This is a genomic window from bacterium (assembly GCA_029210965.1).
Lineage (GTDB): Bacteria > BMS3Abin14 > BMS3Abin14 > BMS3Abin14 > BMS3Abin14 > JALHUC01.
In genome coordinates, this window is sequence record JARGFZ010000001.1 from 115,343 (window position 1) to 230,685 (window position 115,343).

General features: G+C 53.0%; 117 protein-coding genes, 6 tRNA genes, 1 other RNA gene and 2 pseudogenes (2 of these 126 running past the window's edge). 12 read left to right on the forward strand and 114 right to left on the reverse strand.

The window, feature by feature from the left end; genetic code table 11:
* The 80 genes and pseudogenes from P1S59_00470 to P1S59_00865 form a co-directional block, all read right to left on the reverse strand.
* A protein-coding gene (locus P1S59_00470; protein ID MDF1524738.1) for a transglutaminase family protein crosses the window boundary here: on the reverse strand, positions 1-493 show its 5' end (the start). It extends 938 nt beyond the left edge of the window; 493 of the gene's 1,431 nt are visible here — the first part of the coding sequence; its start codon is at positions 491-493; its stop codon lies off the left edge, out of view.
* Positions 494-563: 70 nt separating this feature from the next.
* The gene (gene carB, locus P1S59_00475) at positions 564-3,776 is read right to left on the reverse strand and encodes a carbamoyl-phosphate synthase large subunit (protein ID MDF1524739.1); all 3,213 of its coding nucleotides are present in this window, start codon (positions 3,774-3,776) and stop codon (positions 564-566) included.
* 42 nt (positions 3,777-3,818) lie between these two features.
* Positions 3,819-5,012, reverse strand: coding sequence for a glutamine-hydrolyzing carbamoyl-phosphate synthase small subunit (gene carA, locus P1S59_00480; GenBank protein ID MDF1524740.1), 1,194 nt, complete (start codon positions 5,010-5,012; stop codon positions 3,819-3,821).
* A gap of 118 nt (positions 5,013-5,130) precedes the next feature.
* Positions 5,131-6,432 (reverse strand): dihydroorotase, encoded by a 1,302-nt coding sequence (locus P1S59_00485; protein MDF1524741.1) that lies wholly within the window; start codon positions 6,430-6,432, stop codon positions 5,131-5,133.
* Positions 6,416-7,351, reverse strand: a complete 936-nt coding sequence (locus tag P1S59_00490) for an aspartate carbamoyltransferase catalytic subunit (GenBank protein ID MDF1524742.1) — start codon at positions 7,349-7,351, stop codon at positions 6,416-6,418. The genes P1S59_00485 and P1S59_00490 overlap by 17 nt, the downstream gene beginning before the upstream one ends.
* A 102-nt stretch (positions 7,352-7,453) precedes the next feature.
* On the reverse strand, positions 7,454-8,005 hold the full coding sequence (pyrR, locus tag P1S59_00495) for a bifunctional pyr operon transcriptional regulator/uracil phosphoribosyltransferase PyrR (GenBank protein ID MDF1524743.1): 552 nt from the start codon (positions 8,003-8,005) through the stop codon (positions 7,454-7,456).
* 393 nt (positions 8,006-8,398) lie between these two features.
* Positions 8,399-8,749, reverse strand: a complete 351-nt coding sequence (locus tag P1S59_00500) for a hypothetical protein (GenBank protein ID MDF1524744.1) — start codon at positions 8,747-8,749, stop codon at positions 8,399-8,401.
* Positions 8,750-8,873: 124 nt separating this feature from the next.
* Positions 8,874-9,365 (reverse strand): YajQ family cyclic di-GMP-binding protein, encoded by a 492-nt coding sequence (locus tag P1S59_00505; GenBank protein MDF1524745.1) that lies wholly within the window; start codon positions 9,363-9,365, stop codon positions 8,874-8,876.
* A 308-nt stretch (positions 9,366-9,673) separates the two neighbouring features.
* Positions 9,674-9,940, reverse strand: coding sequence for a hypothetical protein (locus P1S59_00510; GenBank protein ID MDF1524746.1), 267 nt, complete (start codon positions 9,938-9,940; stop codon positions 9,674-9,676).
* A 348-nt stretch (positions 9,941-10,288) separates the two neighbouring features.
* On the reverse strand, positions 10,289-10,942 hold the full coding sequence (gene lepB, locus P1S59_00515; GenBank protein ID MDF1524747.1) for a signal peptidase I: 654 nt from the start codon (positions 10,940-10,942) through the stop codon (positions 10,289-10,291).
* 190 nt (positions 10,943-11,132) lie between these two features.
* The gene (gene lepA, locus P1S59_00520) at positions 11,133-12,929 is read right to left on the reverse strand and encodes a translation elongation factor 4 (GenBank protein ID MDF1524748.1); all 1,797 of its coding nucleotides are present in this window, start codon (positions 12,927-12,929) and stop codon (positions 11,133-11,135) included.
* A gap of 100 nt (positions 12,930-13,029) precedes the next feature.
* A complete protein-coding gene (locus P1S59_00525) occupies positions 13,030-13,272 on the reverse strand; it encodes a hypothetical protein (GenBank protein MDF1524749.1) in 243 nt (80 codons plus the stop codon).
* Between the two features lie 130 nt (positions 13,273-13,402).
* Complete coding sequence (locus tag P1S59_00530) at positions 13,403-15,331, reverse strand: putative LPS assembly protein LptD (protein ID MDF1524750.1); 1,929 nt, start codon at positions 15,329-15,331, stop codon at positions 13,403-13,405.
* A gap of 61 nt (positions 15,332-15,392) precedes the next feature.
* A complete protein-coding gene (locus P1S59_00535; protein MDF1524751.1) occupies positions 15,393-16,682 on the reverse strand; it encodes a bifunctional folylpolyglutamate synthase/dihydrofolate synthase in 1,290 nt (429 codons plus the stop codon).
* The gene (gene accD, locus P1S59_00540) at positions 16,679-17,545 is read right to left on the reverse strand and encodes an acetyl-CoA carboxylase, carboxyltransferase subunit beta (protein ID MDF1524752.1); all 867 of its coding nucleotides are present in this window, start codon (positions 17,543-17,545) and stop codon (positions 16,679-16,681) included. Before accD ends, P1S59_00535 begins: the two co-directional genes overlap by 4 nt.
* A gap of 12 nt (positions 17,546-17,557) precedes the next feature.
* Positions 17,558-18,913 carry a TrpB-like pyridoxal phosphate-dependent enzyme gene (locus P1S59_00545; GenBank protein ID MDF1524753.1) on the reverse strand — a complete coding sequence of 452 codons (1,356 nt, stop codon included), beginning with the start codon at positions 18,911-18,913 and terminating at the stop codon, positions 17,558-17,560.
* Positions 18,914-19,275: 362 nt separating this feature from the next.
* Positions 19,276-20,997 carry an energy-coupling factor transporter ATPase gene (locus tag P1S59_00550; protein ID MDF1524754.1) on the reverse strand — a complete coding sequence of 574 codons (1,722 nt, stop codon included), beginning with the start codon at positions 20,995-20,997 and terminating at the stop codon, positions 19,276-19,278.
* Positions 20,998-21,415: 418 nt separating this feature from the next.
* Positions 21,416-21,766 (reverse strand): annotated as a pseudogene (gene rplQ, locus P1S59_00555) (50S ribosomal protein L17).
* A gap of 192 nt (positions 21,767-21,958) precedes the next feature.
* Positions 21,959-22,978, reverse strand: a complete 1,020-nt coding sequence (locus tag P1S59_00560; GenBank protein MDF1524755.1) for a DNA-directed RNA polymerase subunit alpha — start codon at positions 22,976-22,978, stop codon at positions 21,959-21,961.
* A 30-nt stretch (positions 22,979-23,008) separates the two neighbouring features.
* Positions 23,009-23,635, reverse strand: a complete 627-nt coding sequence (gene rpsD, locus P1S59_00565) for a 30S ribosomal protein S4 (protein ID MDF1524756.1) — start codon at positions 23,633-23,635, stop codon at positions 23,009-23,011.
* 16 nt (positions 23,636-23,651) lie between these two features.
* Positions 23,652-24,041: a 30S ribosomal protein S11 gene (rpsK, locus tag P1S59_00570; GenBank protein MDF1524757.1), complete on the reverse strand. Its 390-nt coding sequence runs from the start codon at positions 24,039-24,041 to the stop codon at positions 23,652-23,654.
* A gap of 20 nt (positions 24,042-24,061) precedes the next feature.
* On the reverse strand, positions 24,062-24,433 hold the full coding sequence (gene rpsM / locus P1S59_00575) for a 30S ribosomal protein S13 (GenBank protein MDF1524758.1): 372 nt from the start codon (positions 24,431-24,433) through the stop codon (positions 24,062-24,064).
* A gap of 17 nt (positions 24,434-24,450) precedes the next feature.
* A complete protein-coding gene (gene rpmJ, locus P1S59_00580; GenBank protein MDF1524759.1) occupies positions 24,451-24,564 on the reverse strand; it encodes a 50S ribosomal protein L36 in 114 nt (37 codons plus the stop codon).
* Between the two features lie 27 nt (positions 24,565-24,591).
* Complete coding sequence (infA, locus tag P1S59_00585) at positions 24,592-24,810, reverse strand: translation initiation factor IF-1 (protein MDF1524760.1); 219 nt, start codon at positions 24,808-24,810, stop codon at positions 24,592-24,594.
* Entirely contained in the window at positions 24,810-25,586 is a 777-nt protein-coding gene (gene map / locus P1S59_00590; protein ID MDF1524761.1) for a type I methionyl aminopeptidase, read from the reverse strand. Before map ends, infA begins: the two co-directional genes overlap by 1 nt.
* A 46-nt stretch (positions 25,587-25,632) precedes the next feature.
* Entirely contained in the window at positions 25,633-26,277 is a 645-nt protein-coding gene (locus P1S59_00595) for an adenylate kinase (protein ID MDF1524762.1), read from the reverse strand.
* Complete coding sequence (gene secY, locus P1S59_00600) at positions 26,277-27,584, reverse strand: preprotein translocase subunit SecY (protein ID MDF1524763.1); 1,308 nt, start codon at positions 27,582-27,584, stop codon at positions 26,277-26,279. The genes P1S59_00595 and secY overlap by 1 nt, the downstream gene beginning before the upstream one ends.
* Positions 27,585-27,594: 10 nt before the next feature.
* Positions 27,595-28,029, reverse strand: coding sequence for a 50S ribosomal protein L15 (gene rplO / locus P1S59_00605; protein MDF1524764.1), 435 nt, complete (start codon positions 28,027-28,029; stop codon positions 27,595-27,597).
* On the reverse strand, positions 28,030-28,218 hold the full coding sequence (rpmD, locus tag P1S59_00610) for a 50S ribosomal protein L30 (GenBank protein MDF1524765.1): 189 nt from the start codon (positions 28,216-28,218) through the stop codon (positions 28,030-28,032).
* 16 nt (positions 28,219-28,234) lie between these two features.
* Positions 28,235-28,762, reverse strand: a complete 528-nt coding sequence (gene rpsE, locus P1S59_00615) for a 30S ribosomal protein S5 (protein ID MDF1524766.1) — start codon at positions 28,760-28,762, stop codon at positions 28,235-28,237.
* Between the two features lie 45 nt (positions 28,763-28,807).
* Complete coding sequence (gene rplR / locus P1S59_00620) at positions 28,808-29,176, reverse strand: 50S ribosomal protein L18 (GenBank protein MDF1524767.1); 369 nt, start codon at positions 29,174-29,176, stop codon at positions 28,808-28,810.
* Positions 29,177-29,200: 24 nt separating this feature from the next.
* Positions 29,201-29,737: a 50S ribosomal protein L6 gene (rplF, locus tag P1S59_00625; protein MDF1524768.1), complete on the reverse strand. Its 537-nt coding sequence runs from the start codon at positions 29,735-29,737 to the stop codon at positions 29,201-29,203.
* A 64-nt stretch (positions 29,738-29,801) separates the two neighbouring features.
* Positions 29,802-30,200 carry a 30S ribosomal protein S8 gene (rpsH, locus tag P1S59_00630; protein ID MDF1524769.1) on the reverse strand — a complete coding sequence of 133 codons (399 nt, stop codon included), beginning with the start codon at positions 30,198-30,200 and terminating at the stop codon, positions 29,802-29,804.
* A 13-nt stretch (positions 30,201-30,213) separates the two neighbouring features.
* Positions 30,214-30,399 carry a type Z 30S ribosomal protein S14 gene (locus P1S59_00635; GenBank protein MDF1524770.1) on the reverse strand — a complete coding sequence of 62 codons (186 nt, stop codon included), beginning with the start codon at positions 30,397-30,399 and terminating at the stop codon, positions 30,214-30,216.
* A gap of 13 nt (positions 30,400-30,412) precedes the next feature.
* Entirely contained in the window at positions 30,413-30,952 is a 540-nt protein-coding gene (gene rplE, locus P1S59_00640) for a 50S ribosomal protein L5 (protein ID MDF1524771.1), read from the reverse strand.
* A gap of 16 nt (positions 30,953-30,968) precedes the next feature.
* On the reverse strand, positions 30,969-31,289 hold the full coding sequence (rplX, locus tag P1S59_00645) for a 50S ribosomal protein L24 (GenBank protein ID MDF1524772.1): 321 nt from the start codon (positions 31,287-31,289) through the stop codon (positions 30,969-30,971).
* Positions 31,290-31,298: 9 nt separating this feature from the next.
* Positions 31,299-31,667 carry a 50S ribosomal protein L14 gene (gene rplN, locus P1S59_00650; GenBank protein ID MDF1524773.1) on the reverse strand — a complete coding sequence of 123 codons (369 nt, stop codon included), beginning with the start codon at positions 31,665-31,667 and terminating at the stop codon, positions 31,299-31,301.
* 29 nt (positions 31,668-31,696) lie between these two features.
* On the reverse strand, positions 31,697-31,957 hold the full coding sequence (gene rpsQ / locus P1S59_00655; protein MDF1524774.1) for a 30S ribosomal protein S17: 261 nt from the start codon (positions 31,955-31,957) through the stop codon (positions 31,697-31,699).
* Positions 31,958-31,965: 8 nt separating this feature from the next.
* Positions 31,966-32,172: a 50S ribosomal protein L29 gene (gene rpmC, locus P1S59_00660; protein ID MDF1524775.1), complete on the reverse strand. Its 207-nt coding sequence runs from the start codon at positions 32,170-32,172 to the stop codon at positions 31,966-31,968.
* Entirely contained in the window at positions 32,172-32,585 is a 414-nt protein-coding gene (rplP, locus tag P1S59_00665) for a 50S ribosomal protein L16 (GenBank protein ID MDF1524776.1), read from the reverse strand. Before rplP ends, rpmC begins: the two co-directional genes overlap by 1 nt.
* A 52-nt stretch (positions 32,586-32,637) precedes the next feature.
* Positions 32,638-33,294, reverse strand: a complete 657-nt coding sequence (gene rpsC / locus P1S59_00670) for a 30S ribosomal protein S3 (GenBank protein MDF1524777.1) — start codon at positions 33,292-33,294, stop codon at positions 32,638-32,640.
* Between the two features lie 11 nt (positions 33,295-33,305).
* The gene (rplV, locus tag P1S59_00675; protein MDF1524778.1) at positions 33,306-33,638 is read right to left on the reverse strand and encodes a 50S ribosomal protein L22; all 333 of its coding nucleotides are present in this window, start codon (positions 33,636-33,638) and stop codon (positions 33,306-33,308) included.
* A 36-nt stretch (positions 33,639-33,674) separates the two neighbouring features.
* A complete protein-coding gene (rpsS, locus tag P1S59_00680) occupies positions 33,675-33,956 on the reverse strand; it encodes a 30S ribosomal protein S19 (GenBank protein ID MDF1524779.1) in 282 nt (93 codons plus the stop codon).
* A 15-nt stretch (positions 33,957-33,971) separates the two neighbouring features.
* Positions 33,972-34,796 carry a 50S ribosomal protein L2 gene (gene rplB / locus P1S59_00685; GenBank protein MDF1524780.1) on the reverse strand — a complete coding sequence of 275 codons (825 nt, stop codon included), beginning with the start codon at positions 34,794-34,796 and terminating at the stop codon, positions 33,972-33,974.
* Between the two features lie 17 nt (positions 34,797-34,813).
* Positions 34,814-35,104, reverse strand: coding sequence for a 50S ribosomal protein L23 (gene rplW, locus P1S59_00690; GenBank protein ID MDF1524781.1), 291 nt, complete (start codon positions 35,102-35,104; stop codon positions 34,814-34,816).
* Positions 35,101-35,721, reverse strand: coding sequence for a 50S ribosomal protein L4 (rplD, locus tag P1S59_00695; protein MDF1524782.1), 621 nt, complete (start codon positions 35,719-35,721; stop codon positions 35,101-35,103). The genes rplW and rplD overlap by 4 nt, the downstream gene beginning before the upstream one ends.
* A 14-nt stretch (positions 35,722-35,735) precedes the next feature.
* Complete coding sequence (gene rpsJ / locus P1S59_00700) at positions 35,736-36,047, reverse strand: 30S ribosomal protein S10 (protein MDF1524783.1); 312 nt, start codon at positions 36,045-36,047, stop codon at positions 35,736-35,738.
* A 59-nt stretch (positions 36,048-36,106) separates the two neighbouring features.
* Complete coding sequence (tuf, locus tag P1S59_00705; protein ID MDF1524784.1) at positions 36,107-37,306, reverse strand: elongation factor Tu; 1,200 nt, start codon at positions 37,304-37,306, stop codon at positions 36,107-36,109.
* A gap of 38 nt (positions 37,307-37,344) precedes the next feature.
* Positions 37,345-39,426, reverse strand: a complete 2,082-nt coding sequence (gene fusA, locus P1S59_00710; protein ID MDF1524785.1) for an elongation factor G — start codon at positions 39,424-39,426, stop codon at positions 37,345-37,347.
* Between the two features lie 35 nt (positions 39,427-39,461).
* Positions 39,462-39,932: a 30S ribosomal protein S7 gene (rpsG, locus tag P1S59_00715; protein ID MDF1524786.1), complete on the reverse strand. Its 471-nt coding sequence runs from the start codon at positions 39,930-39,932 to the stop codon at positions 39,462-39,464.
* A gap of 15 nt (positions 39,933-39,947) precedes the next feature.
* The gene (gene rpsL, locus P1S59_00720; GenBank protein MDF1524787.1) at positions 39,948-40,319 is read right to left on the reverse strand and encodes a 30S ribosomal protein S12; all 372 of its coding nucleotides are present in this window, start codon (positions 40,317-40,319) and stop codon (positions 39,948-39,950) included.
* Between the two features lie 337 nt (positions 40,320-40,656).
* On the reverse strand, positions 40,657-44,766 hold the full coding sequence (gene rpoC / locus P1S59_00725) for a DNA-directed RNA polymerase subunit beta' (GenBank protein MDF1524788.1): 4,110 nt from the start codon (positions 44,764-44,766) through the stop codon (positions 40,657-40,659).
* A 104-nt stretch (positions 44,767-44,870) separates the two neighbouring features.
* Complete coding sequence (rpoB, locus tag P1S59_00730; GenBank protein ID MDF1524789.1) at positions 44,871-49,052, reverse strand: DNA-directed RNA polymerase subunit beta; 4,182 nt, start codon at positions 49,050-49,052, stop codon at positions 44,871-44,873.
* A 109-nt stretch (positions 49,053-49,161) separates the two neighbouring features.
* Entirely contained in the window at positions 49,162-49,542 is a 381-nt protein-coding gene (gene rplL / locus P1S59_00735) for a 50S ribosomal protein L7/L12 (GenBank protein ID MDF1524790.1), read from the reverse strand.
* 52 nt (positions 49,543-49,594) lie between these two features.
* Positions 49,595-50,116, reverse strand: coding sequence for a 50S ribosomal protein L10 (gene rplJ, locus P1S59_00740; protein MDF1524791.1), 522 nt, complete (start codon positions 50,114-50,116; stop codon positions 49,595-49,597).
* Between the two features lie 393 nt (positions 50,117-50,509).
* On the reverse strand, positions 50,510-51,214 hold the full coding sequence (gene rplA / locus P1S59_00745; protein ID MDF1524792.1) for a 50S ribosomal protein L1: 705 nt from the start codon (positions 51,212-51,214) through the stop codon (positions 50,510-50,512).
* 54 nt (positions 51,215-51,268) lie between these two features.
* Positions 51,269-51,694: a 50S ribosomal protein L11 gene (gene rplK / locus P1S59_00750; GenBank protein MDF1524793.1), complete on the reverse strand. Its 426-nt coding sequence runs from the start codon at positions 51,692-51,694 to the stop codon at positions 51,269-51,271.
* 96 nt (positions 51,695-51,790) lie between these two features.
* Entirely contained in the window at positions 51,791-52,330 is a 540-nt protein-coding gene (gene nusG, locus P1S59_00755) for a transcription termination/antitermination protein NusG (protein MDF1524794.1), read from the reverse strand.
* Positions 52,331-52,336: 6 nt separating this feature from the next.
* Positions 52,337-52,522, reverse strand: coding sequence for a preprotein translocase subunit SecE (gene secE, locus P1S59_00760; protein MDF1524795.1), 186 nt, complete (start codon positions 52,520-52,522; stop codon positions 52,337-52,339).
* A gap of 59 nt (positions 52,523-52,581) precedes the next feature.
* Positions 52,582-52,658 (reverse strand) — tRNA-Trp (locus P1S59_00765).
* 24 nt (positions 52,659-52,682) lie between these two features.
* Entirely contained in the window at positions 52,683-52,832 is a 150-nt protein-coding gene (gene rpmG, locus P1S59_00770; GenBank protein ID MDF1524796.1) for a 50S ribosomal protein L33, read from the reverse strand.
* Positions 52,833-52,881: 49 nt separating this feature from the next.
* Positions 52,882-54,081 (reverse strand): elongation factor Tu, encoded by a 1,200-nt coding sequence (gene tuf / locus P1S59_00775; protein ID MDF1524797.1) that lies wholly within the window; start codon positions 54,079-54,081, stop codon positions 52,882-52,884.
* Between the two features lie 87 nt (positions 54,082-54,168).
* A tRNA-Thr gene (locus P1S59_00780) sits at positions 54,169-54,243 on the reverse strand.
* 11 nt (positions 54,244-54,254) lie between these two features.
* Positions 54,255-54,331, reverse strand: a tRNA-Gly gene (locus tag P1S59_00785).
* Positions 54,332-54,465: 134 nt separating this feature from the next.
* Positions 54,466-54,550: transfer RNA gene (locus P1S59_00790), tRNA-Tyr, on the reverse strand.
* Positions 54,551-54,590: 40 nt separating this feature from the next.
* Positions 54,591-54,666 (reverse strand) — tRNA-Thr (locus P1S59_00795).
* A 341-nt stretch (positions 54,667-55,007) separates the two neighbouring features.
* The gene (locus P1S59_00800) at positions 55,008-55,751 is read right to left on the reverse strand and encodes an RNA methyltransferase (protein MDF1524798.1); all 744 of its coding nucleotides are present in this window, start codon (positions 55,749-55,751) and stop codon (positions 55,008-55,010) included.
* Positions 55,752-55,865: 114 nt separating this feature from the next.
* A complete protein-coding gene (locus P1S59_00805) occupies positions 55,866-56,078 on the reverse strand; it encodes a hypothetical protein (GenBank protein MDF1524799.1) in 213 nt (70 codons plus the stop codon).
* 79 nt (positions 56,079-56,157) lie between these two features.
* Positions 56,158-57,708, reverse strand: coding sequence for a cysteine--tRNA ligase (cysS, locus tag P1S59_00810; protein MDF1524800.1), 1,551 nt, complete (start codon positions 57,706-57,708; stop codon positions 56,158-56,160).
* Positions 57,709-57,814: 106 nt separating this feature from the next.
* Positions 57,815-58,180 carry a hypothetical protein gene (locus P1S59_00815; GenBank protein MDF1524801.1) on the reverse strand — a complete coding sequence of 122 codons (366 nt, stop codon included), beginning with the start codon at positions 58,178-58,180 and terminating at the stop codon, positions 57,815-57,817.
* A gap of 259 nt (positions 58,181-58,439) precedes the next feature.
* Entirely contained in the window at positions 58,440-58,922 is a 483-nt protein-coding gene (gene ispF / locus P1S59_00820; GenBank protein ID MDF1524802.1) for a 2-C-methyl-D-erythritol 2,4-cyclodiphosphate synthase, read from the reverse strand.
* A gap of 183 nt (positions 58,923-59,105) precedes the next feature.
* On the reverse strand, positions 59,106-59,813 hold the full coding sequence (ispD, locus tag P1S59_00825) for a 2-C-methyl-D-erythritol 4-phosphate cytidylyltransferase (protein ID MDF1524803.1): 708 nt from the start codon (positions 59,811-59,813) through the stop codon (positions 59,106-59,108).
* Positions 59,814-59,949: 136 nt separating this feature from the next.
* Complete coding sequence (locus tag P1S59_00830; protein ID MDF1524804.1) at positions 59,950-61,032, reverse strand: HD domain-containing protein; 1,083 nt, start codon at positions 61,030-61,032, stop codon at positions 59,950-59,952.
* A gap of 176 nt (positions 61,033-61,208) precedes the next feature.
* Positions 61,209-62,825 (reverse strand): GAF domain-containing protein, encoded by a 1,617-nt coding sequence (locus P1S59_00835; GenBank protein ID MDF1524805.1) that lies wholly within the window; start codon positions 62,823-62,825, stop codon positions 61,209-61,211.
* Positions 62,826-62,856: 31 nt separating this feature from the next.
* Positions 62,857-64,017, reverse strand: coding sequence for a M28 family peptidase (locus P1S59_00840; GenBank protein ID MDF1524806.1), 1,161 nt, complete (start codon positions 64,015-64,017; stop codon positions 62,857-62,859).
* 197 nt (positions 64,018-64,214) lie between these two features.
* Positions 64,215-64,802, reverse strand: coding sequence for a tetratricopeptide repeat protein (locus P1S59_00845; GenBank protein ID MDF1524807.1), 588 nt, complete (start codon positions 64,800-64,802; stop codon positions 64,215-64,217).
* Positions 64,803-64,804: 2 nt separating this feature from the next.
* Positions 64,805-65,359: a cysteine peptidase family C39 domain-containing protein gene (locus P1S59_00850; protein MDF1524808.1), complete on the reverse strand. Its 555-nt coding sequence runs from the start codon at positions 65,357-65,359 to the stop codon at positions 64,805-64,807.
* The gene (locus P1S59_00855; protein MDF1524809.1) at positions 65,356-65,748 is read right to left on the reverse strand and encodes a PA2779 family protein; all 393 of its coding nucleotides are present in this window, start codon (positions 65,746-65,748) and stop codon (positions 65,356-65,358) included. Before P1S59_00855 ends, P1S59_00850 begins: the two co-directional genes overlap by 4 nt.
* 65 nt (positions 65,749-65,813) lie before the next feature.
* Entirely contained in the window at positions 65,814-66,623 is an 810-nt protein-coding gene (gene larE, locus P1S59_00860) for an ATP-dependent sacrificial sulfur transferase LarE (protein MDF1524810.1), read from the reverse strand.
* A gap of 86 nt (positions 66,624-66,709) precedes the next feature.
* Positions 66,710-67,171, reverse strand: a complete 462-nt coding sequence (locus P1S59_00865; GenBank protein MDF1524811.1) for an Rrf2 family transcriptional regulator — start codon at positions 67,169-67,171, stop codon at positions 66,710-66,712.
* Positions 67,172-67,442: 271 nt separating this feature from the next.
* Here P1S59_00865 and P1S59_00870 point away from each other — a divergent pair, with 271 nt between their 5' ends.
* Positions 67,443-68,114 (forward strand): endonuclease V, encoded by a 672-nt coding sequence (locus P1S59_00870; protein MDF1524812.1) that lies wholly within the window; start codon positions 67,443-67,445, stop codon positions 68,112-68,114.
* Positions 68,115-68,447: 333 nt separating this feature from the next.
* Here the strand turns inward: P1S59_00870 and P1S59_00875 are convergent, their stop codons facing one another.
* Entirely contained in the window at positions 68,448-69,308 is an 861-nt protein-coding gene (locus P1S59_00875) for a hypothetical protein (GenBank protein MDF1524813.1), read from the reverse strand.
* Positions 69,305-69,991, reverse strand: coding sequence for a DUF502 domain-containing protein (locus P1S59_00880; protein MDF1524814.1), 687 nt, complete (start codon positions 69,989-69,991; stop codon positions 69,305-69,307). Before P1S59_00880 ends, P1S59_00875 begins: the two co-directional genes overlap by 4 nt.
* A 347-nt stretch (positions 69,992-70,338) precedes the next feature.
* Here P1S59_00880 and groES point away from each other — a divergent pair, with 347 nt between their 5' ends.
* From groES to P1S59_00895, 3 genes are all read left to right on the forward strand, one after another.
* On the forward strand, positions 70,339-70,629 hold the full coding sequence (gene groES, locus P1S59_00885) for a co-chaperone GroES (GenBank protein MDF1524815.1): 291 nt from the start codon (positions 70,339-70,341) through the stop codon (positions 70,627-70,629).
* A 54-nt stretch (positions 70,630-70,683) separates the two neighbouring features.
* Positions 70,684-72,324 (forward strand): chaperonin GroEL, encoded by a 1,641-nt coding sequence (groL, locus tag P1S59_00890; GenBank protein MDF1524816.1) that lies wholly within the window; start codon positions 70,684-70,686, stop codon positions 72,322-72,324.
* 341 nt (positions 72,325-72,665) lie between these two features.
* Positions 72,666-74,186, forward strand: coding sequence for a glycosyltransferase family 39 protein (locus P1S59_00895; protein MDF1524817.1), 1,521 nt, complete (start codon positions 72,666-72,668; stop codon positions 74,184-74,186).
* A 115-nt stretch (positions 74,187-74,301) separates the two neighbouring features.
* Here the strand turns inward: P1S59_00895 and xseA are convergent, their stop codons facing one another.
* From xseA to P1S59_00985, 18 genes are all read right to left on the reverse strand, one after another.
* On the reverse strand, positions 74,302-75,507 hold the full coding sequence (gene xseA / locus P1S59_00900) for an exodeoxyribonuclease VII large subunit (GenBank protein ID MDF1524818.1): 1,206 nt from the start codon (positions 75,505-75,507) through the stop codon (positions 74,302-74,304).
* Positions 75,508-75,618: 111 nt separating this feature from the next.
* A complete protein-coding gene (locus P1S59_00905; protein ID MDF1524819.1) occupies positions 75,619-76,443 on the reverse strand; it encodes a TIGR00282 family metallophosphoesterase in 825 nt (274 codons plus the stop codon).
* Positions 76,444-76,470: 27 nt separating this feature from the next.
* Positions 76,471-78,033, reverse strand: a complete 1,563-nt coding sequence (gene rny, locus P1S59_00910; protein ID MDF1524820.1) for a ribonuclease Y — start codon at positions 78,031-78,033, stop codon at positions 76,471-76,473.
* Complete coding sequence (locus P1S59_00915) at positions 78,023-78,652, reverse strand: 5-formyltetrahydrofolate cyclo-ligase (GenBank protein ID MDF1524821.1); 630 nt, start codon at positions 78,650-78,652, stop codon at positions 78,023-78,025. Before P1S59_00915 ends, rny begins: the two co-directional genes overlap by 11 nt.
* A 451-nt stretch (positions 78,653-79,103) precedes the next feature.
* Positions 79,104-79,285, reverse strand: a non-coding RNA gene (gene ssrS / locus P1S59_00920) — 6S RNA.
* A 208-nt stretch (positions 79,286-79,493) separates the two neighbouring features.
* Complete coding sequence (locus P1S59_00925; GenBank protein MDF1524822.1) at positions 79,494-79,775, reverse strand: cell division protein ZapA; 282 nt, start codon at positions 79,773-79,775, stop codon at positions 79,494-79,496.
* Positions 79,776-79,824: 49 nt separating this feature from the next.
* Complete coding sequence (locus P1S59_00930; protein MDF1524823.1) at positions 79,825-80,034, reverse strand: hypothetical protein; 210 nt, start codon at positions 80,032-80,034, stop codon at positions 79,825-79,827.
* A 268-nt stretch (positions 80,035-80,302) separates the two neighbouring features.
* Complete coding sequence (locus P1S59_00935; GenBank protein ID MDF1524824.1) at positions 80,303-80,911, reverse strand: SPOR domain-containing protein; 609 nt, start codon at positions 80,909-80,911, stop codon at positions 80,303-80,305.
* Positions 80,912-80,913: 2 nt separating this feature from the next.
* A complete protein-coding gene (argS, locus tag P1S59_00940; protein ID MDF1524825.1) occupies positions 80,914-82,581 on the reverse strand; it encodes an arginine--tRNA ligase in 1,668 nt (555 codons plus the stop codon).
* Positions 82,578-83,297 (reverse strand): hypothetical protein, encoded by a 720-nt coding sequence (locus tag P1S59_00945; GenBank protein MDF1524826.1) that lies wholly within the window; start codon positions 83,295-83,297, stop codon positions 82,578-82,580. The genes argS and P1S59_00945 overlap by 4 nt, the downstream gene beginning before the upstream one ends.
* Positions 83,298-83,508: 211 nt before the next feature.
* Positions 83,509-83,584: transfer RNA gene (locus tag P1S59_00950), tRNA-Gly, on the reverse strand.
* A 309-nt stretch (positions 83,585-83,893) separates the two neighbouring features.
* Entirely contained in the window at positions 83,894-84,382 is a 489-nt protein-coding gene (gene rimI, locus P1S59_00955) for a ribosomal protein S18-alanine N-acetyltransferase (GenBank protein ID MDF1524827.1), read from the reverse strand.
* On the reverse strand, positions 84,382-85,119 hold the full coding sequence (gene tsaB / locus P1S59_00960; GenBank protein MDF1524828.1) for a tRNA (adenosine(37)-N6)-threonylcarbamoyltransferase complex dimerization subunit type 1 TsaB: 738 nt from the start codon (positions 85,117-85,119) through the stop codon (positions 84,382-84,384). The genes rimI and tsaB overlap by 1 nt, the downstream gene beginning before the upstream one ends.
* A complete protein-coding gene (locus P1S59_00965) occupies positions 85,116-85,793 on the reverse strand; it encodes a hypothetical protein (GenBank protein MDF1524829.1) in 678 nt (225 codons plus the stop codon). Before P1S59_00965 ends, tsaB begins: the two co-directional genes overlap by 4 nt.
* Positions 85,783-86,664 (reverse strand): acyltransferase, encoded by an 882-nt coding sequence (locus P1S59_00970; protein ID MDF1524830.1) that lies wholly within the window; start codon positions 86,662-86,664, stop codon positions 85,783-85,785. Before P1S59_00970 ends, P1S59_00965 begins: the two co-directional genes overlap by 11 nt.
* On the reverse strand, positions 86,661-88,898 hold the full coding sequence (locus P1S59_00975; protein MDF1524831.1) for a sensor domain-containing diguanylate cyclase: 2,238 nt from the start codon (positions 88,896-88,898) through the stop codon (positions 86,661-86,663). Before P1S59_00975 ends, P1S59_00970 begins: the two co-directional genes overlap by 4 nt.
* Positions 88,895-89,188, reverse strand: a complete 294-nt coding sequence (locus P1S59_00980; GenBank protein MDF1524832.1) for a septum formation initiator family protein — start codon at positions 89,186-89,188, stop codon at positions 88,895-88,897. Before P1S59_00980 ends, P1S59_00975 begins: the two co-directional genes overlap by 4 nt.
* Positions 89,189-89,199: 11 nt before the next feature.
* Entirely contained in the window at positions 89,200-90,642 is a 1,443-nt protein-coding gene (locus tag P1S59_00985; GenBank protein ID MDF1524833.1) for a phosphoglucomutase/phosphomannomutase family protein, read from the reverse strand.
* 432 nt (positions 90,643-91,074) lie between these two features.
* Here P1S59_00985 and P1S59_00990 point away from each other — a divergent pair, with 432 nt between their 5' ends.
* Both P1S59_00990 and P1S59_00995 read left to right on the forward strand, forming a co-directional pair.
* Entirely contained in the window at positions 91,075-91,347 is a 273-nt protein-coding gene (locus P1S59_00990; protein ID MDF1524834.1) for a hypothetical protein, read from the forward strand.
* A 15-nt stretch (positions 91,348-91,362) separates the two neighbouring features.
* Positions 91,363-91,944 (forward strand): annotated as a pseudogene (locus P1S59_00995) (peptide-methionine (S)-S-oxide reductase).
* Between the two features lie 295 nt (positions 91,945-92,239).
* Here P1S59_00995 and P1S59_01000 read toward each other — a convergent pair.
* The 10 genes from P1S59_01000 to P1S59_01045 all read right to left on the reverse strand — a co-directional run bounded on the left by P1S59_01000 (position 92,240) and on the right by P1S59_01045 (position 102,862).
* On the reverse strand, positions 92,240-93,277 hold the full coding sequence (locus P1S59_01000) for a DUF4931 domain-containing protein (GenBank protein MDF1524835.1): 1,038 nt from the start codon (positions 93,275-93,277) through the stop codon (positions 92,240-92,242).
* Positions 93,278-93,373: 96 nt separating this feature from the next.
* The gene (recJ, locus tag P1S59_01005; protein ID MDF1524836.1) at positions 93,374-95,101 is read right to left on the reverse strand and encodes a single-stranded-DNA-specific exonuclease RecJ; all 1,728 of its coding nucleotides are present in this window, start codon (positions 95,099-95,101) and stop codon (positions 93,374-93,376) included.
* Positions 95,102-95,105: 4 nt separating this feature from the next.
* Complete coding sequence (locus P1S59_01010; protein ID MDF1524837.1) at positions 95,106-95,639, reverse strand: DUF456 family protein; 534 nt, start codon at positions 95,637-95,639, stop codon at positions 95,106-95,108.
* Positions 95,640-95,774: 135 nt separating this feature from the next.
* Complete coding sequence (gene secF / locus P1S59_01015) at positions 95,775-96,692, reverse strand: protein translocase subunit SecF (GenBank protein ID MDF1524838.1); 918 nt, start codon at positions 96,690-96,692, stop codon at positions 95,775-95,777.
* Between the two features lie 21 nt (positions 96,693-96,713).
* Positions 96,714-98,288: a protein translocase subunit SecD gene (secD, locus tag P1S59_01020; protein ID MDF1524839.1), complete on the reverse strand. Its 1,575-nt coding sequence runs from the start codon at positions 98,286-98,288 to the stop codon at positions 96,714-96,716.
* 123 nt (positions 98,289-98,411) lie between these two features.
* Entirely contained in the window at positions 98,412-98,738 is a 327-nt protein-coding gene (yajC, locus tag P1S59_01025) for a preprotein translocase subunit YajC (protein ID MDF1524840.1), read from the reverse strand.
* A gap of 119 nt (positions 98,739-98,857) precedes the next feature.
* Positions 98,858-99,967, reverse strand: coding sequence for a tRNA guanosine(34) transglycosylase Tgt (tgt, locus tag P1S59_01030; protein MDF1524841.1), 1,110 nt, complete (start codon positions 99,965-99,967; stop codon positions 98,858-98,860).
* Between the two features lie 141 nt (positions 99,968-100,108).
* Entirely contained in the window at positions 100,109-101,167 is a 1,059-nt protein-coding gene (queA, locus tag P1S59_01035) for a tRNA preQ1(34) S-adenosylmethionine ribosyltransferase-isomerase QueA (GenBank protein ID MDF1524842.1), read from the reverse strand.
* Positions 101,168-101,391: 224 nt separating this feature from the next.
* A complete protein-coding gene (locus P1S59_01040; GenBank protein ID MDF1524843.1) occupies positions 101,392-102,321 on the reverse strand; it encodes a SpoIID/LytB domain-containing protein in 930 nt (309 codons plus the stop codon).
* 337 nt (positions 102,322-102,658) lie between these two features.
* Positions 102,659-102,862 carry a DUF2065 domain-containing protein gene (locus P1S59_01045; GenBank protein ID MDF1524844.1) on the reverse strand — a complete coding sequence of 68 codons (204 nt, stop codon included), beginning with the start codon at positions 102,860-102,862 and terminating at the stop codon, positions 102,659-102,661.
* 281 nt (positions 102,863-103,143) lie between these two features.
* Between P1S59_01045 and P1S59_01050 the strand changes: the two genes are divergently transcribed.
* A complete protein-coding gene (locus tag P1S59_01050; GenBank protein MDF1524845.1) occupies positions 103,144-104,637 on the forward strand; it encodes an HD domain-containing protein in 1,494 nt (497 codons plus the stop codon).
* 524 nt (positions 104,638-105,161) lie between these two features.
* Here P1S59_01050 and P1S59_01055 read toward each other — a convergent pair.
* Positions 105,162-106,727: a HAMP domain-containing sensor histidine kinase gene (locus tag P1S59_01055; GenBank protein ID MDF1524846.1), complete on the reverse strand. Its 1,566-nt coding sequence runs from the start codon at positions 106,725-106,727 to the stop codon at positions 105,162-105,164.
* A 43-nt stretch (positions 106,728-106,770) separates the two neighbouring features.
* Complete coding sequence (locus P1S59_01060; GenBank protein MDF1524847.1) at positions 106,771-107,145, reverse strand: response regulator; 375 nt, start codon at positions 107,143-107,145, stop codon at positions 106,771-106,773.
* A 259-nt stretch (positions 107,146-107,404) separates the two neighbouring features.
* Here P1S59_01060 and P1S59_01065 point away from each other — a divergent pair, with 259 nt between their 5' ends.
* Entirely contained in the window at positions 107,405-109,081 is a 1,677-nt protein-coding gene (locus tag P1S59_01065) for a sensor domain-containing diguanylate cyclase (GenBank protein MDF1524848.1), read from the forward strand.
* Here P1S59_01065 and P1S59_01070 read toward each other — a convergent pair.
* Together P1S59_01070 and P1S59_01075 are read right to left on the reverse strand one after the other, a co-directional pair.
* Positions 109,059-109,904, reverse strand: coding sequence for an SH3 domain-containing protein (locus P1S59_01070; GenBank protein ID MDF1524849.1), 846 nt, complete (start codon positions 109,902-109,904; stop codon positions 109,059-109,061). The two genes, P1S59_01065 and P1S59_01070, sit on opposite strands and share 23 nt — an antisense overlap.
* Positions 109,901-110,611 carry a molybdopterin-binding protein gene (locus tag P1S59_01075; protein MDF1524850.1) on the reverse strand — a complete coding sequence of 237 codons (711 nt, stop codon included), beginning with the start codon at positions 110,609-110,611 and terminating at the stop codon, positions 109,901-109,903. The genes P1S59_01070 and P1S59_01075 overlap by 4 nt, the downstream gene beginning before the upstream one ends.
* A 566-nt stretch (positions 110,612-111,177) precedes the next feature.
* Here P1S59_01075 and purM point away from each other — a divergent pair.
* From purM to amrB, 4 genes are all read left to right on the forward strand, one after another.
* The gene (gene purM, locus P1S59_01080; GenBank protein MDF1524851.1) at positions 111,178-112,221 is read left to right on the forward strand and encodes a phosphoribosylformylglycinamidine cyclo-ligase; all 1,044 of its coding nucleotides are present in this window, start codon (positions 111,178-111,180) and stop codon (positions 112,219-112,221) included.
* Positions 112,222-112,534: 313 nt separating this feature from the next.
* Positions 112,535-113,158 carry a phosphoribosylglycinamide formyltransferase gene (gene purN / locus P1S59_01085; GenBank protein ID MDF1524852.1) on the forward strand — a complete coding sequence of 208 codons (624 nt, stop codon included), beginning with the start codon at positions 112,535-112,537 and terminating at the stop codon, positions 113,156-113,158.
* Positions 113,159-113,167: 9 nt separating this feature from the next.
* Positions 113,168-114,619: a hypothetical protein gene (locus tag P1S59_01090; GenBank protein MDF1524853.1), complete on the forward strand. Its 1,452-nt coding sequence runs from the start codon at positions 113,168-113,170 to the stop codon at positions 114,617-114,619.
* A 106-nt stretch (positions 114,620-114,725) separates the two neighbouring features.
* Positions 114,726-115,343, forward strand: partial view of an AmmeMemoRadiSam system protein B gene (gene amrB, locus P1S59_01095; GenBank protein ID MDF1524854.1) — the 5' portion only. It continues 201 nt past the right edge of the window; only the first 618 of its 819 coding nucleotides appear in the window; its start codon is at positions 114,726-114,728; its stop codon lies off the right edge, out of view.

The following is a 115,343-nucleotide window of genomic DNA, read 5'->3' on the forward strand; positions in this document are numbered from 1 at the left end:
TTTCAAGATACAAAGGCAGGACATCTGATATGAGGGTGCCGGCAGGGACACTGACACGGTCCCTGGTTCGAGCTCCGGAAACAACCTGCTCCCGCTCATAGTTACCCTCTCGGACCTTCAGAACCCTGGTTTCCCAGCTTCCCGCGCCGAAATCCATGGAGCCTATACTGGCTATAAGATCCATTCCCTCACCCACCCATGATGACTGGCTGGATGTAACAGAAAATCGATCACCGCGAAATGAGAGCCGGAGGTGGACACTTTCGGAAAGTTGAACAACCGGGCCTTCGCCCTGCCAGTTACCATTCATACGGCCCAGCCGAAGGTCTCCGACTCTATCCTTACCGGAGTATATACCCAGTTCCCGGACCTGTTCTTCTCCTGACGGCGTAAAGCTGTTCCCAAGGTCCCGGATAGGGGAACGATCTCTGCAGCCCGCAGCGGCCATAATAACCAGAGCAATAAACCAGATGATGATTGATTTGGGTTGCACTGTTCCGAATCCTTCCAGGTAAAACTCATAATGTACATGACCCTGAAAACCAGCTCGCAGGATAATGTGGTTATTCGACATCCTGCGAGTGAAAGTCCTGCAGTGCCCTTACGTCCCAATTTTTCCTCTTTAGAGCTTCGATCCCCAGAACAGCTGCCCTGGCACCGGGGACGGTGGTGAAATAGGCCACGTTCTGTTCGATGGAAGATCGTCTTATGGAATAGGAATCGTCGATGGCTTCAACCCCCTCCACAGTATTAATAACAAGCTGGACCTCACCGTTGACGATGGCGTCTACCAGGTGGGGCCTCCCCTCCCTGACCTTTTTCACGTACTGTGTCTGAATACCGACTTCGGAAAGAAAATCCCTCGTACCCTCTGTAGCTTTAATATAGAAACCCATCTCGTGAAGTTTCTTCGCTATCTGGACCACTCCTGGCTTGTCCTTGTCCTTTATGGAGAGAAGGGCCGTGCCTTCGGTGGGAATCCGCATGCCTGCAGCCAGTTGGGCTTTGGCAAAGGCGATGGGAAAATTGCTGTCAATCCCCATCACCTCACCGGTGGACCTCATTTCTGGTCCCAGGAGGGTATCAACACCCGGGAACTTGATAAAAGGAAATACCGCTTCTTTAACGGAGATATGCTTCGGAACGATCTCATCTATAAAACCCAATTCCTCCAGGGTCCGGCCCACCATAACCCGGGCCGCCATGCCCGCAAGGGGCAAACCGATAGCCTTGCTCACAAAAGGTACCGTCCTGGATGCCCTGGGGTTCACTTCCAGAATAAATACTTCATCGCCTCTGACGGCAAACTGAATGTTCATAAGGCCTTTGACTTCGAGAGCCTCTCCCAGGAGTTTCGTCTGGCGCACGATCTCCTGGATCAGTTTCGCATTCAGGGTAACCGGGGGCAGGCTGCAGGCAGAATCCCCTGAATGGACTCCCGCCTCCTCGATGTGCTCCATGACACCACCCACAACGACCCGTATACCGTCCGAGATGGCATCCACATCAACCTCTATGGCATCTTCAACGAACCTGTCTATGAGAACGGGATGTTCCGGTGAAGCGATCACAGCCTGTGTCATGTATTTCTCAAGACGGCCCTCATCGTAGACGATCTCCATCCCTCTTCCCCCCAGTACGTAAGATGGCCGCACAACAACAGGGTAGCCGATATCGGAGGCCGCATCTCTCGCCTCCTGAACCGAGGTGGCAATGCCGTTAGCCGGCTGCTTAAGACCCAGTTTGTGCAGGAGTTTCTGAAAACGCTCCCGATCCTCGGCCAGGTCGATCTTGTCCGGAGAGGTACCGATGATGGGGACGCCCGCTGCCTCCAGACCAAGGGCCAGGCTCAGCGGGGTTTGCCCCCCGAACTGAACGATGACACCATCAGGTTTCTCCGCTTCGACGATGTTAAGCACATGTTCTAAAGTCAGGGGTTCGAAATAGAGACGATCCGAAGTATCGTAGTCTGTGCTTACCGTTTCCGGATTACAGTTGATCATGATCGTCTCATAGCCCTCTTCTCTAAGAGCGAAAACACCGTGGACGCAGCAGCAATCGAACTCGATGCCCTGGCCGATCCGGTTGGGTCCCCCCCCGAGAATGATGATCTTCTTCCTGTTACTGGGAGCAGTCTCATCCTCCATGTCGTAGCTGGAGTACAGATAGGGTGTGTGAGCGACGAACTCGGCACCGCAGGTGTCTACTGTTTTAAAAGCGGCTTTTACCCCATCCTTTAACCTTCTGGCGCGCACCTTCTTCTGGCTCGTCCCCGTCAGCTGACCAAGTCGGATATCCGAGAATCCGGCCTGCTTGGCAATGAGTAGATCTTCTGTGGACAGGTCACTGAGGGACCTGCCGTCAAACCATGCCTCCGCCCGGATCAGCTGGGAAACCTGATCCAGGAACCAGGGATCGAAAGTCGACAGCTCCAGAATTTTCTCGGTAGATATCCCCCTGCGGAGCGCCTCAGCCAGATACCAGAGGCGTTCCCAGTTGGGTACTCTGAGCTTATCCAGCATCTCCTTCTCAGTGGCATCGGAACGTTCTTCCAGGCCCGCCGAGGATATCTCGAGGGAAGAAATAGATTTTAAAAGAGCTTCCTTGAAGGTCCGCCCGATGGCCATGGCCTCCCCCACCGATTTCATCTGGGTCGTCAGGGCCTGATCAGCCTTTGGGAACTTTTCGAAGGCGAACCTGGGGAACTTCACAACGACATAATCTATGGTAGGCTCGAAGCATGCCGGAGTTTCCATTGTGATATCGTTGGTTATTTCATCGAGGGTGTATCCCACCGCCAACTTGGCTGCTATTTTGGCAATGGGAAAACCGGTGGCTTTGGATGCAAGGGCACTGGACCTGGACACCCGGGGGTTCATCTCGATGATCACCATACGACCTGTTTCGGGGTGAACACCGAACTGGATGTTGCAGCCTCCCGTATCTACCCCTATCTCTCTTATGATGGCCAGTGAGGCGTCCCGCATCATCTGGTACTCACGATCGGTGAGAGTCATGGCCGGAGCTACTGTAATGGAATCGCCGGTATGGATGCCCATGGGATCGAAGTTCTCGATGGGACACACGATGACCACGTTGTCCATGCGGTCCCTCATGACCTCAAGCTCGAACTCCTTCCAACCCAGGATACTCTCCTCGACCAGGATCTCCCCTGAAGGGGACATGTCGATCCCCCAGGCGATGTATCGTTCGAACTCTTCCATGTTAAAGGCAACGTTGCCTCCCGTCCCTCCCATGGTAAAGGAAGGCCGGATGATGGCCGGCAACCCCACCTCATCCAGAACTCCCAGGGCATCGTGCATGGACCTGGCAAAACCGCTCCTGGGAAGGTCCAGACCCAACTTTTCCATGGCCGCCTTGAACTTGTCCCGATCCTCTGCTTTCTCAATGGCTTTGCGGTCCGCCCCGATCATTTCCACGTTGTATTTTTTGAAGACCCCTCTTTCGTCCAGGGCAATGGCCAGGTTAAGAGCAGTCTGGCCTCCCAGGGTGGGAAGGACCGCATCCGGGCGCTCTTTCTCGATGATCTTCTCCACGAATTCAGGAAGCAGCGGCTCTATATAGGTGCGGTCGGCCAGATCCGGATCGGTCATGATCGTAGCCGGGTTGGAGTTGACCAGGACGATCTCGTACCCCTCCTCCTTGAGGATCTTGCAGGCCTGTGTCCCTGAATAGTCGAATTCGCAGGCCTGCCCGATCACGATGGGGCCGGAGCCGACAATAAGGATCTTTTTTATGTCTGTGCGTTTGGGCAATGAGGTGCCGCTCCATGCAATAATTATTATGCGGAACCAATGTCAATATGCATTTCGGGTTTGAAACCGCGATTCTGAATTCTTGAAGTTTTCCATTAATTCCACAAATCGGTGAAACAGATAGTGCGCATCATGGGGCCCGGGCGCTGCCTCCGGGTGGTACTGGACCGAAAAAGCCGGCATCTCAAGGTGTCTGATCCCCTCAACAGTCTCATCGTTGAGGTTGATATGGGTGATCTCCACCTTCTGACCGGCTTTGACAAGGGAGGCCGGATCAACAACGAATCCATGATTCTGTGAGGTGATCTCAACCTTTCCGGTAGCCAGGTCCTTTACGGGGTGGTTTCCTCCATGGTGTCCGAACTTCAGCTTGTAGGTGGTGCCGCCAAGGGCCAGACCGAGTATCTGGTGGCCGAGACAGATCCCGAAGACAGGCACCTTGCCCAGAAGTTCCTTCACGCAGGCCACAGCGCATTTGACCGGTTCAGGGTCACCCGGACCATTGGACAGGAAAACCCCGTCAGGCTCAAGTTCAAGGATCCTTTCCGATGACGTCCCTGCCGGCACCACCGTGACCTTGCAGCCGACCCCCGCCAGTTCCCTGAGGATATTCCTCTTTATACCGTAATCCAGAGCAACCACACGCAGAGTCCCGGACACCTCTGAAAACCCGGTGAGCGGGTGGTAGGGACCCTCTTCCCAATCATACGCTTCAGAAGGGGTAACCTCGGCCACAAGGTCCTTACCTTCCATGGTCCCCCACGAACGTGCCGTATCCACCAGGTCATCCTCATTTACATCGCCTGTGCCGATAGCCCCGGCCTGGGCGCCATGGTCCCTGATGTACCTGGTAAGAGCACGGGTATCGACACCCTCGATCCCGATGATACCGTTTCCGGCCAGCCAGGACTCCAGACCCTCCTCCGCTCTCCAGCTGCTTGTCACCGTGGAACTCTCCCGCACAACAAAACCGGACACATGGGGTTTCTCCGACTCATCATCCCTCGAGTTGACCCCTGTGTTGCCTATCTGAACGGGTGTCATAACGACGATCTGTCGATGATAGGATGGATCGGTGAGGACCTCCTGATAACCGGTCATGCAGGTGTTAAAGACCACCTCCCCCACAGTGACACCCTCGGCTCCGAAACCCCAGCCGCGAAAGACAGTCCCATCGGCAAGGGCAAGGGTGGCACGGGGTTTGTTGTTCTTTAAGATCTGCGCAAGGCTGGGCATGGAAATTCCTGCTTATGGAATAGGGAAGGAGGAAGGAGGGAGGAGGAAGAAACCTCCAATCCGTCCATAATCTGGAATCCTTCCAAGGCTTTGTATTTAAATGTTTTTCCTTCTTCCTTCATCCTTCCTGTTTTATTATCCCTTTATTGCGATCGTACACCATCCTCCCCCCTACAAAGGTGTTCGCCACCTCCCCCGTCAGCTTCATTCCCGCAAAGGGGGTGTTTTTACCCTTGGAAAGGAACAGGGCAGGATCTACCATCCACTGAGCCTCCATATCCAAAAGGGTCACATCTGCTTGAGCGCCCTCGGCAAGGGTACCCCCCGGCAGTCCGGCGATCCTTGCGGGGTTCACCGTCCACTTGGCAAGGCCCTCCATCAGGGGCAGACGGCCTTTATGTACGAGACCGAGGGTCAATGCCAAAGCCGTTTCAAAACCGGAGATACCGAAGGCGGCCAGGTCAAACTCCCGGTCCTTTTCATCCCTGTGGTGTGGAGCATGGTCGGTGGCGATCACATCCATCGTCCCGTCGGCGAGGCTTTCGATGATCCCTTCAACATCATCAGCTGTCCTCAGGGGCGGATTCACCTTCGAGTTTGTATCGAAACCCCTCACAGCCTCGTGATCCAGGGTGAAAAAGTGAGGGCAGGTTTCAGCAGTTACGGACAGGCCTTCGGCTTTGGCGTTACGGATCAGATCCACCTCGCTTCGCGTGCTTACGTGGGCAATGTGGATCCGACCTCCGAATTCCCGAACCAGGGCTATGTCCCGGGCTATTTCGGACAACGCGGCAGCTGCCGGTATCCCCTCGAGACCCAGCATGGTGGCCACAAACCCCTCGTGCATAACACCCTCACCTGCGATGCTCAAATCCTCAGCGTGAGCAATGACAAGGAGGCCGAAAGCGGCCGAGTATTCGATGGCCCTGCGCATGATGCCGCCACTGTGCACGGGCCGGCCATCGTCGGACACTGCCACACACCCGCTCTGGGCCAGCTCCCCCATCTCGGACAGGGATTCGCCCTGCATCCCTTTAGTGATCGCTCCTATGGGGTAGACTCTTGCAAGACCGGCCTGGGACGCCTTGGCCAGGATATGGGCAGTCACGGAGGCGCAATCGTTGACCGGATCAGTGTTGGCCATACACATTACCGACGTAATACCGCCTTTTACGGCCGCCGCACTGCCGGAGGCCACAGTCTCCTTGTATTCAAATCCTGGTTCCCTCAGATGGCAATGCATGTCAATGAGCCCCGGAACGACAAGAAGACCGGAAGCATCCACATTCTTAACCCCGCGGGTAGCCTTGCCCCCCTGGCCTGTTCCTTTGATCACACCGTCCTCAAGGAGGAGGTCAGCTACCTCGTCCCTGCCCGAAGCAGGATCCACGATCCGTCCGCCGCTAATCAACCATTTCATCGATTCCTCCACTTAGGAGATAGAGGATGGCCATTCTCACTGCCACCCCGTTTTCCACCTGGTCAATAATTACACTGTAAGGTCCATCGGCTATCTCCGAGGATATTTCGATGCCCCTGTTGATCGGCCCCGGGTGCATGACGAGAACATCCCTATTCGCAGTGGCAAGGCGCTCGGCGTTGAGGCCGAAGAACCTGGCATACTCCCTGAGACTGGGGATCAGCATCCCGCTTTTCCTCTCCAACTGTATCCGCAGCATGATTATGATATCGGCGCCTTCAATGGCCGCATCGAAAGACGGCTGGACCGTCGCACCCATGGCCTCAATACCGACAGGAACCATAGTCGGCGGGCCCGTAACGTGCACGTTAGCCCCCATGGCGGTAAACCCGTAGATGTCGGACCGGGCCACCCGACTGTGGGTGATATCACCGGCAATGACAACTTTAAGACCAGTAAGGTCGCCCTTCCTTTCCCTTGCGGTAAAGATATCCAAAAGCCCCTGGCTGGGGTGCTGATGAGATCCGTCACCCGCGTTAACGATAGAACAATCCAGGCGATCAGCCAGCATGTAAGGGGACCCGCTGAACTTGTGCCTGATGATGACGACATCGGGAGCCATGGCTTCGATGTTCCGTGCAGTGTCCACCAGGGTTTCCCCCTTGGAAGTGCTGCTTGCCGAGGCCGAAAAATTCACCGCGTCAGCGGAAAGACGTTTGGCCGCGATCTCGAAGGACGTCCGCGTTCTGGTGCTGGGCTCGAAGAAAAGGTTCACGATGGTCTTGCCTCTGAGGGTCGGTACCTTTTTGATCTTTCTGGCTGAGATTTCTTTCATCCCGGCTGCCGCGTTCAACACACGGGTGATATCATCCCTGGTAAGACCGTCCAGCCCCAGAAGGTGGTTTGAATTGCCGATCATGGTAGTACCTCCGATGCGATCTCAGATCTCAGATCTCAGAAAGAGGGTTATGATATTCGTAAAAGTTCGACTTTGCGATTTGAGATTTGAGATTTGGGATTCTCATTCCATTTCCCCTTCCTCGATCGCCACCTCGTCAACCTTTGCACCTTGTTCGGTGAGCAGAACCCTGACCTTTTCGTGCAGTCTGGTGGGAATATTCCTGCCCACAAAATCGGCTCTGATAGGGAGTTCCCTGTGCCCTCTGTCAACCAGGGCAGCAAGCTGGACCCTCGCAGGTCTTCCGTGGTCCATAAGAGCGTCCATGGCGGCCCGGATCGTACGCCCTGTGAAAAGAACATCGTCAACGAGAACGATCGTCTTGCCCGATATGTCCCCCGGCATATCGGTAGCCTTGGGCATTGGCTTCGGGCGATCATCGATATCATCACGGTAAAAGGTGATATCGAGACTGCCAGTGGGAACCTTGGCACCTTCCACATTCTCTATGTGTCTGCAGATCCGCTGCGCCAGGGCCGGGCCGGGGGTAGGTATACCCACCAGAAGGATATCCTCAGGTCCCTTGTTTTTTTCCAGGATCTCAAACGCTATCCGTTTGATAGCCCTGTCGATCTCTACATGGTCCATGATCTGTCTGCGGCGTCGGCCTCTCATATGGTTTCTCCCTGCCTTTCACGGCAATAGATGTGGATGGAACAGTTCCCATTCTCAGCCTCACCAGGAAAAAAATGGCCTCCCCGCATACGCGGAGAGGCCATGAATACTTTTTTTCTAATGCTGTTCATCTACGTTCCCTTCCTAATCTCACGGAATTAGATTAAAGGGTGGTAACAGACACCTTATCTCGCGAACGGGAGTTGTTGTCAAGAGGGAAGGGCCGATTTAACGCCAATCCCAGATCTCAAATCTCATATCTCATATCTCAAAATAAATCCTCAAACATGATGACCTTCAAACTGTGACCTGTTGACATCCTGTGTGTTTGTTCTTGTTCCAGGAGCTTGTATTTTCTGAGATCTGAGATTTGAGATATGAGATTTATTTTATCTATTTCTTCCCTTTTTCCTCTCTCACGTGGAAATTCCACACATGTGTATACAGATCAAAGGGCGTTGGCACGGACACGGAGTATTTAACTTCCACCAGGGTATAGTTGGTTTTGGGATCTTTAACGATGACAATATTCTTCTCGGTGATGGGAATATTGTTACTGCTGGCAGCATTTTTGACCCGGCCCGTGGCTCTGGGGATGGTTCCATCATAATTCAGACCACGGGCGATATTGTCCACCTCGTCCGCGAACATGACATTTCTGACGTAAGGCACTCCGATCATCCATCCCGAAATGAGGAGGTACAGGATGACGGCAGCTATGAGGTAGTTTCTTAACTTTTTCATTTGAGAATGATTACCACAAAATGAAAAAAAGTCAAAAGTGGAAACCAGAAGGAGGAATAGGGAAGGAGGGAGGGGGAATTATTTGCGTTTCTTCGTCCTTCATCCTTCCACCAGATCCAGGTCCTCAGTCTTTCATATTCACATATTGCAGCGGGATCTCCATATCCTTTTCCCTGAGCATGGCAATGACCGACTGGAGATCGTCGATCTTTTTCCCCGTTACCCTCACCTGGTCATCCTGGATAGCCGCCTGGACCTTAAGCTTCGAATCCTTGATCATTTTGACGATCTTCCGTGCCGTTTCCTTGTCGATCCCCTGCTGGAAGGCCCCCTCGCATTTGAGATGTCCCTGGCTCGTGGGCTCGTGCTCGGCAAAGTGAAGCCCCTTGGCCTCGATCTTCCTTCTCACAAGCTGGGTGATAACGATCTCCTTAATGGCCTTTAACTTCATCTCATCGGCCGCCAGGATCTTGACCTTCTCCTCCTTGCGGTCCAGGTCCAACTCGGACCGCGACTGGCGAAGATCGTACCGGGTGGCGATCTCTTTTTTGGCATTGTTAACTGCGTTGTCCACTTCCTGCATGTCAATACGGTTTACGACATCGAAGGACGGCATGGGAGGACTCCTTGGTATATGTAAAAGTATAAGTATAAGTATTAGTAGAGGTAGGAGTAATCCTAACTCCGTTCCAGAACCTTTTTACCAGAAAAAGCAAGAATGTAGAATGTAGAATGTGGAACGCAGAATATAAGCTAACGATTTGGTGGACTAATGAACCGGTGCACTCCCTAATTCCTGGTTCTCGGATTTTGCCCTTGGACAAAGCTCAGGACCCCGAACCTGTCCAGGGGGATCTTGTTTTCCAAGTCATTTTGAGATTTGAGATTTGAGAACGGAACGAACATGTGCCAGTTGTGCAGAGCCTAGTACAGAGAAACGAGCCACACCGCGGTGGACCACGCCCACATCGTCCTGCGCCAGAGACCGATGGCAAGAGCCGCATTGATGCCGGTGTTGCCCGTAAGATCCAAACGCTCAAACCACGATACGGGCTCGTCAAGGGGATGGAGGGCTAAATAGATGGCGGTGATGACGTTGAAAAGGACCTGGACGGCGAACCAGATGGAGATCAGGCGCAGCGACCAGGGTCGCGGTTTCAGGTTTCGAGTTTCAGGTTTCAGGTTACTCACGGGATCAGTCTAAACTCTGGAATTTGTCAGAGTCTACAACCTGTCGATGTTTGTAATCTGAAATCGCGTCTAACATAGCCCGTTTCTATCGGCTGTCAAGAGTGTGCCGGGCACGAGGCTCGACTGACGAGGCAACCGTGGTCCCGCCAGCGGCGGGATGAGGATTACATAGGTGTGTGATTGCCGTGATCGCATTTGGGTGGAATGCGCTAACCGGCGCGCTAGAAGGGGTGAGATGCAAGGCCCGAGGGAGCGTGGGACCGCAGACGTACATGGCTGAGTACTTCGAGGATCACGCGCGACTGAGAACGAAGCAGATTGCCCGTTATTGCGCGCCGAACCCCTTTACTAATCAATTCCATCCCCTATTCGGCCAAACCGCGGCCAGTTTCGCGACTTATCCCACGACCAGTAAATAACGATGGCCTTCCCCCTAACATCCGCCAGATCCACAAACCCCCAGAAACGGCTGTCGTTGGAGTTATCCCGGTTATCCCCCATGACGAAAACCTTTCCCTCGGGAACGGTCACCGGTCCAAAGGTGTCCCGTCCGGTCAAGAACGTCCCTTCATCAAGGAAAACGGCTTGCGGAAAATCAATCGCTTCTCCGTTGATGAAAACCCGTTTATCCCGGACCTCCACTGTCTCCCCTCCCACACCCACACATCTTTTTATAAAATCCAGTTTTTTGTCCCTGGGGTATTTGAAAACAATGACATCCCCCCGTTTGGGCCCTCGAAGGGCCATGATCTTATGGTCGGAAAAGGGCGTCTTGAACCCGAAGAGAAATTTATTGACCAGAATATGGTCACCCACCAGCAGGGTAGGTACCATGCTTGGGGAAGGGATCTTGAAAGCCTGAATTACAAAGGTGCGGATGAAAAGGGCCAGGATAAGCGCCAGTATGATAGCTTCGGCGTACTCCCTGATCTTACTCTTGGTGCTACCCAACACTTGTTCTGGTGTATTGATCTTTTCAGTTCTGGTCATATCGCTGGACAAAAGTTTCTCCTTGAGAATCAGTGAACCGTGAAGGGTGAAGGGTGAAGGGTAATAACCAACCCTGATAACAAACGAAGGTGAGGGTAACGGATTTTACGCAAAAAACCAAAGGTCAAGGTTTAAAGTTCACGGTTCACGGTTCACCGCCTGCCCTGAGCCTGTCGAAGGGTTCACAGTTCACAGGCTACTTTCACTCAATTTTCAAAATCGCCATAAAAGCCTCCTGTGGGATCTCCACACGGCCCACGCTCTTCATTCTTTTCTTGCCTTCCTTCTGTTTTTCCAAGAGCTTGCGCTTCCTGCTCACGTCTCCTCCGTAGCACTTGGCCAGCACGTTCTTTCTCAGGGCCCTCACCGTTTCCCTGGCGACGATACGGCTACCGATGGCCGCCTGGATAATAACCTCGAACATCTGCCTGGGGATGAGTTCCTTCATTTTCGCAGCAAGGTCACGACCCCTGTAATAGGCCTTTTCCTTTGGTGCTATGACCGAAAGGGCATCAACCGTTTCCCCGTTGACCTTAATATCCAGTTTTACCAGATCACCGGCCCGATACCCCACGGGGTCGTAATCCAGGGAAGCGTAGCCTCGGCTGGTGGACTTGAGCCTGTCATAGAAATCGAAGATGATCTCGGCCAGAGGGAGATCGTACTCCAGCATAACCCTTCTGTCCTCGAGATAGGTCAGGCCCTTCTGTACTCCTCGGCGATCCGTAAGAAGGGAAAGCAGCCCTCCGAGGTACTTGTCGGGGACCAGGATGGTGGCTCGGACGTAAGGTTCGTGGATCTCATCATAATCACCGGAAAAGGACAATTTTGCTGGGTTGTGAACTTCGATCCATTCGCCGTTCTTTTTAAGAACTTTGTAGACAACTGTGGGCGCTGTGGTGACAAGGTCAAGCTGATGGTGTCTCTCCAGGCGCTCCTGTACCACTTCCATGTGCAGCATACCCAGAAACCCGCATCGGAACCCGAAACCCAGAGCTTCGGATGTCTCTGGCTCAAAGGAGAGAGCCGCGTCGTTCAAGACCAGTTTTTCAAGAGCTTCACGAAGTTGGGCGAAATCCTCGCTCGCCGCGGGATAAAGGCCTGTATAGACCATAGGTCGAACAGGTCTGAACCCGGGCAACGGTTCGGTTGCGGGTGAAGACGCGTTGGTGACAGTATCACCGACCTGAAGTTTTTTCAGGTCCTTGATACCGGGCACCAGATACCCCACGTCTCCCGCTCCCAGTGATTTTTCCTTCACGGACGCGGGACGAAAAGTACCGATCTCACCAATATCATAACTGCCGCCCTGGATAATGAGCTTTATTCTGGAACGGGCATAAAGCGTACCCTCGAACACCCTTACAAGGCTGACGACACCTACGTAATTGTCGTACCACGAGTCCACAACAAGTGCGCGCAGAAGGCCTGTGCGATCACCTATTGGAGCGGGCACTCGCTTAACCACGGCCTCTAGAAGTTCCTTGATACCGATCCCCGCCTTGGCGCTAACCTCCAGCACTTCATCCGGATCGATCCCCAGTAATGACACCAGCTCTTCCTTGACTCTCCCGGCATCGGCATTGGGTAGATCGATCTTGTTGATAACCGGTATGATGACAAGGTCCTGCTCCACCGCCAGATAGGCGTTGGCGATAGTCTGGGCTTCTACCCCCTGGACAGCGTCCACTACCAGTAACGCTCCTTCACAGGCCGACAGGGACCGTGAGACCTCGTAGGAAAAGTCCACGTGGCCAGGGGTGTCAATGAGGTTGAGGGCGTACTCCTGCCCGTCAACCCCCTGGTAATGCAACCTGACAGTCTGGGCCTTTATCGTGATTCCCCGTTCCCTCTCTATATCCATGGAATCGAGGACCTGTTCGGTCATCTGCCTTTTGGTAAGGGCTCCAGTGGCTTCCAGGAGACGGTCTGCAAGGGTGGATTTCCCATGGTCGATATGGGCGATGATAGAAAAGTTGCGGATGTTGGCTTGATTCATAAAATTCTAATTCCAGTTTTCAGATTCCGTATTCCAAAAGTTAGGTAAATCGTGAAGTGTGAACAGTGAATGGATATAAACAATATGCATTATTTACTATTCACCTTTCACTATTCACGGTTATCTGTTCCTGTTCCTGTTCCTCTTCTAGCTCCTGCTCTTTTTTCGCATTTTCCCCTCCACTCTGCCCATTACACTCTGCACTCCCCTCCAGAGGAGGGGCTCCGAACATTCTGAACGGCCGGGCCGGGTCTTTCAGAAAAATGGAGACGACGAGGAAAACGGCGAACAGGGCGAAAGCCAATCCGAAGGGCGCTAAAATGTAGAACAGTGGTCCAGACATGTCAAGGTATATCCTTTACATTATAGTTCAGAGTGCAGGGTTTAGAGTGCAGAGCACTTCCTCAATATCAGCCTTCAGTTCCTTTTGGTGTTTCCTCTACACACGACACTTTACACTCTACACTGCATTTTTATATGCCCAGCTCCAATTTCAGTTTCCAGTCTGTCCTGTCAGGGCTGCGAGAGCGCCCCACACTCAATGTCCAGCATCGCCCCGGGATGAGGACGGTTACCGTATCATCAGCCAAGGTATCGGCATCCATATCGTAGAAAGTTTCACCCGAAACCCGAACCCCAGCCAGGGTTAAATGGCCTTTACCGCTGAGCATTCCCGATGACCCATCAGTAGAATCTCGGCCCACCGTGACACCAAAAGCATTTGATTCATACCCCGCGTCAACGTGCCAGCCACGCAGGGAGTCCCTGTCAACAGGAATGGATGGCAGCACGAGGCTAAAAACGTCGTCCCGGTTCCTCGAAGCTCCCAGGAAAACCCCGGAATAAGACAGGCGGGTTATAGCGTAAGACTGTGCCAGATCCAGTTCGTGATCCCGCCAGCTTCCGGCCGTCAGATCCCACCTTAACCGGGATGAGGTCAAAAGACTGCGCACACGGGCATCAATAACTTTTCTCTCCTCGACCAGGTCCCTTCCGTCTCGGATGACCGATTCTCCGAAGGCCGCTCCCTGAGCTGCCGAGGCGGTTATCTCCAGATCTACAAGGTGCTTTCCCCAGGCGCCGGAGGATTCAGCAGCAAGTTTTTCAGCTAAAATGACAATGTAGGCTTCATCCTCAGTAGACCCTTCACCCCCTCCTGTCCCTATGATACCTCGGCCCTGGATGTGTCCAGCCAGTTTCCAGGGGCCAGGGATTTGTAGAACCAGGGTCGGACTTACAAGTGTGCGTTTTTCTCCGCCATCAAAATGTGTATCTTCGGCTTGGATCCCGACCCGCCATAAGTCCCCTCCTGCGGGACCTAATCGGACAACCCCCAGATCACGGTTCAGGACAGTCCCTAACGTATCGCTTCTGGCAAGTGACCCATCGGCCAGGAGACTGCTGGTCTGAATATTGAAGCCCAGAATGCCATGATCTCCCTCAAGGGATGCGTGCCGGTAAACAGCCCCAGGGTATCTCTCTTCAAACGTACCCCCGAACACAGCGGCAGAATTCGCCTCTCCGGTATCGTACCACCGTCCCCTTAACCACAGATCCGGTGTCAAGGCCATGGCATGATGGGCCCGGACATACCACATGTCAGACCGTTCACCACTCATGGCGAAACCGGCTATCTGCCCTCTGCCTCCCCAATCCAGTCTGTAGCGGGACTCAAGACCTAGTCCGGAGCTGTCACGACTGAACATTCTCGGGCTTACTGTGGCATCGGCATGGGATCCCAAAGTTATAAAAACAGGCCATATGGATTCCAGCCCTTTCTCATCGGAAAAACCGAATTCCGGGAACAGCAGCCCTGTCTGCCTCTTTGTCTTAACAGGATAAAAAAGGTAAGGGGTATAAAAGACCGGTATTCCGAATATCCTGAAAGCAGCGTGTCTTGCTTCCAGGTACCCCTCCTTGCGAACCTTTATTCTCGAAGCGGTGATGGACCAGTCGGGACATTCGCCAGGGCAGCTGGTGAAGACCCCCTTTCGAATACTGTACTCCTCCGGCCCGGTGCGATTGATATCTTCCCCGAGCACTCTGAAACCGTTTGGAACAATGATGATCTCTCCCCGGCTTATACCTCCAGTGAGATCGGCCAGGTCCAGGGCCAGTGCATCTCCGGTGAAAGCCCCTCCCCCGTCCTCCTTCATGACAACGTTGCCTGTAAGAATGAGAGTATCGGAACCAGGATCGTATCTGAGGTTGTCGCCCCTGACGGTCACCCCTTCTCCCTCGACCAGAACATTTCCTTCAGCTATGAGGGTCCCATCGGGAAAGGATGTCATGCTCCCGGCTGTAACGGAGATCTCCTGTCTCTTCTCCTGTGCCCACGAATCAGCCGGCCCGAGAAGGGAAACAAACAGGAAGGATGCAACAATGAAATATGCGTATCTCAAGCTTGTGGCCTCAGATTTTCATAAATGCACACGTGCACAGGTGCACGGTGCACAAGTGCACTTAATCGTCTTTCTCCCCATCCCCTCTTCTCCTCTTCTCCTCTTCTGCTACTTCCAGTTCCTTAAGAACTTCCCCGGCCAGGACCACAGACCCCGCCACGACAATGCGCCCCTTGCCGCCTGCAAGGCTCCTTGCTGTATCGAGGCCCTGTTTCACAGTGGGAGCTTTTATTATATCGGCACCTTCCGGCATTTCTTCCTCTAGCTCCTGAACGGTTTTTCCCCTTGGATGGTCCAGGGCGACAAGAACAAAACGGTTCCCCAACCGGATCATCTCTTCGGCCATTGCTCCAAAGTCCTTGTCGCGCAGAGCGGAGATCAGCCAGACGACCTCTTTTTCATGGCCCAGAGAATCGGTCAGGGCTTTCACAGCTGCCGGGTTGTGGGCGGCGTCCACGATAATGGGCGGTGAACCTTCAAACTCCTGGAACCGACCCTGCCATTTTGTGGATTCAATTCCCAGGACAACCTTCTCATACACCATTTCAAAACCCGATACCGAAAGCTCTTCGAGAGCAGCAAGGGCACAAGCTGCATTATCCAGCTGAAACAACCCCGCCAGTCCTGGAACCAGCCTGTTTATACTCCACTTCATACCCTCAAATTGCAAGCTGCTACCGTTAATATCACGATCTGCACTGAAATCCCTGCCAAACAGAACCACCCTGGCACCGGCCGCTTCGGCTTCTTGAAGAATAACTTCCCTCGCAGCACGACCCACCGGACCCACTACCACAGACCTTCCTTTTCTCATGATCCCCGATTTTTCCCGGGCAACATCCTCAAGAGTATTGCCGAGCCAATTCTTGTGATCCAGGTCCACTGAGGTGATGACCGATAGCACCGGGCTGGTAACGTTGGTTGCGTCCCAGCGCCCACCAAGACCTACCTCAAAAATGGCAAGATCAACTTTCTGACGAGCGAAATAGAGGAGGGCCAAAACGGTAGCGAACTCGAAATAGGTCATGTCAACCCCGACATCCTTCACTTCCTGGAGGAGTCCAGGAAGCTCGTCACGAGTCACTGCATGGCTGTCAACCACAATGCGTTCTTCAAATTTGATGAGATGTGGCGAGGTGAAGAGTCCGACACGATATCCGGCACAGCTCAGGGCAGCGCCCATGAAGGACACCACCGAACCCTTACCGTTTGTGCCTCCAACCAGTACATGGGGGAAATTGAAATGGGGGGATCCGAGAGCCTTCAAGGCCTCTCTAATCCGTCCAAGACCAGGTCTGATTCTGGACTCGTTCAGGCTGGCCAGATAGGAAAGGGCCAGCTCGTAGGTCATTGATCAGTGAACGTCTTCAGGGTGAAAGCCCTCAAGAGGTTAACGATGGTTTTCTTCAGTTCCTTACGGTTAACAATACGGTCGATCATCCCGTGTTCGAGAACGAATTCAGATCTCTGGAACCCTTCGGGTAGTGCCTGCCGGATCGTTTGTTCGATAACACGAGGACCCGCAAACCCGATAAGGGCCTTGGGTTCGGCAAGGTTCACATCACCGAGCATAGCGAAGCTGGCCGTAACTCCCCCCGTTGTGGGATCAGTAAGGACCGAGATAAAGGGCAGCCGCTCCCGCCTGAGTCGTGCGAGAGCAGCGCTGGTCTTGGCCATCTGCATAAGGGACAGGGCGCCCTCCTGCATCCTGGCGCCACCAGAGGAAGAGATCACGATCAAACCGCATTTTTCCTCCACGGCTTTTTCAGCTGCACGAGTAATTTTCTCGCCGACAACGGATCCCATGCTGCCACCCATGAAGAAAAAATCGAAGACGGACAATACAACCTGGACACCATCCAGAGTGCAAATTCCTGAGATCACGGCGTCGTTGAGTCCTGTCTTTTTTCGGGCCGTCTTTATGCGGTCAAGGTATTTCAGGGAATCCTTGAACCCAAGGGGATCTTCGCTCTGGAGCTGGCTATCGAATTCGATAAAGGTTCCGGGATCAACCAGAAGCTCGATGCGTTCTCTCGCTGTGATCCTGAAATGATACTCGCATTTGGGACAGACCTTGAGGTTCCGGTCGATCTCCTTGCTGTACACGATCTCTGCACAGTTGTTGCACTTTATCCAAAGACCCTCAGGAACAGTAACTTTTTTACTGTCCGATCTTTCAGGGCGGATGGACCGTCTACGGAACCAGGATACCATAATCCGTTATTCCTATTTTACCTGGGGCAGGTTCTTGAGAGACTCGGCTATTTTTTCTTCGGGGTAGGTGTAATCCACCAGATCGCCGGCCAGATAGGAATCGTAGGCCGCCATGTCAAAGTGACCGTGACCGCTGAGGTTGAACACGATGACATCGTCTTTACCCTCTTCTTTGCAGCGGAGCGCCTCGTCAAAAGCTGCTTTCACAGCATGGGCAGATTCGGGTGCGGGGATGATCCCCTCAACCTGCGCAAAGGTCACAGCCGCCTCAAATACGGGGTTCTGGGTATATGCAACGGCTTCTACGATCCCCTCTTTGTGCAGCTGGCTTACCAGAGGCGAATCCGCATGGTAGCGCAGTCCACCCGCATGGATACCCGGCGGAACGAAATCGTGGCCCAATGTATACATAAGCATCAGAGGTGTCGTCTGGGCCGTATCTCCAAAATCGTAAGCGTATACACCCTTGGTCAGGGTGGGGCAGGAAGTTGGCTCTACGGCTATCATCCTGATATTCTCACCTGCCGCTTTCTCTGGAATGAAAGGAAAAGCAAGACCGGCAAAGTTGCTGCCGCCGCCGCAGCAGCCTATAAGAACGTCAGGTTTCTCTCCCACCTTCTTGAGCTGCTCCTTAACCTCAAGCCCGATGACCGACTGATGTGTCATTACATGATTAAGGACACTGCCGAGGGCATATTTGGTATCGTCCCTTGAGGCGGCATCCTCCACCGCTTCACTTATGGCCATACCCAGGCTGCCCGGTGAATCAGGGTCTTTAATCAGCATATTCCGTCCCGCGTTGGTCCTGTCCGAAGGACTGGGGATGACTTCTCCTCCCCAGGTCTGCATCATGGAGCGGCGATAGGGTTTCTGCTGATAACTGACCTTGACCATATAGATAGTGCATTCGAGGCCAAACATCTTGCATGCGAGCGACAGGGCGCTGCCCCACTGCCCGGCACCGGTCTCTGTAGCCAGGCGTTTTACACCTTCCTGCTTATTGTAATATGCCTGCGGGATGGAGGTGTTGGGTTTGTGACTGCCGGCCGGGCTGACACCTTCGTATTTGTAGTAGATCTTCGCTGGTGTTCCAAGAACCTGCTCCAGATGGTAGGCCCGAAACAGCGGAGTCGGACGCCACAGGCTGTAAATGTCGAGAACCTCTTCCGGTATGTTGATCCAGCTATCCTGGGAGACTTCCTGGGCGATGAGCCCCATTGGGAAAATAGGAGCGAGATCCTCGGGACCTATAGGCTGGCCGGTGCCGGGGTTAAGCGGAGGCGCCGAAATGCTGGGCATGTCAGGAAGGACATTATACCAGGCCTTTGGTATCTCACTATCCTGCAGGGTGATCTTTTTCGTTTGCATCTCCCACTCCTTTCAAAGTTGTTCTAAACCTATATTGTTTCCGGAATATGGAATTTGTAATTAGTCAATAATGAACAGCCGCGCCTGGGAGAGGCGCCCGGATCAGTGGCTGAAATACAGGTCATTGATCCGTGAGGGGAGGAAAAACCGCGCTTTTTCCTTCCCGTTGAGCCAAAGTCTCGCACAGACTTTGGTGATATATAAGCAGTCTCTGTAAGGAAAGTGAAAACGACGCTTTTCACTTTCCGAGGAGCAAAAAGATGATAACGGACTTTTTGCGACCATGTGAATATTAGTTAACATGGTTCATGAAAAAGTTCAAGAAACACGGCGATTTGGGCCGTTACTCACATTGTGCTTCCTCATTCTTCTCCTTTCGCCAAAGCCAGAAGCTTTTTCCTGGCAACGACCGGATCGAGGATAGTGTCAGGAAGGGCTACCCCCATCTCCAGCAGTTCTTCCCTCAGAACAAGGTGGTCTGGAAGGAACTGTGTTGGTAGAGTTCTCTCCGGACCAGTCAGGACACCGGAGGGCGGACCGGAGGACTGGATCATACCTCCGGCTAAATGTCCAAAATGGTCAATGCAGTGGATCTGCTCGGGTACGGCATGAGTGGCAATTAAGACGGCTGTTCCGGTTTCATCACAGTACCGTCTGGTACTGGCAATGAATTCTCTTACACCACCCGGATCCAGCCCGTCAGTAGGTTCATCCAGAACCAAAATTTCAGGCTCCATGGCCAGGACACCGGCCACGGCCGCCCTTCTCATTTGTCCTCCCGACAAAGTGTAAACTGGGCGGGTAAGCAACGTTTCCGGAAGGCCCACCCACTTGGCTGCTTTCAGAACTCTACCCTCTATTTGACGGGCGCTGACCCCAAGGTTCCGCGGTCCAAAAGCGATATCATCGGCAACCGTAGCTGAAAAAAGCTGCCGTTCCGGGTTCTGGAACAGGAGCCCTACCCTGGCCGTGACTCCTCCCCGTTTTTTTCCCCAGTTCTTGAGCTGCCGGCCACCCAAAATAATTTTTCCGTCATCCGGCGTAACGAGACCGTTGGACATCTGCAATAGCGTGCTCTTGCCTGATCCGTTAGCACCACAGATAAGGGCCACAGTACCTTTATCAACAGCAAAGTTCACACCGTTCAGTACCCCTTTTACCCCCGGGGCATCCTTTTCATAACTAAAACCGACTCCGTCAAAGGTCAGGACCGGTTCACCCCTATGAATTGCCGCATGGTGTCCTGTGTCTTTTGAGCTGAATCCTTTACGAACATTCATACCGTTAACGACCGTGCGAGCCAAAGAACCAGGGGAACAAGGCCACTTTACCTCAATTCCCGCTGATCGCATCTCCAGAACCAGACTAAGGAAAAAGGGAGGGAAAATGCCATATCGGTCACCGAGCCCAGGCTTGGAGAAAACATCTTCCGGGGGGCCGTGCCTGGCAGCACGGCCGCTTTCAAAAAGTATCACCCTGTCAGCATTTGCCGCTTCTTTCATATCGTGGGTGATTAAAATAATGATCTTGCCCTGATCGACCAATTTCCGCATGAACCCAAGAACGGAAACCCTGGCATAAGGGTCAAGGTAGGTAGTAGGTTCATCCAGTATCAGGATATCAGGGTCCAGAACAAGCACACCTGCCAGAGCCGTCATCTGCTGCTCGCCGCCGGACATTAGGTGCGGCATGCGCTTTCTCAGGTGGGTGACCTTCAGCCGTTCCAGCATTTTTTCAACCTTTTTGGCTATCTCTTCTGAGGGTTCCCCAAGAACTTCAAGACCGAACGCCACATCTTCTTCTACTATGGATGTGACAAGCTGGTTCTCCGGGTTGGAAAACAGGATTCCCACCCCCGGATTGGTTCCACTGGTCACTTGCTCCTTGCCGTTGATCCTGACCTTTCCAGAATCAGGTTGGAGCAAACCTTTTAAAAGTAGCGCGAAAGTGCTCTTACCTGCTGCGTTGGACCCTATCACCGCGATAAGTTCACCACGGTCAGCGTCAAGGTTGAGCCCATCCAAAGCTCGAACACCTGTATTGGGGTAGGTGTAGGTAAGATCGCGAATTTCGAGAAAAGCCATAATAATCGGTGCCAAGTCCTTAGTGCTTGGAGATAAGTGATTCACGTGCTTTTGTAGTTCATCACCTATCACTTATCTCTGAGCGATGAGGTTTGCGCATAAAAAAAGAGCAAGGTCGCTTAACCTTGCTCTTTTATATCTTAAATAGCAGACCGAGTCGCTCCTATTCCTTCTCCTCTTTATCTGCCTTTTTCTTGACAGCTGCTTTCTTTTTCGGTTCAGCCTTATCAGCCTTTTTCTCAGCGGCTTTTTTAGCTGGAGCCTTCTTCTTCGGTTCTGCGCCTTCCTTTACGACCTTTTCTTCCCCAACCTTACTGGTTTTTGCCTTTGAGCTTTGGGCTTTTGACTCTTTTTTAGCCTTGGTCTCTTTAGATTCTTTGGACTTTGGACTTTTTTCCTTGGACTGTGTTATTGGCCTGTCCACGAGTTCTACCAAAGCCATTGGAGCGTTGTCCCCTGCCCTTGGCTCAAGTTTCAGCACTCTCGTGTAACCACCTGCACGATCGGCGTAACGTTGAGCATATTCGGAAAAAACCTTTTTAACCACTTCATCACTGCGAATAAAAGCCACTGCCTGCCGTCGGGCATGAAGATCTCCCCTTTTCCCAAGGGTTAACATCTTCTCCGTCTGCCTGCCAATTTCTTTGGCTTTAACTTCAGTGGTGACAATCCGCTCATGCTGGAGAAGGGACGTTACCATATTCCGAAACATGGCCTTCCTGTGAGAGGGTGTTCTACCCAACTTTTTTCCTGCCTTACCATGACGCATTCTTTACCCGCCTTTCCAGCTTAACAGTCCTTTCACTGGCGATGGAGCCGTAAAACCTCATCGAACGCCCCCCGCGGGGCTTTCGGACCGACAAAGGGAAGTCTGCGTTATCGATCCGCGAGGAAAGGAAAACCACGCTTTTAACTTCCGATGAGCAGAAAGTCCCGGCAGGACTTTCTGCGACCCTATCAATCAGACCGTTTCCTGGGCCTCTTCCGGCTCCTCTTCAGAAGGGATCCAACCGCGAATATCCATGCCAAAACTGAGCCCCATTTCTTCGAGAATCTCTTTAAGTTCGTTCAGCGACTTCCTTCCGAAATTTTTGGTACGCAGCATTTCTGATTCGGTTTTTTGCACCAACTCACCAATGCTGTCTATGTTGGCGTTCTGCAGGCAATTGATCGATCGCACTGACAATTCCAGCTCATTAACATGTTTGTTTAACTTGTCAAAAAGTTTTTTCTTTTCGTGCTCTGATTCCTGTTCCACCCGCTCGTCCTGGACATGGTCCTCCTCAAAATTAATGAAAAGGTTCATATGCTCTTTGATGATTTTGGCCGAGATGGCAAGAGCTGTTTCGGGTGGAATGCTGCCGTCTGTGGTGATCTCCATGATAAGTTTATCGTAGTCGGTCATCCGGCCGACCCTGGCGTTCTCAACCCAGTACATGACCTTAACAACCGGCGAATGAATCGAGTCCACGGCAATATAATCTACCGAAAGTTCTTCATCTTTGTTGCGTTCGGCCGGTACGAAGCCTTTGCTGAAAGTCACTACCATCTCCATTTTGAGATGGGCTCCCTTTTCGAGGGTAGCAATTGTCAGGTCTGGGTTAAGAATCTCCACATCCTGGTCGGTAATAATATCTGCTCCAGTGATAGCTCCTTCGCGTTCTATGTCGACAGAGATAATTTTGGGAACAGTTGAATGGGTACGGAAACGAAGCTCCTTCAGGTTGAGAACAATCTGAGTAACATCCTCATAAACACCCGGGATCGTTGAGAATTCATGTAAAACGTTCTCGATTCGGAACGCAGTGACAGCACCGCCCTGTAAAGAGGAAAGCAGCACTCTTCTAAGAGCGTTTCCGAAAGTTGTACCAAAACCTCGCTCGAACGGTTCTGCTGTGAACCTGCCGAAAGTGTCTGTCTTGCTGTCGGCAACAAATTCCAGCTTGTTTGGACGTGTGAGATTTTTCCAGTTCTTTTCCATCATGGTCATTTTCCCCTTTTGATGGATCGCTTACTTGGAATAGAGCTCAACTATGAGCTGTTCATTAACCGGCATAGCAACCTCTTCCCGAATTGGATAGCTCTTGAAATATCCTCTGAACTTGGGAGCTTCCAATTCCAGCCATGCGGGGGTGCTTTTTCTCTCTGCCGAAACCATAGATTCCTGCACCCTGACAGATTTTCGGCTTTTTTCACTGATCTCGATCTGATCGCCGGGCCTCATCAGGAAAGAAGGTATATTGACCTTCCGGTCGTTGACCAGAACGTGGCCATGCCGCACAAGCTGGCGCGCATCTGCCCTTGAACCGGCAAAACCAAGTCTGAACACAGTGTTGTCCAGTCTTCGCTCAAGAAGGATGATGAGGTTCACACCGGTAACACCTTTCTGGCGGTCAGCCATTTTAAAGTAGTTCCGGAACTGTCCTTCCATAACACCATAGATCCTTCTGGCCTTCTGTTTCTCTCGAAGCTGAACGCCATAGTCGGAATGTTTGATCCGTCTGGTTCCATGCTGCCCAGGGGGATAAGGCCTGCGCTCAACAGCGCACTTATCTGAATAACACCTGTCACCCTTAAGGAAAAGCTTGGCACCTTCCCTTCGGCAGAGCCGACATACTGATTCTCGATACCTCGCCAATTTACTCCTCCTTATATCAGACCCGGCGCCTCTTGGGCGGACGGCATCCATTGTGAGGGATGGGGGTCACATCCTTGATCAAGGTAACTTCCAAACCGGAAGCCTGAAGCGATCGCAGAGCCGCTTCCCGGCCGGAGCCAGGTCCCTTAACAAGGACATCAACCTTCCTCACACCGTTTTCCATGGCCCTCTTGGCAACGTCTTCCGCAGCCAACTGAGCAGCGAACGGGGTGCTTTTCCTTGAACCCTTGAACCCCTTGCTACCGGCACTACACCAGGCAAGCGTGTTTCCCGCTGGATCTGTTATTGTAATGATCGTATTATTGAACGTAGCCTGTATATGGGCCACACCGACAGGAACGTTCTTCTTAACCCTCCTGCCTGATCCTTTTTTCGGCTTAGCCATCTATTCCTCCCGTGCTTGGGCTATCTCTTCTTCCGGCCGCCAATAGACGGACGGTGTCCCTTCCTGGATCTTGCATTAGTTTTGGTCCTTTGGCCTCTGACAGGAAGTCCCCGTCTGTGCCGCAGCCCCTCGTAACTGCCGAGATCCATCTTATTCTTGATATTGAAGGAAATCTCCCTGCGGAGGTCTCCTTCCACCATATGGTTCTTAACGATTAGATCCCTGAGCCGAATAACCTGACCTTCGTCCAGATCAACAACCCTGGTATCCGGATTGACATCAGCTTCAGACACGATCTTTGTTGCCGTAGTCTGCCCAATGCCATAGATATAGGTCAGTGCGACTTCTATCCTCTTATTTCTCGGTAAATCAACTCCGGCAATACGAGCCACGCGAACACCTCCTGATATCAGCCCTGACGCTGCTTATGCTTAGGGTTCTCACAGAGCACCCGGACAACGCGTTTGCGCCGGATGATCTTGCATTTGTCACACATCTTCTTTACAGAAGGTCGAACTTTCATGACATCCTCTTTCTTACGGGCCTATTACTACTTTGCCCTATAGGTGATTCTGCCCCGGGTCAGGTCGTAAGGAGACAGTTCAACCGTGACCTTGTCCCCAGGCAAAATCCTTATATAATGCATCCGCATTTTCCCAGAGATGTGGGCGAGTACCTGATGCCCGTTCTCCAGCTCCACACGGAACATGGCGTTAGGCAGAGGCTCGACTACTGTCCCTTCCACTTCAATCGCTTCTTCCTTAGCCATCAGTTCCTTTTCTCCTCCCCAAACGTTTCATCGATGGTCAGAATCTTCGGCCCATTTTCTGTTACCGCAATGGTGTGCTCGAAATGGGCTGACAGGCTACCGTCGGTGGTGACAGCCGTCCAACCGTCATCCAAAACACGAATATCGTCCGATCCGGCGTTAACCATTGGTTCGATCGCAAGCGTCATACCCTTCTTGAGACGAACCCCGCACTGGGAATCACCGTAGTTGGGTATCTGCGGTTCCTCGTGCAGGCTCCGTCCTATTCCGTGACCGACGAAAACCTTGACCACAGACATCCCGTTTTTCTCCACATGGCTCTGGACGGAGTGGGAGATATCTCCTATACGGTTGCCCACAATAGCGGCTTCGATTCCTATGTAAAGAGCATCCCGGGTAACCTCCAGGAGTCGAAGGGTCTCCGGAAGCGTTTCCCCGACCGACAGAGTGACAGCTGCATCAGCATAAAACCCTTTGTAAAGGGCTCCAAAATCCAGTCCAACGATATCTCCATCCTTGAGGACTCTGCTCCTGGACGGGATGCCGTGTACTACTTCTTCATTCACTGACACGCAGATAACAGCTGGATACCCATTGTAGCCCTTGAAAGCCGGAACAACCTCCAGGGTTCGTGCCATATGGTCTGCTTCTTCCTCAATATCCATGGTGGTTATACCGGGTCTAACCACCTCCTTCATTCTCTGAAGGACCTTTGCTACAACACGGCCACCCTCCTGCATGATGGCTATTTCAGCAGCCGACTTCCTATGGATCATATACGCTAACGCTTCTGGTTACCGGCACTAACCTCCAATAGGAGGTTCAGTTCCCAGCAGCCTCAAGAACCCGGGAAAAAATATTCTCGATACTGCCTGTCCCCGGTATGCGCCTCAGCTTTCCCTGTTTTTCATAATGGGAAATGAGAGGCTGAGTCTGCGCACTGTAGACGGCCAGGCGCTGTCGTATGGTCTCTTCCTTGTCATCATCCCGCTGGTACAATTCACCGCTGCAGCGATCGCAGATGCCCTCACGGGAAGAGGGGTTGAAAACGACATGAAAGCTTTCACCGCATTCCTTGCACATCCTGCGCCCTGTCAACCGAGTCACCAGTTCCTCGTCTTCGACCTCAATGCTGATAACATGGTCGATGGCTCTATCAAGGCCATCAAGGATCTGTTGAAGCGCCTCTGCCTGTGGGATGGTTCTCGGAAAACCGTCAAGAATAAAACCGTTGACAGCGTCATCTTCCTTGAGCCTCTCGGCAATGATACCGATGACGACTCTATCAGGAACCAGTTCTCCTTTATCCATGAAACCCCTGGCTTCAACACCCAGGGTCGTGCCCTCGCGAACAGCTGCGCGAAGAATGTCCCCGGTGGAGACCTGGGGAATATTCCATTTGTCCACCATCAACTTGGCCTGAGTTCCTTTACCGGCCCCAGGAGGACCCAGCAGAATAAAATCCATCATCGCCTCCCCTTGATTCTACCCTTCTTCATAAAACCTTCGTAGTGTCTGGTCACCAGGTGGGTCTCTATCTGGGTGACGGTGTCTAACGCCACACCGATGACGATAAGGAGCCCCGTCCCACCGAAATAAAACGGTACATTGAAAATTCGATAGAGGATCTCTGGCAATACACAGACAGCCGACAGGTAGAGCGCTCCGGCGAAGGTTATCCGTGAAAGAACACGATCAATGAACTCCGAAGTCTTCCTGCCGGGGCGTATACCTGGAATATAACCCCCATACTTCTTCAGGTTATCAGCCACGTCCACGGGGTTGAACTGAATCGCCGTGTAGAAATAACAGAAAAAGATGATAAGCCCGACATAAACTACGGTGTAAAGCGGCCGCCCTGGGGCGAAGGTGTTTGCAATCGCCTCCATGAAGGGGTTTTTGATGAACCCTGCTATGGTCGCCGGAAACATCAGAATTGAAGAGGCGAAGATGGGCGGGATCACGCCAGCGGTGTTGACTTTCAACGGTAAATGGGTGCTCTGTCCGCCGTACATCTTTCTGCCCACAACCCGCTTGGCGTATTGAACTGGGATCTTTCGCTGACCCCGCTCCATGAAGATAATGAAGCCCACAGCCGCCACCATAAGCACAAGAACGAAAAGCATCAGGAATGCCGATATTTCACCAGTTCTAAGAAGAGTGAATGTCTGCCACGTGGCCTGCGGCATCCTGGCAACGATTCCGGCGAAAATGATAAGTGATATCCCGTTTCCGATCCCTCTTTCGGTGATCTGTTCACCCAACCACATGATAAAGGCCGTTCCGGCCGTCATCGTGAGAACGGTCATGAGTCTGAATCCCCAACCGGGATTCGGGACAATGGCCGCTCCGCCCGGGCTTGTCATCTGCTCAAGTCCTATGGAGATTCCAAAGCTTTGAAAGGCGGCAAGACCGACTGTTCCATAGCGGGTGTACCTGATGATCGTACGGCGGCCAGCCTCCCCTTCTTTAGCCAAACGTTCCAAATGGGGTATAACCACCGTGAGCAGCTGAATGATAATGCTTGCCGAGATGTAAGGCATGATCCCGAGAGCGAAGATGGCCATTCTCTCGAGGGCGCCACCCGCAAACATGTCGAAAAACCCCAGAAGTGTCCCGGCAGCCTGTTTAAAGAACTCGCCCAGGGCATTTCCGTCTATACCGGGTGTGGGAATATGAGCTCCGACCCGGTAAATAGCCAATAAACCGAAAGTAAAGAAAATCCGTCTTTTCAGCTCAGGTATCTTGAAGATGTTCAGCAGGCTGGCAAGCAATTGGGCCCCCTCAGATGATCTCTACTTTTCCGCCGGCCTTTTCGATCTTGGAGGCCGCCGCAGCGCTGATTTTATGTGCCCTAACGGTAACGGCACGAGCAAGGTCCCCCTCAGCGAGGATCTTCACCGGCATCCCTTTGCGAGCGAGACGTAACTTGACCATCAGGTCGGGATCGATAACATCCACATCCTGAACCCGGTCAAGATCACGGAGGTTGACCACCGTGTACTCGGTACGGAATATGTTAGTGAAGCCGCGTTTGGGGAGTCGCCGCTGCAGGGGCATCTGACCACCCTCGAAGCCGGCTTTGACTCCGCCACCCGAACGGGACCACTGGCCGTTGTGACCGCGACCGCAGGTCTTGCCTGAACCACTGCCAGGGCCGCGTCCAACACGTTTACGGTTCCTGACTGAGCCCTTTGACGGCGTTAGTCTGTAAAGCATCTATTCTTCCTCCACAGTCTCGACCCGGAGGAGATGGGATACCTTATCGACCATCCCCCTGATACAGGGGTTGTCCTCGTGCCGAACTGTCTGGTTTAGCTTTCTCAATCCCAGGCTACGCACCACCTTGTGGTGTTTACCCGGTCTGCCTATGGTGCTTTTCACCAATGTCACGTCGATCTTTCCCATTATGCAGTCTCCCGAACTAGCCGTGCAGTATCTCGCTGACCTTCTTGCCGCGAATATCCGCTATGACTTCCGGACTCCTGATGGAAAGGAGACCTTCCATAACAGCTTTAAGAACGTTGTTGGGGTTGTTGGTCCCGAGAGACTTGGTAAGAATATCTTTGACACCCAGGGCCTCCATCATGGCCCTCACAGGACCTCCGGCAATAACTCCGGTACCCGCACTGGCTGGCTTCAGGAGGACCCTTGCAGCTCCCCATCTCCCCATGACCTGGTGGTGGATAGTGGTACCTTTCAGGGGAATCCTGTAGAGGCTTTTCTTTGCGTTTTCAATCCCCTTGCGGATTGCTTCGGGCACTTCGTTGGCCTTCCCGTACCCTACACCCACGAGACCCTTACCGTCACCTACCACCACAAGGGCACTGAAGCGAAATCTACGCCCACCCTTAACGACTTTGGCTACACGGTTGATAAATACGACCTTATCGATGAGTTCAGTCTCGTCGATGGTCACGTCTCTCAACGGTTGCTTAAAGGCTTTTTTCATACTTATGCACCTATCGTCCTGTCTGGTGTCCCGGGTCCTGAGAGTCTAAAACTTCAGGCCCCCGTCCCTGACGGCTTCCGCTAGCGCCTTGACCCGGCCGTGGTATTTGAACCCGCCCCGGTCAAAGGAAACCGCCTCGATTTTCTTCGTTGCAGCACGCTCAGCCAGGAGTTTTCCAACCTCCCGGGCCGCGTCGACATTTCCGCAGCTCTTGTTTGATCCTCGGAGCTGTGCTTCCATGGTCGATGCACTTGCCACTACAGCACCTATATCATCATTGATGATTTGGGCATATATATGACGGGTGCTCCTGAAGATCGACAGTCGCGGCCTTTCCGCGGTCCCGTGTATCTTGCCCCGTATGCGCCTCCGCCTGTTCAGGCGGTTCCTCTTCTTGTCTTCAATCCTGCCCACTTTACTAACCCTCCAAAACAGTGCTTATACGCCTGTTTTCCCGGCCTTGCGCCTGATTTTTTCCCCGACGTACATTATCCCCTTGCCCTTGTAGGGTTCGGGGGGCCTGATCGCCCGAATATCAGCCGCAGTCTGACCGACCTTTTCCTTGTCGATACCGCTTATGGTGATCCGGTTTGATTTATCTACCTCAGCTGAAATACCCTCTGGCAGAGGAAATTCCACCGGGTGAGAAAAACCAACATGAATCTCGAGACCCTTATCTTTGGACATTGCCCTGTAGCCTACACCCACCATATCCAACTCTTTTTTGTACCCCTCCGAAACACCCACCACCATATTGCTGAGCAGGCTGCGAGTCAGGCCCTGGAAAGCGGTCTTTTCCCTGGGTCGGGAGGGTGGGAGCACCTGAAGGCTGTCGCTGCCGATTTCGATCTTGACTCCCAAAGGGAGATCCCGGCTCAGAAGTCCCTTGGGTCCCTTGACCGTTGCCTTGCGCCCATCAAGTTTGACTTCGACCCCGCTAGGGATGAGAACCGGCTGTTTTCCTATTCTCGACATGGTTTTCTCTCCACACTGTGTCTTCAAACCTGCCGCGAGGCAGGAGGCGGTGAACGCTTATCTGTTACCAGATATAGCAGAGGACCTCACCGCCCACGTTTTGAACCTTGGACTCCCTGTCAGTAAGAATACCTTTGGAAGTTGACAGAATAGCAATTCCGAGCCCGTTGAGCACTCTCGGAACCTGTTTGGCACCCACATAAACTCGCCGCCCAGGCTTGCTGATCCGCTTCAGGTTCTCAATGGCCGGAGCGTCTGGATCTCCGTACTTTAGGGTGATCCGGAGTACACCTTGATTGGTATCCTCGATCACCCTGTAATTTATGATGTAACCCTCCTCCTTCAGTATCCGTGCGATACCTTCCTTCAGCGCGGAAGCGGGTACATCAACTTTCTCCTTGCCGGCCATGAGAGCGTTTCGGACTCTCGTAAGCATATCAGCGATGGGATCAGTCATGGACATATCAACAATCCTCCTACCAGCTTGCCTTAACGACGCCCGGAATTTCTCCAGCAAGGGCCCGGTTCCTGAAACAGATCCTACACATAGCGAAGCGTCTCAGGTACGCCCGGGACCGGCCACAGATGGGACATCTGTTGTATGCGCGGACAGCGTATTTGGGTTTTCGTTTGGCTTTGTTAACTAGAGATTTCTTAGCCATTTCTCCTCCGGTCCTACTTTCTGAACGGCATACCAATAAGGGCCAGGAGCTCTTTGGCCTCTTCGTCGGTCTTGGCGCTCGTAACGATGGTAATATTCATGCCTTTGGTCTTCTCGACATCGTCGTAATTAACTTCCGGGAAAATAAGCTGCTCCCGGACACCGAGGGTATAGTTGCCCCGTCCGTCAAAAGCCCTGAGAGACACTCCCTTGAAGTCCCTTACCCTTGGAAGTGCGATATTGAGAAGCCGGTAAATGAAATCGTACATCCGCGCTCTTCTCAGGGTCACACAACACCCAATGGGGTTGCCCTCCCGTAGCTTAAAATTAGCGATTGATTTTCTGGCCCTCGTAAGCACAGGTCTCTGGCCTGTGATCGTGGCCAGTTCTTCCATGGAGGTGTCAAGGATGCGTGCATTTTCCAACGCCTCACCCAGACCCATGTTAAGCACGATCTTTTCCAGTCTCGGCACCTGCATGACGTTCTTGTAATTGAACGTCTTCATCATGGCCGGGACGACTTCTTCCCTGTATCTATTCTTAATGTCACTCATGGGAAATCACTCTCGATCAGTCAAAGGATTCGCCACAACCGGCACATAGACGGACGGCATGACCATCCTCCAAGCGCTGCCTGCGGATCCGGACGCCTTTGCCACACTTTTCACAGAAAAGCATGACGTTGGAAAGGTGCAAAGGCCCTTCCCGCTCAATTATGCCACCTTGCTTCTGGCCACTGGAGGGTTTCTGATGGCGTTTGATGAAATTCACCTTTTCCACAATTACCCTATCCTTTTCCCTCAGGACACGGAGTACCTTGCCCTTTTTACCCTTTTCTTTCCCCGCCGTAACAACGACGAAATCGTTCTTTTTGATAGCAATCCCAGACATGGCAGCCTCCTAGAGGACCTCGGGTGCGAGGGAGACGATCTTCATGAAGTTCTTCACTCTCAACTCCCGGGAAATGGGGCCGAAAATACGCGTACCGATCGGCTCTCGTGCCTCGTTGATAATAACCGCCGCGTTGTTGTCGAAACGGATGTAAGAACCGTCCGGTCTGCGAACTTCTTTTTTTGTCCGGACGATAACGGCCTTGTGCACCTCTCCTTTTTTTACTTTGGATTCGGGTACGGCCTCTTTGACAGAAACTACTATTATGTCGCCCACGCTGGCCGATTTACGCTTGGATCCGCCGAGAATCCTGAAACACAGGACCTTTTTGGCACCGCTGTTATCGGCAACGTCGAGTATCGTTTCAACCTTGATCATCTCTCAAATCCTCTTCAACAATGCGGGTTTCAGACCTGTGGACCCCGCTCCAGAACTTCAAGGAGCCGCCACCTCTTGTTTTTAGAAAGCGGCCTTGTTTCGACGATCCTGACAATGTCGCCAACGTTAAGGTCGTTCGTTTCATCGTGGACCTTGTACTTGACTCGCTTGCTCACATACTTTTTGAATACAGGATGGGCAAAACGTCTCTGGACCTGGACAACAGCTGTTTTTTCCATACGGCTGCTCACCACTGTACCGCTAATGATCTTCCGTTGGGTGCTTTTAATTTCCGACATCACTCAGTCCTCTCGGCCGACTGCTCTTTCTGGGCTATCACGGTTTTGACCCGCGCCAGATCCTTTTTGGTCAGCGGCAGTCGCATTGGGTTCTCCAGCTGGTTGGTCGCAAGTTGAAAACGCAGGTTGAACAGCTCCGAATTAAGGTCGCTTTCCTTCTGCCGAAGCTCCTCCAGTGTCAGATCACGAAGTTCACTTGGCTTCATTATATTTCCTCCCTGACCAGAATCTTGGTTTTAATAGGGAGTTTGTGAGAGGCAAGCCTCATGGCCTCTTTGGCAACGGCTTCAGTAACACCTTCAAGTTCGTATAAAACGCGGCCTGGCCTCACCACCGCTACCCATGCCTCCGGTGAACCCTTACCCTTACCCATCCTGGTTTCTGCGGGTTTACTTGTAATGGGTTTGTGGGGGAAGACACGAATCCATACCTTGCCACCCCTTTTGACGTGCCTGGTGATGGCGATACGGGCTGATTCGATCTGGCGCGCTGTCAGCCATCCAGGCGTAAGAGCTTGGAGTCCAAAATCCCCGAAGCTGAGCTTATTGCCCCTCATCGCGGCGCCTCTCATACGGCCCTTCATCTGTTTTCTGTATTTAACCTTTTTGGGCATTAACATGACGCTGTCTCCCGGTAGAAACCCTTTTCGGGTCTCTGATCTACACTATTTGTCAGGCCTGGTTCTCGTCTCCGGCCGCCTCTTTCCCTGTGATCATTCCCTTGAAGACCCACACCTTCACACCGATGATCCCGTAGGTCGTCTTGGCCTCCGCAAAACCGTAATCGATGTCGGCCCTGAGTGTCTGAAGCGGCACACGACCTTCCCTGTACCATTCCCGGCGGGACATCTCGGCACCGTTAAGGCGCCCGGCGACCATGACCTTGATCCCTTCGGCACCGAACCTGAGAGCTGAAGAAACGCTCCTTTTCAGAGCACGCCTGAAGGCAACACGTCTTTCAAGCTGTCCGGCGATATTTTCCGCGACCAGCTGGGCCTCTATTTCCGGTTTCCTGACCTCAACGATATTGATGAAGATGTCTTTTTCGGTCATCTTCTGGATCTCGCGGCGCAAACCTTCGACTTCGGAACCCTTCTTTCCAATTATTATCCCAGGCCGAGCCGCATGGATATTGATCCTCGCACGCTTAGCCGTTCTCTCGATGATGATTTTCGACACACCGGCACTGAAGAGCCGCCCCTTTATGTAGTCGCGGATACGAATATCCTCATGAAGCAGTTTTGCGTAATCTTTTTCAGCGTACCAGCGTGAATCCCAGTCCTTGATAACGCCTAAACGAAAACCTGTTGGGTGAACTTTCTGGCCCAAATCCTTCCTCCTTACTTCTCTGAGAGGACTACAGTAATATGACTGGTCCTCTTACGGATCATGGTAGCTCGGCCCATGGCTCGAGGCATGTGCCTCTTAAGGGTAGGACCCTCATCCACGAAGGCCTTGGCAATAATGAGGCCATCTGTGCTCATGTCGTGATTATTCTCCGCATTGGCAACAGCGGACTTGATCACCTTGGCAACTACAGGCGATGCCGCTTTCTGTAGCAGACCGAGGGTCTGAAGAGCTTCAGTCACCGGTTTGCCCCGGACCATATCCATGACCAGCCTCACCTTCCTTGGTGCGATCCGTACATGCCTTGCTTTTGCTGTCGATTCCATATCTCGTCCTTAGTATTCAGGGCTTTCAGGGTCAGGTTACTTCTTACCTCGCCTGTCGGCCTTGGATGCGTGGCCCTTGTATGTCCGCGTAGGAGAAAACTCCCCAAGTCTTTGCCCGACCATATTCTCGGATACGAAGACCGGTATGAATTTATTCCCGTTGTGGACAGCGAAGGTGTAACCCACCATCTCGGGGATGATCATGGACCTTCTGGACCATGTCTTGACAACCTTTTTATCACCGCTCTCCTCCATGGTTTGCACCTTCCTTAAAAGGTGATCGTCCACAAAGGGGCCTTTTTTAATGGACCTGGCCAACGCTATCCTCCCGGTTTAGGACCGCTTTTTGACAATATAGCGATCAGAATTCTTGTTTTTCTTCCTCGTCTTAAAACCTTTAGTGGGCTGTCCCCACGGAGTGCACGGATGACGCCCGCCAGAGCTCTTACCCTCACCACCGCCCATGGGGTGATCTACAGGGTTCATGGCTACGCCTCTGACGTTAGGTCTTTTACCGAGCCACCGGTTTCGGCCGGCTTTACCGATGGAAATGATCTCGTGCTGCGTGTTACTGACCTGTCCCACCGTGGCCATACACTCCAGACGAACCATCCTGATCTCGCCTGAGGGAAGCCTAAGGGTCGCATAATTCCCTTCTTTGGCCATGAGCTGGGCGAAGTTTCCAGCGCTCCGCACCATCTGTCCGCCCTTGCCCTCTTTGAGCTCTACATTATGGACGTGGGTTCCAAGAGGAACGTTACGAAGCTTCATCGCGTTCCCGGGCCTGATATCGGTTTTTTCGTCGCTGACTATCTCATCCCCTACCTTGAGATGGAGAGGAGCGAGGATATACCTTTTCTCACCGTCCACATACGCTAAAAGGGCGATATACGCGCTGCGGTTGGGGTCATACTCAATGGTCTTCACCTTCGCGGGTATCCCGAACTTGTTCCGTTTGAAATCAATGATCCGGTAACGCCGCTTGTGGCCACCGCCGCGCTGCCATGCGGTGACTCTTCCGGTATTGTTCCTTCCGCCGGTCCTCTTGAGAGGTGCGAGAAGGCTCTTTTCCGGTTTGTCTGCCGTGACTTCAGCGAAGTCATTGACCGTCATGAAACGTCGGCCCGGTGATGTCGGTTTAAGAGTCCTGATTGCCATGCTAAACGCTCCTTACCTTATACTCCCTCAAAGAATTCAATGGTGCTTCCTTCTTTAAGGGTGACGATAGCCTTTTTCCAGTCACGGCGTCGGCCAATTTTACGGCCAACCCTCTTGAGCTTACCACGAACATTGAGAACGTTGACCGACTGGACCGAGACCTGGAAAGCCTCTTCCACAGCCTTCTTGATCTCTATTTTGTTTGCGTCAGGGGCCACTTCGAATACAACCCTGTTATGGTGCTCTTTCAGTGCAGCGTTCTTTTCAGTCAAAAGAGGCCTGATGATCACTTTGCTGTAGGGTCTCATCGGGACATCGCTCCTTCCAGCGTCTCAAGTGCCTTCCGGGTAACAATGAGAGTTTCGAAAGCCAGCACATCGTAGGTGTTGACCTTGTCAGGTGTAACGATCTTCACCCACTTAAGGTTGCCAGATGCCCTGTCAAGCTCCTCGGAAAGGCTATCGACCACTATGACAGCGCTAATAATGTCAAATCGATCCATCGCTGCAACAAGCTCCCTGGTTTTAGGCGCTTCAAGCAAAAAATCATCAACGATCAGGAGGCTTTCCGAGGCTGCTTTGTGAGCCAGCACGTTCTGCAGAGCTTTTCTGGACATTTTTTTGTTCATTGACTTTGAGTAATCTCGCGGATGAGGACCGAAGACTACTCCGCCGCCCCTCATATTGGGAGCACGAATTGTCCCCTGCCGGGCGCGTCCGGTTCCCTTCTGTCGGAAAGGCTTGGCACCACCGCCGCGGACATCAGTCCGGCCCTTGGACGAGTGAGTACCTCTTCTGGCACCAGCCCTGGCCGTGACGACAGCTTGATGGATGAGGGAAGAGTTCCCTTGCTCATTCCACCATGGAGCAAGGTCTACCTTGCCCACAACTTCATTTTTTATATTGAGAATGTCCATCTGAGGCATGTCCTTTACCCCCCCTACGAGAGTTTGATCTCCACGTCCACGCCTGCGGAAAGATCCAGCTTCATAAGGGCATCCACTGTCTGGGGAGTGGGTTCAACGATATCCAGCATGCGTTTATGAATGCGGATTTCAAACTGCTCCCTGGACTTCTTGTCTATGTGCGGTCCCTTTAGGACCGTGTAAATACTCCGCCTGGTGGGCAGAGGGATGGGACCACAGACCCTGGCGCCTGTGCGCCTGGCGGTCTCTACAATCTCGGTGACCGAAGTATCCAAGATCCTGTAGTCATAGGCCTTGAGCTTAATTCTGATTTTCTGCTGATCCATCACCTTGCCGCTCCTCCATTATCCGGACGGAATTACTTGTATTTTTCGGTGCCTCGGCTCTACTCGATTATCTCGCTGACAACCCCGGCGCCCACGGTGCGGCCGCCCTCGCGGATGGCGAAGCGAAGTTCCTTCTCCATGGCGATGGGGGTGATCAGCTCAACCTCGATGGATACATTGTCACCGGGCATCACCATTTTCACGTCCGAAGGTAGGGTCGCTATACCCGTCACGTCCGTCGTACGGAAATAAAACTGGGGGCGATATCCGTCGAAAAACGGCGTGTGACGACCGCCTTCCTCCTTCGCCAGAATGTACACCTCGCCCTTGAACTTCGTGTGAGGCTTTATGCTGCCAGGAATACACACCACCTGACCACGCTCGATCTCGTCACGCTTGATGCCACGAAGCAAAAGACCTACGTTGTCGCCTGCCTGACCCTGGTCAAGAAGCTTGCGGAACATCTCTACACCCGTCACAACGGTCTTCTGCGTATCACGAATACCAACGATCTCCACGTCACTGCCAACCTTGATGATCCCACGGTCAACACGACCCGTCGCCACCGTTCCGCGACCCGAGATCGAAAATACGTCCTCAACCGGCATCAAAAACGGCTTGTCGATCACTCGCTCCGGCTCAGGGATGTAGCTGTCTACAGCATCCATAAGCGCATATATCGAACCGCAATCAGCACATGCAGCATCACCACAGCCGTGCTCCAACGCCTTGAGCGCGCTTCCCATAATGATCGGAATGTCGTCACCAGGGAACTCGTACATCGACAACAGCTCGCGAACCTCAAGCTCAACCAACTCCAGAAGCTCAGGATCGTCAACCATGTCTGTCTTGTTCATGTACACAACGATGTACGGAACACCTACCTGACGGGCAAGCAGGATGTGCTCACGTGTCTGGGGCATCGGACCGTCTGCTGCACTCACCACAAGGATCGCGCCGTCCATCTGCGCCGCTCCTGTGATCATGTTCTTCACATAGTCAGCGTGACCAGGACAGTCAACATGGGCGTAGTGACGGTTTGCCGTCTCGTACTCCACGTGGGCCGTCGCGATCGTAATGCCTCGCTCACGCTCCTCGGGCGCCTTGTCGATCTCGTCAAACGGAACGAATGTCGCTCCACCAGCGTTTGCCAGACACTTCGTAATTGCTGCTGTAAGCGTCGTTTTGCCGTGATCAACGTGACCGATCGTGCCCACGTTTACGTGCGGCTTCGTCCTCTCAAACTTCGCCTTGGACATTGTCTCCTCCTTGAGTAATCAACCCCTTAAAGGATCCTTCAAGCAACGCCCGAGTGGGCGAGTACTTCCTCGGATATATTTTGAGGCACCTTCTCATAGTGCGCGAAATGCATCGTATACGTAGCCCGGCCCTGGGTCATGGACCTGAGCTCCGTGGCATAACCAAACATTGCCGCAAGGGGTACCTTGGCATCAATAACCTTGGCTCCTGCCCTGTCATCCATGTTGGAAACCTTGCCCCTGCGGCTGCTGAGATCCCCCATGACGTCTCCCATATAATCTTCCGGGACAACGACTTCCACATCCATCATGGGTTCCAACAGGACAGCTCCCGCTCTCCTGGCTCCGTCCTTAAAAGCCATGGAACCTGCCACTTTAAAGGCCATTTCTGAGGAGTCCACCTCGTGGAAGGAACCATCGTAAAGGGCAACTTTCACATCAAGTACGGGATACCCGCCAAGAATGCCCTGCTGCGAGGCTTCCATGACGCCTTTCTGGACAGCGGGGACATACTCCCTGGGGACAACTCCTCCCACAATCTTGTTCTCGAACACGATTCCGCTCCCGACTTCGCCGGGTTCCATCTCCAGCCATACGTGGCCGTACTGGCCCCGACCGCCGGACTGCTTAATAAAGCGCGCCTCAACCTTGACGGAGGCCGTGATCGTCTCCCTGTAGGCCACCTGAGGTCGGCCCACAGTGGCACCCACCTTGAATTCACGCATGAGCCTGTCGACGATGATCTCAAGATGAAGTTCGCCCATACCGGCGATAAGAGTCTGACCGGTATCTACATCGGTTGTGACTTTGAAGGTGGGATCTTCCTGCGACAGTTTCTGCAGAGCAGTACCAAGCTTCTCCTGGTCCACTTTTGTCTTGGGCTCGATCGCAATGGAGATCACCGGCTCAGGAAAGTCCATTTCCTCCAAAAGGATGGGCCTGTCAGGAGAACAGAGGGTATCACCTGTCATTGATTTTGACAGTCCCACACAGGCGACGATGTCCCCTGAGTACACATCCTTGATGTCCTCACGCTTGTTGGCGTGCATTTTGAGGAGCCTTCCGATGCGTTCTTTCCTGCCCGAGGTGGCGTTAAGTACATAACTGCCGGCAGCCAGATGTCCCGCATAGATCCTGATGAAGGTCAGGTGACCCACAAAGGGGTCGGTCATGATCTTGAAGGCCAGCGCGGAAAACGGGGCATCGTCGTCAGCCGTTACCGAAACTTCACCATCACTATCAACGAGACGTCCGATTATCTCAGGGGCATCCAGCGGTGACGGGAGGTAATCCACTACGGCATCGAGAAGGGGCTGAACACCTTTGTTCTTAAATGCGCTCCCACACAGGACAGGCACTATGGCCATTTCAAGGGTGGCTTTGCGGATGACAGATTTCATGTGGTCAATGTCGATAGGGAGGGCTTCCACGTAACTTTCCATGAGGCTTTCGTCCACATCAGCCAAAGATTCAATCAGTACTTCCCGGGCGGCAGCGACCTCATCGGCCATCTCCTCCGGAATTGGATTTTCCTCTATGGTGGCCCCGAGGGCTGTATCATCAAAGGTGTACATGACCTCTTTTACCAGATCGATGACGCCACGAAAGTTGTCCTCCGCGCCTACAGGCAACTGAATAGGGACGGCAACGGCCCCGAGACGGCTCTTCATCATCGCGACAACCCTTGCAAAATCGGCCCCGACGCGATCCATCTTGTTGATAAAAGCGATCCTGGGAACGCGGTATTTATCGGCCTGGCGCCACACCGTTTCCGATTGTGGTTCCACGCCCCCTACCGAACAGAAGACCGCAACAGCCCCATCCAGGACACGCAGTGATCTTTCCACCTCAACGGTGAAATCAACGTGTCCAGGGGTGTCGATAATATTGATGCGGGTGTCTTTCCAGTATGTAGTGGTAGCGGCAGAGGTAATTGTAATGCCGCGCTCCTGCTCCTGCTCCATCCAATCCATAACGGCTGCGCCGTCATGGACCTCACCCATCTTGTGGGATACTCCCGTATAGAAGAGGATTCTCTCGGTGGTGGTGGTTTTGCCGGCATCAATGTGCGCCATGATGCCAATATTCCTGTGATTTTTTAGTTGATACTGCCTTGCCACAATAGTTCAGCGACGCTACGCGTCTGCCGCCTCCTCTACCACCTGTAATGGGCAAAGGCCTTGTTCGCCTCAGCCATACGGTGGACATCTTCCTTCTTCTTGATAGCGGCGCCCCTTTTGTTGGCAGCGTCGATAAGCTCATTTGCCAGTCTTTCCTGCATGGTCCTTTCGGTCCGCCCTTTTGCACTTGCCAGCAGCCACCGGATACTGAGAGCCTGCTTCCTGTCTGCTCTCACTTCCACGGGGACCTGATACGTCGCCCCGCCGACCCGCCTGGATTTTACCTCCAGCATCGGCTTGGTGTTCTCGACCGCCTTTTTGAAAAGTGCAATAGCATCTTCGCTCTCTTTGGCCTGCATGAGGTCCATAGAGCTGTAGAAGATTCTCTCTGAAAGACTCTTCTTGCCATCTTGCATCATGTTATTAATGAACTTGGTGACCAGCTTGTCATGATATTTCGGATCAGGGAGAATCTCCCTTTTTTGTGCGCTCCGTCTGCGAGCCATTTCTCTCCTCCGGTTTTACTTGGGCCTTTTGGCCCCGTATTTCGACCGACTCTGTCGCCTGTCGGCCACACCAGCTGTATCCAACGTCCCGCGAACAATGTGGTAGCGGACTCCGGGCAAATCCTTGACCCTGCCACCGCGAATAAGAACGACCGAGTGCTCCTGCAGGTTGTGTCCCACACCGGGGATATAGGAGGTAACTTCGATACCGTTCGTCAGCCTCACGCGTGCAACTTTCCGGAGCGCTGAGTTCGGTTTCTTGGGGGTCGTCGTATAAACCCGCGTGCAGACGCCCCGTTTTTGTGGGCACCCCTGCATGGCCGGTGTTTTTGATTTTTTAACTATCTTCTTCCGGCTTTTTCTCACCAACTGGTTCAATGTCGGCATTTTCTACTCCTCGTTTCGACCCAAGGTTTCAGGGTCAGCCCCGCACGAAATGCCCCTTAAGGGCAAAAGAAGCCTTTAGCGGCACGGTCCCACCTCATCAGGACCGTTCCAGCTCCCTATCCTCCGGTTCGTAAAACTTGTAACTCTTTGAAATGAACCGGTAATTATTTACGGATCTATCCTCACACAAGGTAGATATCCGCTCTAGGGAAAACTCGATGACTTTATCGGCGATAGATATGTTTGTCAAGGCCTTTAACAGTTAACACTTAAACAATAATAAAACAGCGGGCCACCTTTCGGGAACCCGCTGTTTTTAATAAAATATCGTGGTGCCCTACGCTCCCTCTTTCTCCTTAATGACCTGCTTTACCTCATCTGTGATCTCGGATGGCATTGCTCCCGCATCCTGATAACGTTTAAGACCGGTACCAGCCGGGATAAGGCGGCCCACGATGATGTTTTCCTTGAGCCCGCGAAGGTGATCGATCTTTCCGGAGATACTGGCCTCTGTGAGCACCCTGGTTGTCTCCTGGAAAGAGGCCGCCGAAAAGTAGCTCTCCGTATTCAGCGCAGCCTTGGTGATCCCCTGCAGGATCGGTTTTCCTGTGGCCGCTCTACCGCCATCATTCATAACGCGCTCGTTCTCCGTTGCAAAATCCGGGCGGTCAAGCTGCTCACCCACCATGAAGCGTGTGTCACCCACCTCTTCAATCCGGACCTTGCTGAGCATCTGGCGGATGATCACCTCGATATGTTTGTCGTTGATCTTGACACCCTGCAGAAGGTAAACCTCCTGAACCTCATTTACGAGGTATTTCTGGAGTTCCTTCTCACCCAGGACGTGAAGGATATCGTGAGGATTGGGTGAGCCGTCCATGAGCGGTTCACCAGCACGAACACGGTCACCCTCATGAACGCTTATATGTTTTCCTCTGGGGATAAGGTATTCACGTGGTTCCCCCACATCCGGGCGCACTTCGATCCGCCTTTTACCCTTCACATCTCGCCCGAAAAAGACCACACCGTCGATCTCACTGATAGTGGCCTGTTCCTTGGGTACCCGGGCCTCAAACAACTCTGCAACTCTGGGCAGACCGCCCGTGATATCTTTTGTTTTGGTAGTCTCGATGGGTATCTTGGCAATAATATCACCGGGCTGAATATCATCGTTTTCGTTGACCATGACAATGGCGTTGGAAGGCATGAAGTACCGTGCAGTAGATTTGGAACCAGGCACCTTGAGAGTTTTACCTTCCGCGTCCTTGACAGAAACCCTGGGCTTGTAATCGGTACCCTGGTATTCGGTGATCACCTTGGAAGCAATACCGGTGACCTCGTCAACCTGTTCCTTCATGGTCACGCCCTCACGGATGTCACCGAATTTGATCTTGCCGCCCACCTCTGTGAGAATTGGAGTGCTGAAGGGATCCCATTCAGCAAGAAGCATCCCTTTTGTCACCTTACCTCCGTCCCCAACCTTGAACCTGGCCCCATAAATGACCGGGTATTTCTTCTTTTCTCGACCGTTTTCATCGACGATGGCAACCTCACCATTACGGTTCATCGCAACCTGGTCGCCCATCCTGTTTTCAAGGATATTAAGGTTGATAAAGCGAAGTTCCCCGTCGATAGGAGCTTCAAGTGAGGTCTGCTCCACATGCCGGCTGGCGGTTCCGCCGATATGGAATGTTCTCATGGTAAGCTGCGTTCCCGGTTCTCCGATGGACTGCGCGGCAATGATACCGACTGCCTCACCCATTACCACGAGCTGTCCGCGTGCCAGGTCACGTCCGTAACACTTGGCGCAAACACCGCGCCTGGCCCGGCAGGTAAGAGCTGACCTGATAGGCACGCCCTCGAACCCGAGACCACGCTTTTCGATCTCCTCAACCGCTTTCTCGTCAATCTCTTCGGAGGCCTGGACGATCACCTCATTGGTTTCAGGGTCCCTGATATCATCCAGGGCCATTCTGCCGAGGATCCGCTCCTCGAGGGGCTGGATCACTTCACCGCCCTCGACGAGGGATGTGACGATGATCCCGTCGAGTGTTTCACAGTCATCCATAGAGACGATGCATTCCTGGGCCACATCAACGAGCCTTCGCGTGAGGTACCCGGAGTTGGCAGTTTTAAGGGCCGTGTCAGCGAGTCCCTTACGGGCACCGTGGGTTGAGATGAAGTATTCGAGGACCTTCAGGCCCTCCCTGAAGTTGGCACGGATAGGAGTTTCGATGATCTCACCCGATGGTTTGGCCATGAGACCACGCATCCCGGCCAACTGCCGGATCTGCTGAGCGGAACCCCTTGCCCCGGAATCGGCCATCATGTAGATGGAGTTGAAGGTACCTTGTCCTCCCACACCCTCCTCTTCGAGAGCGCTTATAACCTCATTGGCCACCTCTTCGGTTACCTGGGCCCAAATATCAACGACTTTGTTGTAACGCTCGCCATCGGTTATGAGACCTTCGGTGTATTGCGTTTGAACCTCAGTGACTTCCAATTCAGCGCGATCCAGAAGTTCAGCCTTCCTGGGTGGAATGTGCATATCTTCAATGCAGATAGAAAGACCGGACTTGGTGGCATAGGTGAACCCGAGGGCCTTGAGGTTATCCAGCAGATGGATAGTTTTTTCGTTACCCGCCCACATAAAGGAGTTGGTGACAATTTCTCCCAATTCCTTCTTTCGAAAAAGCCGGTTGACCATTGAAAATGGAATTTCTTCCGGAACAATATCGTAGAGCAGGACCCGACCCACTGTAGTGTCGGTCATTTTACCATCGCGACGCACTTTGATATTTGCCTGAAGGTCGACGACATCCCTGTCATAGGCCATCCGCACTGAATCAAAACTGGAAAAAATCATCCCCTCGCCCTTGGATTTTGGCCTTGCTTTGGTCATCCAGTAGACCCCCAGTACAATATCCTGGGTCGGAACCACTATGGGCCGGCCGTCAGCCGGGGACAGAACGTTGTTGGTAGCCAGCATGAGTGTCCTGGCCTCCATCTGGGCCTCAAGGGAAAGAGGCACGTGGACCGCCATCTGGTCACCGTCGAAGTCTGCGTTGAATGCAGCACAGACAAGGGGGTGAAGCTGAATGGCCTTACCCTCGATAAGGACCGGCTCGAAAGCCTGGATACCGAGTCGGTGCAGCGTAGGCGCCCGGTTGAGCATTATAGGATGATCCTGGATCACTTCGTCCAGGACATCCCAGACCTCAGGTCTCTCCTTCTCAACCATTTTTTTGGCGCTTTTTATCGTCGTAACATGCTCATACAGCTCGAGCTTGTGGTAAATGAACGGCTTGAATAGTTCCAACGCCATCTTCTTGGGAATGCCGCATTGATGAAGTTTGAGTTCGGGACCAATGACGATGACACTCCTTCCGGAATAGTCAACGCGCTTGCCCAGCAGATTCTGCCTGAACCGCCCCTGCTTACCCTTCAGGCTGTCCGAGAGAGATTTGAGGGGCCGTTTGTTGGAACCTACGATGGGACGCCCTCGCCTGCCGTTGTCAAACAGGGCATCCACAGCTTCCTGGAGCATCCTTTTTTCGTTACGTACAATGATCTCGGGAGCCCGGAGTTCCATAAGCCTCTTGAGGCGATTATTTCTGTTGATGACTCTTCGGTACAGGTCGTTGAGGTCCGAGGTTGCGAAACGGCCTCCGTCCAGTGGTACCAGGGGACGCAGCTCCGGAGGAAGCACGGGAATAACATCGAGGATCATCCACTCAGGCTTGTTCCCGGATCCTCTGAACGACTCCACCGTTTTGAGTCTTTTGACCACCTTCTTGCGTCGGGCCTCGGAGTTTGTGTCGAGCATCTCGGCCCTGAGGTCCACGGCAAGGAGGTCAAGGTCCAATCTCAGCAAAAGCTCTTTGACCGATTCAGCTCCCATACCGGCGATGAAACTGTCACCAAACTGCTCCCGCAGTTCCCGGTAGCGATCCTCCGAGAGCAGTTCGTTCTCCTTCAGACCGGTTTCTTCGGGGCCGGGATCGAGCACAATATACTCTTCAAAATACAGGACCCTCTCCAACTCCCTGAGGGACATGTCAAGCATGAGACCGATTCGGCTAGGAATCCCCTTCATAAACCAGATGTGAGCTACGGGGGATGCGAGCTCGATATGCCCCAGCCTCTCCCTGCGGACTTTGGACTGGATCACCTCGACACCACACTTCTCACAAACGATGCCGCGGTGTTTCATCCTCTTGTACTTTCCGCAGTTGCATTCGTAATCCTTGGTGGGACCGAATATCTTTGCGCAAAAGAGGCCGTCCCGCTCCGGTTTGAAGGTCCGATAATTGATCGTCTCGGGCTTCTTGACTTCGCCATAGGACCAGGCCCGGATCTTCTCCGGTGACGCCAGCTTGAGTCTGATGGCGTTGAAGTTTGTGGGATACTTCGGCCGGTCGAAGTACTCACTGTAAAAGTCGGTCAAAGCCATTATTACCTCCAGTTATAAGCTGTCAGCTATCAGTCTATAAGCTGTCAACCCTAAGAATTCAGCATTTGGTACTTACGTATTGCCTGATCGGAAACCGATCAGGCTTTCTTCTCCTCCTCGAGGAGTTCCACATCCAGGCAAAAGCTTTGAAGCTCTTTGATCAAAACGTTGAAGGATTCAGGCAGACCCGCCTCCATGGAATTGTGACCCTTAACGATGGCTTCGTACATCTTTGTCCTGCCAGCAACATCATCCGATTTGACGGTGAGCATCTCCTGGAGAGTGTGGGCAGCCCCGTAGCCTTCCAGGGCCCAGACCTCCATCTCACCAAAACGCTGTCCGCCAAACTGGGCCTTACCGCCCAGGGGCTGCTGTGTCACCAGGGAATAGGGTCCGATGGAACGGGCGTGGATCTTGTCGTCGACCAGGTGGTGAAGCTTCATCATGTAGATATATCCGACTGTCACAGTACGGTGAAAAGGATCGCCGCTCTTGCCGTCGAAAAGTCTGGTCTGCCCCCTTAAGGGAAGGTCGGCAATGGCCAGTAGATCTCGAACTTCTTCCTCATTGGCCCCGTCGAAAACGGGAGAGGCAACGAGAAGGCCGTCATTGAGTTCCATGGCCAGGGTCCGTATATCATCGTCATCCATTTCGTCGAGAGCCAATTTGAGTCTCTTGCCGGCTTCAGTGTTTTTGTCCGCTCCGTAGACCTCCCTGAGGATGGTCCTGAGTTTCGCAATGGTGGCGCCGCTGTCCAGCATCTTTGCGACCTTTTCACCAACACCTTTGGCAGCCCATCCCAGCATTGTCTCGAGAATCTGCCCTACGTTCATGCGGCTGGGCACACCCAGGGGATTTAATACCATATCGACGGGGGTACCGTCCTCCATATAGGGCATGTCCTCCACGGGAACGATCTTGGACAAAACACCCTTGTTCCCGTGTCTACCGGCCATTTTGTCGCCAACGGAAAGCTGACGTTTGATAGCCAGATAAACCTTCACCATCTTGATGACGCCTGGAGGAAGTTCATCACCCTTCCGCAGTTTCTCGATCTTGCCGTCAAAGAGCCGCCGGATCATCTCTTCCTGGTTCTCTGATCGCCGGCGCAGGATCATCATGCGCTCTAAGGCCTTCGAATCGGAAAGAGGGATATCGAACCATTTGACCTTGGGAAAATCGTCCAGGATCCTGGTCGTTACCTTGCCCTCTTTTTTCCCGAGGAAACTGCCATCCGGGCCTTTCAGGTCCGCGGCAAGTTTCCTTCCCAGGATGGTAGAACGAATTTTCTCGTACATGCTGTTGCGTACGATCCTGATCTCGTCGTCCCTGTCCTTGATGTAACGGGCGACCTGATCATCTTCGATTGTCTGGGCACGTGTGTCCTTTTCCATGCCCCTCCTGGAGAAAACTTTCACGTCGATGACAACGCCTTCGACGCCCGGAGGAACCCGGAGAGAGGTATCGCGAACATCTCCGGCCTTTTCTCCGAAGATAGCCCGGAGAAGTTTCTCCTCGGGTGTAAGCTGGGTCTCCCCTTTCGGAGTAACTTTCCCAACCAGGATATCCCCGGGATTCACTTCGGCACCGATACGTACGATCCCCGATTCATCCAGGTCCTTGAGCGCCTCTTCTCCCACGTTGGGGATATCTCTTGTGATCTCTTCCTTGCCCAGTTTAGTGTCCCGGGCCATCACCTCAAACTCCTCGATGTGTATGGAAGTGAACACGTCCTCCTGGACGAGCCTCTCGCTCACGAGGATGGAGTCTTCAAAGTTGTATCCGTTCCATGGCATGAACGCCACGAGGATGTTTTTGCCGAGGGCCAGTTCCCCATTTTGGGTGGCGGGGCCGTCGGCGATGACCTCTCCGGCCTGAACGTGCTGACCGGGTTTTACAATGGGCACCTGGTTGATGCAGGTGTTCTGGTTTGAACGCATGAACTTGGTCAAGTGGAAGATGTCCACATTGGATGACCCCTCCACACCCTCTTTTTCTTCCTCGTCCTCATCGACCTGGATAACGATGCGTCCGGCATCAACGCTTTCCACCCAGCCGCTTCGCTTGGCGATATCTACAGCTCCGGAATCTCTTGCCGACACAGCCTCCATGCCGGTGCCCACCAGTGGAGAGGTCGTGGTGAGGAGCGGCACAGCCTGACGCTGCATATTGGATCCCATGAGAGCACGGTTGGCATCATCGTTCTCGAGGAAGGGGATCAGGGAGGCCGCTACGGACACCAGCTGTCTGGGGGAAACATCCATGAGATGAATCTCTTCCCTGGGGACCATGGTGGGTTCTCCACCCTTTCTTGCGGCTACGAAATCGTCCTCTAATCTGTTTTTAGCATCTAGTGGAGCATTCGCCTGAGCGATGGAATACTTGTCCTCCTCCAGCGCCGAAAGGTAGATGATATCGCTGGTGACATGGGCATTATCAACCTGGCGATACGGCGTCTCGATAAACCCGAACTCGTTGATCTGGGCGTAGGTGCTCAGGGAAGAGATAAGGCCGATATTTGGACCTTCCGGGGTCTCAATAGGGCAAATCCTGCCGTAGTGAGTTGGGTGCACGTCCCTGACTTCAAAGCCGGCCCTCTCCCTGGTAAGACCGCCCGGGCCGAGAGCCGAAAGGCGCCTCTTGTGTGTAACTTCGGAAAGAGGGTTGGTCTGGTCCATGAACTGGGAAAGCTGGCTGGAACCGAAAAACTCTTTCACCACAGCTGAGACCGGCTTGGCGTTGATGAGATCGTGGGGCATGACCGTTTCCATTTCCTGGATGCTCATGCGCTCCTTGATGGCTCGCTCCATACGGACCAGCCCTATCCTGAACTGATTCTCGAGAAGTTCGCCGACGCTTCTCACACGACGGTTCCCCAGATGGTCGATATCGTCTGCAAGGGCCTCCTGGGTGCCGCTTCTAAGCTTCACCAGGTATTTCATGATGGCCACAATGTCCTCTCTCATGAGAACGCGGGCCTCCAGAGGTGGTACCTCGCCACCGAAGATCTCCTTGAGCTCCTCGGCAAGCTTGATATTGATCTTCAAGCGTCCAACGCGGGAAAGATCATAACGATCATCCGAGAAGAACAGTCTGTCAAAGTGAGCTTTGGCCGTTTCCAGAGTCGGGGGATCTCCGGGGCGTAATTTCCTGTAGATCTCCAGGAGAGCGTCCTCTTCATTGAGAACCTTGTCCGTCGCCAGGGTGTCCCTGAGGGAACTCTCATAGCGGTTGTTGTCGATGAAGATGATTTCCAGTTCCTCTACACCGGCGGCCGTGATCTGCTCAAGCATCTCCTCCGTGATCTCCTCGTTGCAATCCCCGATGATCTCACCTGAGGCGGTGTTAACGACAGGGGTGGCCAGGTATCGCCCTATAAGATCAGAGTGGAGGTCGATCTCAAATTCTGTGATCCCCGCGGCTTCGATTTTTCTGGCGGAGGAGGCGAAGACTTTTCGGCCCTCCCGCACGAGGACATCTCCCGTTGCAGGATCGGCAATATCCAGGGAAACGTTCTGCATTTCGATGGTTTTTAGCTGGTAGGTCTTGAAGCCTTTGCCGCCGTCCAACCGGACCCGATCAATAAGGTAGAACAGCCGGATAATTTGCTCGGGGTTGTAACCGAGGGCCTTGAGCAGGATTGTCGCCGGAATCTTGCGTCGCCTGTCTATGCGCACATTAATGAGGCTCTTTGCGTCATATTCGAAATCCAGCCATGATCCACGATAAGGGATGACACGGGCCGAATACAGGGGGCGTCCTCCGATCATGGATTTGCTTTTGTCAAGTTCGTAGAAGACACCCGGACTCCGGTGAAGCTGACTGACGATGACCCGCTCGGTCCCGTTGATGATGAAAGTCCCGTTGGTCGTCATCAGAGGGATCTCTCCCAGATAAACGTCCTGTTCCTTGACTTCACGCACCTTTTTGGTCTTCGTCTCCTCGTCAACCTCAAGGTGAATCAGACGTATCGTGACGTTGAGCGGGGCAGCATAGGTCATGCCCCTGTCCTGACATTCCTGAACATCAAACTTGGATTCCAGGATGTCATACTTGACGTAATCGAGAAGAGTTGTCCTGGAGTAATCCTCAATAGGGAAAATACCCTTGAAGACAGCATGGAGACCAGTCTCTTCCCGCTGCCCGGGTTCAATTTTCATCTGCAGGAACTTCTCGTAGGACTCTTTCTGGACCTCGATCAGATTGGGCATACCGATGATGGAAGGTAATCGGGAAAAATCTCTGCGCAGCGGTATGTGGGATCTTGGGGCTTGTGCCATCGTCTCACCTCACGTGAATGCGGCAAAAAGTCTATTAGACTGGTAAAAGCAAGTATTGGAGGAGGCCTTCAGAAGGCTCTCCTCCCTTTACAACAAACTAAACGCCGGATTACTTGATCTCAATCTTGGCGCCAACCTCTTCAAGCTGTTTTTTGGCATCTTCGGCCTCGTCCCTGGAAATGCCTTCCTTGACATTGCCGGGCGCACTGTCAACCAGGTCCTTAGCCTCCTTGAGGCCAAGACCGGTAAGAGCGCGTACAACCTTGATAACCTTGATTTTCTCGGAACCGATATCGGAGAGAACCACATCAAACTCAGTCTTCTCCTCCTCCGCAACGCCGGCAGCAGCAGCTGGACCAGCGACCATGGCCACCGGAGCGGCTGCCGATACACCGAACTTCTCTTCAAGCTCTTTGACAAAATCAGCCATCTCGAGAACGGTCATGTTCTCAATAAACTGTACTACATCTTCCTTCTTGATATCTGCCATCGTATTTTCCTCCTGATACGAATTTTAATTCATTCAAAAATTCTGAAGGGGCCTAGGCGGCTTCCTTCTGGCGTTGTATGGAACCTAGAACTCTGACGAAACTGGAAGGTATTTCGGACAACGTCCGGACAAAGTTGGTTGCCGGGGCACTCATGGAGGCCAGAGCCATGGCGATCATGACATCCTTGCTCGGCATAGCCGCCAGCAGTTTGATCTCTGCTGCACTTATTGCCTCGCCGGACAAAACGCCTACCTTGACCTCAAGCTTGTCGTTGCTCTTGATGAAATCCATCAGAGCCTTGGCAGGCCCGACCGGATCTCCTGCTGTATAAAGGATCGCAACAGGACCCGTGAAATATTCCTTCACGGCTTCGAGAGGGGTCCCATCGGCCGCACGGATGGACAATGTGTTCTTGACCACCCTAAAGCGAGCCTCAACATCACGGAGCTTCGTTCTCAGATTGGATAGTTCTTCCACAGTAAGCCCGCGATAGTCTGCGAGCACAGCCATTTCGAACGCGGAGAACAGTTCGTGAAGCTCCTGGACCTGTTTATCTCTATCAGCTCGTCCCAATTCGTCTCCTCCTTTCTTTGTGTTTTCTGACGTGACGTTCAGTACGCCGGCCAGACATATGACAGGATGAGACTAGAAGTGGTCCGCAGTCTTCCAGGGTTGTCCCTTGAAAGGCATTAGACTCACACCGCATCTCGGCAGGGCGCTCACACAGAGCATTTAATCGGCCATAGCTCAGATTCTTCTTTTGAGCGACGGCTGACCCGGCTGTCACTGATCTTCCGGTGTGGCCAGTATTGAACAATGTCGTCAACGGGCAATGGGCAGAGCAAAACGCTCTACCCGATCCGACCGCTCACTCCTGAGAGGGAGCCACCCGAGCATCGATGCTGAACTTCGATAATCCTGGTAAGTTTCTACGAATGAATGGACTGTTATTTCAGGCCATCCAAACTATCTAAGGGCATTAACGGCCCAAACAGGATCGACTTTAACTCCCGGCCCCATAGTGGACGAGAGCGTAATGGACCTGAAATAGCGTCCCTTGCTGGCAGTCGGTTTAAGTTTGAGCAGTGAGTCCAGAAAAGCAGTCAGGTTCTCTGAAAGCTGCTCAGTAGTAAAGCTGGCCTTCCCGATGGCGGAATGGACAATGCCGTTCTTCTCGGTCTTGAACACCGCTTTTCCTGCCTTGATCTCTTCGATGGCCTTGGTCAGCTCAAAGGTCACGGTTCCCAGTTTGGGGTTCGGCATCATTCCACGGGGTCCGAGAATCTTGCCCAGCTTCCCAACGGTCCCCATCATGTCCGGTGTTGCCACGACCCTGTCGAACTCGAGCCATCCGCCCTGGATCTTTTCGGCCAGTTCGTCGCCACCGACGTGGTCGGCCCCGGCGTCCCTGGCTTCCTTATCCTTTTCGCCCTTGGCGAAGGCGATGACTCTCTCGACCTTACCGAGACCGTTAGGAAGAAGGGTGGCTCCTCGAACCATCTGGTCGCTCTTGCGGGGATCAACACCCAATCGGACAGCACACTCAACCGTCTCGTCGAACTTGGCGGTAGATGCTTCCTTGAGAATCCCAATGGCCGTCTCAAAATCGTAGGCCTTTAAGGGATCCACCTTCTCGGCTGCTGCCGAGTATCTCTTACCTGCTTTCATAATTAACACTCCACTAGAAACTAGAATCCGGACACTAGATATTTGACGTTTAAGGCACTAGCTTTCGACGACAATACCCATACTCCGGGCCGTACCTGTGACCATTTTCATGGCCTCCTCGATGCTGTAAGCATTAAGGTCCGGCATCTTGGTACGGGCGATCTCCTCGACCTGGGCTTTTGTGACCTTTCCCACCTTGAGTTTATTAGGCTCTCCAGAGCCTTTTTCGATCCCCGCCGCCATTCTAAGCAGGACGGCCGCGGGAGGCGTCTTGGTTATAAAACTGAAGGAACGATCGGCGTAAACCGTTATAACCACAGGGATGATCATTCCGCTCTGATCCTGAGTCTGGGCATTGAACGCCTTGCAGAACTCCATTATGTTGACACCATGCTGACCCAGAGCAGGCCCAACAGGAGGTGACGGGTTGGCCTGCCCGGCCGGAATTTGAAGCTTTATAAGACCTATAACCTTCTTTGCCATCTGCGTTTCCTTCCTTCGTGCAAAACTATTACATGATCACCCGTTGATCCCACACGGGCGGGATTCTAGGGTAGGGACAAACACCCGGTCTGTCCGCTAATTCTTCTCCACCTGCAGGAACTCAAGCTCCACCGAAGTGGCTCGACCGAAAATGGTGACCAGTACCTTGAGTTTGCCCTTCTCCTCATTGACCTCTTTAACGATACCGTTGAAGTTCGTGAAAGGTCCATCTACGACTCTCACACTTTCGGCAACGGAGAAGACCACCTTGGGTGTGGGCCGTTCGGCTCCCTCCACCACCTGCTGTTGGATCTTATTAACCTCATTGGGCGACAGCGGTGCCGGGTTGGCCCCACCGACGAATCCCGTGACCTTGGGGAGGCCGCTGACCAGATGCCAGTTCTCATCGTTGAGAACCATCTGCACCATGATGTAGCCCGGGAAAAATTTTCTGGAGGAGATCTTTTTCTTGCCTTTTTTTAGTTCTACGACCTCCTCGGAAGGGATCATGACATCACCAATCTCTTCCTCCCGCCCTTTTTCCCGGAACTTCTGGAAGATAGAATCCCGCACCCGGGCTTCAAAGCCTGTATGGGTGTGAACGACAAACCAGTTCATAATGTTTTGCTCAGTCATGGCCAGCTATCCGAAGAGCGATGTGACCATTCTACTCAGGAGGATATCAATTATCCCGAGATAGAATGAAATAATGAAAACGACAACCAGCACAACACCCGTAGAAGACATGGTGTCCTGTCGTGAGGGCCACGAAACTTTTTTCAGCTCAACTCGGACATCGGTGAAAAAAATGCGTGTTCTTTTCAGCATGGGCAGGTATCCCCAATCAATAACAGCATTATAAGCCCTTCCCTCGCCAGAAGGGTCAATGGCAGGCCAGGAGGGATTCGAACCCCCATCACCCGGTTTTGGAGACCGGTGCTCTAACCGTTAGAGCTACTGGCCTTCCCCTTTAAGCGACAGAGCAAATCTACTTCGTTTCCTTGTGGGGCCTGTGGCCACCACAGAAACGGCAGAATTTTTTTATCTCCAACCTCTCGGTGGTATTCTTCTTGTTTTTGGTCGTTGAATAGTTGCGCTGTTTGCACTCGGTGCATTCAAGCGTAATAATCACACGCATCTCGCACTTTCCCCGCTCCGGGTCTCAAACGGTCAGATCGGACCCGATTCTACTCGATGATCTCGCTGACAACCCCGGCGCCCACGGTGCGGCCGCCCTCGCGGATGGCGAAGCGAAGTTCCTTCTCCATGGCGATGGGGGTGATCAGCTCAACCTCGATGGATACATTGTCACCGGGCATCACCATTTTCACGTCCGAAGGTAGGGTCGCTATACCCGTCACGTCCGTCGTACGGAAATAAAACTGGGGGCGATATCCGTCGAAAAACGGCGTGTGACGACCGCCTTCCTCCTTCGCCAGAATGTACACCTCGCCCTTGAACTTCGTGTGAGGCTTTATGCTGCCAGGAATACACACCACCTGACCACGCTCGATCTCGTCACGCTTGATGCCACGAAGCAAAAGACCTACGTTGTCGCCTGCCTGACCCTGGTCAAGAAGCTTGCGGAACATCTCTACACCCGTCACAACGGTCTTCTGCGTATCACGAATACCAACGATCTCCACGTCACTGCCAACCTTGATGATCCCACGGTCAACACGACCCGTCGCCACCGTTCCGCGACCCGAGATCGAAAATACGTCCTCAACCGGCATCAAAAACGGCTTGTCGATCACTCGCTCCGGCTCAGGGATGTAGCTGTCTACAGCATCCATAAGCGCATATATCGAACCGCAATCAGCACATGCAGCATCACCACAGCCGTGCTCCAACGCCTTGAGCGCGCTTCCCATAATGATCGGAATGTCGTCACCAGGGAACTCGTACATCGACAACAGCTCGCGAACCTCAAGCTCAACCAACTCCAGAAGCTCAGGATCGTCAACCATGTCTGTCTTGTTCATGTACACAACGATGTACGGAACACCTACCTGACGGGCAAGCAGGATGTGCTCACGTGTCTGGGGCATCGGACCGTCTGCTGCACTCACCACAAGGATCGCGCCGTCCATCTGCGCCGCTCCTGTGATCATGTTCTTCACATAGTCAGCGTGACCAGGACAGTCAACATGGGCGTAGTGACGGTTTGCCGTCTCGTACTCCACGTGGGCCGTCGCGATCGTAATGCCTCGCTCACGCTCCTCGGGCGCCTTGTCGATCTCGTCAAACGGAACGAATGTCGCTCCACCAGCGTTTGCCAGACACTTCGTAATTGCTGCTGTAAGCGTCGTTTTGCCGTGATCAACGTGACCGATCGTGCCCACGTTTACGTGCGGCTTCGTCCTCTCAAACTTCGCCTTGGACATTGTCTCCTCCTTAGAGCTGAATCGGGCGCCTTCGCGCTCCCGAATCCGTTTATCCTGACCCGGGAGGCCCCTGCATTTCGTCTATTATGGAGCCCACGGCCGGGATTGAACCGGCGGCCTCTTCCTTACCAAGGAAGTGCTCCACCACTGAGCTACGTGGGCTCGTTGTCAATTGGAGCGGGAAACGGGATTCGAACCCGCGACCCTCAGCTTGGAAGGCTGACGCTCTAGCCATCTGAGCTATTCCCGCCCGATCCATCACGTCCCGGCTCCCGGATTCAAAACGGATTTAACCCGCCCTTGAACGGTCCTGGAAGGGACACTTTATCAAGAATCTGGTCACTTCTGTATATTAAAGACGGGCATATGACCCGTAAAATCGCATGGTGGGGAGTGATGGATTTGAACCACCGTAGGCATCGCCAGCGGGTTTACAGCCCGCCCCCTTTAGCCACTCGGGCAACTCCCCGGATACATTTTTTCAGTCCTATCCCTGTCTTGACCCACAGTGGAGCTGGCGAAGGGACTTGAACCCGCAACCTGCGCATTACAAATGCGCTGCTCTACCAATTGAGCTACGCCAGCAATCTATTTTATTAACCTCGTAAAAGGTTACTTCGACTCATTTTACGAGGCGGTCACGCCGTCAGCTTGACTACCCCAGGATGCTTGCATCGCGCACATCCTGCTTGATGGACTTTTAAAAGTCCATCAAAATTCGAGGCAGTTTCAACCAGGTTCTGCGCATAAAGGATAACACGCTTATTTAGAGGCTCAGCGATTGTTTGTCAAGAGGGAAATTGACCGGAACATCCGCCCGGTACCAGAATCCAGTAGCCAGTAAAAAAACTAAAAAAACTACCATCCAAAACGTTTTCCAGACCTCCTGGCTCCCGGATACCAGATACTGGGTCCTCATAACGTGATCAGTATCTTTTCCAATGCCTGATCACGTGGTAAATCGCTATCCCCGCTGCCACCGACAGGTTCAGAGATCCCGTTGGACCCTCTCCTTCGATAGTGACGATCTTCGAGCAGGCCGCCCGGACCCTTGGCGGGAGGGCCCTGTCCTCGCTTCCCAGAACCAGGGCGATTTTTCCAAAAACATCACTGATCGCCGAGAGCGCTTCACCTCGCAGCTCCACTCCCACAACCTCGTATCCAGCCTCGGATAACAGATCGCAGCCAACGGGCGCGGATTTCACAACTGCTACAGGCAGGCTTTCCAGTGCTCCCGCTGAAGAACGAGAGGCCGTTGTGCTTAAGGGAGCCGTGCCCCTGGATGGCAGCACAAGTGCTCTTACACCCAGAAAGGAACAGGTCCTTGCCACGGCACCAAGGTTCCTCGGATCCTCCACTCCTGCGAGGAGAACGAGCAAATCCCTTCCGTCCGTCGGTTCGTATTTCAAAAGTTCTTCAAGGGGGAATATGGGTAGAGCACCGCACTCCAGGACGACACCCTGGTGCTTTGTGGTCCCCGCCAGTTGTCCGACCTTCTCTGTAGTTGCTGTCTGGACCTTAATACCGGCATCTTCCGCTCGCCGGACCAGTTCCTCAGAATCTTTCTGTCTGGAGACGAAGAGGCGGTAGAGGGGGCGGCGGCGGTGCCGCAAAGCCTCCAGTACGGGCTGGATGCCGGAGAGATACTGGACTTCATTGAATTCATTCATATTTAATGTCCAGTATCTGGTAAAGAGTATGGGGGTTCGGGGGTAATGGGTAAGAAGTTCGCAGTTTCCCCTTACTCCCGTACTCCCATACACCCATACCCATCAAGATACTCCTCAGATATCTTTTACTGGAATGAGAACCGGACCCTGAGGTGTATCCTGTACAGTATACCCCAGTTCAGCTATCGCGTCTCTCAACTCGTCCGCCTTGGACCAATCCTTGTTGTTTCTCGCCTCGACTCGCTCCAGGGCCATGGCCTGGGAGGTTGAGTTGGATAATGCGGTGAGCGATAGCAGACCATCTGCTGCGTTCTCGGTCGTCGGCAATCCTCGATCACGCCAACGGCGTGACGGCCTTGCATCTGACCCACTCTCCCTCACCTCAAAGTCAAAATCGCACGAATAGCTATTTTTTTATGAGCACTGCTATCGCACCTTGCGGAGTGTCCTGTACTGTGAATCCCAATTCAGCAATTTTGTCTCTTAATTCATCAGATAGTGCATAATTTTTTTCTTCACGCGCCTTTTCCCGTTCTGCAATAAGTTCATTAACTTCTCTTGGGATGACATAACCTTCAGTCTTCATGCTCGCTGTCCCTGAAAAAGAAGTTTCTACTGAAAGAACTGTCCCTTTAGCGTGTGGCACACCTAATTGAACCGTGACATCTTGAATACCAAGAAACTTATGCCCCCAATCAATACCATCCTCAAACAATCCCAGTATTGAACCTACTTTTCTAAAAAAGGCATCAATTGTTTCGAACGCTTCTTTAGATACGCCCACTTGCGATTCTTCATCAGCTTTGTTCAGCATTGCGTTAACCAGAGGAATCGCTTTAAACAGATGACCAATTGCCCCCGCTGTGTTGAAATCGTCATTCATCGACTTGACAAATGAGGGTTCAATATCATTCGCAAAGGAATCCAGAACTTCCTTTTCATCGTCATTTGTTTCGCGGTTTTCTTGACCGATGCGCGCCATTCGCACAAACAGGTTGGCAAACTTATTTAATCCTATTCGAGCTTTATCAAGAGCATCATCCGAGAAGTCCAAGGGACTTCGATAATGGGTTGAAAGAAGAAAAAACCGTACAACATCAGGATCAAACTTTTCCAGCACCTCCCGGATGGTGAAAAAGTTACCCAGGGACTTGGACATCTTCTCGCTGTCGATATTTACGAAGCCGTTGTGCATCCAATAGCGGACGAACTCTCTACCTCCCGCCGCCTCGGACTGGGCGATCTCGTTTTCATGGTGGGGAAAGATGAGGTCTTTGCCCCCGCCGTGGATGTCCAGAGGTTGGCCGAGGATCTCCGCAGACATAGCCGAACATTCAATGTGCCATCCCGGCCGCCCTTTGCCCCAGGGGCTGTCCCATTCGGGTTCACCCGGCTTGGAACTCTTCCACAGCGCGAAATCCAGGGGGTTGACCTTCCTCTCGTCCACGTCGATGCGAGCCCCGGCCTGCAGATCATCCAGATTCCGTTTTGAAAGTTTTCCATACCCATGGAACTTTTCAACTTCGAAGTAGACATCACCTTCCACCTCATAAGCAAACCCTTTGTCCACAAGAACCTTCACGATGGCTATTATCTGGGCCATATAATCAGTGGCCCTGGGCTCCACGTCGGCCCTCTGCACCCCCAGAGCACCCATGTCGGTATCGTGAGCTTTGATGAAGGTCTCGGCCAGTTCCTTCCAGTGAACGCCCTGTTCGTTGCTGCGGTTGATGATCTTGTCGTCAATGTCGGTGTAGTTGCGCACGTAAGTGACATCGTAGCCTGCAAACCGCAAGTAACGTGCAATGACGTCGAAGGCCACAGACGCCCGCGCATGCCCTATATGGCAGTAGTCGTAGACGGTGACGCCGCAAGCGTACATGCCCACCTTGGGTGGGCTGATTGGTTTGAACTCTTCCTTTTTACCGGAAAGGGTATTGTAAACGCGCAGGGTCATTGTTCTACCTCAGGAGTCAGGAGCCAGAATCCAGGAGCCAGCAGAAAAAATAATAACACGAAAATCCAGGTGCCAAATATCAGAAAAGGCAGTCAGAATTTACCATTCACGGCTGCGATTTATCGACTTCTACGATCTGTACCTTTGGAGAGATGATCAGGTTCAATGCCGATAACTGTACCAACAACGGGTTCAGAAGGCTTACTTCATAACGATATTCAGTGCCACCCTCAGTTAGAATGACAAAATTAATGGGATCGATGGAAAGATCGGGAGGTTCGAGGAATTCTCCTGTTTTTTCACCCTTTACGGTTAAATCGAGCAGAATCAGTTCTTTCCCCTGGTCATAGGCCTTTTGCTGAAATCTTGAATGATTCCACTGCCCCAATGCGACGAAAAGAAATATAACAAAAAGAAGTATGAAAAAATTTTTCACTAACAAATTCATAATAATCTGGCTCTTTCTTTCCATATTTTTGTTAGTGCCTCTGGATACCTGGCTGTGGAATACAAGATTTTGTCCTTCCACCGACACTCCGACACATCACAGTGAAACTTCCTCGACTTAGTCGCATTCGATGGTCCCGCTCCCTTAAGGCCGTTCAGAGTGCGTCAGATGCAAGGCCAGAGGGGTGAGGTAACCGGAGGTCCCGCCTGTGGCGGGATCGAGACCGCCGAACCCCGATAATCCCGCCATCGGCGGGACAGGTGGCGTGCTATGGACGGCCGCATTAAACCCTCTTTATCATAGCAACTGCATGCGCCGCCATCCCCTCCCCGCGTCCAACAAACCCCATCCCCTCACCAGTAGTAGCCTTAATGTTGACCGACCCTTCCGGCATCCCTGCGGCCTCGATGTTCACGATCATCTGACCGATGTGGGGGGCGATCTTCGGCTGTTCGGCTATCACGGTAATGTCCGCGTTCACTGGTTCATAGCCGTCTGATCCCAAAATGATAAGGACCTCCTTGAGCAGTTCGAGACTGTCGGCGTCTTTGTAGGCTTCATCCGTATTGGGAAAGTGCTGGCCGATGTCCCCTAACGCCGCTGCCCCAAGCAGGGCATCCATGAGGGCATGAAGCAAAACGTCCGCGTCGGAGTATCCAAGAAGACCTCTCTCCGCAGGGATGTCCACTCCGCCGAGGATGAGTTTTCGGCCCTCGACCAGGCGGTGCGAGTCATAGCCTATTCCCACACGTAGTTGGTCAATCATAGTTCTCTCCCATCAGTTCCCACGGTGTGGGAATAGACTGGTATCGGCGTATCGGGGTAACGGGGTATCGGGGCAAAAGCAAAACCACTCATCTCACCTGCCGAAAAACCGACTATTTCCATAACTACCGCACTCCCTTACCGTTTTCTCTACACTCTACACACTGCACTCTACACTCCATAGTCAAGGCGTCGAGCCTTGAATCTGGATGATCCCCCTGACAAGTTCAAGATCATCCAAGGTGGTAATTTTAATATTTCTCTCCTCACCGGGGACTATGCGCACTTCGTGTCCCATCTGCTCGATAAGGGAGGCATCGTCGGTGACCTCCCACCTCTCCTTGCGGGCCCTGCGGTGGGCAGAAACGATAAGATCCCGATGAAAAGCCTGGGGGGTCTGGGCGCGGTAGAGCCTCGTCCGGTCCACCGTTCCTGAAACGGTTTCACCACCGTCAATGGACTCCTTGAGCGTATCCGTGATGGGGATGGCCGCAATAGCGGCGCCCCACTTTGCTGCGGCTTCCAGAACCTCGTGGATCAGTTTTGCGCTGACCAGGGGCCGCGCCCCGTCGTGGATAAGGACAAGGTCTCTCTCCGGAGGCGCGGCGGCCACAAGAATGTCAGCTGTCTGTTGTCGTTTTTCACCCCCGGCGATGACTTTAACCTTGTCAGCAAGACCCAGCTTTTCCACTATCTCGCCGCCAGCTAACGCCACCTCGTTGGGCCGCACAGCCACTGTCAGCCGATCGATAAAAGGACTTGCCAACAGAGACTCGATGGTCATCGCGATGAGAGGTTTGCCTGCGACGTCCACGTATGCCTTGCTGTAACCCAGGCCCATACGGATGGCCGACCCCCCCGCGGGAACGATGGTGTAAACACGACCTAGCATGAGTCCATGCTCCAGGACCACCGGCAGTCCAAAGACCAAAGTCCAAAGACCAAAGTAAGGCTGTTTAGTGCCAAACAGGCACAAGTAACTCTTTGGACCTTGGGCTTGGAACCTTGGGCTATCGCGATTGCCGCGCTCAAAACAGCTCCTCCTGCCCATCTGACTTCCCCGTGTCTCCGCGTCCCCGAGTCCCCGTGTCCTGGTCTTCTTCGCCCTGCGCCCTGCGCCCTGCGCCCTGTTCTTGCTCTTCCCCACCGTTCTCCGTGTCTCCGGGTCTCCGGGTCTCCGTGTCCGGACGATCGTTTCTGTAAAGAAACGATCGTCTCAGTCCTCTCACAAAAGCCTCTTCTGTACCCGGTTCCTCTCCAGCCGACTTCACCATGTCCAGCTTAGCGTCCAGGTCGTCGGCAAAGTGGACTACCAGGGCCTCGGCGGTAACCGGTGTTTTTGGGGAGCCGAACTCCAGTTGGCCGTGGTGGGAAAGGAGTATGTGAAGAACATCCAAAGCAAGGCGCTCCGGGAAATCCGGGATTCGGCTGATCCACTTTTCCACCACGGAGTGCCCCTTAACGATGTGCCCCTGGAACTTTCCCTCGAGGGTGTAGCGAAAATCTCCCGCAACCTCGTACTCCAGGACCTTTCCTATGTCGTGAAGGAGCGCTCCTGCCGTGAGGAGACCCCGGTGGAGCCAGGGTGCCACGGCAACAGCCGCGTGGGCCAGCCTGCAGACGTTTAAACTGTGCTCGGCCAGCCCTCCGATACGTGCGTGATGCATGGAAATGGCGGCTGGACAGGTAAAGAACGCGTCCGAGATTTTCCTGTCCTGAAGCATGGCCTCCATTAGTGTCTTGAGCGCCGGTTCTTCTATTCCTTCAACAAAGTGATTGAAGTCCTCCCGCAGCTGTTTCTCGGAGGCGCTGGTGGAAGGATAAATACTCCTCGGATCAACCGGTTGGGCCACTTTGGAGATCTCTTCAACGATAAGCTGGATCTTCTCCTGATAGCGCTGGGCCGATCCTTTCACCTGGACCGGGTCCCCTTCCAGAAACCCGGGAAGGGAGCTCATCTCCATATCCCAGACGCGGCCGTCCCAGGTTCCCTCGGAGGTCCCGAGTATCACTGTGAGGTAGGGTTTGCCCGCTTTGGTCCGCCTCTCGTCGATCCCCTTGAGGAGGAAGATGCGGTCGAAAGTTTCGTTGGGTTCAAAAGTGATAGTCATGGGTTTTTCAATCCATATTCAGAATTCAAAATTAAAAACGTCTTCCTCTGCGCCCTTCGCGAACTCTGCGTTCAATTTGCTTTTGATCTTGTTCTGGATTCTGGATTCTGCCTTTTCCATATATCGGGAATTCCTGTTAGCCACTCTTTTCAGAGTGATGCCAACAGGAATTTCTGTCAAGCGTCCCTGCCATGAAGGGATCCACTGATGGATAGAACCATGGCAACATGCCGGGCAAAGAACTCCAGCATGGTCACTGTCTCGGGGGGTATTGGACGATGAGTGTGCTTCCTGTCCGCACCGATAACACCGATCACCTGTCCCAGATGGTTGATAAGCGGCACAACAACGAAGATCGTGGAACGGATAGCCGCAATCTTGCTGTAGGGGGAAGCCAATCGAAGTTCCTTGGGAACCGATCCCCTGCCGTCGAAAAAAATAGTTCTGCCCTCCCTGAAAGCCATGGATATGGCTCCTCCCCTCTCATCTATGGGAACCTGGATATCCTCCTGTGGATAATCCTCAATACCCACAGAGGTAAAACACTGGAGCATTCCCCGCTCTTCATCCGGGAGGAACAGGTTCAGCCGATCAAGTTCGAACATATCCTTGGCCATGATCTCGTGAGCGCCCTGTATGACCCCGGAGATATCCCCACTTGCGAGGAATGTTTTACTTAGTTCATGCTGGAGTTCGTGAAGCCGCATCAGGTGCCGGTTACTCTCAGACAGACCCAGGTTGCTCCTGCCAAGATCCCGGCGCAACCGAAGGAGTTCCAGTTCCATCTCAACCGAATCCATGAGTGCCGAGAGGATCTCCACCTGCTCCTCCAGAAGAACAGCCTCCTTTACCGGAAAGGCCAGTACCAGGGTAACCGAGGATTGATTCTCGTGACACCGGACGAAATGTCTGGACTCTACATCGCCTTGTTGTGGTAGCCGCTTGGAGGTCCTGGCCCCGTCACTTTCACAGCCGGGATCAATTCCCTGCTCCAGGACCCAATTGGTAACATGTTTCGGTGGTTCTCCGAAGGTTTTGGTTATTAGCTCCGACCGGTCAGGGGAGCGCCTGTGCAGAAGGAAAAGCCATGCCGGTTCGCAAACAGAGTGGACGCTGTCGAAAACCTTTTCATACACAGGATCGTATTCATCAATTCCGCGGACCTCTATGAGGAAACGGTGGAGGAGGTTGATCTCCGCCAGACGCATCTCCTTCTCGGCATTGGCTTTTTCCAGGGCAGCCGTATACCTTCTGACCTCATCATGGGTGGAGGACAGTTCACGCGACAGTCTCTCGGAACGCTGTTTTTCGGTAACGGAGCGAAGCCCGATGACCCTGAGTGTGATGGCAAGGAACCAGAGAAGAAGGATACGGACCACAAAGTCGAACCAGTGCGCTTCCCTGAAAGTCTGCCCAACAGCAGCGATGTCTACCAGGGTCGCAACGCCGGCGATCATGAAAGTTTGTGTCCAGGAGTGATAAGGCGCCCTCAAGGCCACCATAAAAAACAGGAGGAGATGCATCTCGCTCTGGGCACCTCCGGAAAGAGCAATGAGTAAGCCCACAAAAAGCATATCCCCGATCACGAAGACCGGGCTCTCCCTGGGAAGGCTCTGCCAATTCTGCTCCCAAACGAAAATGGTAGTAGCGTAGAGCAGGAAGCCAATAATCAGAAAGTGGAGATTGGTGGGATCGGGAGAAGGCTTCCCTAACTCGATCCACAGGAAAGCACCGGCCCCGAAAAGTATCCTGAGCATGAACCTTTGAAGATGGGGGGTAAAAAAACCACTCAAAATTGATAACCTCGTAAAAAGATTATTCAACCTACTCTATTCGGCCGAAAAGCCGGCGCAGAGACTCGGTAACCAGGGCCATGGTTGGATAATCTATATTGAACGCGTTGTCCATGGCCGAATGTCTAATGTAGTTCGGATAATCAGAATACCACACTGTTCGAACGCCTCTGGAGGCAAAGGGGGTGTGGTTGCTTTTTCCGCTTTTGGAACGAACCTTTTCCACTTTGTGGCCCATCTCGTCCAGGACTCCGGCAGCCAGGCGAGTCAGCTCTTCGTCCATCACCGCACCTCTATCCCTTGCGATGAGGCAGAGGTTGGGCCATCCCACCGCGTCCAGGTTAACCATAGCCGCCACCTCCCGCAGCTGATTAGTCCGGTAGAGCTGGTCTGCATAAGTCTCGGCCCCGATACACCCTTCCTCTTCACAATCGGCAAAGAGATAGCGAACCGGAAGTCCTGCATCTGCATCATAACCGTTTTGAATGTACGCCAGCATGGACGCAACACCCGAAGCATCGTCGCTGGCACCCGGCGTATGGGGCCTGCTGTCGTAATGGGAGGCGAGAAGTATGTAATGACTGTCAGATACTTCCCGACCTGCCTCAATGTTGCGGCAGCGAATGTTCCGGTTCCGTGAACGGATGGAAAGGCGGGTCCTTCCCCCCCCAGCCTCCAGAACCCTCTGGGCATCAGACTTGCGGATCGATACCCCCGGAATGGGAGACAGGGAGTAATCACAGGCACCAGAATATAGTTCATCAATGTAGTCGTTATACCATATGAGTGAAGACGCCCCGCGCATGGCAGCTTCGGAGATCTTTACCGTTTCGTGGTTCTTCCAGAGCTGGGCAAGGTGAGTGCGCCCATCGGTACCGTCCAGGGAGGCGTAATCCTCATCCCTGGCATGACCCACAGGCAGAATGTCGGCCACGAGACTTTTTACGGATGGAGATCCGATTCCGGGCAGGCACTGGACCTTCTCATATCCCTTACCGAAATCGATCTGCAGCAACCACTTCACAGGTACAGTTATATTGACCGTAAAAGGCTGGACATGGACATGGAGGCCCCAGGTTCTGAGAAGGCCCTTTATCATTCCAAATGCCTTCCTGTGCCCCCTCGATCCGATGAATCGATCAAGCCCCACCGATGTCAGGCTTTCAATGTAGGTTCTGAGTTCTTTTTCCATTAGGGGATCCCGTATTGAGGATTCAGGATAAAGTATTTAGCTACTGAAGCATAAGTGAATAGTGAAAAGTGAAGAGTGAAGGGTAAGGCAGTATTCCATTCACGGTTTGCTATTAGCTGATCACTGCCTCTCCTGTTCACGGTTCACAGTTTATTGTTCACCGATGGATTCCTAAACATAGTACAATTCCTCAACAATCAATATGTATTATCTTCCAATCCATCCTTGAGCCTTTCTATCTCACTTATCAGCTCCCCCAACTGCTCTTTCATCCGTGTGTCATATTCTGGCGTGAGGGAAAAAGCGGCACGCGCATCCACGGCAGCCTCGTCGTAACGGTGAAGTTTCATAAGGGTTCTGGTCCTTGTCTCAAGGTAAGGGTACAAAGGGGCAGGATCCATAGCGATGGCCCTGTCCACAAGAGCCAGCGCTCTGTCTGGATTATCCTTCTCGAATTCGATCCAGGCCAGGTTATTGAGGATCATGGGATCTTCCCCTCCTGTTTCCAGGGCCTTCTCGAAATAAATCGATGATTTCTTCAGGTCACCTTTCAACCAGAAAAGCTCACCCAGCATGGCACAGGCCTCGGGCCGTCCTTCCTCCTGGGTAATCGCATCCTCCAGGAGGGGAATGGCCTGATCCTGTTGTCCTCCCTGAATGTAGATAGAGGCAAGCTGGATCCTGTCCTCATAGGGCATAACAAGGGATTCACGGACAGATACCCCTGCGCACGAGACAACCGTTATCGCCAGAAAGGCACACATGAAAAACCTGAAGGAGGTCAAGATCATCCTTCCCTGTGGACAGTGAGCATCCAGAACCCCGACTCGGACCAGAACTTATCGAACCGGTCCAGCTTCATCCATGATAGTTTTCCGTCCCCCCAAAGAAGAAAAAATCCGTATGGGTCGGAAGAGTATCCTGTGACAAGGATAAAATGGCCGGCAGATCCACTGAGACCGTGATATTTGAACAGAACGATAGCCGGGCCGTGATCCCGGAGTTCCTTTACCAGTATTTCTTCAGATCCCTCCAGCTGCCGGGTTTCAAGACCTCTTCGCCTTGCCTCAAGAAAAAGATCCATAGTCAGGGTCCCCCCGGCTCCGGGGCTGTATAGCTTCTGAACGAGCTGGTCAAGATCGGCCTTTATCCCGATATTTTCAAGGAGAGCAGCAAGAGCAAAAGGCCCGCACTGTTCAGGTTCCTGCAGATACGGGCCTACGCGATGTATCCGTACGGCCTCGGGGAGGCGGTGCGGCTCAGTCAACCGGATGGTACACGAGAAAATAAGCGGTACCCAGGCGAATACTGCAGCGAACCATACCCACCTGCCCGATCTCACTTGATGGTGATCTCCTTATCCATGAGTTTAAGAATAACAATCACAAGAAGAATGACAACCAGGAGCGTTACGACTCCGTTACCGCCTGCCTGGATCTGGTCGAGATCTTCCATGACAGCCTGCCTCTCTTCAGGTGTAAGCCCATCCAGTCGCGTCCGGATCTCGTCGGAAGACAGGCCAAGGGATGCGAGCTTTTCGGTGAGAATGCCTGTTTCCAGCACTTCTCTCACGGTGGCCAGAGTATCGACATCCATACCAGCCAGGGTTTCTTCCGAGGGGGAGATAAAGGCTGCCTGTGCAGCGGCGGGCAAAATAAAGAGTCCGGAGAGCGTGAAGGCCAGATACCAACAGATCAAACGAACAGCGGGATAACGAAGCATCTTTCTCATGGTCAGTTCTCCTTTTTGTTACAAGCACGACTTTCAGAGGATCCTGCCGAGGCCGAAACCCCGGATCATCCGTCCATACTACCCGATCGCAGCCCCTCCAGGTCAAGGGTCACATAACGATAACCCAGAGTCTTCAAGGCCGCAACAAGTCTTTGGCGCCTTACAGTTTCCGTCAGATGACCAACCATCATTTCCGGGACCTCGATCCTGGCGATGTCGCCGTGTACCCGGAGCCTGAGATCCGCGAGACCTTCTCCTCGCAGGATAGATTCCCCTTCTTTTACCATTTCAATGTCCCTGTCCGTGATGGGTTGATCGTAGGGGAAGCGGGTTGCGAGACAGGGGGCGGAAGGCTTATCCCATGTTTCAAGGCCATCCGACCTGCTCAAGTCCCGAATCAGCTTCTTGGTAAGTCCCGCTTCTTTCAAAGGGCTCCTTACACCCAACTCTTCGAGAGCCTGTATACCCGGCCTGTAGCCCTCACCATCGTCCGCGTTGGTACCATCGAGGAGCCAGGGAATTCCGTTATTATCTGCCAGTTCCCGCAGGTGGGAAAAAATATACTTTTTACAATGGTAGCATCTTGAGGGAGCGTTGCCCGAGACTTCCTGGATGTGGCGAGGGTCCAGATCGAGACGGTGTGTCGTTTTAACACCCATCCCGCGAGCCAGAGCTATCGCCTCTGAAGCCTCCCCTTCTCTCAGGAGGGGATGCTGAACAAAAACGGCAGAAACAGCTTCAGGACCCAGGCTCCGCAGACAAAAATTGAGCAGATAGGTGCTGTCCACCCCCCCAGAATAGGCAACGAGCACCCTGCCCATCTCGAGGATAATGGACCGCAGCCTACTGACGGGGACAGCAATTTCAGTCATCATTTTATTGAGTTGATATTCGGCATGGATACTATCGCCGCCACGTGCGGCTGATTACATAATTTCTGACATGAATCAGGATCGAAATATCAGATGTGATAGGTGTAGGGATGGTCATACTCTCTCTGAACACCAGTTTTCCGGGCTTTTTCACAGAGATCGCTAATGGCAATAGAATCGAAAAATTTGCCTATCTGCACGCTTATGTCCAGCCACATTTCACTGGCAACACAATTATCCTTTCGGGGACAGCTTTTACGTGGTGCATTGCCAACGCAAAACACCAGTTCGAAGGGTCCCTCGGTAGCACGGACAATATCGCCGAGGGTAATATCACCGGGTTCTTTGATAAGATAGTAGCCGCCGTTGGGACCCCGCTTGCTTCCAAGTATCTGAGCTTTTTTCAACTTCTGGAAGATCTGCTCGAGATATCTGGGGCTGATCTGTTGACGCCTGGAAATATCCTTGATCTGGGTAGGAAGACCTACGGAGTGGTAAGCGATGTCGAAAAGAGCTCTGACACCGTAACGGCTCTTGGTGGAAAGTCTCATTATTGCCCCCTTTTAGGGTGTTTAAATGTTGCCAAAGATTATTTTTTTACAGCTATTTTGTCAAGTTTAAAATCGGCTTCGTCCCTTTATCTGCCTGCCCTTTACCCCGTAGATGGGGGGATCGGAGAGGCACCTTCAACCGCCGATTCTGAGTTCGGAACCTCCCGGAGCACCTTACCCGGAGTACTTTATATTTTGGATCCGGAGTTCCGGGCGAAAAGAGGGGGAACCTGTGCTAGTATATATCTCACGCAGAAAGGAGCCTTAACAAATGAGACTGAGAAGCATTAACTCCTGGAACCTTTCCCCCGTTGAGGCAGTCGCCATCCAGAGGGAACTTGTAGGCCAGGTCCAGGGCGGCACCCTCCCCCATGTCAGAACTGTACTGGGTGTCGACGTTTCTTACAGCCGCGCAGAGCAGACATTTACGGCCTGCGCTATCCTGTTGGAGCTTCCGAAACTTGTGCCTCTGGACTCCTGCTGTGGCTTTGGGAACGTCTCTTTTCCTTATATACCCGGACTACTTTCCTTCAGGGAGATCCCGCCTCTTATCCCCATGCTGAAAAAGGCACCGAGGCCCGACCTTATTATCGTGGACGGCCACGGCACTGCCCACCCCAGAGGCTTCGGCCTGGCCTGCCACCTGGGACTTATAACGGGTGTCCCAACCATCGGGTGCGCCAAGAGCCTCCTTGTGGGTACTTGCGAAAAACCAGGTCCGGAGCGTGGAGACATGACACCCATGACCTACGATGGGGGTATCGTAGGGTACGCCTTGAGAAGCAGGAAAGGCAGCAAACCTCTGTACATCTCCCCGGGCCACATGCTGGATCCCGAAGAGGCGGTCAAGGGGGTACAGATGTGTTTGAAGGGCTACCGCCTGCCGGAGCCGATAAGGCTGGCACACAAACTGACCCAGCAGACGAGAGAGTTGGGGGCTTAAAAGAAATACAGGAGCCAGTACTCAGGAGCCGGGAGCCGGGAGCAGATCAAAGGTAAAAAAACAATTTACCGCTGAGGATGCCCAGGAGGTTGTAAGGATGGGGGGAAGGACATTTCCTGAGGACATTTCCTGTTAAGAAAATGTTTTTTCAACACCAAGACACAGTGGATACAGAGAAGGGTTGAAATCAGGGGAAATTTGTTCATCCTTCCATACAGGGTCAAACCGTTAAACGGTATCCGGCCCAAATTGTCATCGCGAGCTGATACCCATGCGAAGCGATCCCGGTTTCCTTCTGCGTTCTGCATTCTGCATTCTACATTCCGATTGGTTCTACAGCTTGAATTCCACCTTCAGCCCCAGGGCCGCTTCCCCATTATGCTCCAGCACCGGAACAAGAGTGAAGTTCGACCCCCTTCCCTTCCTTGAGCGGGCCACCACCGTCCTGCCGATGGCTGCTCCGAGAACAGAGCCCAGGAATACGTCGGAAGGCCAGGCATCCTGGTAGTAGAGTCGGCTGTAGGCAGTGCCGGCGGCGATCCCGTAGTAGAGCAGAGCCTCCAGGAACGGTTTTTCGTAAGAGAAAACACTGGCAACGGAAAAAATAAGTGAGGAGTTCATATCAGGCATGGAGCGGTACTTGCTGAACGGTTCAAAATCGAACGAGTCGCCGCTGTCTTCGGGTCCCTTGTGCCCGATCACGTATCCGGAACCAGCCGTGAACAGGGCTGTCATTGCGACAGCCTCAAGGCTTTCCAGAGAATTGGATTTCAGGTTTCTGCTGTCAAGGAAATAACCCAGGAGATAAAGCCCGGTAGTAATCTCGGGTATGTTCCGCCCGAGGGTCCTGAATCTATCGAACACATCGTCTGAACTCTCACTGCGGGTATCCGCGATGTTCTGCAAAAACTCCTCGTCATTGTTCACCAGGATCAGGGTGCCTAACAGGGTCAACCCCGTAATCGCTGTTCCCCTGGGAGTCAACCGTACCGGGGAAGAGAGGATGTGCCTGAGGTCCCCATCGATCTTATCCATGATCATCTCGAAAGCAGGATCGAGGTGCTGAACCTCGTCCGACGGCTCCAGGATCCTGAGCTGCCGATCCGGCTCCTCTTCTGACTGGGCGTGAACCTGCGGGACCATTATCCCGAAACATACCCAGACTAGAAAGATAAAGCGCGCCATCCGGCTCATGAGGCGCCTTCCTTGGGATCTTCCTCTTCCAACCTGATGATGCTTTTTTCCAGGGCTTCCTTCAATGCCGGGATCTTTTCTTCTTCACCCGGCATTATCACGCCCGCGGAGATGATGACCCTGAACGCCTCATCCACTGTCCAGTCCAGGGTGATCGCTTCTTCCTCCGGCACTACGAGGAGAAATCCGGAGGTCGGGTTGGGCGTGGTGGGTATAAAGACCGTGTAGGAGCGGGCCGGTATATGTTTTTCAAACTGCCCGATGGCTTCCCCGGTGATGAAGCCAATGCTGTAGATACCCTTTCGCGGATACTCCACGAGGATGGCCCTGCGAAAGCTGTCCTGCCCGCTTATGAAAATAGCTTCCAGGATCTGTTTGGAGGAAAAATAGAACCAGCGGAGCAACGGGATCTTCTCCAGTATCTTCTCACCCGTGTTGAGGAATTTACGTCCCGCAACGTTGGCAACCAAGGCGCCGATTACAAATATGATGGAGACTGTAAGGATCAGGCCTAGCCCCGGGATATTGAAACCCAGGAGATTCTCCGGTCGATACACCGGCGGAATGAGCCGGAGTGCCCTGTCGGTCCACCTCATGAGGGTGAGTAATACCCACCCTGTAAGGAACAGGGGGCTCAGTACCAGAATCCCGGTGAGCAGGTATTTCTTAATGGTGATTCTCATGATGAGCGACGAGGCTCCTTGCAAAGGGTGATCCGTAGATCCAAAAGATCCTTCCCGTTGTCGGGTCCCATTTAACAACAACTCGAAAATTGAAACTTGAAACCCTAAACTCTTATATTCTATGAAACCGCAACCATGTTTACAAGAGTAGATGGACAATATACAAAAAAAACACTTTAAACACTTGATTTTTAATTAGCGAAGGTTATATTCCCTCATAGTCAGCACTCTGGAGGTGAGAGTGCCAAAAAGCCCAAAGAAGGGGATATCAGCGGATCACCCCGATCAATCAACCGGGTCCGATGTTAATCTCGAAACTTTTTTAATTCAAGGAGGAGGATAAGAAGATGAAGATCAGACCATTGCAGGATCGCATTCTCGTTAAAAGGCTGGAGGAAACAGCCAAAACAAAGGGTGGGATCATCATCCCGGATACAGCCAAAGAAAAGCCCCAGGAAGGTAAGGTTGTGGCTGTCGGAAAAGGCCGCGTCCTGGAGGATGGTTCTCAGCGTAAACTGGATCTGAAAGCCGGGGACAAAATTCTCTTCGGCAAGTATGCCGGTACAGACGTCAAGATAGATGAAGATGACTATCTCATCATGAGGGAAGACGATGTCCTCGGTGTCATTGAGAAGTAGTAATTAAGTGAAGTAGCAAAACAATCTTTTTAGTTCCCAAGGAGGAAGTATCCAATGAGTAAGGTTATCATGTTCAGTGAAGATGCCCGCAAGCAGCTGCTTGTCGGAGTAAACGCCCTGGCCGACACGGTCAAGGTCACCCTCGGCCCCAAGGGGCGCAACGTCATTATCGAGAAGGCCTTCGGCGCACCCACCGTCACCAAGGACGGCGTAACAGTGGCCAAAGAGATCGAGCTTGAAGATAAGTTTCAGGACCTGGGCGCCCAGATGGTCAAGGAAGTTGCCAGCAAAACCTCCGATGTGGCTGGCGATGGAACCACCACCGCCACCGTTCTGGCCCAGGCCATGTTCCGGGAGGGGATCAAGAACGTCACCGCCGGCGCCAACCCTATGGATGTGAAAAGGGGCATTGACGCTGCCGTTATCGAAGTAGTGAACCAGCTCCACAAGATCAGCAAGCCCACCAAGGAGCAGAAAGAGATCTCCCAGGTGGGTACCATCTCCGCCAACAACGATTCTTCCATCGGCGAGATCATCGCCGAGGCCATGAGCAAGGTCGGCAAAGAGGGCGTTATCACGGTGGAGGAGGCCAAGGCCATGGAGACGTCCCTGGATGTCGTTGACGGTATGCAGTTCGACCGCGGCTACCTGTCCCCCTATTTCGTGACGGACCCGGAGCGCATGGTGACTGAACTTGAGAACCCTTATATCCTCATTTTCGAAAAGAAGATCAGTGCCATGAAAGACCTCATCCCGATCCTGGAGCAGGTTGCACGGTCCAGCAGGCCACTTCTCATCATAGCTGAGGACATCGAGGGCGAGGCCCTCGCCACTCTCGTGGTCAACAAGATCCGCGGAACCCTGTCAGCAGCAGCTGTCAAGGCCCCCGGTTTCGGCGACAGGCGCAAGGCCATGCTGGAAGACATTGCTGTTCTCACCGGCGGCCGTGTTATCTCCGAGGACGTAGGGATCAAACTGGAAGCCATTACCCTCGAAGATCTCGGTCAGGCAAAACGCATCACACTGGACAAAGATAACAGCACCATCATTGACGGTGCCGGAGCCAAGAAGACCATCGAAGGCCGTGTAGGCCAGCTGAGAATCCAGATCGATGAGACCAGCTCCGAGTACGACCGCGAGAAGCTGCAGGAGAGGCTTGCCAAGCTCGTAGGCGGCGTGGCCGTTATCAAGGTCGGTGCCGCGACCGAAACCGAGATGAAAGAGAAAAAAGCCCGCGTCGAGGACGCCCTGCACGCCACTCGCGCTGCGGTTGAAGAAGGTATTGTCCCCGGAGGCGGTGTCGCCTACCTGCGCTGCCTGGGCGTTCTGGACAATTTAAAAATGAGCGAAGAGGACCAGCAGATCGGTGTCAACATCGTCCGCAAGTCCCTTGAGGAGCCTCTTCGCCAGATCATTGCCAACGCCGGCCTCGAGCCGTCCATCATTGTCGACAACGTGAAGAAAAACAAGAAAATCAGCTACGGCTTTGATGCCGCCAAGGAAGAGTACACGGACCTTATTGAGGCAGGTATCATTGACCCCACCAAGGTGACCCGCTCTGCCCTTCAGAATGCGGCCTCCATCGCAGGCCTCCTGCTCACCACGGAAGCCAGCGTCGTGAACAAGGCTGAAGAAGATGGTGGAATGGGAATGGGCGGCGGCGGAATGCCTGGTATGGGTGTTCCTGGTATGTAATTGGATTAAATCCAAGATCCAAAATCCAAGATCCAAAATGAAGCCCGGAGTGAAAACTCCGGGCTTTTTTACTTTCAATGCCCTTGAGAACCAGGGGAAACCTTATATTGTGTCAGGAACATTAATTTCATTTCATCAGTCCTCCGGGGGGAAAACAGATTGATCAGATCAGAGTCCCGGATAAATGTTGTGGTTCATGGACACCACCTCCCTATCTGTGCTATTCATTTCAACGGGCTCAGGAAAAAACCGAGGTTTGAAGGAAAACGGACCGACGCTGCCACCGGGAGAGGGATAGGGGCTCAACATGGCAACCGCAACTATTGACTGAGACAGGGAAAATGAATCAGAAAGATTCATTTTCGATCCAATACGGATGGCTTTATAAGGCCCTGGTACTGATCGTGGCGATACTGCTGTTGTTGCGATTCTATCATCTTGACGCCGATTTTCCATCGGGTATCACTCGCTCTGGAGTACTGTACACCGACGAAGGATGGTATTCCAACGCCGCAGTTAACGATTATCAGTTTGGGAATTGGTATCTTCCCGGAGACTTCAATCCAGCTGTAAACATGCCTCTTGGCCAGATCCTGCACCGCTGGGCCTTTTCCTTTTTCGGCATTGGACTCACCTCAGTGCGGGTCACTCCGGCGGTCCTTTTTATCCTGACGGTACTGTTGACGTCTCAGCTGGTGTTTTTCAGGTTCGGGACCCACGCGGCTGTTCTGACAGCGCTTCTCCTGGCTACAAACTTCCCGGGATTTGCCTATAGTCGGCTGGCTATCATTGATATGGAGGCGATGTTTTTTGTAGTTTCCGGATTTTTTGCAGCAGCAGGACCAGGCAAAAATTGGCGGTTGTTCCGAGTGGTACTCGCCTCGATTTTAATTGCGGCGGGAGTCCTGACAAAAACCACCATGATATTCGGTATTCCATTGCTGGCCTACCTGGTCGCCATACAGGCTAAAAATCGGCGGGAACGAATTTTTCTCCTGGCTATCTTCGCCATTGTTCTGATGTTTATCGTGGGGGGTTACTTCCTGGCTGCGAAGACTTTTTTCCCTGAGGATTACGCCTATTTCAAGCGGCTTAATTTGGATGAACGTATTCACAAAGGAGTTGTCGATTGGTTGGGATCCATTCTTCAACTAATTGAAAGGATCAAAGCCCTTGGGATCGGCTTCGCCGTTTTCTGCCTGTTGACTTTCAGCCTAGCTCTGAGGATTTCCAAGAGGTATCGTGCGGATCCCGTAATCCGGGGCATGGTGGTTTACATCATCTTATATCTGGGTTTTCTCTCCATTTCACGACACCTTCCCCCACGTTACTTTTTACCGCTCCTGGTCCCCCTTTCCGCCCTTGGTGCGACAGCCAGTCTGGAACTGGGAGCAATGCTGCGCAGGATGCGGCTGCCGCATTCCAACATTCTGGCATCCATTCCCTTGTTGCTTTTGCTGTCACTCGCCATGACCGGAAGCGTAAAAATAGCGTCCTATTTGTCTCATTCGGACTTTTCTTTCAGGGGAATGGCTCAGGAAGTGGGCGAAATAATCGAGGTCCGGGAAGGAAAAGTACCGGGCGTCGTAGTTTTTGGACACATTGCGAACTCCGTAGCGCTTGAAATCGGAGTTCGCTCGGTTAACACCGTACTGGGTACTCTACCTTTGGATCGGAAACTGGGAAGATACCGACCCCGATACCTTTTACTGCACACGGACGATGAGGTTGTTATGGACGCAGTGAAACTGGAGGGTGGGAGAGTTGAACGGCTGGCGTCGTGGGATGTGTTCGGTAATTACTATGGAAAAGGAAAACAGGTCCAACTCTTCCAGGTTTACTGGAAACAGAGGGACAACTAAGGATATCCTTCCCTCTATCCGGAACCCAACCGGCATTATGGTCAAAACGCGAGGGTACGGTCCCCGTTGTCGCGGTCCAACCACGAAAGTCTGCCCGGCATGACATTGATTCGCATTACCGGGTTTCCTTCCCCTTTCCCCCCCCCACTTTCACCCTTATCTTCCCGGCAGCTACTCGTAAATTCAGCGCCTCCCCCTCCCAAACCTGCTTAGGGTTCTTCACCACACTCCCATCTTCTTTCTGAACCACCGCGTATCCCCTATCCAGCACTGCCTGGGGTCCCAGGGAGTGAAGCAGTCCCGAAAGGTTTTTCAGGTGGGAGCGGAATCCGGTCAACCGTGCCCGGGTGTGGCTGACCAGTCTGAAGGAGAGGTCGTCCAGGCGCATCTTGCCCTGCTCCAGCAGATGGCGGGGGTGGGTCAAACGGGAACCGACGGCAGCGACCAGAGACTTTGCATCGCCAGTGGCGATACGCATGGCCGCCGCGAGCCTTGACGCCACATACTGGAGGCCTGCCATCAGCCCTTCCTTGCTCTCTGACACCATCTCGGCGGCAGCCGAAGGGGTCGGTGCCCGAAGGTCCGCCGCCAGGTCACACAGGGAGATGTCGATCTCGTGGCCAACAGCCGATACGATGGGAACAGGGCATTGGGCCACAGCACGAACTACAGTTTCCTCCGAAAAGGCCAGCAGGTCCTCAAAGGAACCCCCTCCCCTGCCGATGATGATAACCTCGGCCTCCCCGTTTTCAACAAGGGCCTCGAGGGCTGTTACTATGGAATCCGGGGCGTCCCTTCCCTGCACGAGGGCGGGGGAAAGAAGGACCCTGACAGGGGCATCCCGATCCCGAAGGACCTTGGTGATATCCCTGATGGCGGCCCCTGTCGGGGAGGTGACCACCCCTATGCAGGCGGGAAAGGCCGGCAGGTCCTTTTTCCTGTCGGCATCGAACAACCCCTCGGCCTCCAGGCGCACCCGAAGCTGTTCAAGAGCCTGCATGATGGCACCCAGGCCTCTGGGCTCCATGTCATCTACAATGAGCTGATAATTTCCTCGTGCTTCGTAGACTGTCAGGCGTCCAAGAAGGAGAACGCTCATTCCATCCTCCGGCAGGAAGGGAAGGCGACCCGCTTCACGACGGAACATCACAGCCCTTATCTGGGAATTTTCATCTTTGACAGTGAAATAGCAGTGACCGCTGGAGGCGGCACTGAAATCGGTGAGTTCCCCTTCTACCCACAGGGGTGGAAAAACGTTTTCAAGGGTACCCTTGATCTGGCGGGTGAGATCGGTAACGGTGAGGGGGGTGGTGCGGTCCAAGGAGACTCCTGTCAGAAGGTCAATTCCGAATTGAGCATTCCTAATTTCGGATTAAAAGACGTTAATTCTCAATCCTCAATGGGAAACCCATAATTTAATTCCCTATGGGAATTAAGGTGAAACCGACCTGCCGAGAGAACGGGTGATCCGTTCGATGGAAACAGCTTTCCCTGTATCGGTATCGATCTCGATCAGGGCACCGCACAGGGTAGGGACTCCTCCGGCAAGATGGAACCTTGTAGGCATCTGGCTTAGAAACCGGTAACGCGCCGCCTTGAAATCGATCCCGATCACCGAGCCATCCTCGTTGCCTGTCATCCCCAGATCACTGATGTAAGCGGTGCCGTCAGTCATGATACGCTCGTCGGCTGTCTGAATGTGGGTGTGGGTCCCCAGAACAGCGCTCACCCGCCCGTCGAGGTAAAGACCAAGGGCACGTTTTTCAGAGGTGGCCTCTGCGTGAATATCAACCAATACACATCGCAGCTTCGGATTCAGACCAGAAAGAATTTCGTCAGCCTTTCTGAATGGGCAATCCAGGTTATCCATAAATACACGTCCCGAAAGGTTCACAACGGTGATCGGAACCCCCCCCGGTGTTTTTACTGTTGTCAGGCCGACACCTGGCGCACCTTCAGGATAGTTCGCAGGCCTTAGAATCTTGACGGTGTCAGCAAGAAGCTCGCGGGCTTCCTTCTTGTCCCAGATATGGTTGCCCGTGGTGAGAACATGGACCCCGGCGGCAAAGAGATCTTCCGTGGTATCGGCTGTAATACCAAACCCACCGGCAACGTTTTCAGCGTTGGCGACCACCAGATCGACATTGTATTTATCCACAAGTCCGTCGAGGAGGTCGCGGACCGCCACACGCCCCGGCTTTCCCACCACATCGCCGATAAACAGGATCCTGACTGTATCAGCGGATCGATTACTCATCGCTCCTGAATTCCGAATTCTGAATTATTATTTTGCATAATCCACAGCCCGTGTCTCGCGAATAACGGTCACCTTTATCTGGCCCGGGTAGGCCAATTCCTTCTCAATGCTCTGGGCGATCTGTTTGGCTACCACGACTGCCTGGTCATCATTGATCTCCTCGGACTCTACCATTATCCGAATCTCACGACCTGCCTGTATAGCATAACTTTTTTCAACACCTTTGAAACCGTTGGCAATACGCTCGAGATCTTCGAGACGCTTTATGTAGGTTTCGAGCATCTCGCGCCTGGCCCCCGGGCGTGCCGCTGACAGAGCATCGGCTGCCTGGACCAGCACAGCTTCGATGGAACCAGCCTTTACCTCATCGTGATGGGAAGCGATGGCGTTAACCAACTTCTGGGACTCGCCGTATTTCTTGGCAAGTTCAGCACCGATGAGGGCGTGAGATCCTTCTACCTCATGGTCCACTGCTTTGCCGACGTCATGCAAAAAACCAACCCTCTTGGCATCCTTGACGTTCAACCCCAATTCTCCCGCTATGCTGCCGCAAAGGAATGCGACCTCGATAGAGTGGTGAAGGACGTTCTGGGCGTAACTGGTCCGGTACTTGAGTTTTCCCATAAGCCTTATGAGTTCCGGGTGAATGCCGTGGACGCCAATATCAAAGGCGGCCTTTTCCCCTTCTTCCTTGATCGCCGTTTCCATCTCCCTGGAAACCTTCTTGACGACCTCCTCGATACGCGCGGGGTGTATCCTCCCATCCGAAATCAACCGCTCAAGGGCGATCCTCGCTATCTCCCGGCGAATGGGGTCGAACACAGACAGAACCACTGCTTCAGGCGTATCGTCAACGATGAGATCTACGCCGGTAGCACTTTCAAAGGAACGGATATTCCTCCCTTCCCTCCCGATGATCCTGCCTTTCATCTCATCGCTGGGCAGATTGACTACCGTAACCGCCTTCTCCGCGATGTAATCACCTGCGTAGCGCTGGATGGAAAAGCTGATGATCTCTTTAGCCTTTTTGTCAGCGGTTTCCCTTGCCTCTTCTTCAAGACGCTTGATCATCTTGGCTGAATCGATCCTCGCCTCTTCCAGCATCATGAATTTAAGTTCTTCCTTGGCCTCATGGGCGGTCATCTCGGAAATCTCCTCGAGCTTGACACGTTGTTGTTCAATTGTTGTCTGAAGTTCCTTTTCCTTCTCGGAGATTGCTCTTTGCTGTCCCGCAACAGATTTTTCCCTGTTGGTGAGATCCTGCTCCTTTTTGTCTAAAAGCTCAAACTTGCGGTCAAGGTTCTCATCCCTCTGTTGCACCCTTTTTTCAAGTTTTTGCAGCTCCTCGCGATCTCGTTTGGTCTCCTCATCGAACTTGGACCGGGCCTGAAAGAGGAACTCCTTGGCCTTTATTTCTGCTTCTTTGAGAAGGTGGTCCGCCTGTCTCTGGGCAGTGTTGACGGCATTGAGCGCCTCTCGGTGTTTGCCTTTGTCGGAAACTGCCTGAAGAACGATGCGGACGACGAAACCGATTGCAATACCCGCTATAAATATGGCGAGCCAGATGATAATGTTACTGTCAAGAACCATAGCCCTTGCCCTCCTGTTTATGGTCAACCCCCCGAACCTGAATCGAACCGGGCGTCACAACCTCGTGGACCGGAATGTCATGGGTCTCCGATGGCACATGGGTGACAACCTGGAAATCGTAGGCCAGGCCGGTAAAGGTGGCTGTGGAAGATGCGTGCAAAAGTAAACGATCAAAATATCCTCCGCCCATTCCGAGACGGTTACCTTCACTGTCGAAGGCTATTCCAGGCACCAGAAATAGCTCCAACTCCTCAATAGGAAAGGTCCTGTCATCTGAAACCATCGGCTGAGGTACGACTCTATCCTTCCGGACAAGTTCATCTGTGCTTTCAATGGTTACAACCCTGAGACCCGAACCTTGTTTCCAGGCCTCCCAATCGGGGACTGCAACCGTGACACCATCAGCCAGGAGACCCTGCATTAAAGCTTCCGTGGAAATCTCCTTTCCGGTATTGGCATAAACACAGACCGTCCCGATTTCCGACGCCAAAACGCGGGAACGGATAAAATGGGATATAGTCTCGCCGGCCTCCCGGACCTTTTCAGGGGTCAGGCTCTGCCTGAGGGCGCGGACTCTTTCCCTGATAAGCTGTTTTTCTTCTGAAATCGAATAGGACAAAAAAACCTCACCAGTGAGCGACCGCTTTATGCGGTCTTACCGGCGAGGTCCGCGAAAGGATCAGTCCCTAACTTGAAGGAACCCTCATGACCTCATGAACACCCCGGCACTGTTTAAGGCCCGGGAGATGAGAAACTTGAGGTGGTTGTAACTGTGTTCCTTTGTATCTGGCAGGGCTAACACTACAACCCATCGTACCATTTACGGAGATCCTCAGTTGAAAACTTCAAGTTATATATAGAACTGAACTTTAGCAGACCTCATGGGCCGGTCCAGATTGCTTCTTATGTTAATGACCTCGTAAAAAGTCTCTCAGCATCCTTTTACGAGGCGGGGGATGGCTTCCCTCCCCCGCCAAGCGGAGTGAATCCGCTTGGTACCACCCCCACCCCAGGATGAACGCTAAACATTCATCCTGCTTGCTGGATGAAAGACGGTTTCAGCAAGATTAAGAACCCCCGCCAATGCCGTGGTCAAGTTCAGCAATTGAACCTGCACAACCAGGTGGGCCTCCCGCGTGACGCTTCAGGCTTTTCGCTTGACGCGAACATGCTCACCACGCCCTCAGCAAGAGTCCCGTATTTCGAGTGTTGGCTCAAAAGTAACAGGCCTCCACGAACAGAGCAGGGGTTACTGAACAGTCTAGCAGGAAGAGACTGCCTCAGCAAGAGGCTTAGTTCACAGTAAACAGTTCACGGTTCACAGAAAAATCGGACCCGGCCCTATGAAAAAAACCTTAAAAGCCGGAAACACTGTATGCAGTGTTTTTGTGACTCCATGTTTTTGGTGTCCGGATATAGTTAACTGTGTACTGTCAACTGTAGACTGTTAACTTCCCTCTTCAGGACGCCTCCTGATCCAGCGTCTCCTCGATCACGTGAGTCAGCTTCTTCATGCGTGCCTTGAGCTCCTCGGATTCCTCAAGCATGGTCATAAGCTCATCCGCGATATTAAGTGAAGCCAGGATCGCAATGCGTGATGTTGAGACCGTATCAGTAACCTGTGCGATCTCACGCATTTTACGGTCAACGAACTCCGCTACGCGACAAACATAATCCGGATCTTTGTCACCGCGTACGGTGTAGACCTTCCCGAATATTTCGACGTCTACCCTGCCAGACATGTTCCTCCCTGCAATTAAGGTTGCTCCTATTCTGTTATCCCGAAACTTCCTATAGGGATTTAAGCCTCTTTATTGCGCGCCGGATAAGCTCCGCTGCTTCTTCATTTATCTGATCAGGTCGGTTGATAGCCCCACCTTTGATAGTCTGTCCGACAGACGCTTCCATGGTCTTTAAAGGGTCAACGCCAGGTGCATTGCCCCTGGCGTTTTTCACCAGCTGGCTGACAGCCCTTTCAAGATCATCAAGCGCCCTAAGCATAAACTCTCCTTATTTTGATGAATAAAATAAGTTATTTCAACGACTTCTGTCAAGTATGTTAAAGCAGGACCTCAGGGAGAGTCCTGCTTTAAGTGTAGAGTGTAGGGTGTAGAGTTATGGCTATTTTAATCAGAGGACACAGCTTATGGCGAGTTTAATGTGACAGGTGGTAATTCTGGAGATATAAAGATTCGAAGTGAACTAAAATATGAGTGCGAGTATAAAATAGAGGACTTTCCCTCTACACTTTACACTCTACACACTACACTCATTTAACTACATACCCCTTCAGTTTCCGCTCATCCCGCAGTTTCTTCAGAATGCTTTCAGACTTCTCCTCTGCGTAAGGTCCTATCCGGACACGGAACCAGACTCCTCTATCATCAAGGTCAATTCGAACAATAGTACCGGCATACCCTTCCGAGGATAGATCGTGGAGCAGCTTTCGGGCGTTTACCTGATCTTTGTAAGAGGCTACCTGAAGGGTTACAGACCCCTTTCCGGGGATAGTGGGATCCTCCAGGGGGGGAACTGACACTGCAGGCGCAGCAGGGGTTGACTCATCCGGGGTCTTGCCTGATTTCACAAGCGGCGTACGAACGACTGGTACTTTTCCCCTGGGCTCTTTTAGAGCTGAATAGAATGTGACAGAGGTCTGGGAATCGGCAGCGTCTGATTTGAACTCCGCCTTCCCAGGGAGGTCACCGGTGGAGCTGATGCCTGTTTCACCAGTGGACCGGATGCTCTGTCTCATACCGTAAAAATAACCTGCCAGGGCGGCGGCTCCGAGCAGGATCACCACAATGCTTATGCTGAGACTGAACTGGAGGGGGCTGAGTCGAACCAGCTCCCTGGGCTGATTGGAACGTTTTGCCACTCTCACATCCTCTCTGGAGCAGAAACCCCGAGCAGAGCAAGAGCCTTTGCAATTGCGGTCCTCACCCCGAGGACCATGGCCAGGCGTGCCTCGGTGACAAGAACATCGTCCGTGAGAACGCGGTGATGGTAATAGTAGCTGTGTAATGTTGTCGCAATGTCACGCAGATATGTGGTGATACGGTGCGGTTCCATAGATATGGCAGCACCCTCGACCACATCCGGGAGCGCAGCCACATGGCGGATAAGTTCTTTTTCTTCCGGGAGATCCAGAAGGGTCAGATCAACGCCCCCGGGCTCGGGGAAAGACACCCCCTGCTCCTGGGCGTTTCTCAGTATGCTGCAGATCCTGGCATGAGCATACTGGACATAATACACAGGGTTATCGTTACTTTTTTCCTTTGCGAGATCCAGGTCAAAATCAAGTTTACTGTCAGACTTACGGGTAAGGAAGATGAAACGGGCAGCATCACGCCCAACTTCATTGCGAACCTCTCTCAGGGTGACAAACTCTCCGGCCCTGGTGCTCATGGCCACCGGCTTACCTTTTCTGACGAGGCTTACCAGCTGGACCAGAACTATCTGCAGATCATCGGGATCTCGGCCGAGACCCTGGATGGAGGCTTTCATCCGGGCAACATAACCGTGATGATCCGCTCCCCAGATATTGATAACAGTACCAAAGCCTCTCTCATATTTGTCCCTGTGATAGGCTACGTCGGAAGCAAAATAGGTCAAGGAACCGTCACTCTTGATCAGCACCCGATCCTTGTCATCTCCCTTATCTGTGGAGCGAAACCACAGAGCGCCTTCGTGCATGAACGTGGTTCCCCTCTTCTCCATGTCCTTAAGGGTTTTCTGAACATCACCTCGTTCCAGAAGGTCCGTTTCCGAGAACCAGCGGTCAAAAACCACCCCGAACTCCTCGAGATCCTGCCGGATATCATCCAGGATGAGAGGGGCGGATTTTACAGCTATCTCTTCGACAGCCTTATCTTCAGACATGTTCAGGTACAGCTCTCCGTATTCCTTTACAAGCCGCTCAGCTATTTCCCTTATGTAGTCGCCCTTGTAACCCTCTTCGGGAAAGACGGTTTCGCGACCGAGAAGTTCAAGATATCTGGCATAGACTGAAATACCGAGTGTCTGAATCTGGTTCCCGGCATCGTTGATATAGTATTCCCGCTGAACTTTGTAACCGGCGCACTGAAGAATGTTGGCAAGGGCGTCACCCAGAGCCGCGCCCCTTCCATGCCCCACATGTAAAGGTCCTGTAGGGTTGGCACTGACGAACTCCACCTGCACCTGTTTTCCGGCCCCCATATCAGAACAGGCAAAATCCTCACCTTTTTCCAGTACCATCTTGAGGGTCCGGGACCAGAACCCTGGACTCATTGTGATGTTGATGAACCCCGGCCCGGCAACGGAAACATCCAACACATCCCCTTCGGTATCGGCATCCCGGATCGTCTGGATCAGTTCTCCCGCTAACTCTCTGGGGTTGCTTCCCTGTTTTGAGGCAATAACCATGGCAATATTGGTGGCGTAATCACCGAATTTGCGCTCTCGGGTCATTTCGATAATCGGAGCTGGCAGGTCTCCCTTGATTTTTCCTTCACTGACAGCCAGGTCCATCGCCCTTTTCACGATGTAAGTCAAAGTTCCCTTCAACGATTACCCTCCATGGCCAGAACCATTTGCATTGGTCGAGTCGCCATCAGCTCCTCAGCCGTTTCTTTACCTGCGTGCAGTACAAGCTCAACAATACCGTCCCTTATCCATGACAATTGCTCATGGGAGTGCATATCCGAGGCCACTGCCCAGTAATATCCTTCCCTGAGCAGACCCCTGGCATCACGTTGAACGTTGCGCCCGTACATACCCGAAAAGCTCCCTATATTACCCAAAAGCCGCACCCCGGATGTGATGAGATCGGAAAGTTCCTGTCGGAGCCGGCACAGTTCACTATTTCGTTCCGGATGCACAAGAAGTACCGTCACCCCGACATTCATCACTTCCCCAAGGAGATCGACAAGGTTTCGCGGCACACCTCCGAACCCTATATCCACGAGAATGTGACCGGCCCCTCCAGGCAAGGCGTAGACCCTGCCTGGGAGGGTTTCGTCAAGATCAAACTCCATACCGGGGAGAATGTTTATACCGATCGTCTTTTCAGCGGCCGCCGCCGTCAAATCCCTCACAGCATTTTTCACAGTTTCAGGTTCGATCCCGTCCCATGAATAGAGTCGGTGATGGGGCGTAGCAAATACATGCCCGAAACCTAATTTTTCGAGAGCCTCAAGCATTTTAAGTGACCCTTGAAGGTCATCGGGGCCATCGTCAAGGCCTGGGAGAATGTGGGAGTGAAGGTCAACAAAATTCTTCATCGGACATCTTTAACACCTGCTGTCAGGACCCGCAAGGGGACGCTGACACAGGTGTGCTGGTAAGGGGGTAAGGGGGTATGGGTGTAATGTGTAATGGGTAGATTTATAAGCACCATTTGTGCATTATTTATTCACCCTTTACTCCTTTACTCCCTTACTCCCATGCCCATTTCTTGAAAAAAAGCCGCCGGATCGGCGGCTTTTAAATGAATGGAGCGGGCAACGGGATTCGAACCCGCGACTTTCAGCTTGGGAAGCTGACACTCTACCAGCTGAGTTATGCCCGCAAGCAGAGCAAATAATAATCAAAGGACACGACTTTGTAAAGTGCGACAAAGTACCCGAAATCCGAGGGTGGTTTTGATCGGCCTCCGGTCGGGGCGTTTGCGGGGCCGTTTTTGCCATTGACGGGCACCGGTCGACCCGGAAAGCGGCATCACGAACGCGGACAAACGATAACCGGCACCGCTGCCCGGCAGAGGCGGATGGCGTCCACCTGGTCGGCAAGACCGATGCCCCGGGCAAACTCGCCCAGAATCAAGATAATCAAATCAATCGAGATTTCAGGGTGTCGCTACCTGGCGCCAGGTCCAGGTCTAGGTCTCCAATTCCTTCCCCATCACCACTGCGTCCTCTCCGTTTTGGTAATACCTCTTTCGGGTTCCAAGGGGTTTGAAACCGAATCGACTATAAAGACCCCTGGCAGCAGCGTTGGTGGCCCTCACATCCAGTTGACACCACATTGCTCCCAGTTCAATCGCCTCCAGGATGGATTGTTCCAGGAGGGCTGCTGCGACACCACCTCTGCGCACTTCGGGCTCAACTGCCAGGTTCGTGATGTGAAGTTCGTCCTCAACCAACCAGGCCATGATAAAACCCACAGCCGGTCCGATCCCATCATCCTCCATCACAGCCACATGGCATCGTGAAACAAGTTCACGCTCAAGTTCGGCCGTGAACTGATCACGGGTCCAGGGGTGCGGGAAGGACAGGTCCTCTATCCTGACCACCGAATCCAGGTCCAATAGGGTCATGGGTCTGATGACAAGGGGGTTGATCTTCGAAGTACCCGATCCGCTGTTCATTAACTGCCAGCACAGTCATCGGTATTGGGAAAGCCAGTGACAACTTTTCCCGGTGAAGGTTTTCTGGCGTCAGGAGGCCGCACGTAACAGGGGATCAAACCTGAAGGTTCCACAGTACGCCCGAGGGAAAAGAGAACTTCCCCAAGAGCAAGGACCCAGGCAGCATCCGGCGCTCCGGAACCGGCTTCCACATCCTCAATATCATTTAATAGACCCTTTTCCTCCAGGAGAGACAGTCCTGTGCCAACCAGGTGAACGTCTGGATCATTTAACGATGACACCCAACTGGAGACTTCGTTATATGGGAGTAACATCATTTCTCCCTGCCGGCGGGGGAGAGCTCCCTCTTCAAGGGATGGGTAGTACGCTGCGTAAACCTCCCCTTTGCGTGCATCGGTAAGCACCACAGTCGGGGTTCCTTCCCTGAGGAGGGGCCAGGCGACAGCATCCATTGAAACCACGGGTATGAGGGGCAACCCGGATGCCGCAGCCCAGGCCTTGAAGGTGGCAAGGCCGACCCTCAGGCCAGTGAAAGCGCCCGGTCCGATGCCAACTGCTATAGCCTGAACATCCTTCCGTGTAAAGCCGGCGCGGAAAAGGACCCTTTCCACCCCCGGCAGCAGTGTCTCACTGTGGGGCCTGGTGCTGTCCAGATCCTCCCGCAGCACTGCTCCCTTTGGTTCCCGCAGGGCCACACTTCCCTGTGAGGTTGATGTATCTGCCGCGAGGATTATCATGGCTGATCGACAGGTGGGGTAATCTGCAGACGTATCTCCCCTGCCCCTGAAGGTCCTGAGATCATCATGCTGAGCCAGCCGTCCTCGGGGCTTTGAAGATCGGGTGAGTAAGGGAAACAGAGTACATAGAGCTTTGACCAGGAAAGGTCCCACTTCAGGAACCTCATAAAGATCCTCGCATTATCTTCATCCACATCAAGACAGGTGCCCCTCGTAACAGACCCATCCGGATTATTCAGATAGGGGATCCAGGTGGAGCTTTCCCGGGAGAGATCATTTTGATCCTCTTCAGGAGTATAAAACCCAACCAGGATTTTGATGATTGGTGCATCATCTTCCAGGAACTTTTTTTCAAACGCTTCTCGTTCCTCTGGATTCATGAGTTTCGACCTGGCCTCCCAATCCGCAGCCAGTTTCCGGATCTCGTCGGATAGGTACACAGCACGCGCTGTGAACACGGTGCGGAATTCCCGGTAAACCTCAACTCGGCCCGAATGCCACTTCATGAGTTCCCTTATCCTGGACTCCTCCGGTGTTGGATCATCGACACCGAAACTCGGCAGCGGGTTCATGGACTGGCAGGCCGGGAAAAGCGCGAGCAATACCAGCACCACTACCGTGAAAAGAAAATTAACACCGTACCCTTTACCCGTGTTCCTGGGCTCAGCTGCCATTTTTCCCTCCTGAATAGAGTCCAGAGGGCAATCCCAGTTTGTCTGCCGTGGGAAGGCGTCCTCCCAACTCACCATACTGGCTCTCCCTGCGGTCCCTGAAAAAAGCCCACTCTTCCCTGGTCCTGGTCACCTCATCGAGGTCGATAGCCGTAATGTGGACAGAGTCCCTCGAACCGGCTGGCCGATGAACCAGTTCACCGTGAGGGTCCATGCAGAAGCTCTTGCCGTAAAAGGACTGTTTCTCCTCCCGACCCACTCTGTTGACCCTCAGGAAGAAGGTGCTGTTGGCAAGGGCGTTCCCCGCTATCATTTTCTCCCACCTCTCCTGGCTGGCGTGGGCGTTGGAGGTGGGGACAATGATCAGGTCCGCGCCCTTCAGGGCAAGGATACGGGCTCCCTCGGGGAAAAAGACATCCCAGCTGATCTGAACCCCGATGGTCCCGATTCGGGTCTCAAATACCGGGAACCCTTTGTTCCCTGGAAGAAAATAGAACCTCTCGTGCCACCCCATGACGTTGGGAATGTGCACCTTGCGATAAACACCAACCATAGTGCCGTCTGCATCGATGACCACGGCGCTGTTGTAATACTCCCCTTTACCGGCCTTCTCAAACACGGGATAGACGATCACAACCCCGTTTGCAGCCGCGAATTCGCACATACGGTCTGTACCTGGCCCATGAACTGTTTCAGCAAGCTCGAAATTCCCCTGCCTCATTCTGCTGGGGAACCATTTCGTGGCGCACAGTTCCGGAAAGGCCAAAAGCTCCACTCCCCTTTCCACCGCCAGATCAGCCAGCTCGACCATCTTGCCCAGAGTAGCCTCACTATCTTCTCTGCTGGCCAGTTGGATCCCAGCCACCTTTATCATCTTCTACCCTCCATGATCGCGGTTAAGGCATCCTCCGCAACCGGCTCAATTTCAGTGGCTTCCGTCTCAATATCCACATAGCTCACGACCCGGTCACGACCGCCTGCTTTGGCCTGGTACAGGGCCTGATCAGCTTGACCGAGAAGCTCTTTCCTGGCGTATCCATCGGTCCCGGTAAATACGCTGAACCCGAAGCTGGCGGAAACCTCGATCTTCCCTGCCGTGGTCGCAAACGGTCTGGACCGTATCGAATGGCGCATCTTTTCAGCTATATCCCTTGTTTCTTTTTCACCGGCATTATCGAGGATGACAGCAAACTCCTCACCACCATAACGCGCCACCGCATCATTTTTCCTGATCCCCATTTTCAACCGCCTGGCCAACTCCACCAGGACCTCATCGCCGACAGGGTGCCCGTAAGTGTCGTTGACCTCCTTGAACCGGTCTGCATCCACCATGATAGCAGCCACACTCCTGAAGTTTCCCCTGCTCAGGTGGTTCAGCTTCCCGTCCAGCACTATCTGGAAAGTCCTGTGGTTCAGCAGACCTGTGAGGCCATCCGTTCTTGATAGTTCGTCAACCTGTTTGTGTTGGATGGCGTTGTCCAGGGCTGGGGCCATCATCCCGGCGATGGTGCGCAGCTCTTCGAGCTCTTCCTTCCCGAAGGCATTTTCCTGACTGGAAACCACGGAAATGGCAGCCTTGAGGGTCGTATCGCCCTCACCCACGAAGCATGGGATGGCGGCAAATGAGATAATGTTTCCCAGCTGCTCCCCTTTGCGGAAAAAGGGGGATCTCCTGGCCTGCAGACCGTTAATGACGATCTCAGCACCGCGAGCGTCTCCAATGCCCTCACCAGACTCCAGTTCAGCAAAGCGCCTGAGGAGCAGACCCGTGTGGCTGGGTTCATTCCTGAGAATTCTTTCGCTCCCCACCTTTTTTACAAGATCCCCTTTTGAATCCACCACCGACAACCCCTCGTCGAAGAGCATGACAACGGCGCCGTCACACTTTGGAACGGCATCCATCACGGCATCCAGGGCCATTCTAGCGATAATCTCCGGCTGTAATGACTGTGTCAATCCCCGGGCATACCGGGATATGGCGTCCCTGGAGAACATCTCCGTGGTCAACTTCTGAAGGTGGCCCGCCGTGTCCATGGCCTTTAGCACCAGGCTGCCGAACTCATCCAGCCGTTTAGAGGTTCTATCATCCAGGGACATGGTATTGACCGTTTCACTGTCAAAGTAAAGTACGCAGCGGATCTTTTCCGACCCGGTTCCATCGTCGGCATCCTTTCCCCACTTCGGGTCCTTTACGATCTTAACGAGAAAAGAACCTACTTTGGTGCCATCCGGGTAAAAGCTGAGGGATTTTCGGGCTGAACTGGCATCGGAAACACACAGGATGCCTTCCCGCTCCCTGGTGATATGGATAAACCCCTTGTTTGCCGGAACGAGGCCTTCAAGAATCACCACACCCCTGTGCACCGCGGCTCTCATCCTGAAAAATTCAGGTTCGCCCTCGTCAGGGATCAGGAGAATACCTGTGCGGGCGTTGAAAACCCGGCACCCCCATCTGAGGAGTCTCTGGAGAAAATCATCCTCATCTATGGCAATAGCTATAGCGGCTTCCTTGCCTCTTATCCGATCCATGGATTCTGAAAAGCCCTCTTCCCCTATACGTCCCATCATCTCTCGGGCGTCACTGTTGATCCGTTTCACCATGGATCCCAGATGCTCAATACGCCTGCCGTCTCTGTACATCCTGTCGCCTAAGGCAGCGCTGTAAAGGAGAAATAGGGCCGTCCATAAAATCAGCTCCGAATCCTTGAGGAACAGGTACCTGCCGGCAGCGGCAACGGAAAGAACAGCGGCTGGGATCCAGAATAAAATCCGATGGCGGGCGAACACGGTGTAAGGGAATCCCACGAAAAACACCAGCGGTATCAATGGCAGTCCGGTATATAGAGTCTGAACCCCAACTCCGGCGATGACACACAACATGACATTGGTGGAAAGATCGGTGGTGAGATGTCTGATCCCCTGTTTGCGTTTCAAAGCCAAGGAAACAGCCAGGATAAGGGCGCCGCCGGAAAGGCATGCCTGGGCGATCAGGTAGAAACGCTGAATGCGGTGCGAAACAGCAACTGGAAGCACAAGGGATAATGTCAACAGGCCCGCGGTGATCAGGAAGATGCGTTTTTTACCCGGGCCGCCGATCTCGATCCTCATTTTGGCGGATCCTCAGGACGGTGAGAAAGGATGTAAACAGTTTCGCCATCCCGCACCATACCCAGTTCGGTGCGAGCCAGGCCTTCGATGGTCGCCGGGTCATCCCTGAGCCGGCTGACCTGCTCCGCCAGCTCTACGTTACTCTTCTCAAGGGCAGCAACCCTGGATCTCAGGTCATTCCTCTGATTCACCATCCGTTTCAGTCCCACGAGGCCCCGTTCGCCCACAGCGGTGTATAGCAGGAACAGGCAAATTGCCAGAGCCAGGACCAGCCATAGTTTGCGCCTCACAGGAAATATCATCACCGTAATTGCCCCGATTTATTACTGACTACAACTCCATCATCTCCATTTATCCAGTTTGAGAACGCTTTTTCAAGACCCTTCAACCGGTCCTGATCCCTGGATTCTATATAAAGCCTGGCCACCGGTTCCGTGCCTGAAAGGCGCAGGAGAGTCCAGTCGCCGCCTTCGTATACCCACTTGGTACCATCCACCGTGACCAGATCTGTAGCGGTAAAACCGTTTACCTCAAGGGGTGGAGAGGAGAGAATCTCTCGCAACCGGGATATCAATTCATCCGTCAGTTTCAGGTTGATCCGTGCAGAAAATCGGGTCCCGTAGGTATCCTGCAGATCCCTATAGATGTCAGAAAGGGGTTTATTCGTCGATGCCATGAGTTCGGCTACCAGCAGACAAGCGAGTATCCCATCCTTTTCCGGTACGTGCCCACGGATGGACATACCGGCGCTCTCCTCACCACCCAGAGCCAACCTTCCCTCGGATATCATCTGGCCGATATATTTGAACCCCACAGGGGTCTCGTGGCATTTCCGGCCAAAGGCGGAAGCAATATCGTCGAGTTGTCCTGTTGTCGCCACGCTCCGGGCAAGATCGCCCTGGGTCTTCTTTATTCTAAGGAGATAATCAGCCAACATGGAAAGTATGGCGTTGGGCAAGTAGAACTCACCGCTTCCGCCGAGAACCCCGAAACGATCAGCGTCCCCGTCAGTGGAAAGCCCCAGATCCGCACCTGCGGTTACGATCTGCGCAAGCTCAGATAGCCGTTCCTCGGACGGTTCGGGAGGAAAACCGCCGAAAAGGGGATCCCTGTTCCCATGGATGGTCGTCACCTTGCATCCTGCTTCTTCGAGCACCCTGTCAAGGTAGTTTCCGCCAGCGCCGTACAGGGCATCAAAAGCTATCTTGAGCCCCGATCCCGCTATGACCCTCATGTCCACTTTAGATCTGAGCTGCTCAAGGTATTCCGGCGCAGGATCGATGGTCTCGATGTTTCCTCTTTGAACCGAGGCTGGTGGAAGACCATCCCGCTGATATTTTTCCACGGTATTCTCAATAATCCGGGTGGACTCAGGCATGGCGGGACCGCCCCAGGACGGACTGAACTTGATCCCCTGGTAGGTGCCCGGGTTGTGGCTGGCTGTAAAGTTGATCGCTCCCCCCAGCCCCCTCTTGAGAATAATGGAGGAGACAGCCGGGGTGGGGACCGGGCCGGAGCACAACAGCACATCTATTCCAAAGTCGCTGAGCAGACCAGCTGCATCGGCTGCGAACTCCTCCGCAAGGAATCGCGTATCGTGCCCCACCAGGACGCCGTTTTTTCCAGCACCGGATTCGAGGAGAAAATGAGCGATGGCAGCCACCACCAGACGGGATCTCTCGAAGGTGAAATCATCCGCAATAATACCGCGCCATCCGGATGTACCGAACTTTATCTGCTTCAAACGGTGTCCCCCTTAAGTTTTTCTATTTTCCGAGACCACATCTGCAGCCTGTCATTGACGTGGCCCTTCAAAGCTTGTCCCACCTTTGAGCACGCCTCCGACTGGACTGGAGGGACCGGCCGAGGCTGAAAAAGGGTTAAGTGCAACTCGACACTTTATATTTGCACATACTAGAACAGGTTACGATGCGGGTCAAGGTGGTGGCTATCAGCTATTAACTGTCAGCTGATAGCCCGTGAATCGTGACTCGACTTGGATGTCACGGAAAACTCTCTTAATTAATATTGATTTGTAAGGAAAGGGAAAACGACGCTTTTCCCTTTCCGTGGAGCGAAAAGTCCCGGATTGGACTTTTTGCGACTCTATTTTTAATTGTATCATCAAAATGTAATGGTACATTAACGGTTTATCAGATAACCAGGGAGGTACCACATGAACATTGAAACATTCCAGATACCGACATTCCTTACCGTTATTTTAGCGCTGAGTTCGATGTTAGTTATACCCGTGGCAGCCATGGCATTATCAAAAATACCGTTAGGGATATCCGCAAAAACCTCTGATGCACCGGATGGAGCAGCCTGCGCCCTTCCTTTCACGGTGGAGTTGGAGGGAAAAACCGCAGAACCAGGCAATGGTCAACTGCCACCCATGGATAAAAAAGCAACCGGAAACATAAAAACAGGCACCTTTGCCATGGGCTGATTCTGGGGCCCTGACTCCCGGTACGGGAGTCTCGACGGAGTTATCAGAACCCGGGTAGGCTATGCTGGCGGCACCTCATCGAACCCTGCCTACCGACGGATCGGTGACCATATGGAGACCATACAGATAGATTTTGACCCTGAAAAGATCTCCTATGCCAATCTGCTTGAGGTGTTTTTCTCAAACCATAACTTCACCTGGCCCTCCCCCATCAGGCAGTATGCTTCGGCGATCTTCTACCATGGTGAGGAGCAGGAACGCACAGCCAGAGGGGCGATGGATGAGGCTGCCAAAAAGTACGGGAAAAAAATATCCACCGAGCTGCTTCCCTATGAAAGCTTCACCCGTGCTGAGGACTACCACCAGAAGTATTACCTGAGAAACACCCATGCCCTCATGGATCAGTACAAAGGCCGCTTCCTCAGCGAAGACGCATTTACCGACTCCACCGCGGTAACGCGGGTGAACGGGTACATCGGCGGCAACGGGACGACAGAGCAGCTGGAAAGGGAAATGGGGGATCTGGGGATCTCCGGAGAGGCTGTGGTGGCGTTGAAGGGGATATTGGTCAAGGCAGGGAAAAGTGCTAAGAGATAAAGGATAAGATCAGTAGAAAGTAACAGGTAACAAGTAGAAAGAGGGCGGCCCGTGAGGCCGCCTTTTTGTTTACTGTGAAAGCGGCTGGTTTTACCGCAGAGCGACTGCGTTTAAACAGCTCTTGATCTACTCCTGCGTTTATAATCCGTTATCAGAGATCCGTGATCCGTTTATTCTACGTTCTACGTTCTACATTCTACATTCCACATTCTACATTCTGCATCCTGAGTATTTCCGCACACTCCGCGGTAACTCAGCTCTGGCTCTTGTCTTTCTCCTGGCTCCTGGCTCCTGGCTACTGGCTCCTGGATTCTGGCTCCTGGCTCCTGTTGGCTTCACGGAGCAGCTCCGCACACTCTTCGGGAGCTACGGTATTTATACTAAACCCACTGCCCATCTCGAACCCCGCGACGATCGTCAGGCGCGGCGTGATCTCCAGGAACCAGTGGTAGGCCGTAACATCTGTTTTCCCTTCCACAGCCATCGGGGCGTTGTGCAGGACCATGTTCCAGGGATGTTCACCCAGGACCGAGCGCAGGCGTCTCAGCGTTCCTCCGAGGACCGGGGCAAGGTTGCCCAGGCTGTCGTCGCTACTCGTTGAAAAATCGTGGCCGTGGTCTTCGGGAACAATGTTCAGTTGAAAAGGAGAAGATGCGGCGAAAGGAGCCAGAACAAGATATCCGCCCGTCTCCTCAACGACCCGGGCCTGGTCCTTGCCTTCTCTTTCCAGGATATCGCACATGAGGCAGCGGCCCGTTAAAGCCAGATGTTTCTCAAAGCTCTCAAGTTGCGAATCAACATTGTTGGGTATGACAGGAAGGGCTATAAGCTGAGTGTGGGAATGAGCGAGACTGGCCCCGGCGTCCTTACCGTGGTTCTTAAACAGGATGACTGTTTTAAACCTTCCGTCTTTAAAGTGAATGCGCATTCGCTCCCGAAAGACGGCCAGGATCTCCATGATCTCCCCGTCATCCATGTCAACCATCTGCCGGTTCTTCACCGGGGTCTCGATGACGACCTCATAAAGGCCAAAACCAGGGATCTGGCTGTGGATCCCTTCCGTGTATGGTTCCCAGGGCAGCTGGATTTCAAGAGCAGGAAACTTGTTGGGAACCACTCGCACCTGCCACCCCGGACTATCAGGGACTGTGTCAGGGGAGCGATGACTGAACACCTCGGGCGGCGTCATCGCCTCGTTTCCAGGACAGAAGGGACAGTTTTCCGGCTCAGGGACAGCTTGGGATGAAGACTGGTAATGGGATGGTCGGTGCCCCCGCTCCGCCGACAGGATCACCCAGGTTCTTTTCACGGGATCGAATCTGAACTCGGACAAAGGGTACCCCCAAATGATCTCGTGCATGCGTACCTGCGTGGAGCGTATTTGCCAGGATTCATTTGCACATACTCGCGTACGCCCTACGCACGCACGTCATTTATCTTCAGCTGCGCGCATCCCTTTCACCCGCAGCTTCACCTGGCTGACGCCCCGCCATACCTGTACCTCCGGGACAGCGGCCAGTTCCATCTTTTCCTTGAGATGCTCCAGTTCATGAGCCTGACGAAAGGCTATGGCGCCCATTGTCACGCCGTTTTGCCTGGCAAGAAAGCTGAGGTGATCACGGCCCACCACTTTCGGGTTCAGGATCTCGACGTCCTTGATGAGTATTACCGGCTCCGGATTCCCTGCCCCGAAGGGGGCCAGCCCCTGAAACTTGCTAACCTCCTCCATCCCGAGTGCTTCCAGACTGGTCTCGGCGTCCAGCTTCATCACCTGGGTGAATCCGTCTTCCGGTACCACTTCCCTCACCACCGATTCGAACCTCTCCGTGAACTTCTCCAGGTTCTCGGGAACGACCTTGATCCCGGCAGCGTACTTGTGGCCGCCGAACTCAAGGAGGAGATCACGGCACCTGGCCAGGCCCTGATACAGGTGAAAATTGGGAATACCTCTGGCCGAGCCTTTGTACACTCCGTTATCAAGGCAGAGTAGGATGGTGGGACGGTAGTACCGTTCCATGAGCCGGGATGCCACTATCCCTACGACTCCGGGATGCCAGTCGGCCGAGCTTAAAACGATGCTGCGGAAATCTTTCTCGATCCCGTTTGACTGGATCATCTCCACTGCCTCGGCGTAGATCTTCCCCTCTATCCGCTGCCGCTCCTCGTTCTCCACATCAAGGAACCCGGCCTCCCGTTCGGCATCCTCACGACTTTCGGTAGTCAGAAGCAGCACGCCCCTCATGGCATCGGAGAGCCGACCAGCGGCGTTGATCTTGGGAGCCAGCCTGTAGGCTACAGAAGAGGAGTCCACATGCCCCGGCTGTATTCCACAGACATCCAGGAGGGTCTTTATACCCAGTCTTGGATTTACGTTGATCTGCTCGAGACCAGCCCTGACCAGGATCCTGTTGATCCCGGTAAGGGGGACAATGTCCGCGATAGTTCCCACAGCCACCAGGTCCAGGTAGTGCACCAGGGAAGGCTCCTCCCCTTCCTTGAAAAAACCTTTTTCCCGGAGCTCTTTTCTCAAACCCGCAATAAGGTAAAAAGCCAGTCCCACACCCGAAAGAGCTTTATAGGGAAAGGGACATCCGGCAAGAAGGGGGTTAATAAGGGCAACTGCATCCGGAAGTTTTATCGGGGGTTCATGATGATCCGTGACAATAACGCTCATACCTAGAGAATTGGCATAGGCAATTTCCTCCACAGAGGAGATGCCGCAGTCCACGGTTATTATGAGTCCTACTCCTTCTTCGGAAAACTTCCGGAGACTCTCTTTATTGACCCCGTATCCCTCCTCGACCCTCTTGGGGATATAGTAATGAGTGGAGAACCCGAGATCCCTTAAAAAGAGGAGGATGAGGGAGGTGGCCGTTACGCCATCAACATCATAATCCCCGTAGACCAGGGTCTTTTCTTTCTTTTCCAGGGAGAGGATGATCCTGTCGACAGCATCCTTCATACCGTGGAGCACGTAGGGGTCGATGAGATCGGCCAGTTGACAGTTAAGGAACTGAGCCGCGTCCTCGATATCACCAAAACCACGGTTCAGGAGCACCTGCCCCACCAGGGAGGTCGTATCCAGCGCTTCAGCGATCTGGAGGGCTGTTTCAGGATCCTGGGGCCGTACGACCCATTTTTTTCCTTTGTAATTCATATTTTCAGAATACCAGCGACATGATGATCACCGCAACCATGGCCACAGCCACAAACATCTTGAAGGCTGTCCCCTTGATCCTGCCTGTCAGGGCCCCCATGGCGGCCCTGGACGCCCCGCCCAGTGAAGCACCGCCGGCAAGACCAACAGTAAAAACCGCCAGCCAGGCACCTATTGCCATTCCGGGAATCGCCCCGAGACCGAACATTATCGGCGCCCCGGCAAGACCTCCCACAAAGGCGCCCACGATGCTAGCGGCAACTGCGCCCCTTACGGGCGGTCCCAGGCGAACCCCATGTACAGCCGTCAGGAACTCGAGGACCTCGGCAAACAATGCCATAAGACCAAGGATAATGACTGTGTGATAGTCGATCAGGTCCGGTCCCATGAGCCACCGGAAGAGGAACGCATCAACCGCAAGCAGCCACGTACCAGGCAGCCCCACTAACTGAAGCGGGAGCGCAACAATCATGACGCTCCCGAAAAAAAGCCAGACAATGAGATCAACCATGGTGGATTGAGCCGCAAAATCCATCATGCAGGCTGTACGCCAGGCGTACAGCTAGGGTGGGGGTGGAACCAGGCGGATTCACTCCGCCTGGCGGGGGAGGGGAAGCCATCCCCCGCCTCGTAAAACGTCTCGATGAGACTTTTTGCGAGGTTTTCAAGAACGCTACCCCTGTCTTACAGAGGCCCTGGCCACAGCGTCTCCCTTTCCACCCAACAGGAGAACGGGACTCGCAATGTAGATGGACGAATAGGTCCCCACCAAGACTCCTACGAGCAGAGCGAATGAGAAATCATGGATCACCTCACCGCCCAGCACGAAAAGGCATGCGACAACCAACAGGGTGGTCCCGGAGGTCAGAATTGTGCGGCTGAGGGTCTGGTTGATGCTGGTGTTTACTACAGACGCCAGCTTATCCTTGGGTGTCCGCCTGATATTTTCGCGTATCCTGTCGTAAACGACGATGGTGTCGTTGAGGGAATAACCTATAATGGTCAAAAGAGCGGCGATGACCGAAAGGGTAAACTCCTTATCAAGCAGGGAGAAAACACCCACCGTGATGGTGATATCGTGGACGAGGGCAGCAATAGCACCCATTGCGAACCGGAACTGGAACCTCAGGGTGATATAGATCAGTATCCCCACCATGGCATAGAGAATAGACAACATCCCCTTCCGGCGCATGTCCGCACCCACCTGGGGGCCAACCATCTCCACAAGTTCCAGGGATACCTGGTCCTGGCCGAACCGCTTCTGAATAATGGCAAAAACGTCCTCGGAAACGGTTTCAGCCTGACCTTCCTCGCTCATGAGACGAATCGACACCTTGTCCTCACCCAAAGACTGGATCACGGAAGAACCCAGTCCCTCACCACCGAGGGCATCACGAATCTCCCCTACCTCGGGGGCCTGATTGAACTTTACCTGAACCAGGGTGCCGCCCGCAAAATCAATACCGTAAAGGGGGCCGCCTTTTATCACCAGGGACCCGATGCCGATAAGAGCGACCACCAGGGAACAGATAAGAGCAATACGACTCCTGTTTACAAAATCAACATTAATACCAGGTTTTATAAAATCCATTATTCTATTTGCCTCCCGCTCTCAGATACTGAGTTCATCGAGGGTGCGGTTATCAAGCCAGGCTTCAAAGATAGCTCGGCTAACGAAGATGGCCGTGAACATGCTGGTGATAACTCCGATACTGAGAGTTACAGCGAACCCTTTCACCTGGCCGGTACCGAACTGAAAAAGGACCAGTGCCGCAATGAGGGTAGTCACGTTGGCATCGACAATGGTGAGAAGCGCTTTCCCATATCCGCCGTCAATGGCTGCCCGGACCGTCTTTCCTGTCCTGAGTTCTTCCTTGATCCTCTCGAAAATGAGAACGTTGGCATCAACAGCCATGCCAATGGTAAGGACGATACCCGCTATACCTGGCAGGGTGAGAGTGGCCTGGAAGAGAGCCAGAACAGCCATGATGATGATCAGGTTCATAATCAACGCTATATTGGCAACCAATCCCGAGAGGCGGAAATAAAAGACCATGAAGACGATGACCAGGGAAAAACCGAAGACAATAGACGTGAGTCCCTTGCGTATGGAATCCGATCCCAGAGAGGGGCTAACGGTCCATTTCTGCAGGATCTTGACTGGAGCAGGCAGACTCCCTGCCCTGAGGACGATAGCAAGATCGGTGGCCTCATCCGGGGTAAAGGTCCCACTTATGGAGGCCTGACCGCCGCTGATCCGCTCCTGGATAACGGGGGCGGAATAAATGCTGTCATCGAGAACAATGGCCAACCTCTCTTTGACGTGGTCCCCGGTAATCTGCTCGAAAATACGCGCCCCCACGCTGTCAAAGGTCAGGGAAACGTAAGGCTGCCCATACTGGGAGTCGTAGCGGACCCTGGCGTCCTTTATGGTATCACCTGTCAGGAGGATCCTGTCCTCCACAACGTAGGGGGTCCGCTGGGTCTGTCTGGTCGCCGAATCATAATCCTGGCTGTACAGGACCACATCTCCTGGGGGAACAGCGTCGGTGGAAGCACCCTCGTCTACGAGCATGAATTTGAGAACAGCGGTCCGCTTGACAAGGGTTATGGCCCTCTGGGGATCCTTAACACCAGGCAGTTGTATGAGAATCCTGTTTTCCCCCTGACGCAGGATCGTCGGTTCCGTCACACCAAACTCGTCAACCCGGCTCCTGATGGTCTCGATGGCCTGTACCACGGCATTCTCTCTGAGCCTGAGGATCTCGCTCTCAGGGTAGCTCACGATGACCTTGGTTTCGCTTTCCTCGGTAACGAGGGCATCGGGGAATTCCCCCCGTAAGATGGTCATTGCCTCGTCCCGGTACTTATCCCTTCCCACCTCCACAACCAGGCGGTTGAACCCGGTGGTCTCGGCCCTTTTCAGCCGGATTTTCTTACTTTTGAAGGTGGTCTTCAGATCGCTGGCCATCCTCGTCAGGCTGTTGTTGACGGCCTCGTCGGTCTGAACCTCGAGGAGAAGCTCCATACCGCCCATGAGATCCAGACCCAGCTGAACGGCCTTGGAAGGCAATAACTTCGTCCACCACCCTGGGAGCGACCCGGTGAGGGAAGGTGTCACCGACACCAGGGCACCGATGAGGACAATAAATACGATGATCAGTCTTGTTTTAACTCTGGTGCGCATTTTTCCTCCTGGCATCGTCTCGACCCTATATTTTCCACGGTCAATACGATGCTAATTTTCCAGACAATCCAGCCAGGGGATCAATCCAGTGATCCCGCATTCCCTGCCGGATGTTCTTACTGGCTACAATTCCCCCTCTTCCATTGTTGACGGGTCAACCTTGGATGAGATCGCCTTTTTAACAACCTTGACACGGACCTTGTCGGAACACTGCAGGGTCACCACGTGCCCATCGATCCTGATCACCGTCCCGTAAAGACCTCCGTTAGTGACCACCGTGTCACCCGACTGAAGTGCATCGAGTGTTGCCTGGTGTTCCTTTGACTTTTTCTGCTGGGGACGAATGAGCAAGAAGTAAAAGATTGCGAACAGAACGATGATGGGCATGAAAGCTCCCAGACCACCGCCAGGACCCGCAGGCTGAGCTGCATAAGCAATACCTGTGAACATTTTTTCCTCCTTGGAGAGCGGCCATGAAGCCGGCATCTCAAATCTCAGATCTCAGATCTCAATATAGATCCGCTTGTATTGTATTCAGATTCCACCCGGGTACCGGAATCAGTCACTGCTTATTCATTCTCAGAGTTCCAACCCGACTCGATCTGGTTTCTGTAGGCGGTTAAAGAACCGGAAAGGACCGCTTCCCGCGCCCCGGATACAAGTTGGTGATAATAACTTAAATTGTGAATTGTGCAAAGCCGAAATCCCAACATCTCACCGGTCATGTACAGGTGTCTCAGGTAGGCGCGGGAAAAGTGAAGGCAAGTGTAGCAGGAACAGTCAGGATCGGGCGGCCCAAGGTCATCCTTCAGAGCGTTCACTTTTACGGAAAGTCTTCCCCGGCTGGTAAAAAGGGTACCGTTCCTGGCGTTTCGGGTTGGCATGACGCAATCGAACATATCTATGCCCCGTTCGATCCCGTCCAGAAGATCCATGGGGGTCCCCATACCCATAAGGTAACGGGGACGATCCTCGGGAAGGATCATCGCCGTGCTTTTAACTGCCTCCCACGTCTCTTCCCTGGGTTCTCCCAGAGCAAGTCCCCCCACCGCATACCCATCGAACCCCATTTCCATGAGCCCCTTGGCTGACTCGACTCTCAGATCGAGGAATGTCCCGCCCTGGACGATCCCGAAGAGGGCCATCTTCTGGCTGGTTCTTGAGTCAAGGCACCTTTGGGCCCATCTTCTGGTCCTTTCTACCGCTCCAGCCATGGTTTTTTTGTGGGAAAGGGGATCAACAACCTCGTCCAGGCACATGGCAATATCGGTTCCCAGCTGCTCCTGTATGGAAACGGACAGCTCTGGAGTTATGTTGTGTCTGTCTCCATCCAGGTGAGACCGGAAGGTAACACCCTCCTCGGTGACCTTGGCAAGTTCCGACAGACTCATGATCTGGAACCCTCCGCTGTCGGTGAGAAGGGGGCCATACCAGCCCATGAAGCGGTGGAGTCCACCCAGGCGTTGAATGAGTTCGGAACCCGGTCTCAGGTACAGGTGGTAGGTGTTGGAAAGGATCATGGTGGAACCGCTATCTGCAAGTTCCGAAGGCGTGACCGTTTTGACGGCCCCGTAGGTGCCGACAGGCATGAATACCGGCGTGAGTACCTGTCCGTGACCGGTTTCAATGACGCCAGCCCTGGCGCCGGATGGATCTGTTTTCAGTAGAGTAAATTTCACGCCGGTTTCAGTTCCATGTTCCAGGAAAAACCTCCATTAAACTATTTTATCTTTTTCTTGTTTGCCTTCTTACCTTATTTCTGTTCATTAGAAAACAATTACGCCTTTCTTGGAACCCGGAACCTGGAACTCGGAACTATTTTATTCTATGAACATGGCATCCCCATAACTGTAAAAGCGATAGTTTTGTTTGACCGCTTCCCTGTAAGCTTGCATTACGAAGTCAGTACCGGCAAAGGCGCAGACCAGCATGAGCAGAGTGGATCCGGGAAGGTGAAAGTTGGTGACCAGGGCATCCACAACCGAGAAACGATAGCCAGGGTAGATAAAAAGTTCGCTCGTCCCCTCGCCTGCCCTGACACCCTGGGTGCAGAAGGCCGACTCGAGGGTCCTGACCACTGTGGTACCTACTGCTACAACCCTTCCGCCGCCCTTCTTTACATCCTCGATCAGTTTCGCCGTATCGGACGGTACCGTGTAGTACTCACCATCCATACGGTGTTCTGTAATATCCCGGGATCTCACCGGTTGAAATGTACCCGGTCCCACATGCAGGGTGATCTTGCCGATGGGAACTCCCTTTTCCCTGATAAGCCCAAGAACATCCTCGTCAAAATGCAGGCCGGCTGTTGGAGCAGCCACCGCTCCCGGCTCACTGGCATAGACTGTCTGGTAACGCTCACTGTCAGCATCATCAGGACCATCTGCCTCCCGTCGGATATAAGGGGGAAGGGGCACTTGACCGAACTTCCAAACGGCCTCACCCAGACCGATGTCCTCACCGGTCACAGTGAATCGGTCCTTAAATCGGTCCTTTCCGCGTCTGATAATGAGGGTCGTCCCTTTTCCCAGTAAAAGCCTCTCCTCATCGCGGATATTGCGGCCGGGGCGCACAAGGCAAGGGGTCTCCTCACCTTCCACCGGGAACTTCAACAGAAAGATCTCAACCGCGCCACCGGTATCTCTCCTTGCCATGAGGCGTGCCGGAAAAACCTTCGTGTCGTTCAGGACAAGGAGATCCCCCTCCCTCAGAAAATCCGGCAGCCTGCTGAAGTTATGGTGTTCGATACTTCTCCCTTTCCGGTCCAGCCGAAGCAGCTTCGATGCCGACCTGAGATCGGCAGGCCTCTGGGCGATGAGAGAGGGGGGGAGATGATAGTCGAATAATTCGAGAGTGAGTGAGGAGTTTTTGTTCGTCATCTCCCCCCCCAGCACGCAGTACGCAGGACGCAGGACGCAGTAAAAGCGCCTATCCCACGGCACACAGCAGCATTAAGCACGCAGCACGCAGGAGAAAATCGCGCTCTGTTTGCTGTCATGCTCTGCGACTTTGGTATCAGCCGTACTGATGTCATTTTATTAACATTTATCCATATTTGCCACACAGTTAGCTCACATCTTATCACCATCATGAATAATGCGGGCTAGTAGGCGCTACGAATTTCCGCGCCTACATAGTACTTCCTCAGTATCTGCTTGTAATCCATACCCCGCAAAGCGCTTCCGCGGGCTCCCCACTGGCACAACCCAACACCGTGCCCGTAACCCTGGCCGGTGAGGATAATCCTGTCACCGGACATTCCCAGGGAGAAGCTGGTGCTCGGTAGCCGCCGGTACCCCATCTCTTTCCTGAATTCCCCGGCATCGAAAAGGACACGCCCTTTTCCTGTTTCAGCGAAAAGAGTTTGGATCCTTCCGTCCCTGGATCTCCTGTGAACACCCATGGAGCTCACCCCATCTACCCCGGGAAAAAAAGCTTTGACTGCTCTAATGATCTCACCGGCTTCCAGCGGCAGGTTCCAGCGAGCGTAGGGGGCCTCTTCACACTCTCCACAATAAACACCCTCCTGTGCCGGTTGTGCCATGCCCCACACCTCACGAGCCGAGGTTGTGTTTCCCCCGCATGAAGAGTGAAAGAATGTCTGGATCAGTTCCTCATCCTTGTACAGGACCTGTCCACGGGTCGATTTAACCGCCTCCCTTGTCCTTTCGTCCTCCGAATCAAAACCTGCGTAAACCTGGCTGGTAACATCGGTTTTAAGATCATAATAAAGGGCCTGGACCTTCATTTGATAAAGAGCGTAACTCCTGGCAGCTACCACCTGGGCCTTTACCGCGTCCATGGGCCAGGATGAATCAATCTCCCCGTTGACTACCCCCACGAGGTAGAATTCAAGGGGCATTTGGGAGACCACCATAAGTCTCCCGGCGCTTATCAGGACGGTCAGGTATCCCCTGAATGGACGGCCGCCGTACATGAGCATCCCCTTCTCGGGCTTGATCCTGTAAACCGATGCCACGACATCTGACCCATCCAGTTGGGCCCCACCCGACACTGGGCTGAAAGCCACCATCCTGATCCTGCTAATAACAGGCTTCCAGCTAGTGCTATCCTGCCTTTCAACAAGCAAAGAAGCGCCGCTGACGACTACCCTCGGGAGATTTTCATCCAGCAGAAGCCGTATTTCTGGTGAATTGTCTCCGCGAACCGGTAGCGGAGTGACAATGAGGATGGCCAGAAGGACGGTGATGACTAACGCCCGGGATAGCAATGAATTGAGGATTGAGAATTGAGAATTAAGGATTATTCTATGAGGTGGTTTTGTACTCAATTCGTAATCCTTAAATAAGGGGCTGAAGTTTCTTCAATTCTGAATACTCAATTCGTAATGGGATTTCTGCAGATGGGGATTATCCCAGCAGCCGAGACAGAGCCACCAGAGCAAGACCCGCAACAATAGCGGTAAGGCCGAAGAACCTCAGCGAGGAAGGGGGAAGTTCCAACACCTTACCCACAAGTTTTTTTACAGCCTCAGGTCCCAGAAAATAGGGCAGACCCTCGAGGATCAGAGCAAGCCCCAGGGCGGCTATGAATATGTCCCATTGAAAATTCAAGTGTAGTATCCCGTGATCCGTGATCCGTGCAAGCAAAAAACCTGCATGGTTTAATATAAAGTAATCTAATGAATATTATTTGAATACAGATTTTTTTAACTTGGTGTTACTGATTAAGGATTACCGATTACTGATCCCCGATTGCAGCTATGTACTTATATTGCACCTGTACCTGCATTCTGCTATAAGTACAATTCTGAAATTCAGCTGAAGTTATTCCACGGGGGGAAGAAATGAAAATTACATATTCAATCTGCGTTCACACTAAAAAGTAAGATTCCATGACTTTCAGCTTCGTCAATATTTTTCTGTTCATACTCGTTGCCCTTTTGGCAGGAGCACTGATCTATACGTTCAGTTACCTCCACCGCCTGAACAGGGCCTCGCAACATCCCGTAGACGAAGAAACCCTCTCTTCGATCCCCTCTTCCTCGCTGCCGGTCCTTTCAAACATTTCAAACCGCATCGCTTTGCTGTCCGAAGCCCTCACGGAACAAAAAAGGGTGGAGAGTTACCGGCAGAAGATGACAGCCATGGAAAAACAGGAGATCTCCCACCTCCTGGAGAAGGAAGCTCTCTCCAGGCAACTGGAACGTCAACTTGATGAAACCAGGCAGGCCAACCTGATGGTCTCGGGCCTCAACCAGGATCTGGAAGAGATCAATGCCAGCCTGAACGAAGCCATCAATCGCCTATCGGCCCTGAACCAGATCAGCCGGATGCTGGGATTGGAGCACGACAAGAAGCAGATCTACAGCATGGCCGTCTCCCTGCCGGTTGAACTCCTTAAAGCTGAAATCGGTCATTTGATGCTGCCGGAAGTTGAAAAGGACAACCTGGTGGTTGAGTTCTCTCTTGGACTTGCAAAGGCAAAGACCGGTACCAAACAGTCCATCCCGGTTGGTAAGGGACTCGCCGGTTGGGTGGCCTTAAACAAGAAATCCCTCCTGGTGGAAGATTTTGACAAACAGGACCGCTTTCCTTTGGTTAGCACCATGGGTTACAGGCGACGAACCGCAATTTCAGCTCCTATCATGATAAAGGACGAACTTATCGGGATTATTTCCCTTATTAACAGAAAAGACGGAACATGCTTTTCAGAAGAGGACCGGACCCTCCTCGCTACCATCGCCTCGGAAACAGCCATGGCCATTAACAACGCTTTGCTCCTCGAAAGGATACAGAGGGGTTATTTTTCCATGGTTCAATCCCTCATCGTAGCCGTTGAATCGAAGGATGTTTACACCAAGGGGCATTCGGAGCGTGTTACACAATACTCCCTGCTCATCGGCGAACAGATGGGGCTTGACATGGACCAGTTGGAGATCATACAGCAGGCCGGAGTTCTTCACGACATCGGGAAGATCACTGTTGAGTTGAGCATCCTGAACAAACCCACCTCTCTGAATAGCGGTGAGTATAATGAGATAAAGGACCATCCTCTCACTGGTTTCAGGATCCTCGAACCCATCGACTTCAGCGAGAAGATCAAAATGTGTGTCCTCCAACATCACGAGCGGATCGACGGTATGGGGTATCCCAACGGTTTCGAAAGTGAGGATATCCTGCTTGAGGCCAAGATCCTGGCCGCTGCGGACGCTTTCGACGCCATGACAACAAAACGCCCGTACCGTGACCCTCTGAGCGTCCAGGAGGCCTTGCGTGAGATAGACCGATGCTCGGGGACCCAGTTCGACCCGGAAGTCGTCGAGGTCCTGACCCGAGTGGTCCACGCTCTGACAAATTCGGGTGGGGTGGCTATCATGCAGCGATAAGGGGCAGGAGCCAGTACCCAGGAGCCAGAAGTCAGGAGAGAAAGCAGCCGCTTAAAGCGGCTTTTTTTATGCCTGTGAATGCGGCTGGTTTCTCACGCAGAACTCAGAGTAAATCTAAAAGTGGCTGTCAATTCCTAATGCCATAAAATTATAATAAATCCGGCGAAAAAGGCTGCCTTACCGCTTTTACAGAAACTGCTCATTCCCCTGTTTTCGGTTTTACCCTGTGTAACCCTGTGGTGCGGCCTTTAAATGGCCGCTCTGCGAAACTCTGCGTTAAAGCTGTTGCCGTTTTTATAGTAACCGGGATCGCTTCACATGGGTGACGGTTCGCGATGACAAGCTGGAGTGGATTCCGGGTCCCCGTTTCACTTGGCCCGGAATGACGGCACCATGAGAATATGTCTTGCTTTACCCACTGTCTCCGCGTCTGAAGCCTGTCACGCCAGAAGCGTGATGTCACCGCGTCTCGTGGTTTTCCGCAACTACTGGCTCCTGGGTACTGGGTACCGGGTACTGAATAATCACGCTACCGGCAGCGTGAAATGAAAGACCGTCCCCTTCCCCACCACGCTTTCCGCCCAGATCTCCCCGCTGTGTGCCCGGATGATCCTCCTGCAAATGGCGAGGCCGAGACCCGTTCCCTCCTCCTTGCCGGGCTCGCCCACCTGGGCGAACTCCTCGAAGACGCGGGGAAGATCCTCCTGGCTGATACCGATACCTGTATCCGCCACACTGATCTGGGTAAATGAGAGACTCTTACCTGTTCCCCGCTTTGCGGATACGGTGATGCGGCCGCCCTCCGGAGTAAACTTGATGGCGTTGCTGATGAGGTTGACCAGGACCTGGATGATCCTGTCCTCGTCAAACCGGGCCGGCAGCTCCATGCCCTTCTCCAGGATATCCAGTGTGAGCTTCTTTTTCTGAAGCAGGGGGATCATCTGACCGGCCACCTTCTGCACAACATGGATCACAGGCAGTTCCATGGTTTCCATGGGCATGCGGCCAGCTTCTATTTTATTAAGGTCCAGCATGTCGCTGATGAGCGCTTCCATCCGGTGACAGCTGGACAAGGTTTCTCCCACGATACCTGTCTGTGCATCATTAAGCTCGCCGGCAAATCCATCCTGCAGACTATCCAGGTAACCTCCCACCACCGCAAGCGGGGTCTTTAATTCATGGGTGGCAATACCGAGAAAGTTGGATTTAAGTTTATCCAGTTCAAGGAGCTTTTCGTTGGCTGTTTTCAGGCTCTCGTTCATCCGCGTCAGTTCAACATTGGCTTTATTGAGGGCCTCTGTCCTTTCCCCAACCATATCCTCCAGGTGTTTCTGATAATTTTCGACCTCCTGCCTGTAACGTCCCAGGTCTTCGATCATCTTGTTGAAGTTGGCCGAAAGGGTTCCCACCTCATCATAGCCCCTGACAGGCACAGGTTGAGGAAGCTTGCCCAGTCCCAGATCCTTGATCCCGGACGCCAGGTCTGTGAGCGGTTCAGTCAGACGGTTCACTGCCGCAATGAGGGCCAAAAGCCCGAAAATATATACGATGAAGGCGTTGAAAGCGATAAGCCGCGTGATCTTGGCGACGATGGAAGACACATCAGTGATATCGAATCCTAGAAGGAAATAAAACTTCTCCGTCCCCTGCGGCAGTACAACACTCAGGTAAACCTCCAGGACATCGTCAGAAACGTGATATCGGACCTCTTCGGATTCAAGATCGTAGAGTTCGCCCAAAGGCAACGATCGCTTGATCTCCTGGTCAGGCCTGGAGCTGTTACTGGAAATAACCCTGCCGTTCCCATGAAAAACGCTCGCGTAAAGGACACTGGGATCGCTGCAGATCCGGTCAACTATCTCCTGCACTTTATACAGGGAATCAGGTGAATCCAGGGCGGGAGCCAGATCGGTACCGACAAACCTCGCAACTGAAGAGGCTCGACGCTGTACCTCAGCCAGAATAAAATTCCTGGCCTGACTTACAATGGACAAACCGATGAGGAACACTGCGGAGAGCAGTATGATCAAAAGGCCTGCGATGGCCTTTCGCCTGATACTTGTAAATACCCACTGAACGGGATAGATCATGGTTTACCGGAATTCACCTATAGGATCGGCTAAAGCCCGCCCCTTAGCGAAGGTGACGAACCACCTTGTCCACAACCTCAACGGCCTTGAACGGTTTGGTGATATACTCCACCGCACCCAGATCTCTGGCCCTTTGCATATCCTCCCTTGATTTGCGGGCAGTCAGCATAATTACAGGAATATTTGAAGTCGCAGGGTTCTCTTTCAGCTTTTCAAGAACTTCAAACCCGTCCATCTGGGGCATCATGATGTCCAGAAGGATGAGATCGGGAAGGGTGGCGCCGGCTTTTTCCAAAGCCTCCTTACCGTTAAAGGCAATCTGAACACTCAGGCCTTTGGATAGAAAAAGGAACTGGAGCATCTGAGTCAGAGATGCCTTATCTTCAACGACAAGTACTGTTTTAACCTCCGCATTCATTAACGAACCTCCGGAATAAATCCCCATTTAATTGGGCGTTGGTGACCTCGTAAAAAATTTCTTCGAACTATTTTGCGAGGCGGCGGATGGCAGAGTATTCGATACCACCCGGGGATGCACTCAGGGAAAACATCCTGGTCAATGGACTTTATCCAGTATATCAACCTTGTGAACTTATAGCACAAATCAATAGAAGTATGAAAGGAATGTGCGTGCGAGTATTGCGGCGAACCGTGGATTACGATATGGTATTCGGCCTATGGTTAAAAATACTGTCCAGAAAGTAACGCCTGTGACGAAACCATCAGCCGAAAGACGAAATTGGGTCGCGAAAAGAGTCAACACCCTTCGCTTTCAGGTGCTGGGAATCGTTATCGCGAGCGTCCTTATCCCCTCCTTTCTGGGGGGCTGGTTTGCGAGCAGCCGGATCAACGACCTTCTCAGGAACCAGGTCTACGGCCAGATCGAGACCAGGACCCAGAGGATCTCCGAGCAGTTGAGTGACTGGATGATGATCAGATCCAGTGAGGTCCAGGCCTTTACAGTTTCGTACCTGCTCAATGAAGATCTGAAAAAACTCCAGGGAAAAACATCAAGAGAGGAAAAGGAAGATTCCAGGAAGAATATTCAAAGCTATCTGGCCTACCTGCTGGAAGGAAACAAGTTATTTTCGGAAATCATGATCCTCAACTCGGATGGATCGCCACTTATCGCACAACCTGTGGAGGACTGGCAAGGGGCAGACAGGGTCCTGGAAGTCCCCGATCAATATCAACTTGTAAGTGAGGTCATGACAAAGAATGGCAGCAGGCTGATGCTGATCCAGAAGATGGACCTGGGCAGGGGCCTGTCACCGAATTTTTTCGCAGCTATGATGAAGATTGAGCATTTTCAGAACAAGATCGTGGATCTCGCCCCCGAGGGATCGGTTATCTATCTTCTTGATGCCGAAGGCAATATCAAGGCCGCCAATATTGAACTGGGTGAGGACAGCACAGCTCCGGAAGGGGCCCTTGCCCTGCTTCAGGAGAAGGAGGAACGCTCTATTTACAGGGGACTCCAGGGTAAAGAGGTTATCGCTACGAGCGCCATGCTGGAAGTACCACGTTGGGGCGTGGTACTCGAAACCTTAAAGAAAGAAGCTCTTGAGCCCCTGGCCAATTTTCGCCAGCAGATTATTTTTATGGCTCTCGCCCTTGCCGGGCTCTTTCTCGTTCCCGCTCTGTTACTGGCAAGGGCCCTCATCCTGCCGCTGGAGGAACTGGCCAGGATTTCAAAACGCATCAGATCGGGGAAACCAGGCCTGCTGGTCAAGAGCAGGATCGGAGGTGAACTGGGAGAGTTCATATCCACCTTCAACAGTATGTCGGTGAGCCTGAAGGACAGTCTGGAGGAGATCACCGCAAGAAATGAAGACCTGCGCGTGATGAGCATAACGGACCCTCTGACAGGCAGGTACAACAGACGGTATATCGAGGATTACCTTGGGCGGGAACTGAAACTGGCTAACCGGACCAAGGATCCTCTTACTATTCTCATGATCGATCTGGACAATTTCAAGGAGTACAACGACACTTACGGTCACATCGCAGGCGACATAGCGCTTAAAGAGCTTGGGAAGGTACTCGTTCAAACCGTCCGCAAAACAGACGTTGTAGCCCGTTTCGGCGGTGAGGAGTGGATTATCTGTCTCAGTCATACCGACAGTAAGGGCGGAACCCAGATCGCTGAAAAACTGAGGAAATCAGTGGAAAAAAACGTATTCCAGGTGAAAGACCAGGCAACCTCGATCACCATCAGCATAGGTGTCGCGACGGCTCCTGAGGATGGGACCAACTACGCCCAGATCGTCGAAGCGGCTGACACAGCCATGTATCTTGCCAAGGCGAGAGGGCGAAACCAGCTCCAGGTATTCACTGGGTCTGGTTCCTCATGATCCACCCTGTCTGTCCGGAAGAAGTCTTGACCTTTATCCAGTCCTTTTTCTTCTCAAGCCCGGTGACGGACTCCCCCCGGTATAGAGAACTGACCTTCTCTGAAGATGGCATGGGGGATATACGCAATGTGGCAATACTGACCCTGATCTTTATCGTGCCCGGATCGGTCTTCTTCATCCCTTCATATACCCCGGTGATCAAGTCAAACAGATATGCAGCGCCTCCTGGGTTCCCATTGTCAAGGGCACCCTTCCCTCTGGCCATATAGGATCTGGCCAGGTCAAGTTCCCCCAGGGCCTCCTCGTTGAAAGCCTCATTTTCCATCCTGTCCAGGATCACCCTGGCCTCTGCGAACATGGCTGAAGCTTCGGCCTGAGAAGCCATACCCTGGATTCGGGCCCTTATACGTACGACTTCCCGGATGGCATCCTCGCGGGCAGTCTGGGCGATCTCAAGACGTCTTGTCAGGGATTCCCGCGCAACCTTTTCTGCCTTTAATTTTGCGTTCAGACTGCTGATCTGCCTTTGGAATTCCTTTTTACCAGGTTTTAACGCAGTGGCCTGGTTGTCAGGCTTCACTTCGGAATTCTGAGCCTTTGAGGATCCATCCACATCAGTTTTTTTGAAGATACCATTGGGTGTGGAACAACCGCTGGTGAAGAGAAGTGCGATGCAAACAAGGACAAAGCCAGACTTGATATCCTCGCCCAGGGATGTACGCTGCCCATGCATCCTGTGTGATGGACTTTTTCCGAGCCTATCCCACTTGGCCGGCATCTGTTTATATTCATTCCACACAAACCCGATTCCAGCTGCTTTCATTCCTCGATCCTTTTCAGGAGCATGCGCACCGCCTCACGCAGTAAATCCCCATCCCTGCTGCGTAAAACGATTTTCACCCGGTGGTCGATCGCTTCCATCTGGGGGTAGGAACCAACCTTAACCGAAGGGTACATCTCCTGAACGGCCTCAAGATGGTGAGCGATCTCAGACTCCCTCAACATGGTACGAACAACCTCTGTTTGAAATGCTATTCCGCTGAGTTTTGTTTCCAGCACTCCGATCATGGATTTAACAAGGCTGGGGATACCCGGAAGAACCAGGAAGTTTGCAACAATGAAACCGGGAGCCGCTGTGAGCTCATTGGTGACGAGTTCGGCACCCTCCGGTACCAGGGCGAGTTCCCTGACTCTGGGCGAAAGAGGTAAGCCAATGCGGTTTTCAAGTGCCTTTATCGCCTCTGGGGCTTCAACGAGAACTCTTCCCACAATCCGGCTCACGACCTGCTTGGTCAGATCGTCGTGAGTAGCACCGATCCCGCCAGTGGTCACCACCCAATCAAAACGCTCCTTCATCCAGGTGAGGTGCTCAAACATAAATTCAGGATCATCCGGCAGAACACAGACGTAGGGAAGGTCAGCTCCCAGGCGGAATACCTCCCGGCTGACGATACTGATATTCAGGTCCTTCACCTCGCCGAGAAGAACCTCATCACCTATGACGGCAAGGGCAACGGTTGATATTTTCATATGCTCCAATTCAAAAATAACAGGTGAAATATGAAACGTTATAGAGCGGGCAGAAGGATATCAAGACATCTTACTTTTCACTACAATTTATTTTCTATTTTCCGCCCTCAACTTTACATGGCAAATATAGCACTATTTTCATTTTTGCAAAATACCCCATTTCGACCGTTTATTCACCCCCTTTACTGCCTTTCCGGTTTGACACGCCCCATGAATTGGGCTAACTTGGCGGGACTTTGAAAGGGTCGCAAAAAGTCCATTCGTGGCTTTTTGCTCCACGGAAAGCGAAAAACGTGGTTTTCACTTTCCTCACGAAAACTGTTGATAATCGCCAAAGTCCGCGCTGGCCTTTTGGCTCAACGGAAAGGGAAAAGCGTCGTTTCCCCTTTCCTCACGGATCGCTAACATGATTCCCGGTCATCGATCCGGGCGCCGTTCACAGGCGCATTGGTCATTGATTCGGGCGCCCCACTCGAGGCGCGTTGATGACTTTTAGCGAAGTCCATCAACTTTGGCCGGTTTAATAATATAGGGTCCGGCCCTTTACCCCTACAGAAGCCTCATCCATGAAAGAAACTCGGTACTCAGACGCAGGCGTCGATATTTCAGCTGCCAACGAAGCCAAAAAGCGGATCACCTCCGCCGTAAAGGCTACCCACGGCCCGCAAGTCCTGGGAGGGATCGGTGGTTTTGGCGGCCTCTTTTCCACAAAGGGTTTTCCCCCGGATCCAGTCCTTGTTTCCAGTATCGATGGAGTGGGCACAAAACTCAAGATCGCGTTTCTCCTCGATAAACACGAAACTGTGGGAGAAGATATTGTTAACCACTGTGTTAACGACATTCTTGTACAGGGAGCCCGCCCTCTGTTCTTCATGGACTATCTCGCCACCGGAAAACTTGAACCCGAAACCATCGAAAAGGTGGTGAAGGGGATCGCCCGCGCCTGTATACGTAACGAATGCGCACTTCTTGGCGGCGAGACGGCCGAAATGCCCGGATTCTACAGTGAAGGAGAGTACGATCTGGCCGGCACCATTGTAGGTGTGGTCAGTCGTGGGTCCATTCTTACCGGGGAGGCCATCGAGAGTGGCGATACAGTCCTGGGCCTGGCGTCATCGGGACTTCACACCAACGGATATTCCCTGGCAAGGAAGGTACTTCTCGAAATGGCACAACTCTCCCTGGAGAAATCCAATTCCGACCTGGGACGATCGCTGGGAGAAGAGCTGCTCCAGCCTCATCGCTCATACTCACCCTCCATCCTGCCCCTGACCAATAAAAACCTGATCCGGGGGATGGTTCACATTACCGGAGGCGGATTCGGCGGCAACATACCGAGGGTGGTCCCGGACCGTTATAAGACGGTGATAGACAAGGGATCCTGGGATGTCCTGCCCATCTTCGATCTCATCGCCCGTCTCGGCAACGTTCCAGAGGATGAGATGTATTTGACCTTCAACATGGGTATTGGGCTTATCGTCATCGTGGCCCATAAAAACGCAAAAAAGGTGGAAGAGGAACTCAGGGCGGCCGGTGAGACCGTTTATCGGATCGGGCGCGTCGAAAACAGGGAACCTGATGAGGAGCCTGTCTTTTTCACAAAAGATTGACGGACTCGTAAAACGTCCATCAAAGCGCCCCGTTTGGGCGCCCGGATCAATGAACAGCCGCGCCTGAGAGAGGCGCCCGGATCAGTGAACAGCCGCGCCTGGGAGAGGCGCCCGGATCGAGTACCAAAGGCTGTGTGTTCGATCCGTGGGGGAACCGAAAACCACGCTTTTCGGTTCCCGTTGAACCAAAGTCTCGCACAGACTTTGGTGATATATAAGCAGTCTCCGTGAGGGGAGGGAAAACCGCGTTTTTCCCTTTCCGTGGAGCAAAAGTCCCGTTAGGACTTTTGCGACCCTATTTAAGGATACCGGTATGAAAAAGATCGCTGTTCTTGTCTCCGGCGGGGGAAGTAATCTCCAGTCCATCATCGACTCGGTGGAGTCAGGGTATCTTAACATCAAGATCGCGGTGGTCTTGAGCAACAAGGAAGAGGCATACGGGCTGACCAGGGCTAAAAACCACGGGATCCCCACCCAGGTTATCAGTCACGGGGATTTCAATAGCAGGGAAGAGTTTGAGAACAGACTTATCGAGGTCCTGGATGGGTACGGTGTGGAGCTGGTGGTCCTGGCCGGGTTCATGCGTGTCCTCACACCACTTTTTGTAAAGCACTACCATCACAGGATCATAAATATCCACCCTGCTATTTTGCCGGCATTTCCCGGTACCCACGGGCAAAAGCAAGCCCTGGATTACGGCGTGCGTTTCTCGGGCTGCACAACCCACTTTGTTGATGAAGGTACCGATACGGGGCCTATCATTATTCAGGCAATAGTGCCGGTTCTTCCCGATGACACCGAGGAATCTCTCGGCTTACGCATACTGAGGGAGGAGCACCGCATTTTTCCCGAATCCCTTAAGCTGTGGTCCGAGGGGAGAACCCTCATTGAAGGGCGCAAAGTGAAGATTTTGCAGAACAAATCAGCGGAGGCGTAAGCCAGACACATGACAGTTCCCTATCACCTCACCATTATCGGCACCAGGTTCCCCCAGCTAGCCCTGGGTACCCTCCTCGCTAAACGCGGTCGGAGGGTGCTTATCGTTGACAACCTTGACGCTGAATCAGCCTCTGAAAGATCCGGGATAGAAGGGTACCGGTTCAGGAAACGGCCTATTCCCATGTGTGGGCTCGACACAGGCGGTTTTTTGAGAATGTTCCTGAACGAGATCGGTATAGGGCGTGTGCTTGTCAACGAAACCTATCCCCTGAACGAGGTCAGTTACCAGGTAGTCCTTCCCCGTCATCGTCTGAACATTTACCCCGAGAGAGATCGTCTTCTGGCTGAGATCGCTCGGGAATTTCCCGAAAACCTGGACACGATAAGAGAGTTATATGAGGAATGGGATACCATTGCCTCGAACTGGTATGGCGGACAGGACAACCTCGAAGATCTTGAGAAAGGCTGGCTCCAGACTGCTGGAATTACCCAGAAGCTGAAGGGGTTTTTCCACGCCAGGAAAATGGGCGACAAGATCAGGGCCTTTGACACCTCGAGTCCTGAAAAAGCTTTTTTCTCCCTGCAGCACCACTTCCTGGGCGCCTTCTCACTGGCGGCAGACATCCCCCCCCTACCGGGCGCTCTCATACACAGCGTTGGCAGAAGAGGTACCTATCAGGAGACTACCGGGACCGGAGGGTTGAAGACACTCATGCTCCAGAGATTTCAGGAATACGGCGGGGAACTGCAGGAGGATGCCCAGGTCTCATCCATCGCCACTAATTTCAGAGAGGGGCTGTCACTGGAGCTGTCCAATGGACAGAGAGTTCACACGAGGTCCATTTCCACCACCGACGGGATAGCAGCCAACATGGACGGCCTTTTTCAGAAAGTCCCAGCGATGCCCCTCAAGGGACCATCGCCGATCCACCCGGTTCGGTTTTACCTGGGCATCGAGGACAGGATCGTGCCGGAGGCCATGGAGGACAATCTGTTTCTCATGAGAGAGGACAACGGCGGGCCGTTTAAAATGAAGAGCTGCTACCTGGCTCTCAGCCCGGCAGGATCGGATATGGCTCCGGAAGGGAAAAGATCGGTCACCGTCACTTCTTTCCTTTCACAAGAGGAACTCAAGAACATAGGACCTGACGACATACCGGCTATACGGGAGGATCTTCTGCAGGCTCTCGAGGCTGTGATACCATTTCTAAGTGAGGGGCTGACAGCTTTCTCCAGCGACCTTGACCCGGATGACGACTACAGGTTATCCAGGGCCCTGCCCACCGGAGTCGCTGCCTGGAGTCCAGGGATCATCGGGCGCATGGCCATCACCACCAGACTCAGGGGTAGAGCATCCATCATAAGTCCCACACCATGGGAACTTGGCATTGAGGGCGAGGCTTTGGCCGCCCTGGCCGCAGCCGGAACCCTTAAAAAAGCTCTAGGTGTAGATATTTGAAAACCTCGCTAAAAAGCTCTTCGAGCTTTCTGAAGGGCAGTCACATTCATGGATGGGACTGTTTTAATAACTATTTGCGACTCAATTAATATTGAGGTTTGGCGTCATGGGAAATAAACTTCTGAGGCTACCTGCAGTGGCGGGCCGCTTCTACTCAGGCACCCCACAAGATCTAAAGAGTGAAGTTACCGGGTACCTTTCAGGCGGTCTGATCCCTGAAAAGGCCATTGGCGCGATCATGCCTCATGCGGGATACGTCTACTCCGGCGCTGTTGCCGGGGAAACTGCTGCAGCAATCCGGATCCCCCGTGAAGTAATCGTCCTGGGTCCCAACCACACAGGCCTGGGAGCCGCCGTCTCCGTTTACCCGGGAGGGCACTGGCGCATGCCTTTCGGTGATGTTCCGGTTAACGAATCCCTGGCACGCCAGATACTCGATGAAAGCGAGCTCCCGGTCCCTGACGAGATGGCCCACGTAAAGGAACATTCCCTGGAGGTCATCCTGCCGTTCCTTTATTATGCCGGCGGAGAGAACCTTTCCTTCGTGCCCATCACCTTGTCCACGATCAGCAGGGACGAGTGTCGAGCCCTGGGCGAGGCTCTATCCCGGGTCATCGCCAACCGTAATGAGGAGATCCTCCTCGTTTCCAGCTCTGACATGACACACTATGAAAGCTACGATTCGGCAAAGGCCAAGGATTCGGACGCCATATCCAGGATCCTG

What these genes read in the sequence shown, in the direction of transcription:
- carA (MDF1524740.1), bottom strand. Translation starts at nt 5,012, where the DNA reads ATGCCCAGCCTTGCGCAGATCTTAAAGAACAACAAACCCCGTGCCACC.
- P1S59_00485 (MDF1524741.1), bottom strand. Translation starts at nt 6,432, where the DNA reads ATGAAATGGTTGATTAGCGGCGGACGGATCGTGGATCCTGCTTCGGGC.
- P1S59_00490 (MDF1524742.1), bottom strand. Translation starts at nt 7,351, where the DNA reads ATGATCGGCAATTCAAACCACCTTCTGGGGCTGGACGGTCTTACCAGG.
- pyrR (MDF1524743.1), bottom strand. Translation starts at nt 8,005, where the DNA reads ATGAGAGGCCGACGCCGCAGACAGATCATGGACCATGTAGAGATCGAC.
- P1S59_00500 (MDF1524744.1), bottom strand. Translation starts at nt 8,749, where the DNA reads ATGAAAAAGTTAAGAAACTACCTCATAGCTGCCGTCATCCTGTACCTC.
- P1S59_00505 (MDF1524745.1), bottom strand. Translation starts at nt 9,365, where the DNA reads ATGCCGTCCTTCGATGTCGTAAACCGTATTGACATGCAGGAAGTGGAC.
- lepA (MDF1524748.1), bottom strand. Translation starts at nt 12,929, where the DNA reads ATGAATCAAGCCAACATCCGCAACTTTTCTATCATCGCCCATATCGAC.
- P1S59_00525 (MDF1524749.1), bottom strand. Translation starts at nt 13,272, where the DNA reads ATGTCTGGACCACTGTTCTACATTTTAGCGCCCTTCGGATTGGCTTTC.
- P1S59_00535 (MDF1524751.1), bottom strand. Translation starts at nt 16,682, where the DNA reads ATGACCTACGAGCTGGCCCTTTCCTATCTGGCCAGCCTGAACGAGTCC.
- accD (MDF1524752.1), bottom strand. Translation starts at nt 17,545, where the DNA reads ATGGTATCCTGGTTCCGTAGACGGTCCATCCGCCCTGAAAGATCGGAC.
- P1S59_00545 (MDF1524753.1), bottom strand. Translation starts at nt 18,913, where the DNA reads ATGCAAACGAAAAAGATCACCCTGCAGGATAGTGAGATACCAAAGGCC.
- P1S59_00550 (MDF1524754.1), bottom strand. Translation starts at nt 20,997, where the DNA reads ATGGCTTTTCTCGAAATTCGCGATCTTACCTACACCTACCCCAATACA.
- P1S59_00560 (MDF1524755.1), bottom strand. Translation starts at nt 22,978, where the DNA reads ATGGAAAAGAACTGGAAAAATCTCACACGTCCAAACAAGCTGGAATTT.
- rpsK (MDF1524757.1), bottom strand. Translation starts at nt 24,041, where the DNA reads ATGGCTAAGCCGAAAAAAGGATCAGGCAGGAGGGTTAAGAAGAACGTT.
- rpmJ (MDF1524759.1), bottom strand. Translation starts at nt 24,564, where the DNA reads ATGAAAGTTCGACCTTCTGTAAAGAAGATGTGTGACAAATGCAAGATC.
- infA (MDF1524760.1), bottom strand. Translation starts at nt 24,810, where the DNA reads ATGGCTAAGGAAGAAGCGATTGAAGTGGAAGGGACAGTAGTCGAGCCT.
- map (MDF1524761.1), bottom strand. Translation starts at nt 25,586, where the DNA reads ATGATCCATAGGAAGTCGGCTGCTGAAATAGCCATCATGCAGGAGGGT.
- P1S59_00595 (MDF1524762.1), bottom strand. Translation starts at nt 26,277, where the DNA reads ATGGATTTTATTCTGCTGGGTCCTCCTGGGGCCGGTAAAGGAACTCAG.
- rplO (MDF1524764.1), bottom strand. Translation starts at nt 28,029, where the DNA reads ATGCTTTACAGACTAACGCCGTCAAAGGGCTCAGTCAGGAACCGTAAA.
- rpmD (MDF1524765.1), bottom strand. Translation starts at nt 28,218, where the DNA reads ATGGGAAAGATCGACGTGACATTGGTGAAAAGCACCATAGGCAGACCG.
- rpsE (MDF1524766.1), bottom strand. Translation starts at nt 28,762, where the DNA reads ATGAAAAAAGCCTTTAAGCAACCGTTGAGAGACGTGACCATCGACGAG.
- rplF (MDF1524768.1), bottom strand. Translation starts at nt 29,737, where the DNA reads ATGTCGAGAATAGGAAAACAGCCGGTTCTCATCCCTAGCGGGGTCGAA.
- rpsH (MDF1524769.1), bottom strand. Translation starts at nt 30,200, where the DNA reads ATGTCCATGACTGATCCCATCGCTGATATGCTTACGAGAGTCCGAAAC.
- P1S59_00635 (MDF1524770.1), bottom strand. Translation starts at nt 30,399, where the DNA reads ATGGCTAAGAAATCTCTAGTTAACAAAGCCAAACGAAAACCCAAATAC.
- rplE (MDF1524771.1), bottom strand. Translation starts at nt 30,952, where the DNA reads ATGAGTGACATTAAGAATAGATACAGGGAAGAAGTCGTCCCGGCCATG.
- rplX (MDF1524772.1), bottom strand. Translation starts at nt 31,289, where the DNA reads ATGTCTGGGATTGCTATCAAAAAGAACGATTTCGTCGTTGTTACGGCG.
- rplN (MDF1524773.1), bottom strand. Translation starts at nt 31,667, where the DNA reads ATGATCAAGGTTGAAACGATACTCGACGTTGCCGATAACAGCGGTGCC.
- rpmC (MDF1524775.1), bottom strand. Translation starts at nt 32,172, where the DNA reads ATGAAGCCAAGTGAACTTCGTGATCTGACACTGGAGGAGCTTCGGCAG.
- rplP (MDF1524776.1), bottom strand. Translation starts at nt 32,585, where the DNA reads ATGTTAATGCCCAAAAAGGTTAAATACAGAAAACAGATGAAGGGCCGT.
- rplV (MDF1524778.1), bottom strand. Translation starts at nt 33,638, where the DNA reads ATGGAATCGACAGCAAAAGCAAGGCATGTACGGATCGCACCAAGGAAG.
- rplB (MDF1524780.1), bottom strand. Translation starts at nt 34,796, where the DNA reads ATGGCAATCAGGACTCTTAAACCGACATCACCGGGCCGACGTTTCATG.
- rplW (MDF1524781.1), bottom strand. Translation starts at nt 35,104, where the DNA reads ATGAGACCCTACAGCAAAGTGATCATCAGGCCTCTTTTGACTGAAAAG.
- rplD (MDF1524782.1), bottom strand. Translation starts at nt 35,721, where the DNA reads ATGCCTCAGATGGACATTCTCAATATAAAAAATGAAGTTGTGGGCAAG.
- rpsJ (MDF1524783.1), bottom strand. Translation starts at nt 36,047, where the DNA reads ATGGATCAGCAGAAAATCAGAATTAAGCTCAAGGCCTATGACTACAGG.
- tuf (MDF1524784.1), bottom strand. Translation starts at nt 37,306, where the DNA reads ATGTCCAAGGCGAAGTTTGAGAGGACGAAGCCGCACGTAAACGTGGGC.
- rpsG (MDF1524786.1), bottom strand. Translation starts at nt 39,932, where the DNA reads ATGGCTCGCAGACGGAGCGCACAAAAAAGGGAGATTCTCCCTGATCCG.
- rpsL (MDF1524787.1), bottom strand. Translation starts at nt 40,319, where the DNA reads ATGCCGACATTGAACCAGTTGGTGAGAAAAAGCCGGAAGAAGATAGTT.
- rpoB (MDF1524789.1), bottom strand. Translation starts at nt 49,052, where the DNA reads ATGGCACAAGCCCCAAGATCCCACATACCGCTGCGCAGAGATTTTTCC.
- rplL (MDF1524790.1), bottom strand. Translation starts at nt 49,542, where the DNA reads ATGGCAGATATCAAGAAGGAAGATGTAGTACAGTTTATTGAGAACATG.
- rplK (MDF1524793.1), bottom strand. Translation starts at nt 51,694, where the DNA reads ATGGCAAAGAAGGTTATAGGTCTTATAAAGCTTCAAATTCCGGCCGGG.
- nusG (MDF1524794.1), bottom strand. Translation starts at nt 52,330, where the DNA reads ATGACTGAGCAAAACATTATGAACTGGTTTGTCGTTCACACCCATACA.
- secE (MDF1524795.1), bottom strand. Translation starts at nt 52,522, where the DNA reads ATGCTGAAAAGAACACGCATTTTTTTCACCGATGTCCGAGTTGAGCTG.
- rpmG (MDF1524796.1), bottom strand. Translation starts at nt 52,832, where the DNA reads ATGCGTGTGATTATTACGCTTGAATGCACCGAGTGCAAACAGCGCAAC.
- tuf (MDF1524797.1), bottom strand. Translation starts at nt 54,081, where the DNA reads ATGTCCAAGGCGAAGTTTGAGAGGACGAAGCCGCACGTAAACGTGGGC.
- P1S59_00800 (MDF1524798.1), bottom strand. Translation starts at nt 55,751, where the DNA reads ATGAATGAATTCAATGAAGTCCAGTATCTCTCCGGCATCCAGCCCGTA.
- cysS (MDF1524800.1), bottom strand. Translation starts at nt 57,708, where the DNA reads ATGACCCTGCGCGTTTACAATACCCTTTCCGGTAAAAAGGAAGAGTTC.
- P1S59_00815 (MDF1524801.1), bottom strand. Translation starts at nt 58,180, where the DNA reads ATGGAAAGAAAGAGCCAGATTATTATGAATTTGTTAGTGAAAAATTTT.
- ispF (MDF1524802.1), bottom strand. Translation starts at nt 58,922, where the DNA reads ATGATTGACCAACTACGTGTGGGAATAGGCTATGACTCGCACCGCCTG.
- ispD (MDF1524803.1), bottom strand. Translation starts at nt 59,813, where the DNA reads ATGCTAGGTCGTGTTTACACCATCGTTCCCGCGGGGGGGTCGGCCATC.
- P1S59_00830 (MDF1524804.1), bottom strand. Translation starts at nt 61,032, where the DNA reads ATGACTATCACTTTTGAACCCAACGAAACTTTCGACCGCATCTTCCTC.
- P1S59_00840 (MDF1524806.1), bottom strand. Translation starts at nt 64,017, where the DNA reads ATGGAAAAAGAACTCAGAACCTACATTGAAAGCCTGACATCGGTGGGG.
- P1S59_00855 (MDF1524809.1), bottom strand. Translation starts at nt 65,748, where the DNA reads ATGAGAAAGATGCTTCGTTATCCCGCTGTTCGTTTGATCTGTTGGTAT.
- larE (MDF1524810.1), bottom strand. Translation starts at nt 66,623, where the DNA reads ATGATGACTGAAATTGCTGTCCCCGTCAGTAGGCTGCGGTCCATTATC.
- P1S59_00865 (MDF1524811.1), bottom strand. Translation starts at nt 67,171, where the DNA reads ATGAGACTTTCCACCAAGAGCCGTTACGGTGTCAGAGCTCTTTTCGAC.
- P1S59_00870 (MDF1524812.1), top strand. Translation starts at nt 67,443, where the DNA reads ATGAGACTGAGAAGCATTAACTCCTGGAACCTTTCCCCCGTTGAGGCA.
- P1S59_00875 (MDF1524813.1), bottom strand. Translation starts at nt 69,308, where the DNA reads ATGAGCCGGATGGCGCGCTTTATCTTTCTAGTCTGGGTATGTTTCGGG.
- P1S59_00880 (MDF1524814.1), bottom strand. Translation starts at nt 69,991, where the DNA reads ATGAGAATCACCATTAAGAAATACCTGCTCACCGGGATTCTGGTACTG.
- groES (MDF1524815.1), top strand. Translation starts at nt 70,339, where the DNA reads ATGAAGATCAGACCATTGCAGGATCGCATTCTCGTTAAAAGGCTGGAG.
- groL (MDF1524816.1), top strand. Translation starts at nt 70,684, where the DNA reads ATGAGTAAGGTTATCATGTTCAGTGAAGATGCCCGCAAGCAGCTGCTT.
- P1S59_00895 (MDF1524817.1), top strand. Translation starts at nt 72,666, where the DNA reads ATGAATCAGAAAGATTCATTTTCGATCCAATACGGATGGCTTTATAAG.
- P1S59_00905 (MDF1524819.1), bottom strand. Translation starts at nt 76,443, where the DNA reads ATGAGTAATCGATCCGCTGATACAGTCAGGATCCTGTTTATCGGCGAT.
- rny (MDF1524820.1), bottom strand. Translation starts at nt 78,033, where the DNA reads ATGGTTCTTGACAGTAACATTATCATCTGGCTCGCCATATTTATAGCG.
- P1S59_00925 (MDF1524822.1), bottom strand. Translation starts at nt 79,775, where the DNA reads ATGTCTGGCAGGGTAGACGTCGAAATATTCGGGAAGGTCTACACCGTA.
- P1S59_00930 (MDF1524823.1), bottom strand. Translation starts at nt 80,034, where the DNA reads ATGCTTAGGGCGCTTGATGATCTTGAAAGGGCTGTCAGCCAGCTGGTG.
- P1S59_00945 (MDF1524826.1), bottom strand. Translation starts at nt 83,297, where the DNA reads ATGAAGAATTTTGTTGACCTTCACTCCCACATTCTCCCAGGCCTTGAC.
- rimI (MDF1524827.1), bottom strand. Translation starts at nt 84,382, where the DNA reads ATGAACAGCGGATCGGGTACTTCGAAGATCAACCCCCTTGTCATCAGA.
- tsaB (MDF1524828.1), bottom strand. Translation starts at nt 85,119, where the DNA reads ATGATAATCCTCGCGGCAGATACATCAACCTCACAGGGAAGTGTGGCC.
- P1S59_00965 (MDF1524829.1), bottom strand. Translation starts at nt 85,793, where the DNA reads ATGGCAGCTGAGCCCAGGAACACGGGTAAAGGGTACGGTGTTAATTTT.
- P1S59_00970 (MDF1524830.1), bottom strand. Translation starts at nt 86,664, where the DNA reads ATGATAAAGGTGGCTGGGATCCAACTGGCCAGCAGAGAAGATAGTGAG.
- P1S59_00975 (MDF1524831.1), bottom strand. Translation starts at nt 88,898, where the DNA reads ATGAGGATCGAGATCGGCGGCCCGGGTAAAAAACGCATCTTCCTGATC.
- P1S59_00990 (MDF1524834.1), top strand. Translation starts at nt 91,075, where the DNA reads ATGAACATTGAAACATTCCAGATACCGACATTCCTTACCGTTATTTTA.
- recJ (MDF1524836.1), bottom strand. Translation starts at nt 95,101, where the DNA reads ATGAATTACAAAGGAAAAAAATGGGTCGTACGGCCCCAGGATCCTGAA.
- P1S59_01010 (MDF1524837.1), bottom strand. Translation starts at nt 95,639, where the DNA reads ATGATGGATTTTGCGGCTCAATCCACCATGGTTGATCTCATTGTCTGG.
- secF (MDF1524838.1), bottom strand. Translation starts at nt 96,692, where the DNA reads ATGGATTTTATAAAACCTGGTATTAATGTTGATTTTGTAAACAGGAGT.
- secD (MDF1524839.1), bottom strand. Translation starts at nt 98,288, where the DNA reads ATGCGCACCAGAGTTAAAACAAGACTGATCATCGTATTTATTGTCCTC.
- yajC (MDF1524840.1), bottom strand. Translation starts at nt 98,738, where the DNA reads ATGTTCACAGGTATTGCTTATGCAGCTCAGCCTGCGGGTCCTGGCGGT.
- queA (MDF1524842.1), bottom strand. Translation starts at nt 101,167, where the DNA reads ATGACGAACAAAAACTCCTCACTCACTCTCGAATTATTCGACTATCAT.
- P1S59_01040 (MDF1524843.1), bottom strand. Translation starts at nt 102,321, where the DNA reads ATGGTGGCTTTCAGCCCAGTGTCGGGTGGGGCCCAACTGGATGGGTCA.
- P1S59_01050 (MDF1524845.1), top strand. Translation starts at nt 103,144, where the DNA reads ATGACTTTCAGCTTCGTCAATATTTTTCTGTTCATACTCGTTGCCCTT.
- P1S59_01055 (MDF1524846.1), bottom strand. Translation starts at nt 106,727, where the DNA reads ATGATCTATCCCGTTCAGTGGGTATTTACAAGTATCAGGCGAAAGGCC.
- P1S59_01060 (MDF1524847.1), bottom strand. Translation starts at nt 107,145, where the DNA reads ATGAATGCGGAGGTTAAAACAGTACTTGTCGTTGAAGATAAGGCATCT.
- P1S59_01065 (MDF1524848.1), top strand. Translation starts at nt 107,405, where the DNA reads ATGGTTAAAAATACTGTCCAGAAAGTAACGCCTGTGACGAAACCATCA.
- P1S59_01070 (MDF1524849.1), bottom strand. Translation starts at nt 109,904, where the DNA reads ATGAAAGCAGCTGGAATCGGGTTTGTGTGGAATGAATATAAACAGATG.
- P1S59_01075 (MDF1524850.1), bottom strand. Translation starts at nt 110,611, where the DNA reads ATGAAAATATCAACCGTTGCCCTTGCCGTCATAGGTGATGAGGTTCTT.
- purM (MDF1524851.1), top strand. Translation starts at nt 111,178, where the DNA reads ATGAAAGAAACTCGGTACTCAGACGCAGGCGTCGATATTTCAGCTGCC.
- purN (MDF1524852.1), top strand. Translation starts at nt 112,535, where the DNA reads ATGAAAAAGATCGCTGTTCTTGTCTCCGGCGGGGGAAGTAATCTCCAG.
- P1S59_01090 (MDF1524853.1), top strand. Translation starts at nt 113,168, where the DNA reads ATGACAGTTCCCTATCACCTCACCATTATCGGCACCAGGTTCCCCCAG.